This is a genomic window from Ensifer sp. GW823-FHT05D09, from assembly GCF_058795755.1.
Genome location: NZ_JBXAIA010000001.1, coordinates 613416 through 726356, shown reverse-complemented (window position 1 = coordinate 726356; position 112941 = coordinate 613416). Strand labels below are relative to the sequence as shown.

Here is a 112941-nt window from a genome sequence, read left to right as displayed (position 1 = left end):
CCACCCCCTCCGCCAGGGCCGGCGCCTTTTGCGCCAGCTCCGTGATCGGTCCGAGCAGGACGCTGACCACCGATGCAAGACCAAGCACGAAGACGAGCGCCAGCACCAGCCCGCCGATGATTGGCGGCAGGCCGAACTTTGATAGGCTGTCGGCCGCGCGCCCGAGCACGATACCGACGACGACGGCCAGCGTGATCGGCATCAGAATCGTTTCCATCGAGTAGACGGCGGCCGACCCGGCAATCACGAACAGGCCGATGATGCTCCAGGCGACCATCAAATCGATGCCGTCCCGCTTCGGCTCAGCGGGCAAGGCCGCTTCGGCCGTGGCCGTTTCCTCCTCGGCGATGCGTTTCAGCTTGTAGTAAGCAGCCGTGTGGCCGGATGTATCCAATGCCGTCCCTCGCCTCTTTTTGTCACGCGGACACCTTTCGGCATACCTCGTCGTTCAGTGTCGTTCCGGTGGGAACACGTGCAAGGTCAGCGACAAGAGCCCGAGACCGAGGACGATGACGAGCAGCGTGTGCGCTACGCCGGTGGCGGTGTCCGGGACGAAGCCGAAACCAATCAATAGACCTGCGAAAGCAAGCACGCAGATCCGCGGCAGCCAGTAGAGCATCGAATGCCCTCCCATGTTTTTGTGGAACTGAAGGTAAACGTGCAGACTGGCGAATGGTTCCTGGACGAGGGAATGCGGGGGCAGGTCAGGCAAAAGAAAACGCCGCCGTGCGCAGGGCACGGCGGCGGAGATGCAGTGTGGCGGCAAGACCGCTCGGTTTTGGCAAGCGACTGAAAGCGCGTCGCAATCTTTCAGATGCGATTGCTGTGCCTTAGGCGGCGGCTGCGACGACGATGACTTCGACGAGGTATTCCGGGGTTGCGAGCTTGGCTTCGCCGGTCGCGCGTGCCGGGGTGTTGCCCTGGGGTGCCCAGGCATCCCAGACCGAGTTCATCTTCGGGAAGTCAGCCATGTCGGCGAGCCAGATGGTGGCCGAGAGGATGCGGGTCTTGTCGGTGCCGGCGAGCGCCAGAAGACGGTCGACTTCGGCAAGCGCCTGCTTCGTCTGGGTCACGACATCGTCACCGGCATTGCCGACCTGGCCGGCGAGGTAGACGGTGTTGTTGTAAACCACGGCCTGGCTCATCCGGGGGCCGGTTTCGAAACGCTTGATTTCCATGATCGTGTTCCTGAAGTTGGGCCGAACGCTGAATGGTCGGCCGAAAAGCGGCTGCCCGCCGCCGGAAGGCGAGAAGTGAATGGCGGCGCGAAAGCTCTACACCATCGGCCCGGCAAGGCCAAGAAGCCGGGGAGTTCTTTCCCCGGCCTCTGGTATCGTCAGACAGCACCGAGACGGCTCAGGCTGCCTGCTTCTTGGCAAGCCGTGCCTTGATGCTGGCAACGTCGGCGCGCGGCGTCGCGGCAAACAGCGTCTTGGTGTAGCTGTGCTTCGGATCGGCGAAGACTTCGTCGCGGCTGCCGTATTCGACCGCCTCGCCGAAATACATCACCATCACGTCGTCAGCGATGTAGCGCACCACCGAGAGATCGTGACTGATGAAGACGTAAGTCAGCTGGAACTCGTCCTGCAGATCCGCGAGCAGGTTCAACACCTGCGCCTGAACCGACAGGTCGAGCGCCGAAACCGGCTCGTCCAGCACCAGAAGCTTCGGGTTGAGCATCAGCGCGCGCGCAATAGCGATGCGCTGGCGCTGGCCGCCCGAGAACATGTGCGGGTAACGATTGTAGTGTTTCTCGTCGAGACCGACCTTCTTCAGCATCGCCATCCCCCGCTCGCGACGTTCGTCAGCGGGGGTTTTGGTGTTGATGATCAGTGGTTCGGTCAAGATGTCGCCGATCTTCTGGCGCGGGTTGAGCGAGCCATAGGGGTTCTGGAAGACGATCTGCACCTTGCGGCGCATCTCCGGCGTCAGGTCGCCCTTGGTGATATCGATCTTGTTGCCATCGATCAGCAGATCACCCGACGTCGCCGGGTCGATCAGCGTCAGGATGCGGCCAAGCGTCGACTTGCCGCACCCGCTTTCGCCGACGATCGCCAGCGTCTTGCCCTTTTCCACCGAGAAGCTCACGCCCTTGAGCGCATGCACGGTCTTGGCCTTTTTCATCAGGCCGCCGGGGATATGATAGTCGCGCACCAGATTGCGCGCTTCGAGAACGACGGTCATCGGGCGGCTCCTTGAAGGCTCGGTTCATCGACAAAAAGCTCGGAGATGGTCGGCAACCGATCACCGGTCGCATTGTCCGGCAAAGCTGCCAGAAGCGCGCGCGTGTAGTTGCTCTTCGGCGATTCGAACAGCGACAGCACGTCGGCCTCCTCCATCTTGCGGCCCTTGTACTGCACGACGACGCGATCGGCAGTCTCGGCGACCACGCCCATGTTGTGCGTGATCATGATGAGGCCCATGCCATGCTCGGCCTGGAGCCGCATCAGGAGGTCGAGGATCTGCTTCTGGATCGTCACGTCGAGCGCGGTCGTCGGCTCGTCGGCGATCAGGAGCTTCGGGTTGCAGGCAATGGCGATCGCGATCATCACGCGCTGGCACTGCCCGCCCGACATCTGGTGGGGATAGTGCCCCAACCGTTCGGCCGGATCGGGGATACCGACCGCCTCGAACAGCTCGATGGCGCGCTTGCGCCGCGCGGTCTTGTCCAGACCGAGGTGAATGCGCAGCACCTCCTCGATCTGGAAGCCGACCGTGAAGCAAGGGTTGAGGCTTGCGACCGGCTCCTGGAAGATCATCGAAATATCCTTGCCGATGATCTTCTTGCGCTCGGCGGACGACATGCCGAGCAGGTCGCGACCGTTGAACGTCAGCTTGTCGGCCGTGACCTTCGCCGTCCAAGGCAGGAGGCCCATGGCCGCCAGCATCGACACGGACTTGCCCGAGCCGGATTCACCGACGATCGCCAGCACTTCCTTTTCGTGGACCTTCATCGACACGCCATCGACGGCGCGGAAGGGACCGGTGGCCGTCTGGAACTCGACGACCAGGTTTTCGATTTCGAGAAGCGCCATGATCAGGACCTCTTCAGCTTGGGATCGAGAGCATCGCGCAGGCCGTCACCCATGAGGTTGATCGCCAGCACCGTGACCAGGATTGCGACGCCCGGAAGCGTTACCACCCACCACTTGCTCTGGATGAACTCACGCGCTTCAGCGAGCATCGTGCCCCATTCCGGTGTCGGAGGCTGGGCACCCATGCCGAGGAAGCCAAGAGCGGCAGCGTCGAGGATCGCGCTCGAGAACGACAGGGTCGCCTGGACGATCAGCGGCGCCATGCAGTTCGGCAGGATCGTCTTGAACATCAGGCGACCGTGGCCGGCACCTGCGACCTTGGCGGCAATGACGTAGTCGCGGCTCTTTTCGCTCATGACGGCAGCGCGCGTCAGGCGAACGAAGTGCGGCTGGAACACCAGCGCGATGGCGATCATCGCGTTTGTCAGGCCCGGTCCGAGAACGGCGACCAGCACGAGGGCAAGCAGCAGCGACGGGAAGGCCAGAATGATGTCCATCACGCGCATGATGACGGTATCGACCCAACCGCGGAAGTAGCCCGCGATCACGCCGATGAAGATACCGCCGACCAGCGAGAGCGTGGTGACGATAACGCCGACGAACAGCGAGAACTGCGTGCCATAGATCAGGCGCGAGAGCATGTCGCGACCGACAGCGTCGGTGCCAAGCAGGAATTCGGCACGGCCGCCTTCCTGCCAGACCGGCGGGATCAGCACCGCATCGCGGTATTGGGCCGTCGGGTCATGCGGGGCGACGATCGGAGCAAAGATCGCCAGGAGCACGAGGAACAGGAAGAACACGAGGCCGATGACGGCGCCGCGGTTCTCGGAGAAATAATACCAGAATTCGGCCAGTCGCGCCCGGCGGGACGGATCTGTCGAAACGGCGCTTGTTGCAGCAGCTTGAGACATATCGCCCTCCTTAGTGCCGGATACGTGGGTTGATGAGACCGTATAGAAGGTCGACGGCCAGGTTCACCAGCATGATGATGCCGGCGATGACCAGGAGGCCACCCTGAATGACGGCGTAGTCGCGCCTGAAGACGGAATCGACCATCCATTTGCCGATGCCCGGCCAGGAGAAGATCGTCTCGGTCAGGATCGCACCGGCGAGCATGACGCCCACCTGCAGGCCGATCGTGGTGATGACCGGGATCATGGCATTTCGCAGCGCATGGACACCGACGACACGGAAGGTCGAAAGGCCCTTGGCGCGCGCCGTGCGCACATAGTCTTCCGACAGCACTTCAAGCATCGCCGACCGGGTCTGGCGCGCAATCACGGCGAGCGGAATGGTGCCAAGCACGATGGTCGGCAGGATGAGATGGCTCACGGCAGACTTGAAGGCGCCCGCCTGCCCCGACAACAACGAGTCGATCAGCATGAAGCCCGTGACCGGCGGGAAGAAGTACATCAGCGAGATACGCCCCGAAACCGGCGTCCATTGCAGGATGCCCGAGACCAGCATGATCAGCAGCAGGCCCCACCAGAAGATCGGCATGGAGAAGCCGACAAGTGCGGTGCCCATGATCGTCTGGTCGACGAAGGAGCCGCGCTTGATCGCCGCGATGACGCCGGCGGGAATGCCGAGCACGATCGCAAAGATGATCGCGCAGAGCGAAAGCTCCAGCGTCGCCGGGAACAGTTCGAAGAACTGGTCGATCACCGGCTTCTTCGTCACGATCGACGTGCCGAAATCACCCTGGAGCACACCCCAGAGATAGTCCAAGTACTGGATCACGATCGGCCGGTCGAAGCCGAGCGCGTGTGAAATTTCCGCATGCCGCTCCGGCGACATGACACGCTCGCCCGAAAGCAGGGCGACAGGATCGCCCGGAAGCATGCGAATGAAGGAGAAGGCAATGATGGAGACCCCGATGAAAGTCGGGATCAGGACCGCCAAACGCCCCAAGAGAAATCGAAACATGTTTTACCCCGCGCCACGTTGCCGCGCCGTTGTCTCCCGGCGCTGGCACCACTGCATGTTTTCTTGAACCCTTCGGATTTGAGGGCAAAAACAGGCAGCAACTCAAAGTGCCTACAGCGAACTTCACGCGTCTGACAAGACGCATGGCGCTGCAGTAGATGCAAAGAGGGGCGTTTGCCCGCGGCAAACGCCCCCTTTCGGATCAGTTTATTAGCTTACTCGACAATATCCACGCCGTCGAAGGCAAAATCGCCGAGCGGGCTCTGGACGAAGCCTTCGACATTCTTGCGCATCGGAACGACCGACAGGGAGTGGTCAAGCGTTGCCCAAGGCGCTTCGCGCTTGAAGACAACCTGCGCCTCTTCGTAGAGCTTGGTGCGCTCTGCCAGGTCGGACGTGTCCTTGGCCTTCTTGACCAGGGCGTCGAATTCCGGGTTGCACCACTGAGCGCGGTTGTTGCCGCCGACAGCGTTGCAGCCGAGCAAGGTGTCGAGGAAGTTGTCCGGGTCGCCGTTGTCGCCGGTCCAGCCGAGGATGACGGCACCGTCACGGTCCTTTGCCTTCGACTTGTCGAGGTATTCGGCCCACTCGTAGGAGACGATCTCGACCTTGACGCCGATCTTGGCGAAGTCAGCCTGCATCAGTTCCGCAGCGCGGCGAGCGTTGAGCATGTAGGGACGCGAAACCGGCATCGCCCACACCTTCATCGACAGATCCTTGACGCCTGCTTCTTCGAGCATCTTCTTGGCTGCGTCGAGATCGTAGGTGTCGTCCTGGAGCGTGTCGTTGTACGACCACATCGTCGGCGGGATCGGGTTGGTTGCCGGCTGGGCAGCGCCCTGGAACACGGCGTCGACGATCGCCTGCTTGTTGATCGCCTTGTTCAGCGCCTTGCGGACTTCCGGCTTGTCGAACGGAGCCTGCGTGGTGTTGTAGGCGAGGTAGGCAACGTTCAGACCGGCCTGTTCCATCACCTTAAGGTTCGGATCGGCCTTCATGGCAGCCACGTCAGCCGAGTTCGGGAACGGCATCAGGTGGCATTCGCCGGCCTGCAGCTTCTGGTAGCGAACCGAAGCGTCGGCAGTGATCGCGAAGACCAGGTCGTCGATCTTCTGCTTGCCACCCCAATAGTCCGGGTTTGCCTTGTAGCGGATGACGGCGTCCTGCTGGTAGGCGACGAACGCGAACGGACCGGTGCCGAGCGGCATCTGGTTCATCTGGTTCATCTTGCCTTCGGCCTGCAGCTTGTCGGCATATTCCTTCGACAGGATCGACGCGAACGGCATGGCGATGTTGGCGAGGAACGGCGCTTCCTTGCGCGTCAGGGTGAACTTGACCGTCAGGTCATCGACCTTCTCGACCGACTTGATGACTTCCGGGAAGCCCATGCCGGCTGCGTATTCCCACGAAGCGCCGGTCACGTACTTGTTCCAGGGGTTGTCGGCCTTGAGCTGGCGCTCATAGGAGAACACGACGTCGTCAGCGTTGAGCTCGCGAGTGGGAGTGAAGAACTCCGTCGTCTGGAACTTCACGCCCGGACGCAGCTTGAACGTGTATTCAAGGCCGTCATCGGAAATGGTCCAGCTCTCAGCGAGGCCCGGCTCGGTTTCGGTCGTGCCCTTCTTGAACTCGAGCAGGCGGTTGTAGACCGTGTGCGCTGCTGCGTCGAACGTCGTGCCGGCGGTGTAGAGGCCCGGGTCAAAACCCTCAGGCGAACCTTCCGAGCAATAAACGAACGTTTTCGACCAGGCGGAGCCGGCCATCAGCGTGGCAAGCGCCGTCGCTGCGAAGAGAGTAGTGAGCTTTTTCATGAGCTTTGCTTCCCAGATTTGTTCTTGTTCTCGTATTTTCCTGACGCGGAATGGCGTTTGCCCCCGGTCAAGGCCGGATGGAACGACATTTGGCGTCGCATTGCAATAAGTCGCCGAACAAATTTGTCTATGCGAAAAATTCCTCCTGCGGCGGAGCCGGAAATCTGTCCACTGTTTTAGAATACCCTGACATTTCCGTGGCCTTTGACAGCCCCTGCACGGGCGGTGCGCCGCGTGCTCATCCGGTCTATCGTCGACGGTGCGGAGCGATGTTCGACGGGCAAAGCGCATGCGCGGAACGGACTGGTTGTAGCAATCCTCCGCTCCCATGCACCCGCCCTGCGTGTATCGTCACAGACGCAAGGGGCAGCGATTCGATGAAATCGCAAGAAACGGTCAATCCCAAGATAGTTGGGTAGAAATCACCCGACCGATTGTGCAATAGAACCTAGACAAAATCTCGGGGGAGACAATCGACGTGCCACAACGTCCTTGGGAGGGGGCGGCATCCGCCTCACGGCGCTTTCGGTCTCGCGGCAATGCCGCCGAGAGACGGTCGTGACGATGCCAATCCGCAATTTCGCCACCGGCCTCATGCGGTTGATTGAGCCGGCCTTGCGCGTAGACTGCCGCCTCGCGACAAAGGGGTAGCGCATTCGTGGCAAGTTTGCTGGAAAATCACAGGCGCTATGATCTCCGCAACGATCTGGAGAAAGCGCTCAACCGCGTCGACTTCTTCCGCATCTTTCACACGATGGCGCTGCGGTTCGGCTTCAATCATTTCGGCATTCTGCAGCTCGGCAACGAGAACGACGCGTGCATGCTGTCCACCCGGCTCGTCCTGCACGATCTTCCGTCGGGTCTGGCGGAAGAATACGACAAGCGTCACCGCTTCGGCGATTCGCTCTTCTACAAGACCCTGCACACGTCGATTATTTCCTCCGTCTGGAGAGCTGATGACCCTGACTGCGCCAACGGCCAGAACCTGCTTGTCCAGCTCGGCTTCGAGCTGCTCTTGAGCGTGCCGGTGCACGCGGCGGCGACGGGCGCGCGGTATGCCGTACTGTTCCTGGGCGATGGCAACGATATCGCCCGCTCCGAGCATTTCGAGCTGACCTACGATGCCATCTGCGCCTTCGACTATTTCTACAGCATCGCGCTTTCCAACAAGGCCGGGATGGGCCTGACGCCGCGCGAAACGGAGATTCTCAAGTGGATTTCCCATGGAAAGACAGCCAGCGAGATTGCACTGATCGTATCGGTCTCGGAACACACCGTGAATTCGCATACGGCGACGATCCTGAAGAAGCTGGATGTCGTCAATCGGACGCAAATGGTGGCGAAGGCGATACGCGAACAGATCATTCAGTGACGCCGGTCGACGGGACGATTTGAACATGGCAGCGCTGCAAGGCGGAAACGCTGCAATCGGACGCCGCAGAAACAAGACACACCCACCACCCAGCCGCTTGCCGATGGCAGGCGAGCACCGCAGAATGGCTCCCGGTCACTCAGGTACTTGGACGATCATGACACAAAAAGCCCATATCCTGCTCGTTGACGACGACCCTGCGGAGAACCTCATTCTGCGCGGGCTGATCAAGAAGGTCAGCACGATCGCGATTGAACTGCATTACTGCCAGACGATCGAAAGCGCGCTCCAATTTCTACGGTCGGGAAAACCGGTCTCGATGGTGCTGATGGACAACCGCCTTCAGCCGCAGCGCGACTTCCGCGAAACGGTACCGGCGCTCCGGCACCAGGGCTTCATCGGCCCGATCGGTGTTATCTCGGGGTCGCTCGTCGAGCCCTATTTCCAGAACCTGGAAGAATACGGCGCGGATTTCCGCATCGACAAGTCAGAGATCGATCCGACGGCAATAGAGTTCATATTGAGGGAGTATCTGGCGCCGAACTGAAACGGTGGCCGGAAGCAGCTCTGAACCGCGAAATCATGCGGCAGGATCAGGCGGTGCAGCGCCGGGCGTCATGACGGACACGCGGCGCCGCGAAACTGGGTTCAGGCCGCAGTCGTCTGCGGACGCTTGGTCTCTTCGATACCAAGCAGGAAGTTGATCTGGGGACGCGCCTTGACCAGATCGTCGATGGTGTAGCCCTGCAGCACTTCGAAGAATGCATTCAGAGCCTTGCGCAGAGCGGAGTTGAGACCGCAGCTGTCAACCAGCGGACAATCGATTTCGCCGGCCTCGAAGCATTCGGCCATGGCGAAGCTGTCTTCCGTCACCTTGACCACATCAAACAGGGTGATGGCCGAAGCGGGCTTCGGCAGGCGTACGCCGCCGTTGCGGCCACGCACGGTCTCGACCAGGCCGGCGCGGGTCAACGGCTGAAGGATCTTGAACAGAAACAACTCGGAGACGCCATAGGCCTTGGCGATTTCGGGAACGCGGCTGAGCCTCTCGCCGTTTGCAGCGCAGTACATCAACATGCGAACTGCGTAGTTCGTTTGTTTCGTCAGTCGCATCATTTGCTCCGGAATCGAGAGGTTTATCGAACCTTCATATAGGACGGATCGTAGTTTGGAACAATTCCAAAAAACCGAAAAAGTCACATCTGCTTGATCGTTAACCGTTACCCGGTTGACTGTTGGCCAGCTGCGGATCAAAAAGATGAGCGATTTTGTTAACTTAGCTCAAACCAAAAAATGGAGGAAACCATGTCCGTTTCAAGAGCTGCAATGGGCGTATTGTCCCTCACCGCAAGCCTGCTCGCGTCCACGGCCGCCTGGGCCGATGGCGAGGTCAACATCTATTCCTATCGTCAGCCCGACCTGATCAAGCCGCTGCTCGATGCCTTCACCAAGGAAACCGGCATCACGACGAACGTGCTCTTCCTCGACAAGGGCCTCGTCGAGCGCATCCAGGCCGAAGGCGCAAACTCGCCGGCGGACGTGATCCTGACCGTCGACATCAGCCGCCTCACCGAGGCCAAGGACGCAGGCGTGACCCAGCCCGTCGTCAACGAGACGATCAACAAGGACATTCCAGCACATTTCCGCGATCCTGAAGGCAACTGGTTCGGCCTGACCACCCGCGGTCGCGTCGTCTACGCCTCCAAGGACCGCGTCGCCGAGAACGACATCACCTACGAAGAGCTCGCTGATCCCAAGTGGAAGGGCAAGATCTGCACCCGTGACGGCCAGCACTCCTACAATATCGGCCTGTTCGCCTCGATGATCGCCCACAACGGCGAAGCCGAGACCGAGAAGTGGCTGACCGGCCTGAAGAACAATCTGGCGAAGAAGCCCGATGGCGGCGACCGCGACCAGGCCAAGGCGATCCTGGCCGGCGAATGCGACCTTGCGCTCGGCAACACCTACTATGTCGGTCTGATGCTGACCAACGAGAAGGAGCCGGAGCAGAAGGGATGGGCGGCCGCTATCAAGGTCCTCTTCCCGAACGCCAAGGACCGCGGCACGCACGTGAACATTTCGGGCATGGCGCTCGCCAAGAACGCCCCGAACAAGGACAACGCGCTGAAGCTGATGGAATTCCTGTCGGAAGGCGAAGCGCAGAAGATCTATGCCGAGCAGGTCTACGAATATCCGGTGCTGCCGGGTGCCGAGCCCTCCGACGTGGTCAAGTCCTTCGGCACGATCAAGCCGGACGAACTGCCGCTCGCCGAGATCGCAGCGAACCGCAAGAAGGCGTCGGAACTGGTCGACAAGGTCGGCTACAACGACGGTCCGCAGGACTGATCAAAACCCATTGCATGAACGGGAAACGGCGGGCCATGTGCCCGCCGTTTTCGTTTCTTGTTCTATCGTGGGCGACAAAGCTCGAAGCCCCTTCCCCTACTGACCCTGCGCATTGAGTTCGCCGGCATAATCGAGAATTGCCTTGCGGCGCTCCGGCGTGCCGGGATGGGTCGCAAGGATGCTGGTATCGGAACTGTCGCCAAGCTCTTTTTCGAGCAGATCGAAGAACCGGGCGATCGCCGTGGGATCCCGTTTGGCCTTCACCATCAACTCGACGGAATGCCGATCCGCCGCCGCCTCCGCTGCCCGCGAGTAGGAGAGCGACAAGAGGCCGGCGCCCTGCACCAGAATGTCTTCCGCACCGGAGCCGATGTCGCCGCCAATCATCATCACCAGTCCCGCAACACCGGCCGCGCGGTAGATCTGCCGCAGGCTATGTTCCAGCTCGACGTGACCGATCTCGTGCGCCAGCACGCCGACGATCATTTCGGTGTCGTTGCCGGCAAGCTCGACCAGTTCATCGGTGACGATCAGCGTGCCGTCCGGGAGCGCGAAGGCGTTTGGTCCGATGGCGCCACCCTTGCGGAAATTGAGGCTAAATCCGCCCTCGCCTCGATCGGACAGCCGCGCGATCGCGGCGAACCCGTCGCGGATCTTCTGCTGGCGCTCGGCTGCCAATGCCGAGGTATCGAGAACCGAGCGGTCCATGGTCTCGAGCGTGCTTGCCGACATGATCTTCGGGACGATCGGCGGCGTCACCAGCACGGCGATTTCGACAAGTGCAGGCACGGCATAACGATAAATCGCCACGCCGCTCAGCACTGTCGCCAAAACGACCGCGATCAGCCGCGGGTGAAAGCGTTCCCATTCGTGGACGAGACTGGTCTTTCCCTTGGCCTTCAAGAAACGATCGATGGTATCGTTGTCGGTGGTTTCGAACAGCGAACCGTCGGGAAATTCGGCGCGACGCGGAATGGCCCCTACACGCGCAGAAACATCCACCGCAGCAAACGTGCCGGCGGTAAGCTCGAGGCCGGCCTCATCCAAAACCTTGAAGCCGCCACCGGCGTCGATCAGACGGGATGGCACCGACCGGCTGGAGCCTGCCGGATGCCACTCGCCAACAGCAATCTCTGTTCCGTCAGAAGCCAAAGTCGAAGCCTTCGAAGTCCATGAATTCCGAACCGACGGCCGAACCCTCTTGAGCGATCTTGTCGAACATCTCGCCGACATTGCCCTCGAAATGCACGCCTGTATGTTCATTGACATACCGCGCCATTCGCACGGCAGCCCAGGGACGCATCAGCCCCAGGGTGATGACGGTGACGATCAGGTTGGTCACCGCGATCCATGCATAGCGCCCCCGCGACAGATCGCTCGTCAGCTGGTGCTTGCCGTCGAATGTCGTTGCCGACCAGGCGACGTTGCGCACTCCGGCACGGTAAAACAGCGCTGCGACGCCGAAGATCGAGACGAGCGCGATGTAACCGAAGACGAACAGCGCGATCATCGAAAACTGTATGCCCCCGGTCGGCTCGACGGAACCGTCGAACAGCGCCATGATCACCGCGAAGTTGAGGAACCCGACGAAGGCGATGATCGCGAGGCCGGCGACGATGATCGCTGCCGACAGGAACCAGGACCTGTAGATCGTACCGACCGAGGGATCGGTCGCGAATGCGCGCTGCCCGTAACGCAGGTTGCTGCCGATGTAGCGATAGGACCAGCGGCTGGCGAGCGGCACGAGGATGCCGAGCGTCAGGACCGAGATGACCGGGCCGACGATGAAGGCGAGGAACGCACCGCCGACGCCGCCGACGAAATCGAACCGCACATTGCGATAGCTGGTCACGCGGGCGCTGAAGCGCAGGCCTCTGACGACCAGCCATGGCACGAAGGCCACCAGCAACAGCGCAAGCATGACGCCGGCGATCGGCACGAAGGTCAGCATGACGTTGTAGAAGATCAGATAGGCGAAGACGATCAGGCGACCGATCAGGATCTGCTTGCCCTTGGCATGATATTCGAAGGCGCGCCCGAGCAGCACGGTGTTGCCGTAGAAATAGCGATTGCGGCGAACTTTTGCCCAGGCGGAATAGATGCCGAGCGTGATGATCGTCAAAAGCACGTTGACGATCCAGATGCCAAAATACTCCTTTCCGCTGCCGGTAAACGACAGACGGTGGAAATTGTCCGGTACCCTCTGCGTCAACGTCCCTTGCATCGACGCTGTTTCGGCCACGACCATGATAAACCTCTCTCAATGAAACCAGCTTGCGGCTGCCCGCTATCAAACAGGCGCCGCGTTGCGACAGGATGACGTCATTTGTGAACCCAGCGAACTGTGGCTATCCCCCCGGATGAGCCTTCCATGCAAAAGAACGGTCGAAATGCTTGCGATATTCGATCAAGGCCGAATCAATTTTCGGCCGCCTCGGCATATCAAATTAGTTGCATCGCAACATACCATGCAACAAGAAAGAGCCGTCGGAAAGAGGCCCAGAGCATGCAACAAAAAAGGGCCTCCCGAAGGAGGCCCTGGAGGCGGGAGGATCTTTATCCCGTTGTTACTTCATCGTCGGCATGACGAATTCGGCACCATCCTTGATACCAGACGGCCAACGCTCGGTGATCGTCTTGGTCTTGGTCCAGAACTTGATCGAGTCCGTGCCGTGCTGGTTGAGGTCGCCGAACGACGAGGACTTCCAGCCGCCGAAGGAGTGGTAGGCGAGCGGAACCGGGATCGGAACGTTGACGCCGACCATGCCGATGTTGATGCGCGAGGCGAAGTCGCGGGCCGCATCACCGTCGCGGGTGTAGATCGCGACGCCGTTGCCGTATTCGTGCTTCATCGGCAGGTCGAGGGCTTCCTCGTAGTTCTTGGCGCGAACAACCGAAAGAACCGGTCCAAAGATCTCTGTCTTGTAGATGTCCATGTCGGGGGTGACGTGGTCGAACAGGCAACCGCCGACGAAGTAGCCATCCTCATAGCCCTGGAGCTTGAAATCGCGGCCGTCGACGACGAGCTTGGCGCCCGCCTCGACACCACTGTCGATCAGGCTCTTGATGCGCGCCTGGGCTTCCTTGGTGACGACTGGGCCCATGTCGGCCTTCTCGTCGGTGTAGGGGCCGATGCGCAGGCTTTCGACCATCGGCGTCAGCTTGGCGATCAGGCGGTCGGCGGTGTCTTCGCCAACCGGAACGGCAACGGAGATTGCCATGCAACGCTCGCCGGCCGAGCCGTAGCCCGCACCCATCAGTGCGTTGGCAGCCTGGTCCAGATCGGCGTCCGGCATGATGATCATGTGGTTCTTGGCGCCGCCGAAGCACTGGGCGCGCTTGCCGTTCATGGCAGCCGTACCATAGACGTAGCGGGCAATCGGCGTCGAGCCGACGAAGGACACGGCAGAAATGTCGGGGTTGGTGAGGATCGCGTCGACCGCGCCCTTGTCACCGTTGACGACGTTGAGGATGCCGGCCGGCAGGCCTGCTTCGATCATCAGTTCGGCAAGGCGGATCGGAACGGACGGATCACGCTCGGACGGCTTCAGGATGAAGGCGTTGCCGCAGGCGATCGCCGGCGCAAACATCCACATCGGGATCATGGCGGGGAAGTTGAACGGCGTGATGCCGGCGCCGATGCCGACAGCCTGGCGGATCGAATACATGTCGATGCCGGGGCCTGCACCCTCGGTGAACTCGCTCTTCTGCAGATGCGGAATGCCAATGACGAATTCGCAGACTTCCAGGCCGCGAACGAGATCGCCCTTGGCGTCTTCGATCGTCTTGCCGTGCTCGCGCGACAGGATCTCGGCAAGCTCGTTCATGTGGGTGTTCAAGAGTTCGACGAACTTCATGAAGACGCGGGCGCGGCGCTGTGGGTTGGTGGCGGCCCACTTCGGCTGCGCAGCCTTGGCGCTGGCGACGGCTGCGCCCAGTTCCGCGTCGCTTGCCAGCGCCACGGTGCCCTGCACTTCGCCCGTTGCCGGGTTGAAAATGTTGCTCGTGCGGCCGCTGGTGCCGGCAACGCGCTTGCCATCGATGAAATGACCGAGTTCGTACATGGATGTCTCCTCCTGATCTTGATTGTGGCGGCATGATCGCACTACGATTTGAACAAAGCAATTTCCGATATTCAGCAACCGTTGTGCGTAAATTGAAGTCCATGAGGTCAGAAACATGAATTGGGACGATGTGAGAATGTTCCTGGCGGTCGCCCGCACTGGGCAGATCCTTGCCGCTTCAAAGCGGCTCGGCCTCAACCATGCCACGCTCAGTCGGCGGGTGACGGCGCTTGAGGAAACGCTGAAGACGCGGCTCTTGGTGCGCCGACCGAACGGCTGCGAACTGACGGCAGAGGGCGAGATCTTCCTGGCGGCCGCGGAGCGCATGGAAACGGAGATGCTCGCCGCACAGTCGCAGATCGGCCGCATCGACACGGCGATCGCCGGCACCGTGCGCATCGGCGCCCCTGATGGCTTTGGCGTTTCCTTCCTCGCACCCCGCCTCGGCCGGCTGACGGCGCGCTATCCGGAACTGAAGCTGCAGCTCGTGCCGGTCCCCCGCTCCTTCTCGCTGTCGCAGCGCGAGGCCGATATCGCCATCACCATCGAACGGCCGGAACAGGGACGGCTGGTCTCATCGAAACTGACCGACTACACGCTCGGCCTCTATGCGTCGACGCCCTACCTGGCGCAGCACGGTACGCCGAAGACGATCGATGACCTCAAGCATCATCGCCGCATCGGCTATGTCGAAGACCTGATCTTCACACCGTCGCTCAACTTTTCCGCCGAGATCATGCGAAGCTGGGATGCCTCCTTCGAGATCTCCAGCGCCACCGGCCAGACGGAGGCCGTGCGCTCCAGCGCCGGCATCGGCATCCTGCACAACTACATCGCCCGGCACACACCCGAACTCGAGCGTATCCTGCCGGAGACGACGATCCGGCGCGCCTACTGGACCACCTATCACGAAAGCGCCCGCGACCTTGTGCGCGTGCGCACCGTCGTCGCGTTTCTGCAGGAATTGGTGACCGCCGAGCATCAGATGTTTGCGTGAGCGGAGTGGGGCGCCTTTGGCCGACGCTTGGCAACCCATAGGCCGAGGCGAAGAAACGTGTGGGGAGCATGGAAACGCGCGACGCGGGCGCAGGGCCTTATGGACCAAGAGCTAAGGGCCGGCGATCCGGCCGCGCAAAGAAAGTTATTTTAGAAGAAGAATGGTACGGTTGGGGGGTCTCGAACCTCCGACCTCAGGTGCCACAAACCTGCGCTCTAACCAACTGAGCTACAACCGCACAAACAAGCGACATCAGTCGCTTGGCGGCTCACATACGGAGACTTCCGTCGCATTGCAAGCCTAAACTTGAGATTATCCTGCAAAAAGACCGGATGGCAAGCCACCCGGTCCCATTCAAACCCAGCGCGGCCAGGGGCCGGCGCGGATCAGGCCTTCTTGAAAGAAGAGATCGCCTTTTCAGCGGCATCCTTGCCGGGCTTTACGACATTCTCGGCAACCTTCTTGGTTGCTTCCTGCATCGACTTGGTCTGCTCGACGGCAAGTTCAGCCTGCTTGCGGAAGAACGAGGTCTGCAGTTCGACGAATTCGGACAGCGACTTCACGCCGAGCAGCGCTTCCATGTGCGAAAGCGAGTTTTCGGCATTGGTGCGTAGCGCGTCGATAGCCTTGAGGCCGAGCTCGACGCTACCGGTCTGGGCGCTTTCAAGCGTCGCTTCGACGGTCTTGCTGGCTTCCTCGGCAGCGGTCTTCATCTTGGAATAGGCATCCTTCGACTGGGCAGCGCCCTTTTCCGCGAAGTCGCGGAAGCTGTCGGCAACCTTGGCCGGGTCGAAAGAGGAGAAGGAAAATGCGTCGTCGATCTTCTTGGTAGCCATGAAAGCGCTCCTTGGTGTCAGGGCCCTCATTTGAGGCGCCGTTGATTGATGCACCTTATATAATCGATCTTCTTGTGCATTGCAATAAAATTGTGCAGTGCACAAATTCACCTGCGTTAACCCTTCGCGGTGAAAGGGGTGAGCGAAAGGCCCGGATTGCTGGACCCTCAGCCGCTCGGCGGGTATTAATAGAGTGTTAACGTACCCGCGACCCGTCAATAGGCCCATCCATGCCCGCAAGACAGTACCCCTTCATCGACATTGCCGTGCACGAGCGGGTGCGCGAACATTTTGCGCGCGGCGATGCGGCGATCCTGTTTTCGCGGGATTTGAGCCGCGTTCTCTGGGCCAACGATCAGGGTGCGGCCTTCTTCGGCGCAGACTCGATCTACGACTTCATCGAAACCGGGCCTAGCCCGAACGACCTGTCGGCGCGCCAGCTGAAGGCGGCGGCGACACAGCTCGTTTCGGTCGGCGACCGCCGCCAGCTCCTGATGCGCATTGCCGCGGGCTTTCGAAGCGTGCCACTCAATACGGCCGTCGAGCTGATCCGCGTCCGGCCGGACGAACTGGGCGTGCTGTTTACGGCCCCCCATTCCGGCAAGCCGCTTTCGACGGAAGATCGCGCGGCGCGCATGATCGCCGGGCTCGACGGCCCGGACACGCACATGGCGGTGCTCGATGCCGACGGCGCGATCGTTGCGCAGTCGACGGGCTTTGCCAATCTCGGGATGTCCGACGAGACGCGCCGCCAGCTCGTGCTGGCTGTTGCCCGCGACCACGACTGGCTGATCAAGCGCCCGGTCGCCACGGCAAAGGGACACCTTCCGGCCGCGATCGGCAAGATTGCCGACGAGCCGGCGCTGCATCTTCTCTTCGCGGTCGAAACCATTCTCGGCAACCTCGATCCGGACGAGGCACCGGCCGAGGCGGCGCTGATGCCGGCAGCTGTCATCGATGTCGTCGAGGCCGACGGTGTCAGCGACATCGCGCCCGTTGCCGTCGAAACGGACGTGGCTGTGGTTGCCGACGCGGTGGAAGCGGTCGACGAGCCGGCGGCTCTCGACGAGGCGGTATCGGCGGATGAGCAGGTCATCGCCGAAGACGAAATCGAGCAGCCGCTTGCGGAAGCCGACGAAACCGTCGGCGCGATTGAAGCTGACGCCCCCTCCCCTGTTCTAGAAGGCGACGGAGCTGGCGAGACGTCCCTGGAAACGGCGCCCGCTACAACGGCGGAAGATGCGCGCGAACAGACCGATGCTGTCGTGGACGCGCCCGTACAATCGCTGATCGCCGACACGGCACCTGCCACCGACGCGCTGCCGACGGCACCCCCTGCACAAACGGACGTTACCGACGCTCCGTCGCACTTCGCCTTCGCCGCCGGCGGACGGGCGGTGCGGTTCGTCTGGAAGATCGACGCGGCAGGACAGTTCAGCGAAATCTCGGAGGAATTTGCCTCGGCCGTCGGGCCGAAGGCCGCTGACGTGATCGGCGCCAGCTTCGCTTCGGTTTCCGCCCGCTACGGGCTCGACCCCGACAACAAGATCAACGAACTCCTGCACCGCCGCGACACGTGGTCCGGAAAGACGATCTTCTGGCCGGTCGAAGGTACGAGCCTCAAGGTTCCCGTCGATCTCGCCGCTTTGCCGACTTATTCGCGCTCGCGGGAATTCGACGGCTTCCGCGGCTTCGGCATTGTGCGCGTTGCAGACGCGATCGAAGACGAAAACGCCAACGGCCTTTCGCTCGACGGGGACGAAGATCCGGCAGAGACCGACGATATCACCACCCCGGCTGCTGCGGAGCACCTGCCGGTCGCCGAAGAGGCGATCAATGCGGTCCAGAGCGACAGCGATACTGACGAGCCTTCGCTTTTTGTCGACGTGCCGCAGGCGAACGAGACGACAACTAACGACGAACATCAGCTCTCGAACGATCCGTTCCTTGGCGAACGGCCGGCGATTCGCATCGTCGAGACGACGGGGCGACGGGCTTCCGACAAGATCATCGAGCTCGAGCAGCACCGCCCGACCGGGTCGAGCGCGCTTACACGCGGCGAGCAGGCGGCATTTCGCGAAATCGCGCGGCAGCTCGGCGAGAATTTCGTAGCGATGCCAGAGGCGCAGAACACGTCTTCGGGCGAGGCTTCGGCCGACGCCACCCGTGGCGAAAGCGAACGACCGGCATCGCAGCTTGACGACGAAGCTATCCTCGAGGCCGTGCCGACTGCCGGCAGCGAGCCCGAACAGGCGCTTGCGACGCCGACATCGAGCGAAGCCGCTGCAGCCGAACCTCGCTCCGACGACCTGGCCGAAGCGGGCATCGATCCGGCGGCAATCGCAACCGTTGGCTTCAGCGGCGAGATCCTCGACAGCCTGCCTGTCGGCCTTCTGGTGCATCGTGGCGACGACCTGCTGCACGCCAATCCGGAATTCCTGCGACTGACGGGATACGAAACCCTCGACGATTTCGAGCAGGAAGGCGGCATCGACGCGCTGTTTGCCAATGACGAAGAGATCGGCGACGCAGAGCCTGATGGCACGATGACGCTGATCCGCAAGACCGGCCAGCTGGTTGCGGTGACGGCCCACCTGCATTCGATCCGCTGGGACGGCAAGAGCGCGCTGATGCTGGCGCTGGCATCGACCGAAGCCTCGCAACCGCACGAGAGCGAAGCCGATCCGGCTGAAACCGTTCAGCCTGCCGTCGTCCCAGACGAACAGGTCGGCAAGCTCAAGACTGAAATCGACGAGCTGCGCTCGATCCTGGAGACGGCGACTGATGGCGTCGTCATTCTCGGGCATGACGGCGATATCCGCTCGGTCAACCGCTCGGCGAGCGCTCTCTTCAACTACGATGAGAGCGAAATCCGCGGCAAGCCGTTTGCGGCGCTCTTTGCCCATGAGAGCCAGAAGGCTGTTATCGACTACCTGCAGGGCCTGTCCGGTCACGGCGTTGCCAGCGTACTCAACGACGGCCGCGAGGTAATCGGCCGCGAGGCGGCGGGCGGTTTCCTGCCGCTGTTCATGACTATCGGCCGCCTGTCCGCCTCCAACGGCTATTGCGCCGTCATCCGCGACATCACCCAGTGGAAGCGCACCGAAGAAGAGTTGCGCAACGCCAAGCGCGCGGCCGAGACGGCAAACGCCCACAAGACCGAGTTCCTGGCGCGCGTCAGTCACGAAATCCGCACGCCACTCAACGCGATCATCGGCTTTTCCGACATGATGGCGAGCGAGCATTTCGGCCCGGTCGGCCATCCCCGCTACATCGAATACGCCGGCGACATCGGCCGCTCCGGCCGCCACGTGCTCGACATCGTCAACGACCTCCTGGATATTTCCAAGATCGAGGCGGGCGAGATGGATCTCGACTTCGGCTCGGTCGAAATCAACGATGCGGTTTCCGAGGCGGTCTCGCTGGTGCAGCCGCAGGCCAACAGCCAGCGCGTCATCATCCGCACGTCGCTTTCGGCAACGGTGCCGAGCGTGGTCGCCGATAGCCGTTCGATCAAGCAGATCGCGCTCAACATCCTGGCGAACGCCATCCGCTTCACGCCATCGGGCGGTCAGATCGTCGTATCCACCTCCTATGAAGCGAACGGCAGCGTCATCCTTCGCATCCGCGACACCGGCGTCGGCATGACGCGCGTCGAACTCGATCAGGCGATGAAGCCGTTCCGGCAGGTGACAACAGGTGGCCGCAAGCGCGGCGACGGCACCGGCCTCGGCCTTCCGCTGACCAAGGCCATGGCTGAAGCCAACCGCGCGCAGTTTGCCATCACCTCCGCACCGAACGAGGGCACGCTGGTGGAAATTTCCTTCCCGTCACAACGCGTCTTGGCGAACTGACGACAGATGCTGTAAGGAAATGTTGACTTGGGGAAGCCAGTTTGTTGGCGTCCTCACGGCCATTCCTTGCCGTTTCGCTCCGGATCCGATCGATTGCAGTCCACGTCACAAAGCCTCAAGCGGCGCCGCACCGGCGCGAGAACCGGTCTTTCGCATCCACTGCTCGCGGTGTGGGCCGGGGGTGCCTCGCTGATTGTGCTGATGCCGATCCTCGCCATTGCCTGGCTGGCGATCTCGGGAGGCGGCGCAGACTGGCCGCATCTCATGCAAAACGTCATCCCGCGCGCCACCATCCGCACGGTGCTGCTGATCGGGCTGACCGGGACGACGACAGCCGTCATCGGCATCCTGACCGCGTGGCTGGTGGCAAGCTGCGAGTTTCCCTTGCGCCGGTTTCTGTCTGCAGCACTCGTGCTGCCGCTCGCTATTCCCGCCTATCTGGCGGCCTATGCCTTCGGCGAGCTGTTTACCTTCACCGGCCCGGTGCAGGGAGCGATCCGCGTCCTTTTCGGCTTCAAGACGAGCCGCGATTACTGGTTCCCCGACATCCGCTCGCTCGGCGGCGCCGTGCTGGTTCTGAGCTCCGTGCTCTATCCCTATATCTATCTCGCCTGCCGCTCGATGTTCCTGATGCAGGGGCGTGCAGCCGCCGACGTTGCCCGCACGCTTGGCGCCGGGCCGCTGAAAGTGTTCTTCCGCATCCAGATCCCGATGGCGCGACCGGCGATCATGATCGGCCTGACGCTGGTCGCGATGGAGACGCTCAACGACATCGGCGCCGTCGAATTTCTCGGCGTGCAAACGCTGACCTTCTCGATCTTCGACACCTGGCTGAACCGCGGCAGCCTTGCCGGCGCGGCCCAGATCGCCTGCATCATGCTCGTCTTCGTCATCGGGCTGATGATGATCGAGCGGGCGGCGCGGCGCAGGCAGCGTTTCTCCAGCCAGAAGACGACATCGGCCGTGCACGACGCCTCCAGGCTTTCGCTATCCGGCTGGAAGAAGTGGGCCGCGACGATCGCCTGCCTGCTTCCAGTTCTCTCCGGCTTTGCGGTACCGTTCCTGATTCTGGGCAATTACGCGCTGAAGCGGCTCGATCAATTCATCGAGCCACGGCTCTTGAATGCACTCTTCCACAGCATCCTGGTGTCCGGTGCCACCGCTCTGGTGACGGTGCTGCTCGGCTTCGTGCTCGCCTATGCGGCGCGGACCGGGCGCTCGCGCTTCACCGACACGGCCGGCCGCCTCGCCTCCTTCGGCTACGGCGTGCCCGGCACGGTCCTGGCCATCGGCGTGCTCTTTCCGCTGGCAGCGCTCGACAATTGGGTCGATGGCGGCTTTCGCAGCGCCTTCGGCATCTCCACCGGCCTGCTGATGACCGGAACGGGGTTTGCCATCATCTATGCCTGCACCGTGCGGTTCCTCACCATGGCCGAAGGCACGCTGGAGGCAGGTTTCCAGAAACTGTCGCCGCACCTCGACATGGCCGCGCGCGCGCTCGGCCGCACCGGCGGGCAGACGCTGCGCACCGTGCTTCTGCCGATGATGCGCCCTGCCGTCCTGACCGCGGCACTGCTCGTCTTCATCGAGACCATGAAGGAACTGTCGGCGACGATCATGCTGCGCCCGTTCAACTTCAACACCCTTGCCACCCTTGTGTATGAGGACGCCTCGCGTGCGAAGGTCGAGGATGCGTCGGTGGCGGCGATGATCATCGTTATAGCCGGCATGATCCCCGTGATCCTGGTGTCGCGATCGATGGAACGGCGGCCCTAAGGTCTATCCCGGAAAAGGGAGAAGAGGTTCTCTCCGCCTGAAGCGCGGCAAGACCCGGCACCCTCAAGGCAAAAAAAGAGGCGGCTGGGAGGCCACCTCGTTAATCGAATGCTAAACCAACAAATGCTCGAGAAGTAATGACATCATGTCTGCGGCGGCATCGCTGCCAGGCGCCGACCACTCATCGGCCGGCCTCAAGTTGGGATGACCATGCGCTCCCAATCCTTAACAAGACCTTACCAGCCGATCCGACAATTTTAGGGATTTATCAGCAAGTCTGAAGCCTTGGTTAATTCCAAAAGCGCGAACAAGTTAACGCCCCTTCAATTTTTAAGGGCATCGAGCCCGGCAAAAAGATCGAGCGCTTCCGGGTTGGCAAGCGCCTCCTTGTTCTTGACCGGGCGCCCGTGAACGACGTCGCGGACAGCCAATTCGACGATCTTGCCGGATTTCGTGCGCGGAATATCGGCAACAGCAATGATCTTCGCCGGCACATGACGGGGCGATGCACCCGTGCGGATGCGGTTCTTGATCGCCTTCTCAAGCCCCTCATCGAGCGACACGCCGGACGCCAAGCGCACGAACAGCACGACGCGCACGTCATCCTCGAAATCCTGGCCGATGCAGAGGGCTTCCGCGACCTCTTCCATCTGCTCGACCTGGTTGTAGATCTCCGCCGTGCCGATGCGCACGCCACCCGGATTGAGCGTCGCGTCGGAGCGGCCGTGGATGATGATGCCGCCATGCGACGTCCATTCGGCAAAATCGCCATGGCACCAGACGTTCTCGAAGCGCTCGAAATAGGCCGCGCGATATTTGACGCCTTCGGGATCGTTCCAGAACATGACCGGCATCGACGGGAATGCCTTGGTGCAGACCAGTTCACCTTTTTCGCCGCGCACGGAGCGACCATCGTCGTCCCAGACATCCATCGCCAGGCCAAGGCCCGGCCCCTGGATCTCGCCGCGCCACACGGGCTTCAGCGGATTGCCGAGCACGAAGCAGGAGACGATGTCGGTGCCGCCGGAGATCGAGGCAAGCTGGACATCCGGCTTGATGCCCTCATAGACGAAGGTAAAGCCTTCGGGCGACAGCGGCGAGCCCGTCGAGGTGAGCAGGCGCAGATGGGAGAGATCGTGGGTTTTTGCCGGCTCGAAACCGCCCTTGCGGACCGCATCGATGTATTTTGCCGACGTGCCGAACACGGCGAACGTCTCTTCCGCCGCGTAATCGAAGAGCACGTTTCCATCCGGGTAGAACGGCGAGCCGTCAAACAGGCAGAGCGTCGCGCCGACCGCCAGACCCGAGGCGAGCCAATTCCACATCATCCAGCCGCAGGTGGTGAAATAGAAGAGTTTTTCGCCGTCACCGAGCCCGCAGTGGAAGCGATGTTCCTTCAAATGCTGCAGGAGCGTGCCGCCCGCGGAATGTACGATACACTTGGGAACGCCCGTGGTGCCGGAGGAGAACAGCACATAGAGCGGATGGCCGAACGGCAGGCGCTCGAAAGAGAGCGACCGGGCTTCGAATGGCGCGATGAAGTCCTCGAGCGTCACACCTTCGGCAATAGAGGCAGCCAGCGCTCTCGCCTCGCCCGCATAGGGGACGATAAGAGTGGGAACGCCGAGAGCCGCGGAAACCGCGCGAACCTTTGCGTCAACGTCCTGGCGCTTACCGTTATACCAGTAGCCGTCGCAGGCGATGAAGAGTTTCGGGCTGATCTGGCCGAAACGATCGAGCACGCCCTGCTCGCCGAAATCAGGCGAACAGGACGACCAGATCGCACCGATCGAGGCCGTCGCCAGCATCAGCGCGATCGTTTCGGGCATATTGGGCATCATGGCGGCGACGCGGTCGCCGCTGCCGATACCACGCGCCTTCAGCGCCTGCTGCAGCCGCGAGACCAGTGCGCGCAGATCATCCCAGGAAAGCCGGTAGCCGACCTTGTCTTCGCCGCGGAAAATCAGCGCGTCGTCGCTGCCGACGCGGCGCAAAAGATTCTCGGCGAAATTCAGCCTGGCATCGGGAAAAAACCGCGCGTCGAGCATGCGGTCTCCGTTGACGAGAGCCGTCGCGCCACGATCGCCGATCACCTCGCAATGCTCCCAGACCGCCGTCCAGAAGTCGCCGCGTTCGGCAACCGACCAGGCGTGAAACGCGTCATAATCGGCAAAGTCCTTGCCGAAGCGCTCGCTGCACCAGGCGATGAACTGCGCCATCGGGCTATGCTCGCGGATCTCTGGACCGGGAACCCACAAAGGTTGCTCAGACTGCATGCTTTCCTCCACTCCTACTCCACGCCCTCTATATCATGCTGCAACGCAAAATAAACAGCAGGAGAACCTGCGCGGGCGTCGCATTGGCGACATTTCCATGTCGGCTGCATTTGATTTATGCAAGCCGAAAGCCTATCCAATCTGCGTGATCCCTAGGGATGGGCAACCAGGCGGAAATGACAAGAAAAATCCTGCATATGTTGGGTCGACCACGCCTTTGGTCGCGGCTTCGCCGTCGCCATTTCCTCTGGCCAGCGGCGATCGGCATCGCGCTTGCCGTCGGGTACAACGCGGCCCTGCCGCTGGTGATCTCGACCACGGACGTGCGGCCGACGATGGAGCGCATGCTCGACGCCTGGTCGGGTGGCAAAAGCAGGATCACCGGCGAGCCGGACATCCGTTTCTGGCCGAACCCGACGCTGACGTTGTACGGCGCCACGATCGAGACGACCGATGGCAGCCCCCGCACACTCGCGCGGATCGGCAGCATCACGGCAGCCTTCAGCCTGCTTTCAGCACTTCGCGGCGAACCGGCACTTGAAGACATCCGCCTGATCGAGCCGGTGGTGACGCTGGAGCGCGGCGCGGACGGCACGCTCAACTGGGAGCGGCCGCGCTGGCTTGCGCCGCGCGAACCTGCCGCTGCCAACGGCGACACACCCTTCGGCGACATCACGATCGAGAACGGCCGCTTGCAGGTGTTTGATCGGACGACCAATTATGCGCGCGAATTTCCCGGCATATCCGGCACGGTGAAGTGGCCCGCCTTTGCCGGGCGGCTCAACGCGCAACTGTCGAGCGTGATCGGTGGCCAGACAGTGAGCTGGTCCCTCGCCTGCGACGAGCCGCTGACACTGCTGGCCGGCCGCAACACGACGCTAAAGACGTCGCTGACCTCAGCACCTCTCAACTTTTCCTTCGACGGCGTCGGCAATCTGTCGATGAAACCCTTCGCGTCGGGCCGGCTCCAGGTTTCCACCGCGTCGCTGCCCGCACTTGCGGCCTGGTTCGAGGGCGCTTCGCACGAAGGGCTGCCTGAAAGCAGCTTCAACCTCAACGCCAATGTCACCACCGGCGATGCGACGCTGAAGCTGGATGACCTGCATCTGTCGCTCGGCGGGGCAAACGCAACCGGTGTGCTCGACGTTGCCATTCCGGCCGACGACACGCCGCGTGTCGAGGGCACGCTCGCCTTCGACAAGATCGACCTCAACGGGCTGCAACCGTTGTTCGTCGAGCTTCCGGTCGATCCCGAGGAACTTGCCAGACATATGACCGACGCCTTCGCCCGCACCTGGCGCGTCGACGTTCGCCTGTCGACGCAGGAGGCGGCGATCGGTCCGCTGCGGCTGACCGACGTGGCCGCCGGCGTCATGGTCGATCACGGGCGTGCTTCGCTCGATATCGGCGACAGCACCTATGCCAATGGCAGGCTCAGCGGCCGGCTCGTGCTGTCTGAAGCTGGCCTTGCGCGTGGCGGCAAGTTGGCGCTGGTTCTGAAGGACGCTGACCTTGCAGCGGCCGCTGCCGACTTCGGCTTTGCCGGCCCCGTGCCGACGGGACGCGGCAGCGTCAATCTCGACCTTGCCACCGACCATCCGTTCTGGACGCCGCAGGCAGCCGACGCATCCGGGCGCCTGACCTTGTCGCTTGCCAACGGCAAGCTCTCGGAGTTCGACGCCAACGCCTTTTCGGACCTGGTGCGCAAGGGCGAGTTCTTCTCGCTGTCGCAGGCGAGCAGCGGCACGTTCGATTTTCAGCGCGCCGATATCGAGGCGCGTTTCAGCAACGGATCGGCCCGGTTGAACCGCGCAACCTTTACCGGGCCTTCGGGCAGCCTGTCGATCAACGGCGTCATTCCCTATCGCACCGGCAGCCTGGCTCTCGCCGGGACCTTTACCGACGCTAACAATGCGGCGCAGCGCTTGCGGTTCTTCGTCGGCGGCTCCTGGCCGAACGCGGTGATCTCGCCGCTTTCGGTTCTCGGCGAGCCCAACTGAAACGGCCGGCGCTTGACGCACCGGCCGTCGCGAAAAACGGATTTAAGCTTTACTGCGCGAAAGCGGCGCGCTCGTCCCTCTCTCGCTGTGCTTCACGCTGTTTGGTTACAACGGAGGCGACGACGACCCCAATGGCGACGATGCCGATCAGGATCGTGCAGATTGCGTTGATTTCAGGCGTCACCCCAAGGCGCACCTGGCTGTAGATCTTCATCGGCAGCGTGGTCGCCCCAGGTCCCGTCGTGAAGCTCGAGATCACGAGATCGTCGAGCGACAGCGTGAAGGCCAGCACCCAGCCGGAAAACACCGCCGGCGCGATTACCGGTAGGGTGATCGCAAAGAAGGTCCTGACCGGCGTTGCACCCAGATCGAGTGCTGCCTCTTCGATCGACTGATCGAAGCTCAGGAGCCGCGACTGCACGACGACGGCAACGAAGCACATGGTGAAGGTGATGTGCGCGAGCGTGATCGTCCAGAAGCCGCGGTCGAGCCCGATGGCGACGAACAGCAAGAGCAGCGAGAGGCCGGTGATGACCTCGGGCATGACCAGCGGCGCATAGACCATGCCGGAAAACAGCATGCGACCGCGAAAGCGCGTGTAGCGCACCAGCGCAAGCGCCGCGAGCGTTCCAAGCACCGTCGCGCAGGTGGCCGAGATCAGCGCGACGCGGATGGTGACCCAGGCGGCGTCGAGCAGTGCTTGATTGTGCCAGAGCTGCGCGTACCACTTGGTCGAGAACCCGGCCCAGACGGTGACGAGCTTCGATTCGTTGAACGAGAAGATCACGAGAAGCACGATCGGCAGATAGAGGAAGCCGAAACCGAGCACGATCGAGGCGATGTTGAAGCGTGACCAGTTGCCCATGACCTACCTCCCCTCGCCGTCGGCTTTGGCCTGCGCGTTCTGGAAGAACACGATCGGTATCACCAGGATCAAAAGCAGGATCGTGGCAACTGCCGAAGAGACCGGCCAATCGCGGTTGGCGTTGAACTCGTTCCAGAGCGTCTTGCCGATCATCAGCGTTTCCGAGCCGCCAAGCAGATCGGGGATGACGAACTCGCCGACTGCCGGGATGAAGACGAGCAGGCAGCCGGCAACGACGCCGGCCAGCGACAGAGGGAACGTCACTTGCCAGAAGGCCGAGAATGGCGTGCAGCCGAGATCCAGCGCCGCCTCCGTCAGGGTGTGGTCCATCTTCTCCAGCGACGAGTAGATCGGCAACACCATGAACGGCAGGTAGGAGTAGACGATACCGATATAGATCGCCCAATTGGTGTTGAGGATGATCAGCGGTTGGTCGATGACATTGATGCTCATCAGGAACTGGTTGAGCAGCCCTTCCGGCTTCAGGATGGCGATCCAGGCGTAGACGCGGATCAGGAAGCTGGTCCAGAACGGCAGGATCACCAGCATCAGAAGCGTTGGGCGGATCGATTTCGGCGCCTTCGCCATCCCGTAAGCAACGGGATAGGCGATCATCAATGTCAGGACCGTCGAAATGGCGGCGATGATGACGCTCGACACATAGGCATTGAAATAGAGAACGTCCTCGGTCAGCCAGACATAATTGTCGAGCGAGAACTCCCGCGCCTTTTCCATGATGCCGGAAAGACCACCGAAGAGGTCGAAGACCGGCGTGTAGGGCGGCATTGCCACCGCCGTCTGCGACAACGAAATGCGGAAGACGATGAAGAACGGAATCAGGAAGAAGAACAACAGCCAGGCATAGGGGATGATGATGACCAGGCGGCTGAAGAGGGCTGATGCAACTCTCGCCATGGCTTCAATCCTTCAAGACGACGCCGGCGTCTTCGCCGAACGAGATCCACACCTGCTGGTCGTAGCCGAAGGGGTCTTCGACGGCGCGCACCGCATTGAGCGACGACGCTTTTACCACCCTCCCATCCTTCAACCTGACATGGAAAACGGTCATGTCGCCGAGATAGCCGACGTCCCAGATTTCTCCCTCGACAGCGTTGAGGGGCGCATGGGCCGGTGGCTGTCGGCTGACGCGGATCTTTTCCGGGCGAATGGCAACCGCGGCCTTGGCGCCAACGGACGGCTTGTCCGGCGAGGCCATGCGGATCGGAAAACCGTTGCCGGTTTCAATGCGGAGGTAGCCGTTTTCGACGGACGAGACCGTTCCATCGAAGATGTTCACGTCGCCGATGAAGTCGGCGACGAAGCGTGAATTGGGCGCTTCGTAGATTTCCGCCGGCGTCGCCACCTGCACGACCTTGCCGTGGCTCATGACCGCGATGCGGTCGGCCATGGTCATGGCCTCTTCCTGGTCGTGCGTAACGACGACGAAGGTCAGGCCGAGCTCCTGCTGCAGGTCCATCAGTTCGAACTGGGTTTCCTCGCGCAGCTTCTTGTCGAGCGCACCGAGCGGCTCGTCGAGCAAAAGCACCTTCGGTCGCTTCGCGAGCGAACGCGCGAGCGCGACGCGCTGGCGCTGCCCGCCGGAAAGCTGGTGCGGCTTGCGCTTGGCAAACTTCTCGAGCTTCACCAGCTTGAGCATCTGGCCGACGCGCTCGGCGATATCGGCCTTCGGCATGCCGTCCTGCTTGAGACCGAAGGCGATGTTGGTCTCGACGGTCATATGCGGAAACAGCGCATAGGACTGGAACATCATGTTGACCGGCCGACGATAGGGCGGGATGCCGGCAAGGCTCTGGCCGTCGAGGATGATTTCGCCCGAGGTCGGCTGCTCGAAACCGGCCAGCATGCGCAGGAGCGTCGACTTCCCGCAGCCTGACGCGCCAAGCAGCGCAAAGAACTCACGCGTGTAGATGTCGAGCGAAAGATCATCAACGGCGGTGAAATCACCGAACCGCTTGGTGACGTTCTTGACGGAAATGAATGGCTTGGAAGCAGGATCCGCCCAAGGGGCGAACGAGCGCCTGATACTGCCGAGTGACTTCATCATCTATCCCCGAATGATACAGCCGATGGGCACTCTCGTTTTCCCCGGTGCCCCCTTGAAAGAAAATTGCCCGGATTTTGAGGTCCGGGCAATTCGTTTCGCTCTTACTGGCCGGTAACGACCTTTGTCCAGAGCCGGGTCAGCACCCGCTGCTCCTTCGCCCCGAACGGCGTGACCGTGAACAGTTTCTGCATCACTTCGTCCGTCGGATAGATGGCGGTGTCTTCGAGAACCGCCTTATCCAGGAACTGCTGCGAGGCCTTGTTGCCGTTGGCGTAGAAGACATAGTTCGACGCCTTGGCGACGACTTCCGGCTTCATCATGTAGTTGAGAAACTCATGCGCTTCGGCAACGTGCGGAGCGTCCGCCGGAATGGCGAGCATGTCGAACCACATCTGCGCGCCCTGCGAGGGGATCGCATAATCGACGGTCACGCCGGCCTTGGCTTCGGCGGCACGGTCACGCGCCTGGAAGACGTCGCCGGAAAAACCGACGGCGAGGCAGATGTCGCCGTTGGCAAGGGCGTTGATATATTCCGACGAGTGGAACTTGCGGATATTGGGGCGAACGCTGGCAAGCAGTTCGGCCGCCTTTTCCAGATCCGCCGCCTCATGGCTATCCGGATTGAGACCGAGATAGGCGAGCGCCGACGGCATCACATCCGTCGGGGAATCGAGCACGTGGATGCCGCAATCCTTGAACTTGGCGGCAAGCTCCGGCTTGAAGATGACGTCCCAGTTGGGCTTCTCGTCGGTGCCGAGAATCGCCTTCATCTTGTCGACGTTGTAGCCAATGCCGGTGGTGCCCCACATGTAGTCGATGGCGTACTCGTTGCCGGGATCGTACTTGGCGGTGCGCTCGGTGATCACGTCCCACATGTTGGTGAGGTTCGGAAGCTTGGACTTGTCGAGCTTCTGGAACACGCCGGCCGCGATCTGGCGCTGCAGGAAGGTCGCCGTCGGCACGACGACGTCATAGCCCGAGCCGCCTGCGAGCAGTTTGGTTTCAAGAATCTCGTTGGAATCGAAGACGTCGTACACGACCTTGATGCCGGTTTCCTTGGTGAAATCTTCCAGAATGCTGCTGTCGATATAATCAGACCAGTTGTAGACGTTGACCACCCGCTCCTGCGCAGAAGCGAGCATGGTCGAGCCGGCCAACATGACCGTCGCCATGGTTGTAACGATGAATTTGGACATGCAGTTCCCTCGTTATTATCGGTCCGGACAAAGCCGACCCGTGACACGGATCCAGGCCCATTCTGGATCGCTCCGTGGCGAAGTTAGGCATGTTTCTCGACAACCTCAAGCGGTTTCGTGCCGGAAAGAGGCGGAGCTCTTCCAGCGCTCCTTGTTTTAGCAAGCCAAGGAAATTCGGGCACTTATCCGGACGGCAGCGCGTCCGGCGGCAACTGGCAGTCCGACGACGGCCGTTAACCATGGCAGCAACCAGCCGGTCCACGCTCCCGTTTACGATTGATTAACCATAGTGGACATGCGATTTTCCCTCAGGTTGTGCATCAGCGTCTGGGTAGCGTCATGAGTGAACGGAACCGCAGGATCGATCCGAGGGACTTGAAGCGCCTTTCGATCCTCGACCCACGGAAATCGCTTGCCGCGATCGTTGCCGACTGGGCGATCATCGCCGCCGCCATCGCCGCCAGCGAAGTTGCCGGCAATGTCTTCGTCTACCTCTTGTCCGTGGCGGTGATTGCCGGGCGCATGCATGCGTTCGGTTGCCTTGTTCATGAGGCGGCGCACTACCGCATCATCAAGAACCGCAAGCTCAGCGACTGGATGAGCGATCTTCTTCTCGCATGGCCGATGCTGGCAACCGTCGACGGCTATCGGCAGAACCACCTTGCCCATCACCAGCACGCCAACACCGACGACGACCCGGACTGGACGGCCAAGCTCGGCATGGCCCAGTTCACCTTTCCACAGAAGGTCGCGCGCGGCGTGGTGCAGCTGCTCGGCTACCTCGTGGCCATCAACTCGATCCGCGACATGATGCACATGGCCAAACGCATGTCGAAGAACGATCGCTCGACGCGAGGCTACAAGGCAATGCGCCTGGCGTTCTATGTCGCTGCCGCCGGCCTCTTCAGCGTGCTCGGTATCTGGCGCGAATTCGCACTCTACTGGCTGGTGCCGTTCTTCACCGTCTTCTGCCTGTTCCTTTATGTACGCAGCGTTGCGGAGCATTTCGGCAGCATGGACTATGGCGACGAGCTGACGAGTTCACGCACGGTCTATCCGCATGCCTGGGAAAAGCTGTTCTTCGCTCCACACAACATCAACTACCATCTGGAGCATCACCTCTATCCCGGCGTGCCGTTCTACAACCTGCCGGAACTGCATGCGATCCTGATGCGCGACAAAACCTATGCCGGAAAGGCGCACATCACGCGCGGTTACACCACCGGGTTGACTGCAGAATGCTTCTCCCCCAGTGCACCGCTGCTGCCGAGCCATCACCCTGTCAGCTACTGAAAGCGCCAGCGCCTACTGAAAATCAAAGACGCTGAGGCCCGTCGCCATCTCGTCGAGCCCGAGCGGGCGCGTCACGGGAGGCTCGGCGCGCGCTAGACAGCCCTGCCGCTCGCAAAGACGACAGGCCGCCCCGATGGCGATCGCCGGCGAGCGTACCGCCCCATAGACGACGTCATCGGCAAAGGACGCCTCGCAGCCGACCAACAGCGCCGTGCGGCGAACCCGCTCTTCAAAGCCCGCCTGTGGACCGTCGAGCGTGCGCGACACGGTGAGGAATGCCAGCCCTTCGGTGGTCTCCACCCGGTCGACGAGGATCTGCCCCGGCACGGAAAATGCTGTGTGGATGTTGAGCTTCGGACAGCCGCCGCCGAACCTTGCCTGCGGAAAACCCGATGCGCCTGACCGCCGCAGCCGATGACCGGCATTGTCGATCTCCATCAGGAAAAACGGAACGCCGGCAGCCCCCGACCGCTGCAGCATGGTCAGTCGGTTTGCGGCCTGTTCGAACGACACCTGAAAACGCGCGCGCAGCACGTCGATATCGTATCTGGCCCGCAGCGCCGCCGCATGAAACGCCCCGTAGGGCATCATCAAGGCATGGGCGGCATAACGAGCAAGTTCGAAACGACCGATGCGGCGCGCCTCGGCAGTCGACAGACGCAGCGTCTCAAGCTCCTGGACGATCGCCTCGTGGCAGGCGATGGAGGCGACCTCCATGGCGATCTCGCGCAACTGGTCATAGGGCGACAGGCGCTCGGAGATGAACAGTCGCATGGAATGCCGATCGAAGCGACGGCGCAGATTGGGCATGGCATGAACGGGCAGATTGCGCACCACGAGGCCGTGCTCCTTCTTCAGCCAGGCCTTGAGCGCACCGATCAGATCGTCGCCCGGTGAAAGCGCCGCATGAAACGCCTCGGCCACCTCCTCGATCCGGGCGAAATGATTGGGCCTGGCTTCGAGCGTCTCGCGCACCTCGTCCATCGGAAGGCGTGTTCCCGACAGCGCTTCCATGTGCCCTTGGCCCGCAAGGAGGTCGGCAAGGTCCTTCAGTCGCGCCGCCTGCTCGCGATAGGCACGGTAGAGCTTGACCACCCCGCCGGCGGCGTTCGGTGCCGCTTCGGCCACCTCGATCAGTTCCTGATCCCCCGGCAGTTCCGCCGCCAGCAGCGGATCGGCGAAAACCTCGCGCAATTGCGCCAGCCCACCGCCCGTCTCGCCCTGCAGTTCCTCGAGGTCGACCTTGTAGACCGATGCGAGCTTCAGAAGCAGCTGGACGGTCAGCGGACGCTGGTTGCGCTCGATGAGATTGAGGTAGGACGGCGAAATGCCAAGCGCTTCCGCCATGGACGTCTGCGTCAGCGAAAGCCCGTTGCGGATTCGGCGGACGCGTGGCCCGGCAAAGATCTTGTTCTCAGCCATTTGTCACTGCCTTTACAATATCGACACCGAATGACGATTTACATAATTTACAAATTTACTGCTTGTGATTGTCAAACGCAAGACAAGATAACCCTTTTGAAACAGCCATAACTGCAATTCCTGTGGCTCTATTGCGCAGCGCAATGTAAAAACTGTCACATCAACTCGGAGATAGAGAGGCCATACGACAAATGTCGAATGGTGAATGAATTCCAGCAGGAGGAAGTAATGACTGATTTTTACAAGCTTGTTCCCAGTGCCCAGCAGGGCCGCTTTGACGGCATCGAACGCCCCTACACCGCCGAAACCGTGAAGCGGCTGCGCGGCTCGGTCGAGATCCGTTATTCGCTGGCCGAAATGGGCGCCAACCGCTTGTGGAAGCTCATTCACGAAGAAGACTTCGTCAACGCGCTCGGCGCGCTCTCCGGCAACCAGGCCATGCAGATGGTTCGCGCCGGCCTGAAGGCAATCTACCTTTCCGGCTGGCAGGTCGCGGCCGACGCCAATACCGCGTCGGCGATGTATCCAGACCAGTCGCTCTATCCGGCAAACGCCGCCCCGGAACTGGCCAAGCGCATCAACCGCACCCTTCAGCGCGCCGATCAGATCGAGACCTCGGAAGGCAAGGGTCTTTCGGTCGACACCTGGTTCGCCCCGATCGTTGCCGATGCGGAAGCCGGCTTCGGCGGCCCGCTCAATGCCTTCGAGATCATGAAGGCCTTCATCGAAGCGGGTGCCGCTGGCGTCCACTACGAAGACCAGCTCGCGTCCGAAAAGAAGTGCGGCCATCTCGGCGGCAAGGTTCTGATCCCGACGGCGGCCCATATCCGCAACCTCAACGCGGCACGGCTTGCAGCCGACGTCATGGGCACGCCGACGCTGGTGATTGCCCGCACCGATGCGGAAGCCGCCAAGCTTTTGACGTCTGATATCGACGAGCGCGATCGCCCCTTCGTCGACTACGACGCCGGACGCACGGTCGAAGGCTTCTACCAGGTGAAGAACGGCATCGAGCCGTGCATCGCGCGCGCCATCGCCTATGCGCCGCATTGCGACCTGATCTGGTGCGAGACCTCGAAGCCAGACTTGGAACAGGCCCGCAGATTTGCCGAGGGCGTGCACAAGGCGCATCCGGGCAAGCTGCTCGCCTACAATTGCTCGCCGTCGTTCAACTGGAAGAAAAACCTCGACGACGCGACGATCGCTAAGTTCCAGCGCGAACTCGGTGCGATGGGCTACAAGTTCCAGTTCATCACGCTCGCCGGCTTCCACCAGCTGAACTTCGGCATGTTCGAGCTCGCCCGCGGCTACAAGGCTCGACAGATGGCCGCCTATTCGGAGCTGCAAGAGGCGGAGTTCGCCGCCGAGGTCAACGGCTATACCGCAACCAAGCATCAGCGCGAAGTCGGCACCGGCTATTTCGATGCGGTGTCGCTCGCCATCACCGGCGGCCAGTCGTCGACGACGGCCATGAAGGAATCGACCGAGCACGACCAGTTCCGCCCGGCCGCTGAGTGAAGGGCCGGGGGGCGCGGCAATCCCTGCCCGCCGCGCTCCCCGCGCAATCGAACAGACCTAGCTGACACCAAGGAGAACCCCAATGACAGTCCAGACACGCGTCAAGGAACGGGCCGAGGAACAGTCTTCGGCCATGACCCCGGACCAGCAAGCCGCGATCCGCATGGTCGCCAACGACCTGCACCGCCTCAACCAGGCCGTCATGAAAGCCGTCGACGCCGGCGTATCGGTCGAGCTCGTGCGCTCGGCCCGCCACCACGGTGGCGAAGGCAACTGGGGCGACCTGCTGATCCCCGTCATCGTCACCCAGGGACGGGCATGATGATGGTGCTTGCGGCAGCGGTCGCGTTCATCGCGTCTCTGTGCACGGCCGGTCTGGGCGTAGGGTCGCGGCGAGTGATACCAATCGTTGCCGCCGGTCGCCGGCCATATGCGTAGCACGCCCAACCAATACACCTTTAACAGGAACAAGCCGGCAGCAATGTCGGCTGTTTGCTTTTCAGCGCCCGGCCCGCGGCGCAAAATACCATTTCAAGTTGCTTCTGATGCGAGCCTCACCTATATTAGCTGTGACTATTGCGAGCGGGGGCGCGCATGCTGCAGCCGGGACATTCCGGAACGGAAGAGCTGACTGAGCTGATCTACGGCGCCGCCTTCGGCGAGTGCAGCTGGCAAGACTTTCTCGATCGGCTGGCCAATACGCTGCCCAACGGCCGATCAGCGCTGCACTATCACGATCTGGCAACACCCCGCAGTTATGTCCCTTCCGTCTCGGGGTTTGACGCCGAGGATATCGAGCAGTTCAACCAGCACTTTGCCGCGGTCAATCCCTGGATCCCAAAGGCGATGCTCGTGCCTGCAGGCCAGGGCATCTGCGGGGAGCAGATCGTCGCGCGCGGCGAGCTGATCAAATCCGAATTCTATAACGACTGGCTGAAGCGACAGACCGGATGCGAGACCAGCGTCGGCGTGACGATCATCAGAAGCGCAAGCCGAACCTTCATGCTCTCGACCTGCACTTCCTCGACAGATGACGACCTCAATCAGCAGGCCGCCGAGCAATACACCTTTCTGGCGCCGCACTTGAAACGGGCTTTCGATCTGCTGCGCAAGCGTGACATGTTGGCGCCCGGGAACGGCGAAGGCCGGGATTTGCTCGATAGCGTCGGCGTCGGCGTGGTCTATGTCACCGAGAATCTTCGGATCCGCTCGATGAACGAGAGCGCCGAGCGCATGATCGCCAACAATGCGCCTCTTCGGATTTCGGCAGGTGGGCGTGTGACGCTGCCAAGCGCGGGATCGGCAGTAGCTCTCGAACTGTTGTCCTTGCGGATCAATACCCATGCGGAGCCACATGTCTCCCTTGCCAGGGCCACGGATGGCGCGGCCTATCGCATCACACTGGTGCGACTGCGGTCCGATATCTTCGTCGAACTTCTGAACGGACCGACGGTCGCGGTTCTGATCGAGCCGGCGACGTCGCTTTTGCCTGAGGAACGACGGGAACATCTCAGGGACATTCACGGCCTGACGCCCGCCGAAGTTCGCATCGCGTCCGGCCTTGCGGCCGGCCTGTCGCTGCGGGAGATGGCCCAGGCCAACGGTGTCAGCTACGAAACCATCCGAACGCAGCTGAAGAACATCTACACCAAGACCGACGTGAACTCGCAGGCGGCGCTCGTCAGCCTGTTGATGCGCTGACCACGTCAGCCGCGGCGCGGGCGCTTTCCGGCGAAGATGTCAGCGTGGCTTTTCAAAAGCTTTGTCATGCGATCGACTACCGTGCGGATTTCCTGGCGGTGGCGATCCTCGTTGTTCATGACGATCCACTGGCGATGCCGAAGCGCCGGAATCTCCTCGCCCGTCCGCTCCAGCAGTGGATCGAGGTCACCGACGAAACAGGGCAGCACGGCGCAACCGGCACCGGCGCGCGCAAGGTCAAGCAGGGAGCGCGGCCGCGTCACCGTCGCCACGATGCGACCGGTCGCATGCTCATGCGGCCAACGCAGATAGGACGAGATCGCGTCCTCCTCGCCGACAGCGACCCATCGGCCATTTGACGCTGGCAGTGCATTCTTCTGCCGATAGGCGGCGTAGGCGACGTCGCCCACCGGGCGAGCGGCCAGGTAGCTTTCCTCCGGCTCGAAGGCGCGGATACCGATATCGCTCTCACGATAGGCAAGATTTGCACGTGTCTCTCCGACATTGATCGCGAGGCTGAAACCGTCACGCTCCGTACAGAGCGCCGGAAAGTTTTCGGCAAGCAGCCAGGACACCCAGGTTCCGGCAGTGATGCGAACGACAGCCCCCTCGCCTTCCCGTCGCCAGCTCTCGACGCGGCGGGCGGCGGCCTCCATCTCTTCAAGCTGTTCGAACAGCAATTGCCCGTCGCCGGTCAACTGATAGCCCGTCTGGCTGCGCACGAACAGGCTGCGCCCGGTACGCTCCTCGATTTCCAGCATGCGCCGGCCGACAGTTGCCGGGCTTGATCCCAGCGCCTGCGCTGCGCCGGTCAGGCCGCCGGTGCGCGCCACACTCATGAAGCAGCGATAGATGTCCCAATCCATGTCTTTCATTGGTGAAAAACATAGGCCGATATCTTGCGTATGTAAAACAGCTTTTGCTGCATAAAAGCGAGGATGCCACTCGATGAGGAGCATCACCATGGAAACGCTGGCAGCCGCCTATATGGCCGATCTGATACTAAAATCCCGCCGCTGGGACGAGCATTTCGATCCCAAGCCGCCGAGCTTGTTGCGGCGGATGTTTTGCCGCTGCATCGCCGCGCTTGCGGCACGCAGACGGATTGAAAGCGTCGAACAGACTGCGCAAACGAAATGCACCGCGCAACCGGTGGGTTGCGCGGTGCAGTGCTAGGATGACAAAGCCGTCGCGGTGCTGGCCGATCAGGCCGCGCGGTAAGCGTGGATATCGGCCGTTTCCGGCTCCAGCCGGAATTGCTCGACCAGCATCATCAGCGTGTCGGCCTGGTTGGAAAGCGCAAGGCTCGTTGCCGTTGCCTCTTCGACCATCGAGGCGTTCTGCTGGGTCATCTGATCCATCTGGTTGACCGATCCGTTGACTTCGTTGAGCGCTACCGCTTGGTCGCGGCTGGCGGTCGCGATCATTTCGACATGTTGGCTGACGGTGACGATCTGGGCGCTGATCGAAGCCAGCACGGCGCCGGTTTCCTTGACAAGCAGCGAGCCGGAATTGACCTCGTCGGTCGACTTGTTGATGAGGCCCTTGATTTCGCGGGCCGCTTCAGCCGAGCGTTGCGCCAGTTCGCGGACTTCCTGTGCGACCACCGCAAAGCCCTTGCCGGCTTCGCCAGCGCGTGCTGCCTCGATGCCCGCGTTCAGCGCCAAGAGGTTGGTCTGGAAGGCGATATCGTCGATGACCTCGATGATCTGCTCGATCTGGCGTGACGCCTCTTCGATGCGCCCCATGGCGGCGATCGCATTGGTGACGACCGTTGCGGAACTGTCGGCGCTCTTCTTCGTCTGCGTCACGGCGACATTGGCCTCGTTCGCCCGCTCTGCTGACGAGCGAACGGTCACGGTGATCTGGTCGACCGCAGCCGCCGTTTCTTCGAGTGAGGCGGCCTGGGCTTCCGTCCGCTTCGACAGGGAATCAGCGGCGTGGTGCATGTCGGCGCCACTCTGCTGGATCGCCTGCGCATTGCCACGGATCTGAGCCAACGTGTCCTGCAGGCGGATCAGCGAGCCGTTGAAGTCGGTGCGCAACTGCTCGAGACGCCCGTGGAAGGGAATGTCGATCTGACGCGACAGGTCGCCCTGTGCCAGACGGCCGAGGCCGGCCGCCAGTTCACTGACGGCAAGATCGATCTGTCGGTCGAGTTCGCACTTTTCAGCATCGTTGCGGGTCCGCTCGACTTCGGCGCGGGCGCGCTGCTCTTCGCTCTCAGCCTCGATGCGCACCTTGGAGAGCGCATTTTCCTTGAAGACACCCAAGGCGCGGGCCATGTCGCCGATCTCGTCCTGGCGGGCATCGCCATCAATCGACGTATCAAGGCGACCGTCTGCCAGGCGACGCATGGCGGCGGTGATCTGGCCGATCGGCTTCTTGAGCGTCAGCGTCAGTGCAATGCCGGCAAGCAGGGCGATGACGACGCCTGCGACGGTGGCGGCGACCGAAATCTGGTTTGCTTCCTGGCGCTCGGTGCCGGCGGCAACCTTCTGCTGTTCGGCAAAGCCGGTGAGATCGCTCCAGATCTGGTTGATCGACTGGCCGGCCGCGTCGAAATCGGCTGTCCGCTTCACGGTGATTTCGACCAGCGACGCCGCGTCCTTCTTCATCACGGTGATGATCGGCATCAGCGTATCGGCAATCGCATCGAAGGATGCGCCTTCGCTCGCAACACCACGCAGGGTCGCCATGTTCTGTTGAACCGCCAGGAACTTGTCGAGCAGCTTCTGTCGGTTGCTTTCCGTGGTCGTGCCCATGAAGGTCGCCGCGGAGATCTGGATATCGGTGATCGAGCTTGAAAGCCGGCGTGTGGCTGTCAGGACGGATTCGGTGCTGACGATCAACTGGTCAAGCTCGGCGAAGATCCGTGTCGCATCGCGCATCTTGCCGACCGACGCGGCTTCAAGACGGAAGCTCGCAGTGCGGAAGCGGTCGACGTATTTCGAGATACCGGCAAGCGTTTCCGGCCCGGCGGGCGCCTTCAGAAGTGCGCCGATCTCGCTCGATGCGGAGGTGATCGTCTCGGTCAGCGACTTCTCGTCCTTCGGCAGCAGCCGGAAGATGTCGCGCTCGGTGCGGCCGATCATCGGGAACCGTTCCTTGACCGACTTGAGCTTGTCCTCGACCGTCGTCGCCTTGGCGACTTCAGTACCGAACTCGTTGAAGAAGCGGCTGGCGCGCATCAGCTTTTCGGCTTCGCGCAGCATGGTCTTGGCGGCGTTCTCGTTCTTGCGCACGGCATATTGCAGCCGGTTCGACTCGTCGTTGATCTTGGCGCGCTCGACCAGGAGAGCATCGAGGTTCGCCGACATCGCGGCGCGCATTTCCTGCTCGCCGACATGCAGCTTCCACAGTCCGTCGATGCGGGCTTCGATGTCGTTGGTTGCGGCAATCGCGGCCTTGAGTTCGTCCTGGCCGTTCTGGCCGGCGACCTGTGCGGCGGTGTCGGCAAGGATTTCCTTCTGAGCAGAAATCTTGCCCTGCAAGGCGTCGCGGGTTTCCTCGGTGGTCGAATGCAGGAAGTTGTTCATCCCCGCATAGACGTCCTTGAACCCGCTCAGCGTCTGCAGGACGCTGTTTGAAATCTCCATCCGGCCCTGAAGCAGGCCGGACGCATAAAGACCGGTAATGCCGACGGCACAGATGCTGACGACGAAGGGCAGAATGAAGAAAAGCACCTTCGTCTGGATCTTGAAACGGGCAAGAATTCTATCGATGAACATGGAAAACACCTTGGCTCGCAGCTCGCATTCGCCTCCCCCGGCGGCTCGAAACATGTCTCGCCTTTGAGCGTAACCGCCGAAAGGACGAGACGATCGAGAGCCACCCGATGCGCAAACAGGCTGATGTTTTTCGGAAAAATCATGCGGTGCACACCGCCAGTCCGTCAGCAATCATTGCGGGACCACGCCACCTCCCCGGCAGCGAAGTCCTGACGGAACTCACTTCGTCGCAATAATCATTTTGAACGATTAAAAATTGTATAAGCGCGCAACACTCGCCAACGAATTTCCGAAGGCGCTCGCGCACTCAAGGCGCGCCAGAAGTTCGGCCGCCAAGCGGCCGACCGGCAGCGTCAATGCCAAAGGGCCGGAAGCGTTGCGAAGGCAGCGACGGCAAAAAAGGCAAGCAGAGCAATGCGGGTGAGCATCACTCTCTGGGCGCGGCTCTCGTCGGTGCGAGCGATCGCGATGGCGCGGGGACGACGGCGTGGCTGGTTCATGACATCCTGTCCTTCTCACTGACCGGCAACGTTCGGCCCGGATAAACCGGCTTGCCAGTCGAGATCATATTGCAGCCATGCCGCGGCGGAGAAAAGCCCTAAAAATGGAAACAGTGTGATTTCCGTTTGCGGAACAGTCCATCTCGCCAACCGCCGGCTGTGCCGACATCGAAAGAGGTTCAGGCATATCCGTTAACAATGGCTGAAGCGGCGCGCCACAAATGCGGGGATCAGGTCTCCTGGCCGGCCGCAAAGCCCGAGGCCCAGGCCCATTGGAAATTGTAGCCGCCGAGCCAGCCGGTCACATCGACGCATTCGCCGATGAAATAGAGCCCTGGGACGGTCTTTGCCTGCATCGTCTTGGAATCGAGACCGCTGGTATCGACACCGCCGAGCGTTACCTCGGCCGTGCGATACCCTTCGGAACCGGCCGGCTTGATCGTCCAAGCCTGGATCGACGCCGACAGCGCGTCGATCGTCTTGTCCGAGAGATCGGCGAGTTGCTTTCCCGTGAGCTTGGCGCCATCGGCAAAGAACTGCGCAAGCCGCCGTGGCAGGATATCGGCGAGTGCTGTCTGGACCGCCTGCTTGCCGTTGCTGCGACGCGCGCCTTTCAGGATCGAGGCGATGTCGATATCGGGCATCAGCCTCAAGACGATATCCTGCCCCTCGCGCCAGTAGGACGATATCTGCAGGATAGCCGGGCCGCTGAGGCCGCGATGCGTGATCAGCACTGCCTCGCGAAAGGCCGTCTTGCCGGACCGCGCCTCGGCGTCGGCGGCGACGCCGGCCAGTTCGGCGATCGTCTCGAGTTGGGCCGGATCGAGCGTCAGCGGCACGAGCCCGGGACGGGTTTCGACCAGCGCCAAGCCGAACTGCTCGGCGATCTTATAGGCAAGCCCGGTCGCCCCCATTTTCGGGATGGACTTGCCGCCGCTGGCAATAACCAGCGACTGGGCATCGACAGGCCCATCGCCGGTCATCACCCGGAAGCCGTCGCCGTGGCGCTCGACACTGTCGATCGTTGTCTCCAGCCGAAGCTCGGCACCGACTTCGCGCATTTCGGTGAGCAGCATCCTGATGATGTCCTTGGCGGAATGATCGCAGAACAATTGCCCGAGCGTCTTCTCGTGCCAGGCGATGCCGTGTTTTTCGACAAGCGCCAGGAAATCGCGCGCGCCGTAGCGCGCAAGCGCCGACTTACAGAAATGCGGATTGGCGGAGAGGAAATTCTTCGGCCCGGCGTGGATATTGGTGAAGTTGCAGCGGCCGCCGCCGGAGATGCGGATCTTCTCGCCTGGCGACTTGGCATGGTCGATGACGAGCACGCGCCGGCCGCGCTTGCCGGCTTCGATGGCGCACATCATGCCGGCAGCGCCGGCGCCAATGATCACCACATCCTTTTTTTCAGCCACGAAACACCTTTGAGCTCTTCAGCGCATTCCTTTCCGGTCAAGCAAGCGAAAGTCAATCGTCCCGCTCTAGCCAATTGGCAATCTCCGGTTATGATGCGCCATCCGAAGCCAAAACCGGTGATTTATGCCCTCCAAGAGAAGTGCTGCCCAACAAACAACGAAAATCAGCAAATCCTCGAAAATACCCGCCGCCCTGCATTCCCTTCGAGGGGTCAAGACCTGGAAGGAAGCAACGGACTGGCTGAAGATCCGCGGGATCGAAGACATCGAATGCATCACGCCCGACCTTGCCGGCGTTCCCCGCGGCAAGATGATGCCGACCTCCAAGTTCACGTCCAACACGTCGCTTGCGCTGCCATCCGCCGTCTACCGCCACACGATCTCGGGCGAATATCCCGACGAGACCGGACAGTTCCGCTACGATTCGCGCGACAGCGACATCAAGCTCGTGCCCGATCTGTCGACGCTCTCCGTCGTCCCTTGGGAAACCGACCCGACAGCGCAGGTGATCTGCGATATCGTCGGCTCTGAAGGCGAGCAGATCAGCTACACGCCTCGCAACGTCCTGAAGCGCGTGGTCGACCTCTATCGCCAGAAGGGCTGGAAGCCGGTCGTCGCCCCCGAGATCGAGTTCTACCTCGTCGCCACCAATGATGATCCCGACTATCCGCTGCATCCGCCGAAAGGCCGCTCCGGCCGCTCGATCCTCGGCGGCCAGGGCTACTCGATCGCTGGGATCAACGAGTTCGACGAACTGATCGACGACATCTATCATTTCTCCGAGAAGCAGGGTCTGGAGATCGACACGCTGATCCACGAGGAAGGTCCGGCTCAGCTCGAGATCAACCTTCGTCACGGCGATCCGATCGAGCTTGCCGACCAGGTGTTCCTGTTCAAGCGCACCATCCGCGAGGCGGCGCTGAAGCACGGCATCTATGCGACCTTCATGGCCAAGCCGATGCAGGGCCAGCCGGGCTCGGCCATGCACATCCACCAGTCGGTGATCGAGATCAACACCGGCCGCAACCTGTTTTCCAATCCTGACGGTTCCGCCTCCAAGGAGTTCTTCAACTTCATCGGCGGCATGCAGCATTATGTGCCGCGCACGCTGGTGATGATGGCGCCCTATGTGAACTCCTTCCGCCGGCTGACGCCCGACATGTCCGCGCCGGTGAATACGGCCTGGGGTTACGACAACCGCACGACCGCCTTCCGCATCCCGGTTTCCGAGCCGGTTGCCCGACGGATCGAGAACCGGCTGCCAAGCTCGGACGCCAACCCCTATCTGGCGCTGGCCGCCTCGCTTGCCTGCGGCTATCTCGGGATCATCGAGGGTCGCGAGCCCTCGGCACCGACGGAAGACACGGCCAACGAAGGCGAGATCGATCTGCCGCGCGGGCTGCTCGAGGCCGTCGCGCTGCTGGAATCGGCACCCTCGCTTGCCGAGGTGCTGAGCCCCGAATTCATCGCCATCTATGCCGGGGTGAAACGTGGCGAGTTCGAAACCTTCATGCAGGTCATCAGTCCGTGGGAACGCGAGTTCCTGCTGCTGAACGTCTGACCTGAAAGGCCACCCTATGCCCTGGCAAAGCCCGATCTCGCCCGGTTACTCCTGGTATGAGGCGACCGTTCCGGATCGACCGGAATTCCCTCAGATGCCGGGATCGCGCAAGGCCGATGTCGCCGTCATCGGCGGCGGTTATACGGGGCTTCAGGCGGCCTACAATCTTGCCCGCCAGGGCGTCGATGTCACCCTCATCGACGCCTGCCGCTTCGGCGACGGCGCGTCGGGGCGCAATGGCGGTCAGTTCGGCACCGGCCAGCGGGCCTGGGCCGACGAGACCGAGGAAACGCTCGGCCATGAACGGGCGCAAGCGCTGTTCGATATGGCCGAGAATGCCAAGCGGCACGTGCTCGATTTTGCCGCGGAACACGCCATCGACATCGAGTTCATGCCGGGGCAGCTCTCTGTCGGCCACAAGAAGAGCCTGGAGAAGGATTATCGCGACCACGTCGAGGCGATGGCGAGCCGCTTCGGTTATCCGCATCTCTCGTTCATGGAGCGTGAGGAGACGGCAAGTCGCCTCGGATCGACCCGCTATCACTTTGGCATCCGCGACGCCGGCACGGGGCATATCCATCCGATGAAACTGCTGGTGGGGCTCGCCAGGCAGGCAGCCCTTGCCGGCGCCAACCTGTTCGAGCGGACCAAGGCCGAAAAGATCGAACGCAGGGGATCGGCTGTCGTCATCACCACCGATCGCGGTACGATCACGGCAGACCGGGTGCTTGTCGCCTGCAACGCCTATATCGGCAATCTCGAGCCGGTGAGTGCCAGCCATGTGATGCCGATCCGCTCCTTCATCGGTGCGACCGAGGTGCTGTCCGCCCACCCCAATGTGCTACCCGGCGGCGAATCGGTCGACGATTCGCGCTTTGTCGTGCGCTATTTCCGCAAATCAAAAGACGGACGACTGCTTTTCGGCGGGCGCGAAGCCTACACCGCCGATAACCCGCGCGACATTTCCACCCATATCCGCCGGCAAATCTCAGAGATCTATCCGGAACTCGGCAATGTGGAGATCACCCATGGCTGGGGCGGCTCCGTCGGCATCACCATGCCGCGCACACCGTTCTGTCGCGAGGTGATGCGGGGCGTCACGTCGATCGGCGGCTATTCCGGCCACGGGGTCATGCTTTCCAACTATTGCGGCAAGCTCTACGCTGACCTCGCACTTGGCAAAGAGACGGAACTCGACCTGTTGAAAGCCTTGAAAATACCGGCTTTTCCCGGCGGAGCACGCTTCCGTTCGCCGCTTCTGTTCCTGGCGCTCAGCTGGTACGCGCTTCGCGACAAACTCTAGAAACCGCATTGAAGGGCATTTTATTGCGTCGCACCCTAGCGCCTTTAAATCGATTAGATTATATGTGTCCCTGACCTGAACAAGATCGAGATTATCCCATGAGCAGCCAGATCATTCCCGTCGAACCGTTTGACTATGTCGTGTTCGGGGGCACCGGCGATCTCGCCGAGCGCAAGCTGCTGCCAGCGCTCTACCACCGCCAGATGGAAGGCCAGATCACTGAGCCGACCCGCGTCATCGGCGCTTCGCGCGCCGCGTTGACACATGAGGAATATCGCAAGTTTGCCGCCGATGCGCTGAAGGAACACCTGAAGCCGGCCGAATACAATGAAGAGGAAGTGGCGAAGTTCACCGCCCGCCTCTTCTACGTCTCGGTCGATGCCAAGTCCGACCAGGGCTGGGATCAGCTGAAGAAGATCCTGGAAGAGGGCAAGGAGCGCATTCGCGCCTTCTACCTCGCCGTCGGGCCGGCGATCTTCGGCGACATCTCCGAAAAGATCCGCGATCACAAGCTGATCACCAAGACCACCCGCATCGTCGTCGAAAAGCCGATCGGGCGCGACCTGGCGTCGGCGACCGAACTCAACGACACGATCGGCAAGGTGTTCCGCGAAGAACAGATCTTCCGCATCGACCACTATCTCGGCAAGGAGACGGTGCAGAACCTGATGGCGCTGCGTTTCGCCAATGCGCTCTATGAGCCGCTGTGGAACTCCGCCCATATCGACCACGTGCAGATCACCGTTTCGGAAGCCGTCGGCCTCGAAAACCGCGCTGGCTACTACGACAAGGCTGGCGCGCTTCGCGACATGGTGCAGAACCACATCCTGCAGCTCGTCTGCTTTGTTGCGATGGAAGCGCCGACCTCGATGGACGCGGAAGCCGTGCGCGACGAAAAGCTGAAAGTTCTGCGCGCGCTGAAGCCGGTCAACGCTTCCAATGTGGAGCAGGTGACGGTACGCGGCCAATATCGCGCGGGCGCATCTGCCGGCGGCCCGGTCAAGGGCTATCTGGAAGAGCTCGAAGGCGGCGTCTCGAACACCGAAACCTTCGTCGCGATCAAGGCCGAAGTCAGCAACTGGCGTTGGGCCGGCGTGCCATTCTACATCCGCACCGGCAAGCGCCTTGCCGGACGCATGTCGGAAATCGTCATTACCTTCAAGCAGATCCCGCACTCGATCTTCGACAACAGTGCCGGTCGGATTTCCGCCAACCAGCTCGTCATCCGCCTGCAGCCGAACGAAGGCGTCAAGCAGTCTCTGATGATCAAGGACCCAGGCCCGGGCGGCATGCGCCTTCGCAATGTTTCGCTCGACATGAGCTTTGCCGAGGCCTTCGACGTGCGCAATGCCGATGCCTATGAGCGGCTGCTGTTCGACGTCGTTCGCAACAACCAGACGCTGTTCGTGCGCCGTGACGAGGTCGAGGCGGCATGGAAGTGGGTCGATCCAATCCTCAAAGCCTGGGAAGAAACCGGACAGCAGGTGCAGGGTTATACCGCCGGCACCTGGGGTCCGAGCCAGTCGATCGCGCTGATCGAGCGCGACGGCCGCACCTGGCACGATGCGATATAGGTTGGAAATGAGCACGACGCTTCACACATTCGACACTGGCGCTGCGCTTGCCGAAGGCCTGGCCGACGCCGTCAGCGCAGCCCTTGCCGCCGGTATTGCCGCGCGCGGAACGGCAAGCATTGCCGTTTCCGGTGGCTCCACGCCCAAGGCCTTCTTCCAGGCGCTCGCCAAGAAGGACATCGCCTGGGACAAGGTGACGGTCACGCTGGTGGACGAACGCTTCGTTCCGCCGGAAAGCGATCGTTCCAACCACGCGCTGGTCACGGCAAACCTGCTTCAGGGGCCTGCGGCGAATGCACATTTCCTGCCGCTTTACCATGCTGCCGCTTCGGCAGAAGATGCGGCCGTGCTCGCAAGCAACGAAACGGCCAAGATCGGCGCACCCTTCGACGTCGTCGTGCTCGGCATGGGAACGGATGGCCATACCGCGTCGTTCTTCCCGGGCGGAACACAGCTTTCAAGGGCGATCGACGCGACGACACCGCGCGGCGTCATCACGATGGAAGCGGAAGGCGCCGGCGAACCGCGCCTGACCTTTACCTTTTCCAGCCTTCACGATGCGCGGCTCCTGGTCCTGCACATCGAAGGCGAGGGCAAGAAGGTGGTGCTTGCCAAGGCGGAAGGTCAAGGCGACGAAGCCGAGATGCCGATCCGCACCATGCTGCGCCGTGCAGCCTCGCCGCTGCAGATATACTGGGCGCCATAACGGCCGGATCACCGGCCGGTTCAGGACACTTTCAACCGGTGGCGCCCCACCGGAACGCGAAAGTGTTGAAAGAGCTCATACCGGGGCGTGGCCTGCACGTTCTCCCAGGCAGGCAACGCTCCGGATCGATGACTGGATGAAGATGAGGAGCTTCAGCGCTCCGGAACAGGATTTGCCATGTCCGCCGATTCCCGCATTGCCGCAATCACCGCCCGCATCGTCGAGCGTTCGAAGCCGCACCGAGAACCCTATCTCGATCGCGTGCGCCGTGCAGCCTCAAGCGGACCGCATCGCAGCGTTCTCGGCTGCGGCAACCTTGCACACGGGTTTGCCGTCTGTTCCCCCGCCGAGAAGGTGGCGCTCGCCGGCGACCGCGTCGCCAACCTCGGCATCATCACCTCCTACAACGACATGCTTTCGGCGCATCAGCCGTTCGAGACCTATCCGGCGATGATCCGCGAAGCGGCGCGAGAGGCAGGCGGTGTCGCTCAGGTTGCCGGCGGCGTGCCGGCCATGTGCGACGGCGTAACCCAGGGCCAGCCCGGCATGGAACTGTCGCTGTTTTCGCGCGACCTGATCGCCATGTCTGCCGGTGTCGGCCTGTCTCACAACATGTTCGATTCCACCGTCTATCTCGGCGTCTGCGACAAGATCGTGCCGGGCCTCGTGATCGCGGCGCTGACCTTCGGCCATCTGCCGGCCGTCTTCGTGCCGGCCGGACCGATGACCACGGGCCTGCCGAACGACGAAAAGGCGCGGGTGCGCCAGCTCTTTGCCGAAGGCAAGGTCGGCCGCGAGGAGTTGCTCGAAGCGGAATCCAAGTCCTACCATGGCCCCGGCACCTGCACATTCTACGGCACGGCCAACTCCAACCAGATGCTGATGGAGATCATGGGCTTCCACCTGCCCGGCGCCTCCTTCATCAATCCCGGCACGCCGCTGCGCGACGCGCTGACCAAGGAAGCAACCAAGCGGGCGCTGGCGATCACGGCCATGGGCAACGAGTTTACGCCGGCCGGCGAAATGATCGACGAGCGTTCGATCGTCAACGGCGTCGTCGGCCTGCATGCGACGGGTGGCTCCACCAACCACACCATGCACCTTGTCGCCATGGCGCGTGCCGCCGGCATCCTCTTGACCTGGCAGGACATTTCCGAGCTTTCGGACATCGTGCCGCTGCTTGCGCGCGTCTACCCGAACGGCCTTGCCGACGTGAACCACTTCCACGCGGCCGGCGGCATGGGCTTCCTGATCAGCCAGTTGCTTCGTGGCGGTCTGCTGCACGACGATGTGCGCACCGTCGTCGGCCAGGGCCTCGACGCCTACAAGATCGATGTCCGCCTCGGGGCGGATGGCGGCGTCGAGCGCGTGCCGACGCCGGCTGAGAGCGGTGACCCGAAGGTGCTCTCCACCATCGACCATCCGTTCCAGCATTCGGGCGGCCTCAAGATGCTGACCGGCAATATTGGCAAGGCGGTGATCAAGATCTCAGCCGTCAAGCCCGATCGCCACGTCATCGAGGCACCGGCGAAGATCTTCCATGACCAGGGCGAGCTGAACGCCGCCTTCAAGGCCGGCAAGCTCGAAGGTGATTTCGTCGCCGTCGTGCGCTTCCAGGGACCGAAGGCAAACGGCATGCCCGAGCTGCACAAGCTGACGACCGTGCTCGGCATCCTGCAGGATCGCGGCCAGCGCGTGGCGATCCTCACCGACGGCCGCATGTCGGGTGCATCGGGCAAGGTTCCCGCCGCCATTCACGTGACGCCGGAAGCCAAGGACGGCGGGCCGATCGCCCGCATCCAGGAAGGCGACATCGTTCGCATCGATGCCGTGACCGGCACGATCGAGGTGCTGGTCGAGGATATCGCCCTGAAAACGCGCATTCCCGCCCATGCCGATCTTTCGGACAACGAGTTCGGAATGGGTCGCGAGCTGTTCGCACCGTTCCGCGCCATTGCCGGCTCTGCCGACCACGGCGCCAGCGTGCTGTTCAACTGAAGGAAGCCTCGGTGGCATCGCCGAGGCGTTCACTTCCACCGAGCCCTCACTGCCGAGCATCGCCGTCGGCAGTGAGCCGGCGCGCGAAGGCGCGCGTTACTTCAGTGGTCCCGGATACATATCGTTTCGACCGTCATAACGCTCGACCTCGAGGGTGAAGATGTCGATATCCTCGATGCAGCGCGCATTGAGCGAGACGCGATCGTTCGGATAGCCGCTGCGCATGATGGCGACGCTGCAGGTGGGGCAGAAATGATGCCCCTCGGTCACACCGCGCCAGACATAGGTAGAGAGGCGCCGTTTCTCCGTGATCAGCCGGATCTTGCTGGCATCGACCTTCCAGTGAAGGAAACCGGTGCGCCGGCAGGTCGAGCAATTGCACTCGATCAGCCCTGAAAGCTCCACATCGACTTCAATGGCGATGTCGCCACAATGGCAGGAAAGACGGTAGGGTGGCGCCATCGATGGATTGCCTCGCTTCCGGTGAAGACGAAAACAGTTCCAAACTGAAGCACGAAGTCAAGTGCATGCGGCCGCCACCAGGTGATGACTGCCCGTCCCGCAACGATGCATCAACCGCCAGCCCGCTTGGTTTGGGCCGGCGTTTCATACGGATTTCCGTCGTTCAGCGATAGATGTCGAGCGTGCGGTTCCGGTGGTTCGGATGCGTGCTGTAGACGAAGATGCGATTGAGATCGCGGTCGGTCAATAGCCGCAGGAAACGCGCTTCGACGACATTGTTGGCGTGCACGCGCTTCAGCAGGCAACCGACCATCTGGATGCGGGCGCTTGGAATGTCGAGGTAGAAATTCTGCGGCAGCTGGTACTTCGTCAGGATACCGAGGACGGCGCCGCTTTTCGACAGCTTGATGATTTCGCAGCGGCGCGAGCTCAGCTGCGTCATGCCTTTTTCCGTATATTCGATGCGCGCCTCGTTCCGCGTGTCCTCCATCGGGAACGTGGTTTCGCGATCGTACATGAAAGATTCTTCCTTGTTCAGGAAGTGCTGCTGCATCATCGGTGCCGCGGTCGTCATTCAACAGGCCTCTTAATATCCCCTGCCCATCAGGCTAGAGGAAGAAATTTAACAGAGGGTAGATTGAGGGCACGGACACAGAAAAACCCGTCCGAAAATCGGACGGGTTGATGGGGAAAAACAGCGATGCTTTTTCTCAGGCGCGGTAGCTCTTGCCGGCGGCGTCGAACAGATGCAGCTTGGTCTTGTCGGCGGTGAACCGGACTTTCTCGCCGCGATGCACGGGCAGAATGCCGGGGATCTTGGCGATGATCGGCTCTTTCTCGACCAGCCCTTCGATGTAGAGCAGCGTCACTTCACCGAGCGCCTCGACGATCGCCACCGTGCCTTCGAAGAGGAAGTCTTCGCCGCTCGCCGTTTGCAGATCTTCCGGACGTACGCCGAAGCTCGCCGTCTTGCCGTTCTCGGAGGCGTTGGTGGGGATATCGAGTGTCACCGACTTGCCACCGGCAAGCTTGACTGTCGTCTGTGGACCCGTCGCCGTGATCGCGGCGGGAATGACGTTCATCGCAGGGGAGCCGATGAAGCGGGCGACGAACAGGTTCGCCGGGCGCTCGTATAGCTCGAGCGGCGGGCCGACCTGCTCGATATGACCGGCCGACAGCACGACGATGCGATCGGCAAGCGTCATCGCCTCGACCTGGTCGTGGGTGACATAGATCATCGTCGTGTCGGCCATCTGCTCGTTGAGCCTGGCGATTTCGATGCGGGTGGCGACGCGAAGGGCTGCGTCGAGGTTCGACAGCGGCTCGTCGAACAGGAAGACCTTGGGATCCCTGCAGATCGCCCGGCCGATCGCCACGCGCTGGCGCTGGCCGCCCGAAAGCGCCTTCGGCAGGCGGTCGAGATATTTGGTCAGCTGCAGGATATCGGCGGCCGCACGCACGCGCCGGTCGATCTCTTCCTTGCTTTCCTTGGCGATCCGCATGCCGAAAGCCATGTTGTCGTAGACGGTCATATGCGGATAGAGCGCATAGGACTGGAACACCATCGCGATGCCGCGCTTCGACGGCGGCACATCGTTGACGCGCTCTCCATCGATGAACATGTCGCCGCCGGTGATCTCCTCCAGGCCGGCGATCATGCGCAGCAATGTCGACTTGCCGCAGCCGGACGGACCGACGAACACGATGAACTCGCCCTGCTTAATCTCGAGGTTGATGCCGTGAATGACATCGACCGCACCATAGGACTTGCGGATATCTTTAAGCGTCAGACCTGTCATCGCACCCTCCCCTTCGTCTCTTATGTCTGTCTCAAACCAGGCGCGCGAAGAATGCGCTCCAAGCCGGAAGTTTGACCCTGTTGTCCTTGATCTCGGCTGTAAAGCCATGACCTTCAAGCGCTTCCACTGGCTCCCCAGGCAGATCAGCCGTCGCGGCCGCGCCGCTCATGTTGAAGGCGCAGAAAAGCTTCTCGTTGCCGTGGCTGCGCACGAAGGCCAGAACCGGCCCATCGGTGCCGCGAAACTCGATCTCGCCCTTGGCAAAGGCCGGATGCGCTTTGCGGAACTGCAGGAAGCGGCGATAATGCTCCATGACGGAGGCCTCGTTGCCCTTCTGCGTGGAGACTGCCCGCTTCAGATGCTCGGCCGGCACCGGCAACCATGGCTTGGCATCGCCGAAGCCGCCGTTGACCGCAGCGCTGTCCCAGACCATCGGCGTGCGGCAGCCGTCGCGCCCCTTGAAGTCGGGCCAGAACTGAATGCCGTAGGGATCCTTCAGGTCTTCATAGGCAAGCTCGGCTTCGGTGAGCGCCAGCTCTTCGCCCTGATAGATGCATACGGAACCGCGCAGCGACATCAGCAGACTGGCGAGCAGCTTGGCGTAGGCGTCTTGATCGGTCACGCCATCGCCCCATCGGCTGACATGGCGAACGACGTCGTGATTGGAAAAGGCCCAGCAGGCCCAGCCCTCGGGGGCCGCCTTGTGAAAATCACGCAGGACTTCGGCGACACGTTCCGGCGTCGGCGCTTCTGGCGCGAGGAACTCGAAGGCGTAGCACATGTGCATCTTGTCGCCGCCGGAGGTGTATTCGCCGGCGATCTCGAGGCCGCGCTGGCTGTCGCCGACTTCGCCAACGGCCGCGATTGCCGGAAATTCGTCCATGACGGAACGGAAACGCTTCAGGAACGCCAGGTTCTCCGGCTGGTTCTTGTCGTAGAGATGTTCCTGATAGTTGTACGGATTGACCGCGGGCGCGGTGGAGGCGTTGCGGCGCTCGGGCGCCAGCGCCGGGTTATCCCGCAGCTGCTTGTCGTGGAAGTAGAAATTGATGGTGTCGAGACGGAAGCCATCGACGCCGCGCTCCAGCCAGAAACGCTCGACGCCCAGAAGCGCCTCCTGCACATCCGGATTATGCAGGTTGAGGTCCGGCTGCGAGGTCAGGAAGTTGTGCAGGTAGTATTGCAGCCGCGTCGGATCCCAGGCCCAGGCCGAGCCGCCGAAGATCGACAGCCAGTTGTTGGGCGGCGTTCCATCGGGCTTGGAATCCGCCCAGACATACCAGTCCGCCTTGGCGTTGGTCCGGCTTGAGCGGCTTTCGACGAACCAGGGGTGCTGGTCCGAAGTGTGGGACAGGACGAGGTCGATCATCACCCGAATGCCGAGCCTGTGCGCCTCGGCGATCAGCGCATCGAAATCGGCGAGATTGCCGAAGATGCCGTCGACGTCGGTGTAATTCGAAACGTCGTAGCCGAAATCCTTCATCGGTGAGGTGAAGAAGGGCGAGATCCAGATGGCATCGGCGCCGAGCGAGGCAACATGCGGCAGCCGGGCGGTGATGCCCTTCAAGTCGCCGATGCCGTCGCCGTTAGAATCCTGGTAGGAGCGCGGATAGATCTGATAGATCACCGCGCCGCGCCACCAGTCCTTATCGACCTGCAAGATGGATTCGCTCATTTCAGTCATGCTCATTGCGTTCAGAAGTCCCTGTGAGATCAGCCGCCCTTGACCGATCCCGCCAGCAGGCCGCGCACGAGATAGCGCTGCAGGCTGAAGAAGACGATCAGGGGGACGATGATGGTGATGAAGGCGGAGGCGGTCAGGATCTCCCAGTTGCCGCCGCGAGAGCCGAGAAGATTGACCAGCCGGCCGGTCAGCACGAGTTCATCCTGGCCTGCGCCGAGGAAGACGATGGCGACCAGCAGGTCGTTCCAGGTCCACAGGAACTGGAAGATCGCGAACGACGCCAGCGCCGGAAACGACAGCGGCAGGATGATCTTGACGAAGATGTCGAAGTCGCTGGCGCCGTCGACACGCGCGGATTCCATGATCTCGCGCGGCAGGCCGGCCATGTAGTTGCGCAAGAGATAGATCGCCAGCGGCAAGCCGAAGCCGGTATGGGCAAGCCAGATGCCGACATAGGTCTTGGCCGGCACGCCGAAGAAGGCGCCGACGCCGTTATAGAGCTTCAGAAGCGGGATGAGCGACATCTGCAGCGGCACGACGAGCAGGCCGACGACGACGGCGATCAGGATCGCGCGCCCCGGAAACGGCATCCAGGCGAGCGCATAAGCGGCAAAGGCTGCAATCAGGATCGGGATGATCGTCGAGGGAATGGCAACCGTCAGCGAGTTGATGAAGGAGGCGCCGATGCCTTCGGCACTCAGGACCTCGACGTAGTTGTCGAAAGTGAAGCGAGGTGGAATGGCGGCAGTGAAGAAGATACGCTGGCCGCGCGAACCTTCCATCTTGGTGTCGGAGACAATCTCGAAGCTGCCATCGGCCTGTACCGTCAGCTTCTCGCCGTCATTCAGCTCGGCCGTTTCGCCGGCCTTGAACGCCGTCGGCTTTTGGCTCGAAAAGCCGAAGGCGGAAACTTCGCCGGCGGCGGTGCCTTCGAGTACATCGCCTGAGATCACGAACTTGCCGTCGCGTTCGACCTGGGTATCGGCCCCCGGTGCACGGGCGACGATGTTCTGGGTCGAGGTCGACAGGGCCGTCCACCAGCCGGAGACTGCGAGCTGATCCTTGTCGCGCAGCGACGAGATCAACAGGCCCGCGGTCGGCAGGGTCCAGAGCGCGACCAGGAGAAGGACCGAGAGGTGTACGGCCCAGGTGAGAGGGGAGCGGGTCGCCGGGTTCATCTCAGTGCCCCTTCATTTCTTTGGCCGCGTTGCGAATGTTCCAGACCATGATCGGGATGACCAGCACCATGATGACGACGGCGATCGCAGCACCACGTCCGAAGTCGCCACCGCCGCGGAACATCCAGTCGAACATGAGATTGGCGAGCACCTGGCTCTGCCACTGGCCGTTGGTCATCGCCAGCACGATATCGAACACCTTGAGGACGAGGATGGTGATCGTCGTCCAGACCACGGCGATCGTGCCCCAGATCTGCGGCACCATGATCTTGAAGAAGATCTGCCATCCGTTGGCGCCATCGATTACGGCGGCCTCCACCGTTTCCTCGGGGATGCCGCGCAGCGCCGCCGAGAGGATCACCATGGCAAAGCCGGTCTGGATCCAGACCAGGATCGCCATCAGGAAGAAGTTGTTCCAGAACGGTAGCGTGATCCAGGCCTGCGGATCGCCGCCGAAAGCGACGACGATCGCGTTCAAGAGACCGATCTGTTCGGTGCCCTCGGCGCGATAATCGTAGATGAACTTCCAGATGACGGCAGCGCCGACGAAGGAGATCGCCATCGGCATGAAGATCAGGGTCTTGGCGATGTTGCCCCACCAGATCCGGTCGGTCAAAGCGGCGATGACAAGCCCGAAGAAGGTGGCGAGCGCTGGCACCACCAGCAGCCAGAGGAAATTGTTGAAGATCGACTGGCGAAACTCGCCGTCGTTCAGCATCCAGATGTAGTTGCTGGCACCGACGAAATTCTGGCCGGCGCGATCATGCACGCTGAACCAGACCGACATGATCACGGGGTAGATGAGGTAGATCGTCAGCGCAAACAGCGCCGGGGCGAGAAACAGCCATGGCCGGATGGCGTTGGTAATGCGCAGGTTGCGCGACGCCTCGACACCGGATCGCCCTTTCGACGGGAAGATCAAATCGAGAATGTAGCTGGTTCCCCAGAAATAGGCCGCACAGCCGAGCACCCCGGCCACCATGGTGCCTACCGCAAAGACGAGCTGTTGCATGACATGTCCCTCCCCCAAGTGCACATTTCGCGCAGGGCATGGCGATTGTCGCCGTTCTCGTTGGGGTCCCGTCGCACTGAACGTTCAACGGACCCGGAGGACTGGGCGGGCGGCGCAATCACCGCCCGCCGTCCGGTTTTTACTTGATGGCGTCCCAGGCCTTCTGAACGCTGTCGGCAACGTCAATCGCCGACTTGCCGCCGACGAAGTCGACCATGCCGGTCCAGAATGCGCCTGCGCCGATCTTGCCGGGCATCAGGTCCGAGCCGTCGAAGCGGAACGTCGTCGCGTTCAGCAGGATCTCGCCCTGCTTCTTCAGCGGCGGATTGCCGTAGGTGTCGACGTTGACGCTCTTGTAAGGCGTCAGGAAGCTCGTCTGCGCCATCCAGACTTCATGCGCGATCGGGGTCTTCAGGAACTCGATGAAGGCGCGTGCTGCCGGCGTGTCCTTGGTGATCATCGCCAGCGTGCCGGCGCCCAGAACCGGATTGCCGAGGTCCTTCTTGCTTTCGTAAGGCGGCATGTAGAAGAAGTCGGCATCCTCGCCGATCACCGTGCCCTCAGGGAAGAACGACGGAATGAACGATGCCTGGTGATGCAGGTAGCACTTCGGCGGCGATGCGAAGAGGCCCTTCGGGCTGTCGCGGAAGTCGGTCGACGCGACTGCAGCCGCGCCACCATCGACGAACTTGTCGTTCTTGGCGAACCAGCCGAACTCGTCGATCGCACCAACGACGGCCGGATCGTTGAAGGGGATTTCGTTCTTGACCCACTTGTCGTAGACATCGGCGGGCTGCGTGCGCAGCATCATGTCTTCGACCCAGTCGGTGGCGGGCCAGCCGGTCGCGCCGCCCGAGCCGAGGCCGATGCACCAGGGCTTCTGGCCGTCAGCGGCGATCTTCTCGGTCAGCGCCTTCAGCTCTTCCATGGTCTTGGGCACTTCGTAGCCGGCGTCCTCGAAGTTCTCCGGCGAGTACCAGACCAGCGACTTCACATCGATCTTGTAGGGGAAGGCATAAAGGGCGGCGTTGCCGTCCTTGCCCTTGTAGGTCGAAAGGTCGACCCAGGACTGGCCGGCGGCATAATTGTCGAGCAGCCACTTCTGGGTGTCATCGCCGAGCGGCGTCAGGTAACCCTTGGACGCAAGATCGCCGATGAGGCCCGGCTGCGGCAGGATGGAAATATCGGACGGGCTGCCGGCCTGGGTGTCGATGACGATCTGCTGTTCGTAGTTTTCAGAGGACGAATACTTGATCTCGACGCCGGTCGCCTCGACGAAATAGGCATAGACGCTCTTGAAGAGCGCCTCGTCCTCGCCGCGCCAGGGGCCGAAGATCGTCAGCGTCTGCCCCTTGAGGTCATGACCCTTCTTGAATTCCTCGAAGCTCGCCCAGTTGAATTTGCTGTCTTCGCCAGGCTTGAACTTCAGATCCGCAGCGCCGGCAGCGCCCGCAAACAGCGCCAGCGCGGCCACGCTCAACAGAAATGATCTCTTCACGTTGTTCTCCTCCCAAGATGAACCCGGACCCCGCCGGGCAGATCATCAATGCGCAAAATTCAAAGCGCTTTGAGTTTGCTAACAAACCATTGCGACACTCCAGGAGTCAAGCGCTTTCGATTCACCGTCTCTCATCCGACATTATTTTGCTTTGCGGCAACTTTTTGCAGCGCGAAGCCGGCTAATTCTGCTTTGTATGATGAAAAACGAGTGCTACAGAAATTGAGGGCGCTGGATGAAACCACAAAAATCAAAGGGATATCCAAAGCGCTTTGGGAGGAAAATTGACCATGGCGGTCAATCTCAAGCAGCTCGCGGAACTTCTCGGCCTGTCACAGACGACAGTGAGCCGGGCGTTGAACGGCTTTCCGGAAGTCAATGCGGAAACCCGCCAGCGCGTGCTGCAGGCCGTGCGCGAAACCGGCTATCGGCCGAACCGGGCGGCGCAGCGGCTTGCCACCGGCAGGGCCTATTCAATCGGCATGGTGATGCCGATCGCCGCCGGCATCGATTCCGACGTGCATTTCGGGGAATTCCTGGCGGGGCTTGGCGAGGAAGCGGTCAAACACGACTTCCATTTCGTCCTCAATCCCAGTGCGCCGGAGGATGAAGAGGCGACCTTCCAGCGGCTTGCCGCCAGCGGCAATGTCGATGCGCTGTTTCTTGCCTATATGCGCGCGAACGATCCGCGCATCGCGATGCTCAAATCGCTGTCCATGCCCTTTGTCGTGCATGGGCGCTCGATCGGCGAGACACGGGATTATCCTTTCCTCGACATCGACAACACCGGTGCTTTTTACGATGCGACGCGCCTGCTGATCCAGCTCGGCCACCAGCGGATCGCACTGATCAACGGTCCGGATTATCTCAGCTTTTCCATTCGCCGCCGGAAAGGCATGGCGAAGGCGCTGGCCGAACACGGCCTCAATATCGACGAGGCGCTTGTCCATCACTCGCTGATGACCGACGAACACGGCTACCGCAGCATGCAGCGCTTCCTGCAGCAGCCCGACGCGCCAACTGCCGTTCTGTGTTCGAGCACGGTGCTGGCGCTCGGCGCCGTCAGGGCCGTCAATCAGGCGGGAATGGCGATCGGTCGCGACATCTCGCTGATCGCGCATGATGATGTGTTGCCGATGCTGAAGCCGGAAAACTTCAGCGTGCCGCTGACGACGACGCGCTCATCGCTGCGGGCAGCCGGCGGGCGCATCGCCACTCGGTTGATTGCAGGCATCCTCAAGAGCGGCGCTTTTCCCGACCAGGAACTCTGGCGCGCCGAATTGATCGTCCGAGCCTCGACTGGCCCGGCCCCGCAGAAGTAAAAAACGCGCCGCGGAGGCGGCGCGCCGGGTAACGACAGATACCAGCTGGCGCTGATCAGAAGCGTGGTGGCTTGCGTCCCGCCTTGCGATAGGCGGCAATCACGGTGTTTGCCATCAGCATGGCAATGGTCATTGGGCCGACGCCACCCGGCACCGGCGTGATCACGCCTGCGACCTTTTCCACTTCACCGAAAGCGACGTCGCCGACGAGCTTGGATTTGCCCTCGCCTTTTTCCGGTGCGGACACGCGGTTAATGCCGACATCGATCACGGTTGCGCCAGGCTTCACCCAATCCGCCTTGACCATTTCAGGTCGACCGACAGCCGCGACCAGAATATCGGCATTGCGGCAGACCGCCGGCAGATCCTTCGTGCGCGAATGCGCCGTCGTCACCGTCGCGTTGGCGGCAAGCAGCAAAGCCGCCATCGGCTTGCCGAAAAGGTTCGAGCGGCCGATGACAACTGCGTTCAGGCCCGAAAGGTCCTCACCGTGGGTCTGGCGCACGAACACCATCGCGCCGGCGGGCGTACAGGAAACCAGACCGCCTTCGAGATCGCCGGTCGCCAGCTTGCCGGCGTTGACCACATGCAGACCGTCCACGTCCTTTTCCGGCAGGATCGACTGGATGATCGGCTCGGAATTGAGATGCTTGGGCAGCGGCAGCTGGACGAGAATGCCGTGAATACTGGCGTCCGCGTTGAGCTTGGCAACGAGGGCCGCCAGATCGTCCTGGCTCGTGTCCTCAGGCAGGGTGTGCTGGACTGACTGGAAGCCGCATTCCTTGGCCATTTTGCTCTTGGAGGAGACGTAGGCATGGCTGGCCGGATCGTTGCCGACGATCACCACCGCGAGACCGGGACGCACGCCCGCATCCGCTTCAAGCGCTTGCGTCGCGGATTTTACGGCCTCGATAACCGAAGCGGCGACCTGCTTGCCATCTATCACAGTCGTCACGGCATTCCTCCTGGCTTCCTGTTCGTGGCACACTCTAATTCGCCTCGGGAAAGGCGATTGCCTCAAAGCGCCCTATGCTGTCCCAAACGCATAAATGCAAGGGGCAGGCATCGCCAGACGCACGTTTACAGTGCAGGCAGCATCATTTCCTTTCATCACTGAAGGGCCGCATTGATGACACCCGCAAATCCCGAGGTTCAGCGACGCGCGACTTTCTGGCGGGAGTAGCTCTCGACGCGGGACCTGAGCGCACGAAGATCGTCCTGAACCCGGGCGATACCGACATCCTCGTCAGGTTCGAAACCGCGAGGCGAGCGCTTGCCGGAGGGCTCCTGCTTCACCAGTTCGCGGGAAGCGAGATAGGCGGCGGTCAGCGACTGGGCATGGTGCGCCGCCGGCGAGAACGGCGGCGGCAGGTCCATCTCGCGCACTTGCTCCTCCCGCTGGCTGCTTGTGCCGGGCAAGGGATCCGGGTCCGTGCCGGGCTCCGGCGGCTCCGGGTCGACGGTTTCCGTCGGCCCGCCCTTCGGCCTGACAAACAAGCCGTTCAGGCTGCGATAGATTCCGAGCAGGATACCGAGACCGAAGCCGGCGAAGAAACCGGCCAAAGTTGCGCCGATGACGATGATCTTTCGCGACGGCCCCTTGGGCAACAGTGCAGGTTCCGCCCGCGAAACGACACGGATGTTCTTGGTCGTCAGCTTTTCTTCTTCGCGCGTTTCGCTGGCGCGCTTCAGGAAGGATTCGTAGATCTCGCGGGTCGCTGCCGCATTTCTCTCCAGCTCACGCAACTCGACCATTTCGCCGGACGAGTTGATCTGGCGGGCCTTCTGTGCCGCAAACTGCCGCACGAGGTCCTGTTCCGCCCGCTGCGCACGCTCGAGATCGGTCTGCGAAGCGGCAGCGATACGCCGCAGCTCGTTGGCAATCTCGGCACGGGAGGAATCCAGCGACTGCACGACGGCGATGCGCTGCGGGTGACGGGGGCCGAGGCTTGCATCGAGCGAGCTTAGTTGCGCCCGGGTTGCGGCATATTGCTTGCGCAGTTCGGCAAGCGCAATCGAACCGACCTCTTCGGGAAACGCGCCCGTCAGCACATCGTCGATCCGGACCCTTCCGGAGACTTCGGCCTTCGCCTTTGCTTCCGCAATGCGGTTGCGGGCAGCCGCGACCTGGTCGCTGAGACTGAGCAATTGCTTGTCTGCAATCAGCTCGCCGCCTGCGCCAACGATATCGTTGCGCGCCTTATACTCCTCGATCGCCTTTTCCGCAGTGTCGAGCTCGGACTTGAGGCCGGCGATGCGCTGGTCGAGAGCCGCGGTCGTCTTCTGGAAGAAGCCCGATTGCGCAGCCGTCTCCTCGCCGAGGAAGGTTTCGACCAAGTGGTTCACGATTTGCGCCGATCTCTCCGGGCTTCTGCTTTGCGCCTCGACGATGGCGATGAAGGTCTTGGGATCGCGCCAGACGCGGATGGCGTCGCTCAGCTTCTGCAGCGTGCGTGGTGGCACCTCGCCGTCCGCTGCGCCGGTTCCGGAAAACTCGCTATCGTTCTGCAGGTCCAGATCGCGTGCGACCTTCTCCATAACGGTGCGCGAGCGCAGCACTTCGAGCTGGCTGTCGACAAGCGCAAGAATGCCTTCCGTTGCCAGCGATTGTTTGGAGAGATCGGAATCCGTCAGCCGCACCTCGCGCGGGTCGATATAGAGCCGGCTCTCCGAGAGGTAGATGCTGGGTGTCGACAGCGCGATCGCCACGCCGGCGACGGCGCCGAGAACCGTCGTGGCGGCGATGACGAAACGAAGCTGCCAGACGGAGCGAAGCACGGCCTTGATATCGACCAGGGGACGGTCGCCGGGAGGCGGCGTGTCTCCACCGCCGGTGCCGGACGCATCGTTGCCCGCCAACCACCGCGCCATCCTGCCCCCGGCATCGCCGAGCGCGCGCTTGGGTTGCGCGCGGGTAGCGGCGGCCTTGGGTGCCGACCTTGTCTTGGGTTGGGCTGCCTGCGGTTGCGGTTGGGCTGCCTTTGGCTGGGATTCGCGAGCCTGGGATGTCGGACGGATGGCGGTGTGCGATTGCGCGGCAGCTTCATCGACTTCGACGAAGCGACTGAGCAACGACGCGCTTGAGGATGCACGCAGCGCGGCGTCCGATCCTGTCGCCGGCTTCGAGGTTCGCGAGCTCCCTGCTGAGATATCGAGCAACGATGCACGCGGAACCGGGCGTTTTTCGTCGTCGACGTTGAACATGACTTATCCCGCGGCTGCCGATATGGCGAATTCCGAATAGTGAACTCAACCTAAGGAAACAGGGAAAACAAATGGTTAATTTTGGCGAAAGAAGCGGTCATGCAACCGGCCAATCTCACGCCTTATTAAACATTCCCGCATATGAGGAGAAGGACTAATGGAAGCTGGACCTTGTTGCCTCGCATCAAAGCGCTTTACCTTCGCCATCAGGCGCTTATCCACGCCTACCTCTCGATGACGGGGGGCTCGGCGGGCCGCCTCGTCCTGTCGCTTGCCTACTTTATCGCGATCGCCAATACCCTTGCGATCTCCGACTTCGGCCTCTTTGCCACGGCGTCGGCCGCCGGCATCATGATCTCCAGGGCGCTGGCCTTCGGCTTCATGTCGCCACTCTACCGTGTGGCGACGGTCAAGCCGCTGCTGGTTGGCACCTACAGTGCCGGATTTCTTGTGGGCGCGCTGCTTTCCCTGCCATTGATCGCACTCATCTGCGCCGGCACCTTCCTGGCGCTTTTTTCACGCGACATGTCGGCCGGCACCTTTGCGGCCTTCATGATCGCCGAGATCGTCTGTTGGCGCGGTCTTGAAACTGCGGTCATCGTTCTCAACGGCCTTGGCCGGTTCGGCCGCGGTGCCCTGCTTGTCGTCATCGCCACGGCCATCCGTACGGCAGCGGCCGTTCTGTTTGCGCTGTTGCAGGCCAAGACGCTCGCGGCCTGGTCGCAGTTTTATCTTGCTGCCAATGCCATCAGCCTCGTCGTCGCGCTGGTCGTCTTTTATCCAAGGGTGCGCCTTCGCTGGCAGCCCCGGCTCTATGTCCGACGCTGGGCCGATTCGGTTTCGGTCGCCGGCGCCGAGATCCTGTTCTACGTCCAGTCGGAATTCGACAAGATTGTCGTACTGGCGATCGGCGGCCCGGCCGTATCCGGCATCTATGCCATCCTGATGCGGCTCGCCGATCTGACGGCCCTACCCGTGCGCTCGTTCAACACACTGCTCGTCCAGCGGATCATGCGCACGCCCGATGCAATCGCTCGATGGCCGGTACGCCTGTCGATCGAGCTTGCCGTGGCGGTAGCCTCGTTCGCAGCCATTGCCGCGATGGCGATCTATCTCCACGTTTTCCCGAACGGCCTTGGGCACAATGTTTCGGCCGCCGCACCGATCGTGGCGATGATCCTGCTGGTGCCCTCTTTCCGCAATCTGATCGAGTATCATTCGGAATTGCTTTACGCGACCGGGCGCACGGTCCGCCGCATGGCCAATCTGCTCGTCGCGGGCGTGGTGAAAGCCGGATTGTTATCGCTGTTGCTGATGGCGACGACGGATGTCGCTGGGTGGGCGCCGTCGCTCAACCTGATCTTCCTCGTCTTGTACGTGCTGTCCTTCGGCCTGACCTATACGGCGCTGACGAAACCTGCCAACCGGGTCATCTGACAGACGCGAAGCTCAGGCCGCGAGTTCGACGACCGCCTTGCGGATATCGTCCAGGTCGTGGCCGACAAACGACTGCACGCCGATACCGATCTGGTGCGGCGCCATATCCTTCAAGAAATCCCTCAGACCTGCGATGCCCTGGCGATAGCTGTCGTCGAACCACAGCACGTGACACAGCGCATCGGGCGACGGCATGTGCCCTTCCCCGCCGAGCACCTCGTCGACGAAGCGGCCATAGATCGTGCATTCGGAGAAGGCGCGGGTCTTGGTGATCGCACGCACCCAGTTGCGTCCGTGCAGCGCCTCGATGTGCTCGACAAGCTTGCGACATGTGTCGCTGCGCCAGGCGATCAAGGTGTTGATATAATCGTTGGCCGGCAGCGCATAGGGGCCGATGCCGAGAAGCCGGTCGGAATGGGCAAGCCACGCCAGATGGTTCGAGCGCATGTTCGCGTCGATCGCGGCGTCCTTGCGGTAAAGCGTCAGGCGACCATCCTGCCAGAGCGTGGCGGGGTCGAAATCCCTCAGGAAAACCACATCGGAATCGACCGCAAACATGGCCGGTTCATCGACATGACGCGCGAGCGCCAGACGGCGAAGTTGCTGCACGTGCCAGCCACGCAACGGCAGGCCAAAGGGGCTGAGCCAGATCTTTCGGCGCCCGCCCGACAGGGGATCGGTGACGGGACGCAACCACCAGGGCAAGAGGTCGCGCTCGCTCACGACCTGCCGCCGAGATCCTTCGAGTTGCCGGAAGAGCGCCACGTCGAAATCGGCGACCAGAAGATAATGCACCCAGTCCCCTTGCAGCCGGCGATCCATGCTCTCGCACATCAGGCGACAGCGCTCGAAATCATTGGCGTAGGATGCGGTCACAACAGCGGTTCGCGTGGAAGGGCGGGTCAATATTTTCGCGCTCCAAGGCTGGCTTCGCCGACATTCTTGCGACCCCTGCCCGTCAGCTTGTGAACAGCGACATGCCAAAGAAACAGGGGATTACCAAGGATATAGCGTCGCCACATGCGTTTCGGCTCCAGGGCAAGTCGGTAAAGCCATTCGAGCCGAAGCCTGCGCATGAGCTTCGGCGCACGCGGGATCGCATTTGCAACAAAATCGAACAGCGCGCCGACGGTGATCACCAGCCGGGCATCCTGAGCACCGACATAGGCGTCGACCCATTTTTCCTGCATCGGGCTCCCCATGGCAACGATAAGAATATCCGCCTTGCAAGCCCGCACCTCTGCAAGGATATCCCGCGAGCGGTTGCGATCGAAGAATCCGTCTGACACCGGCACGAACTCATGCCAGGGCGCATGTCTGCCAAGGTTCTCCGCCGCCTGCACCAAGACGTCCGGCCGCGCACCGATCATCGCGACCCGCATGGGCCGGTCGATATAGGTGAGGAGGGCCGGAACGAAATCGGTTCCATTCAGATTGGCCGGAAACATGTCGCCGTGGAACACGTAGGAGGCGATATCGACGCCGTGTCCATCTGGGAAGACGACTTGGCGGCGAAGGACCTCGCGAAACTCGGCGTCTTTCATCATCAAGTTTGCGTTGTTTGCATTGAGAAAGGCGATCCTGACCTGACCGGTCGGGCGAGACGCCGCATCGCTGGCAAAGTCGAACGCATTCGCCCAGCCCGGATCGGAAACCGGAATACCGAGAATCATCCGCTGCGACAGAGATGTGTTCGTGGGAGCGGGCATACTCATCATCACCGCCCTCCGTCGTGAACGGTCCATCGAGGATGTGAAGGCAGTGCACGATCGCTTTTTCCACGCGCGGCAAGATCGGGCAGGACAGTGCGCATCACCTGCATCATCCTGACCTTCTGGGCCTCATGAAACAGCGTTCCATCCAATCGCTGCGCTGCGCCCGCCCGTGCACGACCGACTTTTTCGACCAAGAGGCGCGCGAACTGCGAGGGATCATCGCTCGCCGTGCAGTTTGCCGGAACGGTTTCGATGCCGCGCAGAGACGCGCCGGTGGCAACCGACGGCATGCCGAGCTCAAAGGTCTCGATGCTTTTCAGTTGAACCCCGGTGCCGCCGCGGCTGATCAGCGGCACGACGGCACTCGCTGCGACGAAGGTGCGCGCGTCGGGGACGCGACCGACGAAACGAATGCCGGGATGCGAAACAACAGGTGTGCCCTCCAGTTGGCCGGCAATCGCAATCGATATGTCCGGAGGCAGATGCGGCACGACCTCGTCGAGAAACCAGTCCAGCCCGAGCCGGTTTGGCCGCCAGCTCCAGGTCCCGATCAGCCCGAGGTCCTGTTGGCGCGGCACATCCGGACAGGCCGGGGCGTCCCACCCCGTCACCAAGGGCAGTACGGATGCCCGATCGGCAACCGCGCGACCGAAACCGAGGCGATCCGCCTCGGCAAAAGTCCACAACGCCACGGCATCTTGCGCCAGTCGTTGCTCGTAGCGTTCGAGATAGCCTGCCTCTCGCCTGAACAGGTGCCGCTCGACGATCCCCTTCGCGCGCTCGGCATTCTCCAATGCGGAATTGGCTTCGACATTGTGCGCGACGTAGATCGAAGGATACGGGCGAAAAACCTGCGCGAAGGCGGCAGGCAGTTGCACCGAATTGAGCACCAGGCCATCGAACGGTGCGAGGCTGTCCAGGATCGACTGGATCCGGCCTGCCGGTACACCGAGCATTTTGGCTGACGACACGGATGTCCGGTTGAGAAAGGCAGCCCCAAGCCAGCGCAGCTTCTGCAAGCGATCCACCTTCGCATTGGTGACTTCGAGTTCGCCAAGCAGGTGCATCTGGCAACCGGGCGCAGGTGAGCGTCCGGGCTGCAGAAAGCCGACGACGCTGACCCGGTGGCCGAGCGCCAGCAGACCGTCAAGCAGCGCACGGTTGGCGATGTCGAAACCGGAAGCGGGATTTTCGACGGGAACGAGCGAGGAAACCAGAACCAGGTGCATTGTGCCAAACGTCATGGATGGAGCATTGCGTCCTTCTTTAGCAGGACGGGGTGAAGGACCACTTAAAGCATTCATTCAAAGGTCGTTTTGCCGGTTCAGCATCTGTTTAGGAAGATTTGCTTTATTGGTGGCCAGCAATCCGCTTGCACAGGTTTCATGATGACGTCTACCGGCCAGGATATTTCCATCTATTTCCGGACCGAGTTGGAAGACGCCGGTGACATCGAGCTTGTCGTCGTGCTGCCGACCTTTCGGCGGCCAGAACATGTCATCAAGACGCTGAAAACCATTGTTTCCCAACGGCCTGACATCGCCTTTGCGACCATCGTCGTCGAGAACGACGATGAAGGCCTGGCAGGGGCGGCGGCCGCGAAGGATTTCTTTCTCGGACATCCGTCCGACTCCGTCGTCATTATCGCCCACCAGCGCGGAAACTGCTACGCCTACAATGCCGGATGGGCCACAGCACTTGAAAGCTACCCCAACCTGCGCGCCATCGCCATCATCGACGACGACGAGATCGCCGCACCCGAATGGCTCGATTGCCTCATCACGGCACAGGAAGCGACCCAGGCTGACATGGTCGGCGGACCTCAGCTGCCCGTTTTCGAGGATGTGAGCGGACAGAAATGGAAGCGGCACCCGGTGTTTACGCCCCATTATGAAGCGACCGGACCTGTGCCGATCCTCTTTTCCTCCGGTAACGTGCTGGTGACGCGGCGGGTTCTGGACGCCATGCCGCGCCCGTTTCTCGATCCCGCTTTCAACTTCATCGGCGGCGGCGACGCCGACTTCTACAGCCGCGGCAAGGAAAAGGGGTTTTCGTTCGCCTGGGCCAACGAGGCGTGGGTGGCGGAAACGGTGCCGGCGCGGCGCACCAGTTCATCATGGGTTCGCGCGCGCAGTCTCAGAAACGGGGCGATTTCGACAATGCTCGAACACCGCCGGGATCCAAGCTTTGGCGGACGGGTGAAAACCTTCGCGAAGTCGCTTGCCCTGCTCGCTGCCTCGCTGCCGCGCGGCATCAGATTATGGAGGAAGACCGGTCTCTTCTCAGCGGGGCTTTACCACTTCTATGTGGCCGTAGGCCGACTGATGGCTGAGTTCGGCTTCGTCAACGAACAGTACCGCAATCCGGAAAAGAACTGATACGTCCCTGCGCTGGTCCTCAGCTGTTGCGTAGGCAATCAGTGGCCGCTGCTGGCGCTGACGCCGCCTTCAGGCAGCTTGTCGTTGGCAACGTTGCCATTCTTGTCGACGATGGCGACAGGCTTCTGGCGCGGGACGTTCTGGCCGTTGGCCACGCGCTTGACGTCGTCCTTGGTCAGATATTCGAGCTGTTCGACGAGGACCTCGGTGATCACCTCGCCGCCCAGCTTCTTGTTGAGCCCATCCTTGACCGTCGACTTGAAGGTCGGCAGATCGAAGGTGCCGGTGTCAGCAACGTCGATGAAGCGCGAGCCGACGAGCATGTCGTAAAGCTCGTCCGTGACCATCTGGCGAAGCGGCGCCCGCAGATTGTTGATGCCTTCCTTCGTTGCCGAGAAGGAAAGCTTCGTCAGGAAATAGCCCTGTACGGCCCCGTCCTTGATGACGGGGACCGTGATCATTTCCCCCGGAACATATTGTTCCGATGCACGCCGCGTTGCTTCCGCATCCGAGACGACGGGCGCCGAAGCGCTCTGCATGGAATAATAGACGGATCCGAGCGTGACGGCGCAGACCCAAACCCCGGTGAGAATGAGCTTAAGCATTAGAAATCGCTGTAGCGGAACTGCGCTTCGGAATAGATGCCGTCGGCATCGGCGTCCTGAGCTGCGGTCTTCAAGAGATCGACGACCGATCGCACGGCATCGAGATGGGCTTCGACCTTTTGTGAATTGACCTCGAGCTTGTCGCGCAGGTGACGGGTCTGCGATGCGAAGGCCGGCGAAAACTCACCCGGCAGCGTATCGCGGTGAAGCATCGTCAATTCGTAGAGGCAACGGCTCTTGTGCGCGTTCGACGTCTTGATATCGAACTCCGGATCAACGCCGATCCGGCTGTTTTCATTGTCGATGATCATTTCCAGCCGGCCGAGCACGTTCTGGATCCGGACGTCGTTGGATGCCACAGCTTCCATAAATGAACTCCCAATTAAGCTTGTTTGTTTTTATCGTCGTCAGTCGAATAACCAGTGAGCGTCTTGCGCTCGTATTCCTGCACGAGGCTTGCGGCCAGGTTTCGGCTGTTGCCATCGAGCGAGGCATTGACGCGCTCACGCGCATCGCCCGCGGCCAGCTGATCAGCGATGCCGATACCGCCGCTCTTGGAGATGACGTCGCCGATCTGCTCGGCCATCATGCTCTTCCAGATGTCACCGGATGTGCCCTTGCCGAAAACGTTCTCGCTGTCGTTCGGGAGCATGGATTTCACGAAGTTCTGCAAGATCATCGCTTCGAACTTGCGGTAGGTCTCGGGAACCTTCTTCTGTTCGACGCGGTTGTTGATGTCGCCGAGGCCGCTCGATCCTTGCGAAGAATTGAGCACGTTGACGGCAGCGGCGAAACCATTGCCGTTTTCCGCAAGGCTCGTCGCCTGAAAGGCGGCGCGATTGGCCTTGAGCCGGGCCTGCGCTTCCTGCACCTCGGCCGGATCGGCGGCGCGTACGACGTCCATCACCAGATCGCTGGGCGGAGAGATAGCCATGACAATTCCTCTCGACAACGGTACCGCGGCGTCCTTGATCAGGACCGACGCAATCGCGCGTTCAACATTCGATCCGAACGCCCTGCCGATCGGCGAGCGTTGCGGATGTCACACTATCGCCGCTCAACCTTACCGGAAGCTGGCGCTTGGCCGCCGACGTGTTGGTCGATCAGGTCGTAGATGGAATTATCGGCCTCCTCGCGGTCTTCCGACTGCCGGGCCTCCTTCATGTTTTCCTCAAGCCGGTCGGCCTTGGCACGCTCCTTCAGCATGCGCGCTTCGTGCGTCTGCTGGATGCCGAGCAGCATCTGGTCCTTCTGCACAAGGCGCCCGACCTGAGAGGAATAGTGGCCGGAAAACATGCGATGCATCGGATGGCCAGAGCCCATGGCATCGACGACGACGTCGATCGTCTCGGCCAGGACGTCGCGCTGGCGCGTCATCTCGACGAAGTCCGCCTCAGCCATCTGCTCGAGATGACGCTGAACGGCGACCAGGCGCTTGAGCTTCTGTGACCGCGTCTTCATTTCCCTAACCTCCCTGCATGACGGGTGCAAAGCCGTCGCCGAACAGGCGCAGCATCGCGGCGATGCCGAGATAGAGCAGGAACATGCCCCCCATGATCAGATAGGGCTGCGAGATGAAGTAGATCGGGATCTGCGGCGCGAGCTTGTTGACCATGCCGATGGCGACGTTGAACAGGAGGCCGTAGATCAGGAAGGGGCTGGCAAGCCTCACCATGATCATGAAGGTCTGCTCGAGCGAATCCGTCAGGGTAATCAGAACGCCCTGCGGATCGAAGACACTGCCGACGGGCATGACCCGGTAGGACTGGGCGATCGCTTCGAACATGACGTGGTGGAAGTCGAGCATGAACAGGATCATCAGCCCGGCAAAGCTGATCATGCTCGTGAGCTGGTTCTCCGCCGTGTCTTCGAGCACGTCCGACGATGGCGGCGGGTTGAAGCCCATCAGCATCGTTATCGCCGTTCCGGCGAATTGAAGGCCGAGCACATAGTAGCGCGCGACCAGACCGATCACCGCGCCAACCGCCGTTTCGGCCGCGATCAGGTAGATATAGGTGTGGCCCTTGCCTGTCACCTGCGGGTAGATGTCGGTCCACATGACAGGCAGGATCGCCATGGAGATGGCGACCGCGATGAACAGCCGGATCTGCATGGGAATGCGCGCGGTCGAGAACCCCGGCATGATCATGATGCACGCCCCGATCCGGCAGAACGCCGCAAACAGCGCTAGCACCGTGCCCTCGGGGTCGGTTATCATGAAATGGAGCCGATGATCTTGATCTCGAGTCCCTTGGCAAGCTCGACATGCGAGAGCACGGGCAAAGTGGCAAAAAGACGTTCGATGATCATGCGGACATAAGAGCGGGATTCGGGCGAACTTACCAGTACGAAGGGCATGCCGCGATCGAGATGTTCACGGATAACTTTCGTCGCCTGTTCGCTGAACTCTTCGAGATGGCGCGGATCGATGTCGAACTCGACGACCTCCCCCTTGGCATCACGCTTCAGCGCCTGGTGGAATACCATGTCCCATTTGTTGCCGAGGCGCAGGACACGCAGGATGCCGTTGTCGGCGAGGTCTCCGCACAGCTGCTGTGACATGCGCACGCGCACATGCTCGACGATCTGTTCTGTCTTTCTGACATGCGGCGCGAGTTCGGCCACCGCTTCGAGGATCAGGTGCAGGTTGCGGATCGATACCCGCTCCGCCAGGAGCAGCTTCAACACCGCCTGCAGCCCGGAGTAGGACATGTGCGAGGTGCAGATTTCGTCGGCGAGCTTGCGGTATTCCGGATCCAGCCGATCGATCAGCACCTTCACGTCCTTGTACGACAGGAGATGCGGCAGGTTGTTGCGGATCACTTCGGAAAGATGCGTCAGCACCACCGAGACGTTGTCGATCGGGTGGAAACCTTCACGCTTCAAGTCTTCGGTGAAGGTTTCGAGGATCGAGACCGCCGGCATGCCGAAGGCGGGTTCGCGGATCTCGTCTCCCGGCACGCTCGGACGGCGGCCGCCGCCGGTAACGACAAGGACTTCACCGACACGCACCGTGTTGGAGGCGATCGTCGTGCCGTGGATGCGGACGTGGTAGGCCTTGTCGGGAATGCTGATATCGTCGGAGACCTTGATCTCCGGAATGACGAGGCCGTATTGACCGGCGAACTTGCGGCGCATCTTGCCGACGCGGAACGCCAGTTCCTGGTGGGCGCCGAGCAACCGGGTCGACACCTGCTTGCCCAGCAGCAGCTCGATCTCGGCGGTCTTTAGCACCGATTTGACCGAGTCTGCTTCGCCATCCTTGGTCTGCTGGGCCGTCGCCGCTTCCTGCATCCGGCGCGCCTCGTTTTCCGCTGCGATCTGCCGCGGAATGATCCAGCTCAGGAAGGCCATGCCACCGCCGAGAACCGCGAACGGGAAGAACGGCAGGCCCGGAACCAGCGCGAGCAGGATGATCAGACCGGAGGCGACCATCAAGGCGCGGGGGTAGCCGCCGAGCTGCCCGACAACAGCCTGGTCGGTGGAACCGGCGGTTCCGCCGCGCGACACGAGCAGGCCAGCGGCGAGCGAAACGATCAGCGCCGGGATCTGGGAGACCAGACCGTCACCGACGGACAGCTTGACGAAGACGTCGGCCGCTTCGCCGATCGGCATGTCATGGCGCAGATAGCCGATGATGATCCCGCCGAAAATGTTGATCGCAGTGATGATCAAGCCGGCGATCGCATCGCCGCGGACGAACTTCGAGGCACCGTCCATGGCGCCGAAGAACGAGCTCTCCTGCTCCAGCTCGCGTCGGCGATGCTGCGCTTCCTTCTCGTCGATCAGACCGGCCGAAAGGTCGGCGTCGATCGCCATCTGCTTGCCGGGGATGGCATCGAGGGTGAAGCGCGCGCCGACTTCGGCGATACGCGTCGCACCCTTGGTGATGACGATGAAGTTCACCGTGATCAGGATGAGGAAGACGATCAGGCCGATGACGAAATCGCCGGACATGACGAGGCTGGCGAAGCCGGAGATGACGCCGCCGGCAGCGCCGTGGCCTTCATGACCGTGGGAAAGGATGACGCGGGTCGTTGCGATGTTCAACGCCAGGCGAACCATGGTCGAAATCAGCAGAATCGTCGGAAAGGACGAGAATTCGAGGGGCCGCTGGATCCAAAGCGCCACCATCAGGATCAAGACCGAGAAGGCGATTGAGAACGCCAGCCCCATGTCGATCAGGAACGGCGGGATCGGCAGGAAGAGAATTGCGAGGATCGCCACGATCCCGAGTGCAAAGCCGACGTCCCGGCCCTTTGGTGCTACTTTCGGGATAATCAACGCTGCTTGCTGTGCCATGTCTCTTCCGTCTCTTCATGAGAGGTCGGGCAGCATTCACACGCGCTGCCCCAATCTAAGACTGGAGATAGAGGCCCAAGCTTGCGCGAAGGTGGTAGCGCGAACGCGCAATCAGAATCCGGATTGGATTCGGGAGAAGACGATGTCGGTGAAAATAGAGATCTGAGCGCCGATGAAGGGCGCAGAAACGGCGACCGTGATCATCACCGCAAGGATCTTCGGGACGAAGGTCAGGGTCATTTCCTGAACCTGGGTCAGCGCCTGAATAAAGGCGATGACGACGCCGACGATCATCGCGGCGAGAACGGCGGGCCCTGAGGCCACGATCACGGTCCAGATCGCAGCCTGTACAATATCGAGGGCATCCGCCTCATTCATTCGGGTATCACTTTACCTTGACGCCTGGGCCGATAACGAGCTCCTTGCCGTTATCCAGCACTGCAATGATTCCGTCAGAGTATAGTTTGACTTCCTTGACGACGCCAGTGACCGTTCCGTCTGCATTGGTGACAGTTTTGCCGATTACCGCATCCGCCTCGCTAAGCGACGTGCGTTGCAGCAGGCTCTCGAGGTTCTTGTTGGTCTTGATCGTCTGCTCGACCTGCGAGAAGGTCGCAAGCTGCGCGATCTGCTGCGTGGCGTCCATCGGCTGGGTCGGGTCCTGATTCTTCATCTGGGCGACGAGCAGCTTGAGGAAGCTCTCATAGTTCAGCGACGCCTTGCTGGCGTCGTTGCCGGAATCGGCACCCGAGACGATCGGGCTGTAGTCATTGTTGCTGACGCCACTTACCGCCATGGTGCAATCTCCTTGCGAATCTGCTCGACCGTGGCCGGCGTGATTTCCTGCGTGTTGAGGATGCGGTCTTCGATTGCATAGAGCCCGCGGATCGCCTTCAGCGCCTCGAAGGCGCGGCCATTGGTGACCAGCCCGTCGACCCGCTTCAACTCCGCCAGGATCTCTTCATTCTTGAAGCAGTTAAGCAGCATGACGATCGACTTGCGGAACATGGCGGTCGATTGCTCGGCACCTTCCGGGTTGATCAGGATCATCTGGGCGATGAAGTAGAGCTGCTTCAGCGGCGTCGTTGCATCTTCCGGCTGAAGGACGTGGTTTTCCAGAAGGAAAGTCACGTCATTCAGGAATTCGACGGCGACCTTGCGGTCAACGCGAAGCACCGCGCCGTTTACAAAAATTCTTTCGCCCGATTTCAGCGAGATACGCAGTGTGCTCTTCATTTCAGTCCATCCCTGATGATGGTGGTAATGTCAATTATGCCCTGGAAGTTGGAGGATTCGCGTTTGCGGATCTTTTCCGTCTCGTTGAGTATCCAGATGGCGATCGAAATCAGATTGGCGCGCAGCTCTTCGTTGAGCTGGTTTTCCGGTGCGCGAAGATCCTCGATGAAGCGGATCCAGACGCGCCGGGTAAAATAGATGGCCTCGATGGCCTCTCTCGAGTACCCGTTCTGCTGTCTCGCGGCTTCCAGGAGCGCGATCGAGCGATCGAGTACCTGCCGTTCTCGATTCTTGGAGTCGGCAACACCGTCCTCCATGATCTCGGCATAGGAAAATTGGTACATTCAGACATCCTTCATGTTTGTCCGGTCGCCTCTTCTCAGAGGTAGTTGAGCAAGCTCATCTGCTGCAGTCTCGACGTCAGCGCGTAGGATGTATCGAGCTGGGTCTTCAAGGTGTTCACACGGGTCGCCGTTTCGATCTGATCGATGCCATTGATGTCCAGGATGTGGGTATTGAGCAGCTTCTGCTGCGCCTCGAGCGACGTGGTCGCCTTCTTGACGCGCGATTCGGAGATGCCGAGCGAACTGCGTTCGCCATTCAGACCGGCAATGGCCTGCTCTGCGTAACCGAATGCCGCGTTGCTGATCGTGTTTCGAACCTGCGAATTGACGTTCTTGTCCATCAGCTCCGACGAAATCACGCTTGCAAGCGCGAACATGCGGAAGCTCTTGGTGTTGGCGTTAGTCGAGCTCTCGATGACCTCGCTCGCGCTGATGCGGCTCGTCATGTTCTGGCTCGACGCATCCGACCAGTTGGCATCCCAGCCAGGGCCGGTGAACATCGGCTCCAGCGTGTTGCTGATGAAGTCCTGCATCTGCGCCGGTGTGAACTGGCTCATGTCGGTGAGGCTGTTCGCCGACATGTAGGTGGTCAGCGCCGTATCAAAGGCGGCCTTTGCCGCAGACGGAGGCACGGAGTTGTATTCGGTCAACGGCTTGACGTCGGTGTTGATGCCCGAGAAGAGAAATTCGCCGTTGAAGGAGGTATTGGCCGCCGACGTAAAGATCTGAAGGGCGCCGTTCACTTCCGTCTTCAGGATCTTCATCGCGTCGACGCCGTCGTTACCCTTGTAGGTTACGAGCGTATCGCGCACCTTCTCGGCCGCCTTCTGCATCGTTTCGAGCGCACCCTGGGACGCCGAAAGGCGCTGCGTGACGACGGCGTTGGTGCTCTTCATCGCCGACATCCTGTCCAGCTCACGCTGAAGGTTCAGCGATCGCGACGTCGTTGCGCCGAGCGTCAGCCCGAGATCGTAATGGATGCCGGTTGTCTGTTCCTGCGACCGCTTCAGCAACTCGGCTTGAGTCTGCTGAATCGTCAGGCGCATGGCGCTCTGGATCGCCAGGTTCGAAACGAAGGACGTCTTCATGATTACCTCACAGCTTCCATAAGGGCCGCCATCATGGCGTCCACCGTGCTGACCAACTTGGCCGATGCTTTGTAGGATTGTTCGAGATCGAGGAGCAGCGACAGTTCCTCGTCGATGCTCACTCCCGTCTGCTTGCTCAGTGCTTCCGCCGTGCGTGACAAGAGCGCGGACTTGTTGTCGTCGGCTGTCGACGCAGTCTTGCGGAACTGCTCCAGCCAGCCAACGGAGCTGGTGGCGAAGTTCATGATGCTGCTGCTGTTGTCGAGGCCGGACAAGGGGTCGAACGCCATGTTCTCGCCCATCTTGTTGACGAAACCATCCAGCAGATCGGTATAGCCGGCATTGCCGGTCGGGTTGTTCGACGTGCCGTCGAAACCGCCGTCGCGCAGCATCAGCGGGTTAGCCTTGGCCAGCGCATTGACCGCGATCTTCGATGCCATGCCAGGCACGATGCCGACAGGCGGAATACCGGGCGAACCCCAGGTAAACAGACCGGGTTGGCCGCTTTCCTGGAACAAGGTCACCAGACCGCGCGCGATCTCGTCGAGCTGCGACTGGAATTTCGGACCGACGTCGTCGCGCAGCTGCACGAGTGCGGCAAGCTTGCCCTTGGCCGTCGTATCGGCGCCGGTGCCGGCCGCGATCGGCACACCGTCGACATAGATCTTGTTGCCGACAGTCGTTGCGTCATAGGTGTTTTGCGAAGCGAAGGTGACGGACCGCGGAATGGTCTCGAACAGAACGGTTCCGTCGGTGGTAAAGATCACCGTGTCGTTGTTGTTGCGCGTCGTGGTCGAGATACCGACGATCTCGGAAACCTGCTTCAGGATCTTGTCGCGCTGGTCGAGCGCGTCGTTCGGGTCGGTCCCCTGCGCCGTTGCCGCCTTGACCGCGTTGTTGGCCTTTTCGAACTCCGCCAGCAAGCCATTCAGCTTGTCGACCTCCAGCGCGATTTCCTTGTCAGCGTCCCCACGCATGTCCTGAACGGCCTTCGAGGCCTTGTTCAGCGAATCCGCCAGGTCTCCGGCGTCGGAGACTGCGGCGGCTGCAATCGTCTTGTTGCCCGGAGTTGCGGCAAAGGTCTGAAGGCTGTTGCGGAAGTCGGCCAGCAGCTTGGACGGCGCCATCTCGTAATTGTTGCCGCCGAGCGCCGACTTCATCAGCTCCAAGCCTTCGCGGAGTCTTGCCTGACCGGAGGCCGCGCCCATGCCGGCGATGCCCTGTTTGAGCAACGCCTCGTTCTGGGCACGGTAGATGGATACGACCTGCGCTCCGTTCGCCGTGCTCCCGAGCAGCGCAAGCCGACGCGAGTAGTCCGCGTTGCCCGCGTTCGCGATGTTCTTCGACACGATCGCGGTTTGCTGCGCCGTGTTGCTGAAGGCCTGTTGTGCGATGGATATTGCGGAGGACAGCGACATGACGCGGACCGTATCTCTTTCAATTACCGTTTCAGGTTGACCAGAACTTCAAGCAGGTCAGACGCGGTCTGGAACACCTTGGAGTTTGCCGTGTAGTTACGCTGCGCCTCGATCATCGAGGTCAGCTCGTTGGCGATGTCGACGTTCGAGTTCTCGAGCGCCTTGGACTGGATGTTGCCGAAAGCGCCGGAGCCGGCAAAACCGGTGACGATGACGCCGGAATCGGTGCCCTGCGAATAGACGTTGCCAGATTGCGGCAGGAGCCTATCCGGGCTCTGTACGGTGGCAAGCGCGATACGGAACTTCGGGATGAGGTTGCCGTCGCCGTACTTGACGTAGACGATGCCTTCCTTGTCGATCTCGAAGCCCGACATCTTGCTCGGCTTCGAACCGTCGATGCCGCCGCCGGTGCTGGTGAAATCGCCACCGAGCTGCGACGTCTTTGTCGTGTCGATCGTCAGGGCGCCGAGATTGGCGCCTGTGCCCGGCAGGTTGTTGATAGGCGTCGTCGTCAGCGTAGCGGGCGTGGCCGAAATGCGCTTGCCGGCCGCATCGAAAGTCATGCTCTGCGAGCCGATCACGCCCGTTGCCGGCGGGCCAGCCGTGTATGTCGAACGGTCCCTGATCTCAACCGACCACTGGTTCACGCCGGTCTTCTTGTAAACGAAGTCGAGGATGCGGGTGTTGCCCTGGCTGTCGTAGACGACGAGCGACGTCGGCTTTTCGTCGCCGATGGCAGCACCCGACGGCAGGTTCGCTTCCATCGCACCCTTGGTCGAGCCGGAAGCCACCAGCCCCTCGTCCTTGAGCTTGACTTCCGTCAGGCCGTCGAAGCCGTTGACGACAACCGTCGGGTCGGCGCCAGCCTTGTATTCGTAGCCCATCAGCTTGAAGCCGGCGGTGTTGACGAGGTTGCCATCCTTGTCGGGAACGAACGAGCCGGCGCGGGTCAGGAAGTTCTCGCCGCCATTGCCCTGGACGATGAAGAAGCCGCCACCGTTGATCGCAAGGTCGCTTGCCGACGTCGTGTAGCTGGTGCCGCCCTGCTGCGAGATGCTGTAGCGCACCTGGGTCTCGACGCCACCGGAATTGTAGTTGCCGCCGCCCGAGGGCAGGATCATCGATGAGAATTCCGTCGAGGCGCGCTTGTAGCCCGTCGTGTTCGAATTGGCGATGTTTTCAGCCACAGTGCCGAGACGGTTCGACTGAGCGTTCATACCGGAGACGCCCGTTCTCATGCTGCCATAGAGACTCATATCGGATCCTCATTTCCACGTTGCAGCGACACTAGGAAGCGGGCCTTGCGTGAACCTGTCTTAGGTGCCGCATTCGACCGCTTGAGCGCGCCTTAGTTCCAGTCGATGCAGTAGCCAAGGAAACGCTTGGAATCGATCGGGTCGAAGCCGAGCTTCTTGCGCAGTTTCTTGCGCAGCTTGCTGATGTGGCTCTCGACGACGTTCTCCTCGACGTCTTCATCGAAGATGCCGTAAATCGCGTTGAAAATCTGAGACTTGGAGACGCGGCGACCGCGGTTCGAGACCAGGTATTCGAGAATGCGGCGCTCGCGGCGCGGCAATGCGAACACGTCGCCGTTGATCTCCGGATCGCGGCCATCCGCAAAGACGCGGATCGGACCGATATCGGTGTAGTTGTTGATGGCCTTCAGACGCCGGCGGATCGCCGCCACCCGGGCCAGGATTTCGCGGGGATGGACGGGCTTGCGAACGACGTCGTCGACGCCGCAGTCAAACAACGCCAGCGTGTTTTCGAGCGAGGGCGTATCGCTGACGGCGATGACGGGCGCCATCGACCGGTCGCGGATCGCGCGCGGCAAGGCAAAGGTGCTGTCACCCTGACCGATCAGAAACGCTTCGACCGCATCGATATCCGAATCCGCCGCCGCATTCACCCACTCACCGAACTCCTTGGGATCGAAGCCCGTCGAGGGAATTCCTTCACGCCCGAAAAGCGACGTATAGCCGTCCTTCACGAGTTCTCTATCATCAACCACTACGATCATTCGTCCGCCTCCGAATCAGTATGGCACCGCACTGATTGAGAGGTACGAATCGAGGGATTCATGAACAACTAGAGGAAGTTAATGGGTGGAATTAATAATTGATTAACCATGTCGCACCGATTTGATCTACATCTAGTGGCTTGACGTTAATGATCACACTAAAATAATGTGGAAAAGTTAACGGTCCGCGACAAAACCACTTGCCGTCACATTCTCCGCGCATTGTCGCCACAATGCGGCAAGGCTCGCGATCAAGCACTCAATGGTTGTTTATTGGCAGAACTGCGTGGCGTTCGGCGTCCACTTGCCGTAGCCCGTCGCGACCAGATTCGCGATCACCCGGCAGACATATTTCTTCTGCGCCGGGTCGTTGTTCGGGCCGGCGTGATAGCGCGCAACGGCCATGGTCCAGCTCTCGTGCTTCGCGCGGAGGTTGGACAGGAAGCGCGCGGCATATTCGACATTCTTGCGCGGATCAAGCATCTCCGTCGGCGATGCGAACTGATCGCCATGGAAGTAGTAATTAATCTGCATGCAACCGAGATCGATGAGCTTGGCACCCTGTGCCTGGGCGTTGGCAAAGCGGACCAGGACGTCCTGGGTGCTGTTGCCAAAATAGGCCTTGCCCTCGATGTTCATCGCGTATGGCTGCAACGATCCCTTGCGGCCCGTCTCCGTCAGCCCGACGGAATAGAGGATGCCTGCGGGGACGCCGTATTTCGACGCTGCCGAGATGATTTCGCGCTCGCAGATGCCGGAGTCAGCACTGGCGAATGCGCTACATGTAGACGTGACCAGTACGAGAACGCTCAGTGCCGGCAACCGCATCATCCGTACCGCCATTGCCAACTCGCCTTTCCGCCATTGAAGCCTGGCCGTCGCCATCCTGTCGCTGCCGTCCCTGGCCGCCACCGTCCTCGGCGCGCTCGCGGCCCTGCTGGCCCGCCTGAGCCTGCTGCTGCGAACTGCCGCCGCCTGCAGAGGCATCGCCGCCCGAATTGAACACGACGTTGATCTGATCGACTGCGAAGCCCTGGGCCCGCAGTGCCTTGACCATTTCGCTCTGGTCGTCGCGCAACTGGCGGAAAGCGTCGGCGTTTTCGACCTTCAGCTCCACCTGCAGCTCGTCGTCCTTCAACCGCAACGTCGCGGTAACAAGGCCGAGCTCGATCGGATGCATCTGGATCTTGAGCGTGTTCAAGGTCTTGCCTGCCTGGGTCCATGCGCCCGGCTGGCCAAGGGCCGCACTGGGCTGCAACGACTGGGCAAAACCTGCGTCTCCGGCGATCGCGCTGGTGACATTGCTGGAGTTCGTGTTCATCGAAATGCCGAGATACCGGCGTGCCTCGACCACGGTGACGTTTTCGGCCTTGGCCGACGACCGCGCCGCGTCGACCGTCGCGCGTTCACCGTCCCTCGATATGCTCATCGAGATCTCCTGGCCCTTGCCATCGGCGCGGGCAAAGCGAAACAGCCTGTCCGTGCCCTGTTCGCCTTCGCCGCCTTCGCCGTTCGCACCATGCGCATCGGCCATCTCGCCATGCGCTGCGCCCTTGGCCTTGCCGTCGCCGAGCGCATGGACGCCGGCCGTTCCGGCTGCACCGCCCTGCGCATCCGCGCGCGCCGACGGCATCGCGCTGCCGCCGAGCAACGCCAGCAGATCGTCCACGCTGGCGTTCGGCGATTGTTTGGCATCGGAAGCCGCCTGCCCGTCAGTCGACTCGCCGCTGCCTTCGACGCCTTGAGTGCCGCCGGCCTGGGCTTTGCCAAGTCCGTGCGACAGCGAAGCTAAGTGCGCAGCCACGTCGTCCGTGTTGCCGGCCGGGTCGGACGCGCCCGCATTCTCGCGCGCCAGCGTTGCCCTGGCGGCAGCAAGACGTTTGGCGTCCTTGTCACGCGCAGCGAGCGAGAAGCGCTCGTTCTGACCATTCTGATTCTCGGGCGACGGATCTTCGAGATCCCCGGGCGCCCTGTGCGTCGGCTTGGAGATCGAGATCTGAGCGTCACCGCCCTTGATGCCACCGTTACCGATCAAAGCCGCAGCTCCCGAATTGTCGCCCTCTGCGGCATCGCCGGCTCCCGCGATCGAACCCTGTGCGCCCTGCCCGTTCGCCTTCTGGCGCCCGGCGGTCGCGACGGCATCCTCGAAGGCACCTGGGGCCTGGTCCTTGCCACCCGCGCGGGCGCCCGCCTTGCCCGTCGGCGTTTGAGGCGGTGCGCGCAGGCTTTCATCCAGAGCTCTCATTTGCCTTCCCCCCTAAGCAGCGCATCGATCTCGTCGACCTTTGACCGCCCCTTCGCCACGAAACCATCGTGGGCGGGGTCGGAGGCGGCGGCAGCGTCGGCGCTGACCTGTGTCGTCTCTTCCGCTGTCGGGGCGCTGGCCTGCGCCGTCGGTTTCCCGAACGGGCTCATGCCGCTTCCCGTTTCCGCGCCTTCGACATCTTCGTTCGGCGTGGCTGGTTCAACCGGTCTAGCGGAGAACGCTTGCGTGAGGCTTTCATCGTCCGGTGGTCTGACGACCGCATCTGCAACCGCCTTGGCGGCATCGCGCAGGGCGCGGTCGCGCGGTGAGAGTTCCGCGTCCGGGATCGCGGCGATGCTCTGGGTCGCGGCGAACACGTCGGACGACGGTACCGCCGCCAGCCCGGCATAAAAATTGGCAAGCACGCGCGGCTCGGAGGCGCCATCGGCTGCAAGCTGTTCGGCTCGCTCGGATGCAAGCTTCGCCAGGGTCTGCTTGCCGCTGATGGCGGCGCGGCGCGCGACGCGCAGATAGACCTCCCGCTGGCGCGGCGCGTCCATGAAAGTCAGGATTTCAGAAATCCGCTCATGCGCGCCTTCTTCGAAATGCCCCACGGCCAGCTCGACGAAGACATCGGCGAATTGGCTCGCATAGGGCGACGTCAGGAAGCGGCGGGCGTAGTTCAGCGCGTAGCGGAAGCCCTTCTCCGGCAAGTTCGCTTGCACCGCGAGGTAGACGGAGCGGCGAAGCGCCGCCTCTTCGATGATCGTGCCCGGAGCCGTCAATCGCGCCCAGTCGTAGAATTTCATCGCCCCAACCGGATCCTGCTGTGAGGCGGCATTGCCCAGGATCAGAAACAGGTAAGGACCCACACGGGAGTTGCGGTACTCGGGCGCCGCCTTCGACAGGCTCTCGACGATCAGGCCGCCCTTGCCGCCGAGATACTGGCGCAGCGCATCGGTAACGCGCGAATCGAAATTGCCGTCGACATCGTGGTCGGCGAGATAGTTGAGCGTCTCCGGATTGCCGCCGCTCATGGCGTAGACAAGTGCGGCATCGACGTTGCGCGGATCGCGGAACACGGATGCGTCTGCGGCCCTCAGCCGCTTGTCGATCGCCCCCAGCATGAAGCGCTGCATCTCGATGGCCGAATGATCGCCGAGCACCACCGAATCCTGCACATACTGCAGCGATCGGATCATCTTGAACGGTGCAAGCTCCTCGAGATCGTTGGCACCGGCCATTCCCGCCGAAAGCGGGATGGCAAGGACCGACATCATCAAGGCGGATCTCAGGCGTCGCAGCATCGGTCCTAGCCCTTTGCCGACTGCAGCAGGATTTCGATACGGCGGTTGCCGGGCGCGTAGGGATCGCCAGGGATCTGCAGCCGTCTGTCGGCAAAGCCGGTGATCTGGCTGACGCGATCTTCCTTCAGACCGCCGCGAACGAGCATGTAGTAGGCGCTCTGGGCTCGCGCTGCCGAAAGGCGCCAGTTGTCATAGGTGCCGTCCTTGAACGGCCGACCGTCGGTGTGGCCACGGATGGCAACGGCGCCCTGGCGCTCAGACAACAGCCTGCCGATCTTTTCCATCGCCATGACCAGTTCCTTCTGCGGCACGGCCGAACCGACGGCAAACATCTGGGAATCCGTCTGCTCGCTGATCGTCACCAGCAGGCCGCCCTCTGCCGGCGTCACGACGAGGCCTTCCGCCAGTTTGCCGGCATCGCCGCCGAGCTCCTTGGTGATCTCGGCTTTCAGCGCTTCCGCTTGCGCCGAGGCATCCTGCTTCAGCAGCTCGGCCTTTTCGGCATCGCTCTTGCCGGCATCGGCAGGCTTCGCGCCATCCTCGGTCTTCTGGTCTTCCGCAGTATTCTGCAGCGGCGCTGCGCCGCTTTCCATGGCCGACTTGGACGCCAGGGCTACATCTGTCTCGGCCGTGTTGCCGGCATCCTTGACTTCGACCTGCTTGGTCCAGAAATCCGGGTCGAACGGGTCGCGATAGGCTTCGCCGCCCTCCGCACCGGTCGATGGCCCGGATTGCGCCGCGCCGCCGTCACCCTTGACGCTGATGTTTGCCTGCTGTCCCACTTCCTGTGCGATCTCGGAAAGCACGGAATAGGGATTTTCGAAAAAGTCGGCGTCGGAATATTTCGTTTCCTCGCCCGAGGTCGCCGTCAGCTGGTCGCCGGTCTTGGCAGAGCCACCGGACTTTTCCTGCTCGCCGTCCACCTTCGATCGTTGTTGCGTCTCTTCACCCTGCGCATCCTTGGCGGGGTCCTTGAGGCCACGTTCGGCGGGCTTCTGGTCGGTCAACTGAACCGGGTTGAAATAGGAGGCGATCGCCGCCTTGGTCTCTTCATTGGCAGCATTGATCAGCCACATGACGAGGAAGAAAGCCATCATCGCGGTCATGAAGTCGGCGTAGGCGATCTTCCACGCTCCGCCGTGATGGCCGTCATGATGGCCGCTCACGCGCTTGACGATGATGATTTCGTTCTTGCCGTTGTGGTGGCTTTCGTCGCTCATGCGAGAACCTTCCGGACAGTGTCGGCCCAAGCCGCCATTCTGGTGACGAGGATCGTGCCATCCATTTCGATGGCGAGATCGACGTCCATTGTTTCAATGTGGCGGAACACCGGCATGTCGTCGCCGAGGCTGCTCTTCAACGCTTCGAACAGGGGAAGCGGCCCCTTGATGGTGATCGCACACCCTTCGCCGGCGACGATCCCCTGCCGGATCATCTGGGCCATATCGGCAACGGCCCGCTGCAAGAGCGCATCCTCCATGACGGGAGCAAGCACACGGGCGGTCTGGTCACCCAGCGAAACGGCAAGTTGGTCCGTCATCTCGTTGAATCGTTCGGCAACGCGGCTTGCCGCCTCATCCTCGAAGCGCTTGGTCAGGGCTTCGATTTCGGCTGCGTGGGCGGCCTGGAGGTCGGCAATCTGGTTGGCGTGTTCAAAGGCAAGCTCTGCCTGCGCTTCCGCGCGGCCCTGCTCGAATGCTTCACGACGCTCGGCATCGACATCGATCTGAGGGGCGATCGACCGCGGCGCGGACCGGTCGCTATCGGAGTAGTCGATATCCAGATCGGGAAAATATTTCGGCGGCATCATCGATAGTTCGACTTTTGGCGCGCTGAAATCCTTGAGATAGCGGGACAGCATCGCGCTCATGGCTGGAACCTCGATGCGCGCAGACCGACAGCCGGCGATCCCCGTCTGCCCGACAGGCGCCGCCTTACGGCGCAGAATTCCCATGATGCTGACACTGCTGAAATGTCTCCCTCGGGTCCGGTCGCCGATAGCGGCGAACCCTGCATGCTTGGACTTACACAGGTCGCGCTCGGAAACTCTCATCCAGGCGGCGGACCGATGCAGGCGGCGGCGCAAATCTCATATTGGCCGGCAGTCAACCGACAGGACTGCGAGGGAAGGCTATTCGGTCAAACTTGTGCGAAAATGAATGTGTTGGACCGCGCCAGGGCAATTAGCGCGGTCCAACCGTTTCCACCGGGTGCCGTGACCGACGACATGGCAGAACTCAACTCGTTCCGGCATCCGCTTCTCAGTGGATGCGGCCGAGCGATCTCAAACCGGCGGGCCAGAGGGCCACCGGTTGGAAAACCTTACTGCTGGAAGAGGCGCAGGATGTTTTCGGAATTGGTGTTGGCGATCGAGAGCGCCTGAATACCGAGCTGCTGTTGTGTCTGCAGCGCCTTCAACCGCGTCGATTCCTCATTCATATCGGCATCGACAAGACGGCCGACGCCCTTGTCGATCGTATCCATCAGGTTGGCGACGAAACTTTCCTGCATGTCGATGCGCTTGGTAATTGCACCAAGTGTCGAGCCGGCATCCGTCAACTGTCCGAGGATCTTGTCGACGACGCGGATCATCGCGTCCATGTCGGCAGGCGTGGTGGATGCGGACAGCTTGATTTCGGTGCCGGTCGGAGGAGCTGCGGGCGGTGCGACGATCAGATAGTACGGAGCCGCGGTGCCGGTCGGCGTTCCCAGGAGCGCATCGGCATCATAGCCTCTGGTCAGCAGGCCGCGTGCCGAGCTGCCTGAGTCGATCAGCATCGATTGCGCCGTGTCGAAATCAAGCGTCGTAATGGAAACGTTGCCGTTTCCGTCGCGGTTGAAGGAGGCGACGATCGACTTTGTGCCGACGGCGGCGGTATTGGTGTTGTAGAGCCAGTTCTCGCTCGAGAACGACGCCGATTGCGCGGCGGACATGAGCTGGTTCTTCAGCTCGGTGATTTCCTTGTTGATCTTGAGCTTGTCGACACCTGGCTCGCGCGCGGCAACCAGTTTCGTCTTGATTTCCGTGACGATGTCGATGGAAGCTTTCATCGCTTCATAGGCGGTATCGACCTTGGCTGCGCCGAGGCCGAGCGCGTCCTGTACCGTCGACAGAGCGGCGTTGTCGGATCGCATGGTGGTTGCGATCGACCAGTAGGCGGCATTGTCCGCTGCGGTCTGCACCCGGTAGCCGGACGAGATCCTGTCCTGCACTTCGGCCATGTTCGTGTTGATCGAGCGTAACGTCTGGAGTGCGGCCATGGCGGCCGTGTTGGTCATGATGCTGGTCATTGGTCACTTGCCCCGAATGATTTTTTGGGAACATCCCGGTGTGAATGACCGGCAGCGACGGGACCAGCGTCATGCGAACCGCCCCTGTTTTGCCCTGGGGGCGACCCTTCGCTCTTAACGAATGTGTAACGATTGTTTGGTTAACAAACGGTTAACGCCATTCATAAGTCAGTAACGAAGGTGAACAAAAATAAGGAAATATGAAGCAGGCGTTAATGGCAACAAGCCACAGACCGGAAACGGAAAAACCGCGCCGCCCTCTCGGGCGACGCGGTTTCCTGGAGTGGATGATCATGAGGGCAAATGCGCCCCCACGCTCGATGCACTGATTACTTGAACAGCGACAGGATGTTCTGCGAGTTGGTGTTGGCGATCGTCAGGGCCTGGATGCCGAGCTGCTGCTGCGTCTGCAGGGCCTTCAGGCGGGTCGACTCTTCGTTCATGTCAGCGTCAACCAACTTGCCGACGCCCGATTCGATCGAGTCCATCAGGTTGTCGACGAAGTCCTTCTGGAGGTCGATGCGGCTGTCGATAGCACCGAGGTCCGAAGCGGCATCGGTCATGCTCTTCAGCACGGTGTCAACACCGCTGAGGTAGTTCTTCAGCGCGGTCGTATCGGCAGCCGTGATGTTGAGGTTCAGAACGTTGATGCCGGCGATAGCCGTGCCGCCTGCATCCTTGAGTTCTGCCGTCAGCAGGCCGCTTGCCGTGTTCGTTTCGTCGATCAGCATGGTCTTGGTCGTGTCGACGTCGAGCGTCGTCAGGCTGACATTGCCGTTGGCGTCGCGGTTGAACGAACCAACGATCGACTTGGTGCCCGGAGCCGTTGCGCCGGAAGCGGTGTAGAGCCAGTTTTCGCCGGAGAACGAGGCGGACTTGACGACGCTCTTCAGCTGTTCCTGAAGCTGCGTGATTTCCTTCTGGACCTTGGACTTGTCAACGCCGGGTTCGCTGGCAGCAACCAGCTTTGCCTTGATTTCGTCAACGACGGAGATCGCAGCCTTCATGCCGGTGTAGGCAACCGAGGTCTTCGCAGCGCCGAGGCCGAGTGCGTCCTGAACGGTGCCGAGAGCCTTGTTGTCCGAACGCATGGTCGTTGCGATCGACCAGTAGGCGGCGTTGTCCGAAGCATTGCCAACACGGAAACCGGACGAAATACGGTCCTGCGTCGTTTCCATCGAGGAATTGATCGAACGCAGCGTGGAGAGTGCGGCCATCGCGGCGTTGTTGGTCATGATAGAAGTCATTGGCTGAGTGCCCCTTGGGAATTCTGGATTGAAAGGGACATTCCGGGATTACCGGGAAACGGCGGCCAGCTTCATGCCTGCTAACGCGTTAATCTTGTTGGTTAACCCGCCGTTTCGATAGGCATAGAAAACACCAAGATGGTTAACGAACGTTGAAGCCGCGACCCAAAAAAATCGTATAGCCAAAAGAAAAACCGCGCCTCGATCGAGACGCGGTTTTTCGTATTGCAGACCGGGACCGAAATCGCCGGTGTCTGGACCGATTAACGGAACAGCGACAGGATGTTCTGCGAGCTGCTGTTGGCGATCGAGAGAGCCTGGATGCCGAGCTGCTGCTGCGTCTGCAGAGCCTTCAGGCGGGTCGACTCTTCGTTCATGTCAGCATCAACCAGCTTGCCGACGCCCGATTCGATCGAGTCCATCAGGTTGTCGACGAAGTCCTTCTGGAGGTCGACGCGCTTGTTGACAGCACCGAGGTCCGAAGCGGCATCGGTCATGCTCTTCAGCACGGTGTCAACACCGCTGAGGTAGTTCTTCAGCGCGGTCGTGTCGGCAGCAGTGATGTTGAGGTTCAGAACGCTGACGCCAGCGATAGCCGTGCCGCCTGCATCCTTGAGTTCTGCCGTCAGCAGGCCGTTTGCCGTTGCAGCTTCGTCGATCAGCATGGTCTTGGTCGTGTCGACGTCGAGCGTCGTCAGGCTGACATTGCTGTTGGAGTCGCGGTTGAACGAACCGACGATCGACTTGGTGCCCGGAGCAGTTGCGCCGGAAGCGGTGTAGAGCCAGTTTTCGCCGGAGAAGCCAGCGGACTTGACGACGCTCTTCAGCTGATCCTGAAGCTGCGTGATTTCCTTCTGGACCTTGGACTTGTCAACGCCCGGCTCGCTGGCAGCAACCAGCTTTGCCTTGATTTCGTCAACGACCGAGATCGCAGCCTTCATGCCGGTGTAAGCAACGTCGGTCTTGGCAGCGCCGAGGCCGAGTGCGTCCTGAACGGTGCCGAGGGCCTTGTTGTCCGAACGCATGGTCGTTGCGATCGACCAATAAGCAGCGTTGTCGGAAGCGTTACCAACGCGGAAGCCGGACGAAATACGGTCCTGCGTCGTTTCCATCGAGGAATTGATCGAACGCAGCGTGGAGAGTGCGGCCATTGCCGAGTTGTTGGTCATAATAGAAGTCATGAGACTGTCCCTCAAATTTACAAGGTTACATGGTTGGGGACATACCGGACTAAAACGTCTACCGGTAATGACGGACCGGCTTCATGCCACTCGGCTCCGCTCACTCAAGTGAAGGAAACCAAACCCGTCATGTGAGGGTGAATATCGCCCCCAATGCTTGCGATTTCATTAAGGCGGCAAGATATTTTCGAAGCAAAATCCTATGGTTAACAGTACGTTACTTTCGCTTCACCCAAGCTCGCGAGAATGACTTCGGCGACACTGGATTTATTGGAAAACAATACGCTATTCGCCCGGCAATCCGGCCTCGGGCAAGGTTTCTGCTTCAAAACGGTATCTTGGTACATTGACGTTGCACAGGCTTGCGCGGTGACAACGGTTGCGCTTATTCCATGGAGCTTCCCTTGAACGCCCACACCATCTTTTCTTCCGCTTCTCGGCAGTATCAAAAAGGCCAGTACACCGAGGCCCTCGATTCCCTTAATCAGCTGCTCGATCTTACCCGTGATGCCAAGACCTATGCGCTTTTGGCAAAGGTGTTGCTGAAGCTCGGCTTCCGGAGCGATGCGGCGCAAGCCTATCAACTGGCGGGTGAAGAAGGCGGATTGCGTTCGGAGCATTTCCTGGCAGAGGCCATGAAGCTGCATTTCGCCTGCGGCAATGACGATCAGGCCTTGAGCCTCGGCCGACCCTTGCTCGAGCAGGCCAAGACTGATCCCGAACTTGCCTACATCATCGTGACCTTGTTCCTGAAGCGCGACCAGGCCGATATCCTCGGCCCCTTCAAGTCGACGCTCTCGGCGAGCGCCCGGCAGGAACATCAGGTGCTTGCGGCCAAGCTGCTGACGTCGGACGTCGGCAACAACGAAGACCGAGAGATCGTCACCAACCTGTTCCGGCGGACGCCTTCGAACCCGGTCCTGTTGTCCGCCTATCTCGTTTTCATGCAGGAAGTGAACAACTTCAATGAAATCGAAAACTATGCGCAAGCGCTGGAGCGCGTGATTCAGTCGAACAACAGCAAATTCCTGCGCGCGGAAACGCCATTCTACAATATCCACTGGTGCCGCGACGAAAAGCTGAACCGCCTGGCTGCAGCACTCGATCAGCCATTCCCGCCCGGCCTGCCAAAGGAGCGTCGCTCCATGCCCCATAGCTGGGGCAAGAAAATCCGGATCGGCTATCTGTCCAACGACTTCTGGGGCCTGCACGCCACCATGAAGCTGCTGCGGGCCGTGCTGACCGCCCATGATCCTGAAAAATTCGAGATCGTCCTGTTCTGCTACACGCCGGAAAAATATCTCAAGGTCGTCGGCGAAGGGCGGGAGAGCTGGGGCAGGATCGTGCGCGTCGAACACCTTTCCGACGAGCACGCGGCCCAGGTGATCCGCGACGAAAAGATCGACATTCTCGTCGACCTCAAGGGGCACACGATGAACAGTCGCGTCTCCATTCTCAACCACAAGGTCGCTCCGGTTCAGGTCGCCTGGCTCGGCTTCCCCGGCACCACCGTCAACACCGACCTCGACTATATCATCGGCGACCACTACGTCCTGCCGGATGGCAGCGAGGAACACTACCATGAGCGGTTCTGCCGGTTGCCGGAGACCTACCAGCCGAACGACCCCGCCGGCCGTCCCCTGCCCGCAACGACGAGCCGCGCCGAGATCGGTTTGCCGGAAGACGCGTTCGTTTACGCCTCGTTCAACGCCAACCGCAAGATCACGGTTGAGACGATGAAGGCATGGGCGGAAATCCTTCGCAGAACGCCCGATAGCGTGCTCTGGCTCATGTGCCCGAAGCCCGAAGCCCAGGCTCATATTCTCCGTCGCTTCCAAAGCTACGGCATCACCACCAAGCGCATCATCTTCTGCGCGAAGGTCGACTATGAAAAGCACCTTGCCCGTATCCCGGCGGCAGATCTCGGCCTCGATACCTTCCCCTGCAACGGCCACACCACAACCTCCGAACAGCTGTGGATGGGCCTGCCGGTCCTGACGCCCAAGGGCACCCACTTCGCCTCACGCGTCAGCGAAAGCCTGCTGCACGCGATCGGCGTGCCGGAACTCGTCACAGCAGACATCGAGGACTACATCGAGCAGGCGGTCGCTCTTTACGAGAACCGTGACAAGGTCGCCAAGTACAGAGAGCGGCTCACGGATAACCGAATGCTGAAGCCGCTCTTCGATTCAGAGCGCTTCTGCCGCCACCTCGAGCAGGCTTACGAGATGATGGCCGAACGCGCCAGGGACGGACTGGAACCCGCGCTGATCGACGTGCCGGCCCTGCCGGCGCGAACAGGGACATTTGCTCAGTAAAGCACCACGGCGGCGCAACCGCCGACACGCCTTGTCTCCCCTTGACCCCGCCCACACGGCGGGGTTTTTTCGTTCGGGGTCGCGGACCGGCAGCAGGCACACCGCGCCCATCGTCTCACGCCTGCGCGGCAAGAGCGCGACGCTTTGGCGCGTGCCGCTATCGAGCGGGTTCACTGAACGCGGATCATATGCTCTGGAATCAAAGTACTGGAGCGTCCTTGGTGCGTTCTTCTGAACGCACGATACCCTGGACGGACCGGATAAATCTGTAAAACGAGACAGCCATGACGGAAAGACCGTCGTGCCGAGATCCCATATGGAGCGCGCCACATGTCGGCAAGGCGATGCCGTTGCTGCGGCCAGAACAGGCGAAAACTGTTCAGCTAAACGAGCGCACCAGGCTGCCGACGAGCAGGTTCCAGCCGTCGATCAGCACGAAGAAGAGGATCTTGAACGGCAAGGAGATTGCCGTCGGGGGCAGCATCATCATGCCCATCGCCATGGTAATGGTGGCGACGATCAGGTCGATCACCAGGAACGGCAGCATGATGAGGAAGCCGATCTCGAAGCCGCGGCGGATTTCCGAGATCATGAAGGCGGGAACGACGGCGCGCAGGTCGACCTTGTCGTCGACGACGACGGTCTGACCCTTTTCCTTGGCGATATCGATGAAGAGCTGCAGATCCTTGTCGCGGGTGTTGGCGAGCATGAATTCACGGAACGGCTCCGCGATGCGCGGCAACGCCTCCGTTTCCGTGATCTGGTTCTTCATCAAGGGGTCGATGCCATCGCGCCAGGCGCGGTCGAAGGTCGGTGCCATCACATAGAACGTCATGAACAGCGCCAGCGAAACCATGATCATGTTCGACGGCGTCGTTGCCAGGCCCATGCCGGTGCGCAGGATGGCAAACGCGATCACGAAGCGTGGAAAGCTGGTGACCATGATCAGGATGCCGGGCGCCACTGACAGAACGGTCAGAAGGCCGAAGGTCCGGATGATCCAGGACGCAGCAGAGCCGTCGATAGGCGTGTTCAGGATGTCAGAGGGAAAACTCTGGGCGCCGGCAATTCCGGACATCGCCGTCATGGCGACTATGAAGGCGATGAGCCGGATCATTTAGCGAATCATTGAATGACGAAGGTTCTGAACATAACGTTGGTTACGCGCCCATCCGAGCGCAGGTCAACCCGTTCCTGGATGTCATCCCTGAGATATTGAAACCCGCGCGGTCCCTGGATCTGCTGCAGCGATACGGTTTTCAGATAGGCGGCGATATCCTGGTGGATCTGCTCGGCCACGGCTGGGTCCGGGATACCGTCAAACTGCAACGCCACCTCGAGCCGGACCCAGTTTTCAGAAGGGTAGGCAAGGTTCGTGGTAATCGGCTCCAGCTGAACGACGCCGTTGGCCTCCGTCGCGATCTTCGGCACGCCCTCCTCGCCTGTTGCGTTCGGGGCGACTTCCTTCGCCGCGTCCACCTGCTCCTTGGGCGGCGGCGGCGCCAGAATGCCGCCGACCAGCCAGCCGCCGCCACCGGCGACGAGCGTCAGGACGGCGACGATGGCGATCGTGATCACCTTCGACGGTGACTTGGCAGGCGCGGCTGTGTCGAGTTCTTCCATCTTGCCATTCCCTGCCGATCAGATCGGCGAAATCAGATCCATGACCTGCTGGCCGTAAGGCGGCTGCTGCACTTCGGTCAGGCGGCCACGGCCACCGTAGGAAATGCGTGCCTCGGCAATCCGGTCGTAGGAGATCACGTTGTTGGCGTCGACGTCCTGCGTGCGCACGATACCGGCGACATTGAGGATGCGAAGCTCGTGGTTGACGCGAACTTCCTGCGAGCCGCTGATCAGGAGATTGCCGTTTTCGAGCACGCCGGTAACGACGGCGGCGACGAGCAACTGCAGCTTTTCGGAACGCTCGGTCGAGCCGTCGCCTTCCGTCTTGGTGTTCGAACCATATTTCAGATCACCCGACCAGCCGAAGTCGCTGGCCTCCGACTGGCCGCTCGCACCGATGTTGAAGCCGCTGGTGTTCTTGCGGCTCCGATCGGTCTTGTTGTCGAACGAGGCCTTGTCATTGATGGCGATCTCGACCGTCAGGATGTCGCCGACGTTCAATGCGCGCGCATCCTTGAAGAGCGCCGACTGCTGATCGTTCCAGAGCGAAAAGCCGTTGGAGACCTGGCGCGGCTGCTTGGGATACATCGCAAGCTGCGGCGTCTGCGTATACTGCAGGCCACTGCCGATCGGGCTCATGGCAGGGGCCCGGCCAATCTCGTTGAAAGCCTGGTTCTGACATCCTGCGAGGAGGCCCGCGGCCAAAACGGCCGTTAGACACATTTTCATGATGGTTCCTTCGAGGTGTTCGGATCGCTGGCACTCGAGATGATGTTGGTAAGAGCCGCGGCCTTCTCGTCACTCATTTCGCTAAGGATCAGCGACGACTGCCGCGCCGGCAACTGCATGACGATTGCGGCCGCAATCTCCGGCCTGACCATCTCAAGCTTGCCAGCGGCAGCGTCCGGCTTCATCGTCTTGTAGATGCCGACGAGGCCGATCTCGGCCTGCTTGAGGAAATCGTTGCGACGCTTCAGCCAGTCTTCGTATTCCTCGCGCCGCTTTTCGAGCGTCGCGATCCGGTCGTCGACATTCGCCTGAAGCGTTTCGAGTTCCTTGCGCTGCAGGACATAGCGCTGGTCGCGGGCAGCGTCAGCGATGTTGGTGCAGAACTGCTGGATCTCGTTGGCCGTGGCGTTGGCGGCTGGCGGCGCCGTGACGTCCTGGGCAAAGGCGCCGGGCATCGCCAGCATCGACGCGACGGCGGCCGACGCGAGCAGGATGTTGCGGGATCTTCCGAGAAAGCGGTCGATGTTCATCATTGCAGGACAAGCTCCGCCTGAAGGGCCCCAGCCGTTTTGATGCTTTGCAGGATGGCGATGATGCCATCCGGCTTGACGCCGATGTTGTTGAGACCGGCAACGAGAGACCGGAGACTGGACCCGTTGAGGATCGCGACCGTGCCGCCGTCGGACTGGGCCTCGATCGTGGTGTTCGGCTCCATTGCCGTCTGGCCGCGCGCGAACGGCAACGGCTGAACCACCGTCGGCGTCTCGGTGACCTGCACGGTCAGGGTGCCGTAGCTGACAGCCACCTCGTTGACGCGCACATCCTGGCCGATGACGATCGTGCCGGTGCGTTCGTTGATCACGACCCTTGCCGGAACATCGGTCTCGATGACGATGTTTTCGATATCCGCCATCAGCCGCGCCAGGTCCGCCATCTTCGGCTTTTCGACGAGAACGGCCTGAGAGTCGCGGGCCTCGGCGATACGGCCGCCATATTGACCTGCGGCATATTTGTTGATGGCGGCGGCCATGCCGACCGCGGTGGAAAAGTCGGGGTTGCGCAGCTGCAGCACGAGGTTGAAGCCATCCTTGAATTTCGACGGCAGTTCACGCTCGATGATGGCGCCATTCGGCACGCGGCCGGAGGTGGTAACCCCCTGGTTGAGCGATGCGGCGTCCCCTTGAGCCGTGAAACCGGTGACGACGACAGAGCCCTGGGCCACCGCGTAGATCTGACCGTCAGCGCCCGAAAGCGAGGTCATCACCAGGGTGCCGCCACGAAGCGAGGTGCTGTCGCCGAGCGATCCGACCGTCACGTCGACGCGACTGCCGGGGCTGGCAAAGGGTGGCAGGTTCGCGGTGACGAGAACAGCCGCGACGTTGCGGGTGCGCGATTCCCCGCCCTGGGTCGAGATGCCGAGGTTTTGCAGCATGGCGCGCATCGACTGATCGGTGAACGGCGACGAGCGCAGGCTGTCGCCCGTTCCCTGGAGACCGACGACGAGGCCGTAGCCGATCAGCTGGTTGTCACGGCCGGCCTGCAGCGAGGCGACGTCCTTGATTCGCGACGCGCCAAAGGCAGGCGTCATCGCTGTAGACAGCGCGACGGCCAGCGTCAGGAACCATTTGCAGGCAAGCATTTTCATTTCGCCACCACATGTATCGTGCCGTCGGCCATCACCGTTCCGGAGACGATAACGCCAGTATCAATGTTACGAGCCCGGATCAGATCGCCGATCGCGGCGTCCTGAAGGGGCGAACCGGCCGCGCTGATGGTGAGGCCACCATTGCTGAAGACCAGACGGACGGTGGAGCCGCGCTCGACTGCATATTGCTCGCGCAGGGCCGAAGCCAGAATGACACGGCCGGGCAGTAGCGTACGCTTGCTGACCTTGCCGTCGATCTCGCTCAACGTCCTGACATAGCCGTCCGTCAGATCGGGGTTGGTCACATCGACGACCTCGAGCCGGCTCGCGTCGATCGCTTCGCCGGGGTAGATCGTCTGCTTGGGGATGACTGCCGTCAGCCGTTCCGCAAAGCCTGCCGAAGGCGACAGGAAAGCGGCGGCAAGCAAAATGCCCGCCACCACGCGCCGCGCACCTGGCGCGGAACCGTCTTTCTGAGCTGTCATGCCAGCGGCTTGGCGAAACGTCATGTTTGCCCCCTCTTCCGTTACCTGAGGTTCTTGCTCACCGTAGCCGCCATTTCGTCCGCGGCCTGGATGATCTTGGAGTTCATCTCATAGGCGCGCTGGGCCGAGATCAGATCGGTGATTTCCTTGACCGGATCGACGTTCGACGCTTCGAGATATTTCTGCTTGATCAGCGCGAAGCCCGGATCAGCCGGCGTGCCGACGATCGGCTCGCCAGAGGCAGGCGTCTGCTTGAAGAGGTTTTCGCCCTGCGGCTCGAGGCCCGCTTCATTGACGAAGTTGGCGACCGTCAGCTGGCCGATTTCCTGCATCGCCGGATCGTTGCCGACACGCACCATGACCTGACCGGAGCTGGTGAAGGCGATTTCGGTGGCGTCCTGCGGAACCGTGATTCCGGGCACAACGGTGTAGCCGTCGATGGTGACGAGCTGGCCCTGGGCATTCTTGTTGAAGGCGCCGGCACGGGTATAGACCGTTTCGCCATCGGGCGTTTCCACCTGGAACCAGCCGCGGCCTACGAGCGCGAGGTCGTAGTCGTTGCCGGTGCTGACGAGGCTGCCCTGGATATGCAGGTTGCGCACGGCGGCCGTCTGGACGCCAAGACCGATGATCGCGCCTTCCGGAACGATCGCCTGGTTGGAGCGGTTCGGCACGCCCTGGGCGCGTTCGGTTTGATAGAGCAGGTCGGAAAACTCTGCGCGGGCACGCTTGTAGCCGGTCGTGTTGATGTTCGCGATGTTGTTCGCGATCACTTCAAGGTTCAGCTGCTGGGCGTTCATGCCGGTTGCGGCAATGGAAAGGGCCTTCATGTCTCGTTCCTTAGATCTGCATGCGCGCGATTTCGAGGTAGGCGGTCACCACCTTGTCGCGGATCGCGATTGCGGTCTGAAGCGACTGTTCGGCGTTCATCACCGCGTCGACGACTTCACGGGTGTTGGCCTGGCCGCGGATGCCGTCGAGCGAGGCGCCTTCGGCCTTCTTCATGGCACCGATGGCGTCGGTCGCCATGTCGCCGAGAACCGAAGCGAAGCTCTGGGATTGGGGGGCTGCGGGCGCTGCGGCAGCTGCGCCGAAAACCGACGACGAAGAGGACGTAAGGCGGGTACCCTCGGCCTCTTTCATGACCGAAAATGCGCCGACTGAATTAATTGCGTCGATCATTATTGTGATGCTCTCAACAGGTCGATTGTTTGGGAAACCAGGTCGCGCGACTGCTTGATCGTCTGCAGGTTGGCTTCATAGGCGCGATTGGCTTCGCGCATATCGGCCATTTCAACCAGGATGTTGACGTTCGGCATCTTGACCATGCCCTTCTCGTCGGCCGCCGGGTTGCCCGGATCGAACTCGATGGTGAAGTTCGAATCATCCGTGCCGAGCCGCTCGATTTCGACGAGCGACGCACCGCTGGCCCTGTCGACTTCGGCTGCAAAGCTGATGGTCTTGCGCCGGTACGGATCGGCGCCGGGCACGTCGCCCGAGGAGCGTGCATTGGCGATATTTTCGGAAACGATGCGCAGGCGGGTCGATTCTGCCTGCAGACCGGATGCCGAGACCTTCATGGCCGAAGTCAAAGGATCCATGGTTGTTACTTCCGTACCGTCATGAGCATCATACGGTGAAACGCCTTGACGAGCCCGGCACTGAGCTCGTAGTCGCGCTTGATCTCACCTGTCTTCATCATTTCCTGCTCGATCGCGACGCTGTTGCCGGATTGCTGGATCTGAACGCCGTCGAGCATGCCGACCTCGGCCACCTGCGAGGCTGCAAGGCTCTCGGTGAAGTGGGCCTTGTTGGTCGCAGCCATCTGAATGCCGGTGTTTTGCAACACGCTTTCGAACGGCTTGACGTCCTTGGCCTTGTAGTGCGGCGTATTCGCATTAGCGATGTTGCCGGCCACCACGTTCTGGCGGACGGTCAGCCACTGGGCCTGCCGGGACGCGAGTTCGAAAAGCTGAATCGGTTGCATCAAAAGCTCCATGCTTGGTGATGCGAACCTAGGTGGGTAATCTTGCGTGGGACTTGTCGTCAGAAACAAGCCTGCCGCGGAGGCCGGGCGCATTCGGATTACGCACGACATTGTCCGTTGCGGATCGCGATGAACCCGCAACGGACAAGATATCCGGAAAATGCGATGGCTGGTCAGTCGGCCCGATAGATGTCGCCGCTCGAGGTGATCATCACCCAGCGGCCATCGCGCTCTTCAAGCGTCGCCAGGCGGCTGTTGTCCGGCAGGATCGAGCCGATGCGCACGATATACATGCCGGTCGTGTCCTCGATCAGAGCGCGCCCGTTGGCGACATGCATCAGCTTGAAGCCGGTTTTGCCCGGGAACGGCTGTTCGAGCCCTTCCTGCGGTGCCTTACCCTCGGCCGCAGGACCGCCGCCAAGGCTTGGAACGGTTGCCGTCGTCAGCTGGTCGATTGCGGCGACGGTCTCGCCGTCCATGTCGGACATCGCCAACGGCGAGACGGACAGAACATTGCGTGCCGGCTTCTCCGGCAGATCGCGCGTCGACCCCTGCCACAACGGCGGCATCGTGAACTTGTCCTGGTTGAAGAAGGCATACCAGGGAAAGAAGGTCGCAAGTGCCGCCAGCATGATGCCGGTTGCCGCCAGCGCCTTGTCGATCATCGGCATGCCGCCTTCACGCTTGCGCTGATGGATCGTTTCGTCCGCGTCGTAATCCGTCACACCCATCACCTCGGCCTCATCCCTGCAGCACCCGGCTGATTGCCCATCGCAGCGGCTTTCAGCGCGCCGGCAAGATCGGAAAATGCATCCTGCGTCGGCGGCTCGCCCGCCGTTTGCGTCAGAACGTCGTAGATGACAGGAACCTGCTTGATCGCCATGTCGAGATCGGGATCGCCGCCGGGGCGGTAGCCGCCGATCAGGCGCAGGTCGCGCGTTTCCTCGAAGCGGTGGATCAACGACTTCAGCCGTGACACCAGCTTTTCCTGGTCCGGCGTCCAGGCCTTGCGCGCCAGACGGGAGATCGATGCCAGCGGATTGATCGGCGGATAACGCCCTTCTTCCGCCAGACTGCGTTCGAGCACGATGTGCCCGTCGAGAATGCCGCGCGTCGAGTCCGCGATGGGGTCGTTGTGGTTGTCGCCGTCCACCAGAATCGAGATGATCGCGGTGATGGTGCCTGCGCCCTCAGCGCCCGGGCCTGCACGCTCGAGCAGGCGCGGCAATTCGGTAAAGACCGACGCGGGATAACCACGGGCGATCGGCGGCTCGCCGGATGCGGTCGCCACTTCGCGGATCGCGTGGGCAAAACGGGTGACACTGTCGACGATCAACAGCACGTTGTCGCCGTTGTCGCGATAATGCTCGGCAATTGTGACGGCCGTCAGCGGCGCCATCTTGCGCAGCATCGGGCTTTCGTCGCTGGTGGCAACAACGGCAACCGACTTGGAGAGATTGTCACCGAGCGTGTCTTCGATGAATTCGCGCACTTCGCGGCCGCGTTCGCCGACCAGCGCGATGACCACCTTGTCGAACGCATCGGCGCGCGCCAGCATCGACAGCAGCGTCGATTTTCCGACGCCGGAACCGGCAAAAATGCCGAGGCGCTGCCCAAGGCAGAGCGGCGAAAAGATGTCGATAGCCCGCACACCGGTACGGAAGCCCTGCTCGACGCGCTTGCGTGTCATCGATGGCGGTGCCGTGTTGGAAATCGAGCGGCGAACGTCACCCTGCAACAGCGGACCGAGACCGTCGATCGGCTCGGCAAGGGCATTGATCGCCCGACCGCACCATTGGTCGGTCGGCGCGACACGGAAGGCGCCCTTGCGGATGACGGTATCGTGGATGCCGATGGGATCGCCGGGCTCGATCGGGCAGACGACGACGCGCTCGGGCTCGACCCGCACGACTTCGCCGAGATGCGTACCGGTCGAACTCTTGTGCGCGACGAAATCGCCCAGCCGGACGTGCCGCGACAGGCCGGTCACGGTGTAGTGGCCCGGCGAGATCGTCTGGACATGGCCGCCCGGCGCGATCGAATGTTCGGGTTTGGCGTAACGCTCGACCAGGCCGGCAAGGGCAGCCAGCGATGTCGATGCGGCGCTCGTCTTCAGGCCTTCGCGTTCCATGCCGTTTCCTGTCACGCCTTAGCGGCTGCCACCGAGCGTCTTGATCGCTTCACTGAGCGATCCTTCGCTGTCACGCATCAGCGCGGTGATGTTGTCGAAGGCGCGGGTGACCATGATCAGCTGCGACATTTCAGCGACGGCGTTGACGTTGGATTCCTCGAGGAAACCCTGCATGACGCCAACATCGAAGCGATCGACGACCGGTTCGGGCTGTACCGTCGGAAGCACGGCGCTGTTGTCGAGGCGAATGAAACCCTTGCTGAAGTCCGCCTGGTAGAGACCGAGCGATGCCACGGCGACACCGTTCTGGTGCAGGGCGCCATCAGCGCCGACGGTTACCTCACCGCCCGAGCCGTTGATCTGGATCGGCGCGCCGCCGGCGTCGAGAACCGGATAACCGCGAATGGTCACCAATTCGCCGGTCTCCGTCAGGGTAAAGCGACCGTCGCGCGTCAATGCCGGACCGGAAGGCGTGTCAATCTGGAACCAGGCATCGCCCTTGACGGCAAAGTCGAGCGCGGCCCCGGTGCGTGTCAGCGAACCATTGTTGGTATTGAGGAATTCCTCGCCCTTGCTGACGTAGGAAACCTTCGTCGGCTTGGTGTCGCCGAGCATCTGGTTGAACTTCACTTCAGTGCCGCGGAAACCGACGGTGCCGGAGTTTGCGATGTTGTCGGCAAGGGTGTTGAGGCGCTTTTCAAGCGCCATCTGCGACGAAATCGCGACGTAAAGACCGGTCTGCACGTTCAGCGTCCCCCGAGTTTCAGACTGTTGATGGACAGAAGCAGGTCGGAAGAGATGCCGTAGCCGCTCGACGCACCGAAAACCGCAAGCGGGTCATAACCGTCCGTTGAATTGTCGATTTCCCAGAGAGCCGTAAAGCGATCGAGAAAATCCGTCAGCTTGGCCGGATCCTGGAAGTCCTTGAGATCGATTGCGGCCTCGTAGGCGGCTGCCTGACGATCGACTTCGGTTCCGGCGAATTCGTTGGGGAGCTGCAGCGTCGTGCGCACCACCTGCGCCAGTGCCTCGTCGGCAATGATGGCATAGCCGCTGGTAATCGACGGCGCCATCCGCGCGAAATAGAGCGCAAGGCGCACACCGGCGTTCTCTTCGCCGGCACTCTGCTCGAGCGTCTCGCGGGCGTATTTGTCGATGACACCCTTCTGGGCACGATCGAAGGACGTGGCGGCCTCGCCATGGCGGGCGAAATTCAGCGATTCGACCAGCTGCTTGTAGCGGCTGTCGGTCAGCTTGTTGGCGAACGCATCCTCGTTGTCGACGCCTTCGGTCAGCACCTTGCGCATGAAGGCCTTGGCGTAGCCCATGTCTTCCAGGCCGTGCGCCTTGATCGCGTAATTATACAGCCGCGTGTCGGCGAAGAACTGGTCGATGGTTTTGATGTCGCCGATCTTCGAGAGGTAATATTCGGTCTCGCGGGCGACATCAGGCTCTTTGGCGACACGTTCCAGCGACTTGCCCAAGTCGGCTGTGATCAGCTTGTAGCTCGTATAGGTCGTGGTCACGGTCGGATCGCCCTTAGCGGAATGAAACGGGCGCGACTGGAGAGCCGGCCATACCAAACCCTGCCCGGATTGGCTTGCGCGAACCTGTTCCATGCAATGATTCCCGCGACCTAGGCGGCCAGCCTCACACAAGGAAGAGACCTTATCCCGATAGACGAAAATGGGATCGTGACGGGTATCGAAAATGAACATCATCATCGGGCTTCTTGTGACTTTCGGCTGTATTCTCGGCGGCTACGTGGCCATGGGCGGCCATATGGAAGTCCTCAACCAGCCTTTCGAACTGCTGATTATCGGCGGCGCCGGTATCGGCGGCTTCATCATGGCCAACTCCATGAAGGTGGTGAAGGATACCGGCAAAGCTCTCGGCGAAGCCTTTCGCCACAAGGTTCCCAAGGAGCGGGAGTATCTCGATACGCTCGGCGTTCTCTACTCGCTGATGCGCGATCTCAGAACGAAGTCGCGCAACGAGATCGAAAGCCACATCGACAACCCCGAGGAATCGTCGATCTTCCAGTCGGCGCCAACCGTCCTTAAGAACAAGGAACTGACGGCCTTCATCTGCGACTACGTCCGGCTGATCATCATCGGCAATGCCCGCTCGCACGAGATCGAGGCGCTGATGGACGAAGAAATCCAGACCATCACCCACGACAAGATGAAGTCCTACCACGCGCTGACGATCATGGGCGACGCCTTCCCGGCGATCGGCATCGTCGCGGCGGTTCTCGGCGTTATCAAAGCCATGGGCGCGATCAGCGAGGCGCCCGAGGTTCTCGGCGCCAAGATCGCAGCCGCACTCGTCGGCACGCTGCTCGGCGTGTTCCTTTCCTACTCGATCGTCGCTCCCATCGTCGCCAACATCAAATCGGTGCGTGAAAAGCAGAACCGCCTCTACATCATCGTCAAGCAGACGCTGCTTGCCTACATGAACGGCTCGGTTCCGCAGGTCGCGCTCGAATATGGCCGCAAGACGATTTCGGCCTATGAGCGTCCTTCGATCGACGCGGTCGAGCAGGAAATGATGAACCCCGGCGGCGGCAGCGAAAGCAAGGCGGCTTGATCCGATGATGTCAGGTACAACAACAAACGTTCATCCCTTCGACAGGAAACTGCTGGCACGCATGACCGGCGCGCTTGGCGACGACCGCGCGATCGGCCGGGTCGCACTCGATCTCGGCCACGTATTCGGCGAGTTCCTTCCCGACATCTGCAAGGCGGAAACCGGTCTCGACATCGCCATCGCCTATGCGGGCTTCCGCACCGGACTTCGCAACAATCTGATCGCCGAGCTCGGCAGCGGCGTGCTGATCGGCGACGTCTCCTTGCGCAACTGGTGCCCCGATTTTCAGATCAGCTGCGACAGCCCGATCATTATCACCCTGGTCGAGGCGCTGCTGGGGGCTGAGCCGACGGATATAGAAGAGCCGCAACCGCGTACGCTTTCTCCGATCGAAATCGACGTCGCCCAACCGATCCTGGAGAAGATTGCCGACGTGCTGCGCACCGCGGTCAACGCGCCGGGCGGCTTCGAGCCGATCGTTGCGCGCGCACAGAACAGCGCTGCGCGCGGCAAACCTGACCCGACGGTCGAGGACGTGCATGCGGCGGCAATCGACATGACGATCGGGTTCGGTCCTGTCCTGTCTACCTTCTCGATCATCGTGCCGCAAAGCGTGCTCCTGAAGACGCAGGTGGTGTTTCCAAAAGGCGCCGGACAGCACCGCAAGCAAAAGACCGAATGGACCGAGCAGATGGAGGAGCAGGTTCGCCGCTCCGCCGTCACGATCGAGGCGCGGATCCGGCTGGAGAGCCTGACGCTCGAGACGATCAGCCGTCTCCAGGCCGGCGATGTCATTCCCTTCCACGATGCCCAGGACGTTCGCGTCGACGTGAACGCCAACGGCCGCGACCTCTACGTCTGCGAGTTCGGCCGTTCGGGTGCGAAATATACCGTGCGGGTCAAGGATACCCACGGTTCCGAGCAGGACATCCTTCGCCACATCATGAGTTAATTCGGCTCGCCGTCGACAGGCAGTAGGCCTGAGGCAAGCTTCAACTGGAATAGTTCGCACATGGCACCCAAGAAAGCACCAATCAACGAACAGGCCGCAGTCGCTGTCGGAGACATGGAACTCGACCAGGCGATCGACGATCTGCGCGGTGTTCTCAAGAAGGACACGGACGCACCGGCTGGTTTCGGCGCTGAGTTCGGCAGCGAAGACACGTTCGGCGGAACCGCCGAATTCGGCGGCGATTTCGCGGCTCCTGCCGATGGCCTCGGCGCCTTTGGCGGCGACTTCGGCTCGGACACATTCGGCAGCGACCTGTCGTCCGCCCCGGCCTCCACCGATTTCGGCGGCGGCAGCAGCTTCGGTGCAAGCGATTTCGGCGCGTCGACGTTCGATGCCGGTGAAGCTGTCACCGATACGCCGCCCGGCAGCGGCATGACCGCCAATCTCGACCTGATCATGGACATTCCGATCGATGTCCAGATCGTTCTCGGCACCAGCCGGATGCAGGTATCGGGCCTCATGAACCTGACCGAAGGTGCTACGATTTCGCTCGACCGGCGGATCGGCGAACCGGTCGAAATCATGGTCAACGGCCGCATCATCGGCCGTGGTGAAATTACCGTTCTCGAAGGCGACGACACCCGGTTCGGCGTCAAGCTCATCGAGATCAAGGGCAGCAAGAAGTCATAGAACCCAATTATTGGGCGAGGGATGAATCCATGATGGATTTCGAAAGTTTTGAGGCTCAGGCACTTTCCAGGCCTCTCAACCAGACGGATAAGGCAGCGGCCGTTCTGCTGGCGATGGGCAAGACCGTCGCCGGAAAGCTGCTGAAGTTCTTCACCCAGAGCGAACTGCAGGCGATCATCGCCTCGGCGCAGTCGCTGCGGGCCATCCCTCCCCACGAGCTGGAAGCGCTGGTCAACGAGTTCGAGGACCTCTTCACCGAGGGCGCGGGCCTCATGGACAACGCCAAGGCGATCGAGAGCATTCTCGAGGAAGGCCTGACGCCGGATGAAGTCGACGGCCTGCTCGGCCGCCGCGCCACCTTCCAGTCCTACGAAGCCAATATCTGGGACCGACTGCAGGAATGCGACCCGGTGGCAGTCGCGCTGCAACTGGCCAAGGAACATCCGCAGACCATCGCCTATGTGCTGTCGATGATGCCTTCGAGCTTCGGCGCAAAGGTTCTGCTGCAGCTCTCCGAAGAGCAGCGACCCGATATCCTGAAGCGTGCCGTCAACATGAAGGACGTCAGCCCCAAGGCGGCATCCATCATCGAGAACCGCGTCATGGAAATGATCGGCGAGATGGAAGCCGAGCGCAACTCCGCCGGCCCGACAAAGATCGCCGAGGTTATGAACGAACTCGACAAGCCGCAGGTCGACACCCTGCTTGCCTCGCTCGAAACCCTCAGCACCGAATCGGCCAAGAAGGTTCGCCCGAAGATCTTCCTCTTCGACGACGTTCTCTACATGCCGCAGCGCAGCCGCGTTCAGCTCTTCAACGATGTCTCGACCGACATCATCACCATGGCGCTGCGTGGCTCGACCTCGGACCTGCGCGAATCGGTCCTCGCCTCGATCGGCGCACGTCAGCGCCGCATGATCGAATCCGATCTCGCCATGGGCGACGCCGGCATCAACCCGCGCGATATCGCCATTGCCCGCCGCTCGATCACGCAGGAGGCGATCCGTCTCGCCGCCAGCGGCCAGCTGGAGCTGAAGGACAAGGAAGCGCGGGCCGCCTGATCGACCCCGGCCGCCGGGAACGCTTCCAGAGGCAGGCACAATTGCCAATCACAGATCGATGACGCGGGTCCCCGGGGCCCGCGTTTTTGCGTTGGCGGGATCGGAGGGTCGCATTTCCTGTTGACCCCGCATGATTGCCCCGACGAGGCTCTTGTCTGGCCTGTTTTCCGGGTTCACTACAGGCAGCGCAAGATCAGCGCTGGCTTGTGGAACCGGTCGGGAGACTTCCTGTCGCATGTCGGACGATCAGGATAAGGACAGTAAAACAGAGTCCCCGTCGGAGAAGAAGATCTCCGACGCCGCCGACAAGGGTAATCTGCCCTTCTCCCGCGAGGCGACAACTTTTGCCTCGACGGTGGCGATCTATATCTTTTTCGTCTTCTTCCTCGCCGATGGCGCTGGCACGGTCGCCGAGGCGCTCAAGGACATTTTCGAACAGCCGGAGGCCTGGCGGCTGAACAACGCCACGGATGTCGTCGCGCTGATGACGCATCTCGCCTGGAAATCGACCGCACTGCTCATTCCCGCCTTCGTGCTGCTCATCGTCTTCGGTGTCGGCTCGTCGATCTTCCAGAACCTGCCGCGGCCGGTGCTCGATCGCATCCAGCCTAAGATGAACAGGATCTCGCCGATGGCGGGCATGAAGCGCATCTTCGGTGTTCAGGGCCTGGTGGAATTCGGAAAGTCGCTGTTCAAGATCATCGTCGTGTCGATCTTCGTCGTGCTGGTTCTCTGGAACGACTATTTCGCCACGCTCGACCTGATGTTCTCCGATCCGGTGACGATCTTTGCGACGATGACGTCCGATCTCAACCAGGTGATGATCGTCATCATGCTGGCCACGGCCGTTCTGGCGATCGCCGACATCTTCTGGTCTCGCCATCATTGGTACACCGAGCTGATGATGACCAAGCAGGAAGTGAAAGAGGAAATGAAGCAGGCGCAGGGCGACCCGATCGTCAAGTCGCGCCTGCGCTCGATGCAGCGCGATCGGGCGCGCAAGCGCATGATTTCATCCGTGCCGCGCGCGACGCTGGTGATCGCCAACCCGACTCACTATGCCGTTGCGCTCCGTTATGTCCGCGAAGAGAGCGACGCGCCGGTCGTCGTTGCGCTCGGCCAGGACCTCGTTGCCCTGAAAATCCGTGAAATTGCTGAGAAAAACGGCATCCCCGTCTTCGAGGATCCGCCGCTTGCACGCTCCATGTTTGCACAAGTCTCGGTCGATAGTGTGATTCCACCCGTGTTTTACAAGGCAGTCGCCGAACTCATTCACAGGGTGCACGCGCAATCGCAACCAAAACGGATGACGTAACGCCGATGAAAAAGTGCGAATTCTCCGAGAGACGGGAACAATTAGTAGCCGAAGCGATCCGCCCAGTGGCGACCGAATTGCGTCTCATCGACGCTGCGGACTTCATCGCTCTCCTGCGGTTCGAATCCTACGCCAGCCTCGCTGACCTCGTTGAATCGGCCGCCGAGCTGTATTTCCTGCCCGGGACGGTCAATTTCGGTCTCGGCGGCAACTACAATCTCGACTGGGACAGCGAGCCGGAAATCGTGCTCGATCTTGAGCTCAAGCTTCGCGGCGTGACCATCTATGTGCGGCTGTCTCTCGGCAACGAAACGGCCGGCATCGAGATCAGCCATATCACGTTCCAGAATCCGTCGGCCGACCCGGACGAGAACACGGCTTTTCTTGCAAAGAGCCTCGCGGAAGCGAAGTTCATAACGTCGTATCAGCTGCCTCTGGCGAGCTGAACCGCTGTGTCGTCAGCTGATGTAGCCGAGGCGAATGGCCTTGGCGATCGCCTGGATCCGGTTGACCGAATCGAGCTTGGTCGTGGCGGCGCCGAGATAGGCATTCACGGTGTGGACGGAAAGACCCATCCGCTCGGCGATCTCCTCGCTGATATGGCCGTCGCCCGCCATCTGCAGGCAAGCGATCTCACGATCGCTGAGCGTTTCGGCCTGCACCATACGTTTCTCGTCGGCAGCCAGAAGGTCGGTCATGATCGTGCAGCTGCGGCCGTGCAGGTCGACGACCTGCTCTGTCGTCGCGTCGACATAGCTGCCGGCGAAGACGACGTATCCGTTGCCCTGCGCACCCAGGCGCACAGGAAAGGCGATACCGGAATAGGGAAGCTTGCGGCCTTTCAGACGGTGAGCGAAGTGCCCGAACTCGGACATCTCCGCCGCCTGGTGTTCGCCTGAGCCATTCCAAAGCACGGGCAGCAGCGACGTATCGAGATGGGCCGTCAGTTCCTCGCCGTAGACGGTTATGAGATCGTGGGCATTCGCCTCCGAGGAAACACCCCAATTGTCGAGCACGCAGGTCATCTTACGCACCGCGCCCATGCCCTTGCTGTTGAGGCGCAGGACAGCGAAATGCTTGGCGTTGATCTGACGCTGCATAGCCTGCAACCGCGTGATCAGCGTCGCCGCGCGCGCCGCTCTGCCGCTGCGGCTGTGCCGCTGGTCGTCGTCGTTACGTCCATTGGCGAGGAAATGGGTCATCAGTCTCGCCTCTCAGACCAGGTTGTTTCGGACGGCGTACGCAATCGCTTCGGAGCGGGTTCGCGTCGCCGTCTTTCGCATGACGCTGGTGATGTAGTTGTTGATCGTGTTGCGGGAAATCCCGAGAATGACGGCGATCTCTTCGCTCGTCTTGCCCTCGGCGATCCAGAAGAGGCATTCCAGCTCGCGATCGGTAAGTTCGAAGTCGCGATCGTGCCGCACTTCAGCGCGCGTGGTGAAGCTTGCCAGGTATCCGGCAAGCAAGGTCACATCGCGAAGATTCTCCTGCGAGAGGATCACGTCCTCGGGAACGAGCAGCATCAACGAGAAGCGCAGCCGCCCGACATTGAAGGTGACCGCGCAATACTCTCGGCTGATGCCGCGTGGCAGATCGATGTCGTCGGGCAGCGAATAGAACATCGGCTGCAACACCGAGAGGCACTTCTCTAGCTCGGTAGTCTTGGCGTGAAGCCCGGTGACGATGCCCGAAAGGCGCCGGACAATATCGAATGGCCAATCGGAGCAGACGACGAAGTCGAGGCCGTTATCTTGCGAGAGATCGTATCGTGCCAGGAGGTAATGGCTCGCGCCGACATACTCGGTCAGGGCCGCAAGCCCGGCTCCCAGGTTGGCGCGCCCGGCCATGTCGCCCAGCCGCCGGAACAACTGGTCACGTGTGAGCCCACCACCGCGTATGCGTGTCGACGCTGTCGGCAAAGGCCAGACAGTTATGTCTGCTTGCGAAATGTCCATGATGTCAGCCCCCGTGCCGGATTCACCGCCCTGGAACCTGTGCTTGCACTGTCGCCGCCGACAGCCGGCTCAAGCCGAACATCACCACCAGTCGCAATTCAGGACGCGAATCAACTGTTAAAAATGTACATCCGTCCTCAAAAAAAACCACCGCCATCTTCTCGCTATTTACTTCACCCACCTTTCATGAAACGATTCGCAAAGATGCCGCTTCGGCTTTTCCGAATTCCGGCATCGAGCAGCATGTGTTTTGACATAGCGTTGATATTTAAAAGAGTTTTTGTTTTCGAATTGCCCCTGCTCCGCTGCCGCATCGATTTCGCGCAGCGCCGGATACAGTGCTGAGCACAATTCCAACGGAAATTCCGCCGCCCGAGGGAGTCGGGAAAATCGTCGAATAGATGCATTTTTTACTTTAGAGCAGCGCCTGTTGCGGAAATGCATCAGTTGTTTGATCGAACAACCGTAGTCTTTCACTATATAAAAACAGAATACGACATTGATTATTATCGAATAGTCAAATTTATATTACAATTTATCTATGTATTGATCATGACCGAAGCAGTAAACCAGCCCGCCTTGAGCACGTCGACGGCGACTGCGGAATCTACAAATTAAGATCTCGTTAAAGCAATACGATCGCCGGCCACACTCATGACTCTGACGGATGATCAACGATTCTTGCCGCGCATCGAGCGACTGACCGCAGAATCCGCAGAGACTCGCACAATAGTTGCGCCGGACATGATGGCATCCGTATCACCACCGAAACGAAAAATCCCGCCGAAGTGGCGGGATCTTCCTCTGTCAGACGATTTCCGTGTGTAATCAGGCGGCTTTCTCGATCGCCCATTTGCGCAGAATCTTGGCGGCGCGCTCTTCGCTGATCTCGACCATGCGTGCAAGGCGCCTTTCCGGCCCTTCCTTGACGCGGCGGTTGAAGCTGCCGGCGTCCTCGCCCATGCTGAGAAGGTCGTCGGTGCTGTCGAAGCCGAAGTCGGAACCGAAGCCGTCCATGAGGGCGCCACCGGCACCTGCCGTCGCAGGGGAGAAATCGGGCAGTTCGAGCCCGGCGGACTCATTGGCGAGCTGGCCGGAGCTTCCACCAAGGCCAAGCTGGCGAGCCAGCGGCCGCATGCCCATCCAGACCACCAGGAAGGCGACGACGACGAAGGCGAGCGCATTGATGATGCCACCGAGATTGCGCGTCAGCGTCTCCATGATGCCCGGACCGGCGACGGCTTGGTCGAGCAGCTGCGTCTCGACGAAGTCCATTGCGTTGAGGGTCACCACATCGCCGCGGTTCGCATCGATGCCGGCGGCGGACGACACGATCTTCTGCATCTCCTGCAGGTAGGCGTCGACCTTGGCTTGATCGACGGGCTCGCCGACCATGGCGGCAATGCGACCACGATTGACGACCACGGCAATCGACAGGCGCTCGACCGTGTAGCTGTTCTTCACCGTCGCGATCGTCTTGCTGTTGATCTCGTAGTTGGTCTGCTCTTCCTTTTTCTCTGCCTGGTCGCTCGACTGCGGGCCGGCGCCACCCTTCGGGGCGGCCTGAGGAATGTTCTGCTGCACGGTTGCGGCATTGTCAGGCTGCTGCTGGCTGGACTTCTGCTCTTCCTTGGTGACGCGGGTGGAACGCTCGACTCGCGATTCCGGATCGAACATCGTCTCCTGGATCTGTTGCGTGTCGGTGTTGAGGCGTGCCGTGACGCTGGTGCGGAAGTTGTCCATGCCGAGGAATGGAGCGAGCGCGTTGTCGATCTTCTTCTCAAGCTCGGTCTGGACGTTCTGAACCACACCCAGAGACTGGTTGAGGGCGCTGTTGGCCGGATCGTCGCCCGAGGCGAGAAGCTGACCGGTCGAATCGAGAATGGTCACGTCATCGACATCGAGCCCCGGTACGGACGAGGCGACGAGATGGCGGATGGAGGCTGCGGCATTGCGGCCGACCGTGGCGCTGGCACGGATCATCACCGAGGCGGTCGGGTTCTGGTCTGCCTTACGGAAGCTGCCGCGCTCGGGCATGACGATGTGGACGCGGGCAGCGGCGATACCGGAGATCTGTTGGATGGTGCGTCCGATTTCGCCTTCAAGCGCGCGAACCCGGGTGACTTCCTGCATGAAGGAGGTCAGGCCGAGCGAGCCGACATTGTCGAAGAGTTCATAGCCGGCATTGGCGCTGCTCGGCAGGCCGCGCTCGGCGAGCAGCAGACGGGACTTGCCGGTCATGCCGACGGGAACCTGGATGCTGCCACCATCGGCACCGACATTGAAGTCGATATTGGCTTCTGCAAGCGCAATGCTGATTTGAGTGACGTCACTTCGCTCGAGCCCGACATAGAGCGTCTCGAACGATGGCCTGTTGACGTAGATGCCGGCGCCCAGGACCATGCCGACAGCGATAATGCCGGCGGCGGCCAGCGCTATCAGCTTGCCTTGCCCCAGCCCGGCGAGGTTCTTCGTGAACATCGAAAATTGATTCAACAGACTCATTCTGTTTCCGCACCCAGTATCGCAGAACGTTCAAGCCGGTCATCCGACGAGCGCCCTGCGCAGTTCCAACATTCGGGTTTGATGGGTGTCGTGTGCCCCGTAACGGTTTGCAATACACACGAATCCATCAGCCCCGATCGGGACCGTAGGAAACGAAACTTGTGCGAACTTGGCTTTAGTCGACAGTTTCGGCGAATTCGGGGGATATCGCAGTAGAGAAATCTGGCTGTATCGACGATCGATACGGTTTCGATCGCGGGTGCGCCTCCGTCTTGAACGGGGGCGTGGGGACGTTCTATCCCTTTGTTTTTTAAAATCTCCTGGTGGAAAGCCGCCTCGCGCGCTTCCTGGAAATGCTCTCGAGCATCCCCCCTTCGAGCGGATCCACCGAAGGCGGACAGGATGCGCTGGCACGAAAGTGTCGAAACGTCCTTGGCGCGCTCTTCCGAACGCGCGGCGACCTAGAACGCTTCGAAGTCGCCCGCCGCTTTCGTCAGCGGCTGAGAATGGCCGTGACGCAACATGCCGTTGCCGAGCGCCTTCTTCATGTCGGCGAGCTTGACCAGATTGACGGCGGTCGTGACGTCGACGAGGCAGGTATCGGGGATCGCCGCCGTGATCGTATCGATGAACTCGGCAAGTCCGCGGGTCTTCTGCACGGCCAGATCGATGCCCTGCAGCACCATCATCTCTTCGGGGCTGTCCAGCGCCGAGGCGCCTCGACCACCGAGCAGCTGCGGCTCGATCCGTTCGATGAGATAGGCGACGTCGTGAAGCTCGGTGACCACGCGCATCAGCACTTCGGGCAGTGATTCTTCCACGTGTGGCATGTGGCCCTGGTAGTCAGTCTGCATTGTCGTTTCTCACGTGGTTATTCCAGCGATAGCGCAGGTGTATGGTCGGCCTGCAGGACACCCCCCGCAGGATCAGAAGAATTCGATGGAGCTTTCGACCGGACGCGGTGCCACCACCGGACGCTCTTCCAGCTGCACGGTGCGCTGGGTTTCCACGCCAGTCAGTGCGTACTGTCGGGCGCGCCCCGAAGACGGCCAGTATTCGAGCTTGCGGCCGTGTTCGCCGCCCGTGCTCTCACCGACGATGCGAATGCCTTCGTCGAGCAGGAACTGGCGGGCAAAGGCGGCGTTCTGTTCGCCGACATTCGAGAACCGCGCGATCGTCTTGGCACCGCCGAAGATCTTGGCTTCGAGTCGATCGCGGCGAGCGCCCTGCTTCAGCAGGCCGTTGATCAACAGCTCCATGAGATGAACACCGTAGCGGGTAGCGTCGCCGCCGGAAGCGGGCGATGACGCCGATCCCGGCAGCAGGAAATGATTCATGCCGCCGACTCCGACCACGGGATCGCGCATGCAGGCTGCCACGCAGGAACCGAGAATGGTCGACAACACCACATTGGGATCGTTGAAGACCTTGTACTCGCCCTGGATGACATGCACGCGCTTGCCGCCGGCTTCCATGTTCATTTCAATGCCCCAAATACGGCTTCGATGGCGGCCTTCATCTTTTCGATGGTGAACGGCTTTGCCAGCACGTTGTTCGCCCCGAGCGCGGCCGCCTTCTGGACCAGCGCGCGGTCGCCCTGCGCCGTCAGGATGATAAATGCAGCCTTCTTCGTTGCCGGGTTGGAGCGCACGGCCTGGAGCAGGCCAAGGCCGTCCATTTTCGGCATGTTGAAGTCGGAGATGACGAGGTGATGCGGGTTCTGGGCCATGATCTTCATACCCTGTTCCCCGTCACCAGCAGCCGTGATCTGCTTGAAGCCCAGCTGCTGCAAGGCGTCGCCCAGAAGCAGGCGGCTCGTGACCTGATCGTCGACGATCAGTACTTTTATTTTTTCGGCGATGGACATTATTCGCTTCCTTCCTTCCGGAGCGCCGCTGTCTTCAGTATCTCTTCCCCGATGGAACCGAGGGGGAGCTGCGTTTCGACGGCACCCAATTCATATGCAACTCTCGGCATGCCGTAGACGACACATGTCTTTTCGTTCTGGCCGAAGGTCTTTGCTCCGGCATGCCGCATTTTCAGGAGACCGGATGCGCCGTCACGGCCCATGCCGGTCAGAATGACGCCGATCGCGTTGCGACCGGCGAGTTCGGCGACCGAATCGAACAGCACGTCGACCGAAGGACGATGGCCGTTGACGGGATCGCGGTCGACCAGACGGCAGCAGGGTGCTGTCGGATTGGCGACCTGGAGGTGGCGCTCGCCACCCGGAGCCAGATAGACCTTGCCGATTTCCAGCCGCGCGCCATCGGTTGCTTCCTGTACCGTTGGTGCGCACAGGCGGTTGAGCCGCTCGGCGAAGCTCTTGGTAAAGGTGTGCGGCATGTGCTGCGTGATCACCGTCGGCGGGCAGTTCGCCGGGAATTTCTGCAGCACGGTGATCAGCGCCTCGACGCCGCCGGTGGAGGCACCGATCGCGATGATCTTGCGGCCGGCCCGATAATCAGAAGCACCATTGGCATTGGCTGCAGCGGGTGCGGCCGTCTTGTTGCCGGTGATGATGAACTTGCGCTGCGAGCGCGCGGCCGCCTTTACCTTGTCGACGAGACCGGCAAAAGGGTTGGGGTCGCCCGGAAGCGGCTTTCCGACGCAGTCGAACGCACCGATTTCAAGTGCTGCAATCGTCGCCTCGGCACCTTTGTGCGTGAGCGTCGAGACCATGATGACCGGCATCGGCCGCAGGCGCATGATCTTGTCGAGGAATTCCAGGCCATTCATGTTCGGCATCTCGATGTCGAGGGTGACGACATCAGGATCGAGTTGCTTGATCGCCTGGCGCGCTTCCATCGCATCGGCCGCCTGGCCGACGACGGTTACACCCGGATCGGAATTGAGAACTGCGGTGATCAGGCCACGCATGGTGGCCGAGTCATCGACGACGAGAACGCGAGCGGGTGCTGTCATACCCGTCCTCCATGAAACTTGCCGGTATGGCGGTATGTGGTGATGCCGATGTTGTCGAACTGCGACTTGGCGTCGCCCGACACGCGCTCGGAATGACCGATGTAGAGATGGCCGTTGGTGCCGAGCATGCCGGCAAAGCGCGACCAGATCTTCATCTGTGTCGGCTCGTCGAAATAGATCACCACGTTGCGGCAGAAGATGACGTCGAACGGCCCCTTGAACGGCCATTGCGCCATCAGGTTCAGTTCGTTGAAGGTGATGAGCCGCTTGACGCGATCGTCGATCTGCCACTTGAAGCGGCCGCCGGCATTGACCTCGTCGAACCATTGCTTGCGCATGGCCGGATTGACTGTCTCAAGCGCGGTGGCGTCATAGGCGCCGGCCCGGGCCAGCGCCAGGATCTTCGGGTCGATATCGGTGGCGAGAATTCGGAAGTCGTAGTCAGCCGCATTCGGCAACAGCGACAGCACCGTCAGCGCGATCGAATAGGGCTCCTGCCCGTCGGAGCAGGCGGCAGACCAGATACGCACGCGACCTCCGGCCTTGGCGCGGGCAATCAACTCCGGCAGAACATCCGTCTTCAGATGTTCGAAGTGATGGTTCTCGCGAAAGAAGCGGGTGAAGTTCGTCGTCAAGTGCGAGAGCATATCGCGGCGGGCAGCGGCACCCGCAGGCGAAGAGACGAGCTGGCAGTATTCGCGGAAGCCCTTGAGACCGAGGTTGCGGATATGCTTCGACAGCCGGGAATAGACCAGGGATGCCTTGGTCTCGTTGAGGTAGATGCCGGCATCGGCGTAGATCATCGCTGCGATTTCATTGAGATCGCGGCGCGTCAGCGGATACTCGCCGCTTGCCAGGCATTCGTCGGGCGACTGCTTCTGTTCGAGAACGGCCTGGTTTCTCATGCTGCTTCCCTT

At 61.4% G+C, this 112941-nt stretch carries 107 protein-coding genes and 1 tRNA gene (2 of these 108 running past the window's edge); 27 read left to right on the top strand and 81 right to left on the bottom strand.

Going from position 1 to position 112941, the window contains the following annotated elements; all coding sequences use genetic code 11:
• From AC1Q80_RS03595 to AC1Q80_RS03560, 8 genes are all read right to left on the bottom strand, one after another.
• Positions 1-394 carry the 5' portion of an AI-2E family transporter gene (locus tag AC1Q80_RS03595; RefSeq protein WP_492359647.1) on the bottom strand. 737 nt of this gene lie to the left of the window's left edge, so the window shows 394 of its 1131 coding nt (coding positions 1-394); it begins with the start codon at positions 392-394; its stop codon lies beyond the left edge, outside the window.
• Positions 395-448: 54 nt separating this feature from the next.
• Positions 449-619 carry a hypothetical protein gene (locus tag AC1Q80_RS03590; RefSeq protein WP_171986904.1) on the bottom strand — a complete coding sequence of 57 codons (171 nt, stop codon included), beginning with the start codon at positions 617-619 and terminating at the stop codon, positions 449-451.
• 211 nt (positions 620-830) lie between these two features.
• A complete protein-coding gene (locus AC1Q80_RS03585; protein WP_025426006.1) occupies positions 831-1178 on the bottom strand; it encodes a RidA family protein in 348 nt (115 codons plus the stop codon).
• A gap of 178 nt (positions 1179-1356) precedes the next feature.
• Positions 1357-2184 carry a dipeptide ABC transporter ATP-binding protein gene (locus AC1Q80_RS03580; RefSeq protein WP_173419070.1) on the bottom strand — a complete coding sequence of 276 codons (828 nt, stop codon included), beginning with the start codon at positions 2182-2184 and terminating at the stop codon, positions 1357-1359.
• On the bottom strand, positions 2181-3035 hold the full coding sequence (locus tag AC1Q80_RS03575; RefSeq protein ID WP_173419069.1) for an ABC transporter ATP-binding protein: 855 nt from the start codon (positions 3033-3035) through the stop codon (positions 2181-2183). Before AC1Q80_RS03575 ends, AC1Q80_RS03580 begins: the two co-directional genes overlap by 4 nt.
• Before the next feature lie 2 nt (positions 3036-3037).
• The gene (locus AC1Q80_RS03570) at positions 3038-3946 is read right to left on the bottom strand and encodes an ABC transporter permease subunit (protein WP_173419068.1); all 909 of its coding nucleotides are present in this window, start codon (positions 3944-3946) and stop codon (positions 3038-3040) included.
• Between the two features lie 10 nt (positions 3947-3956).
• Positions 3957-4961, bottom strand: coding sequence for an ABC transporter permease subunit (locus AC1Q80_RS03565; RefSeq protein ID WP_173419067.1), 1005 nt, complete (start codon positions 4959-4961; stop codon positions 3957-3959).
• Positions 4962-5176: 215 nt separating this feature from the next.
• Positions 5177-6772: an ABC transporter substrate-binding protein gene (locus AC1Q80_RS03560; protein ID WP_173419066.1), complete on the bottom strand. Its 1596-nt coding sequence runs from the start codon at positions 6770-6772 to the stop codon at positions 5177-5179.
• Positions 6773-7430: 658 nt separating this feature from the next.
• Between AC1Q80_RS03560 and AC1Q80_RS03555 the strand changes: the two genes are divergently transcribed.
• Both AC1Q80_RS03555 and AC1Q80_RS03550 read left to right on the top strand, forming a co-directional pair.
• A complete protein-coding gene (locus AC1Q80_RS03555) occupies positions 7431-8144 on the top strand; it encodes a helix-turn-helix transcriptional regulator (protein WP_492359646.1) in 714 nt (237 codons plus the stop codon).
• Between the two features lie 25 nt (positions 8145-8169).
• Positions 8170-8691, top strand: a complete 522-nt coding sequence (locus AC1Q80_RS03550) for a response regulator (protein WP_492359645.1) — start codon at positions 8170-8172, stop codon at positions 8689-8691.
• A 101-nt stretch (positions 8692-8792) separates the two neighbouring features.
• On the opposite strand, the gene rirA is transcribed toward AC1Q80_RS03550, so the two are convergent.
• Complete coding sequence (gene rirA, locus AC1Q80_RS03545) at positions 8793-9257, bottom strand: iron-responsive transcriptional regulator RirA (RefSeq protein ID WP_173419063.1); 465 nt, start codon at positions 9255-9257, stop codon at positions 8793-8795.
• Between the two features lie 213 nt (positions 9258-9470).
• Here rirA and AC1Q80_RS03540 point away from each other — a divergent pair, with 213 nt between their 5' ends.
• Complete coding sequence (locus AC1Q80_RS03540; protein WP_492359859.1) at positions 9471-10490, top strand: Fe(3+) ABC transporter substrate-binding protein; 1020 nt, start codon at positions 9471-9473, stop codon at positions 10488-10490.
• Positions 10491-10586: 96 nt separating this feature from the next.
• On the opposite strand, the gene AC1Q80_RS03535 is transcribed toward AC1Q80_RS03540, so the two are convergent.
• The 3 genes from AC1Q80_RS03535 to AC1Q80_RS03525 form a co-directional block, all read right to left on the bottom strand.
• The gene (locus AC1Q80_RS03535) at positions 10587-11642 is read right to left on the bottom strand and encodes a M48 family metallopeptidase (protein WP_492359644.1); all 1056 of its coding nucleotides are present in this window, start codon (positions 11640-11642) and stop codon (positions 10587-10589) included.
• The gene (locus AC1Q80_RS03530; protein ID WP_492359643.1) at positions 11632-12738 is read right to left on the bottom strand and encodes a YjgN family protein; all 1107 of its coding nucleotides are present in this window, start codon (positions 12736-12738) and stop codon (positions 11632-11634) included. The genes AC1Q80_RS03535 and AC1Q80_RS03530 overlap by 11 nt, the downstream gene beginning before the upstream one ends.
• Before the next feature lie 319 nt (positions 12739-13057).
• Positions 13058-14554 carry a CoA-acylating methylmalonate-semialdehyde dehydrogenase gene (locus AC1Q80_RS03525; RefSeq protein ID WP_492359642.1) on the bottom strand — a complete coding sequence of 499 codons (1497 nt, stop codon included), beginning with the start codon at positions 14552-14554 and terminating at the stop codon, positions 13058-13060.
• 115 nt (positions 14555-14669) lie between these two features.
• On the opposite strand from AC1Q80_RS03525, the gene AC1Q80_RS03520 reads away from it, so the two are divergent.
• Entirely contained in the window at positions 14670-15551 is an 882-nt protein-coding gene (locus tag AC1Q80_RS03520) for a LysR family transcriptional regulator (protein ID WP_173419058.1), read from the top strand.
• 161 nt (positions 15552-15712) lie between these two features.
• Here AC1Q80_RS03520 and AC1Q80_RS03515 read toward each other — a convergent pair.
• Both AC1Q80_RS03515 and AC1Q80_RS03510 read right to left on the bottom strand, forming a co-directional pair.
• Positions 15713-15789 (bottom strand) — tRNA-His (locus tag AC1Q80_RS03515).
• 148 nt (positions 15790-15937) lie between these two features.
• The gene (locus AC1Q80_RS03510) at positions 15938-16387 is read right to left on the bottom strand and encodes a phasin (protein WP_077504281.1); all 450 of its coding nucleotides are present in this window, start codon (positions 16385-16387) and stop codon (positions 15938-15940) included.
• 230 nt (positions 16388-16617) lie between these two features.
• Between AC1Q80_RS03510 and AC1Q80_RS03505 the strand changes: the two genes are divergently transcribed.
• On the top strand, positions 16618-20241 hold the full coding sequence (locus tag AC1Q80_RS03505) for a PAS domain S-box protein (RefSeq protein ID WP_492359641.1): 3624 nt from the start codon (positions 16618-16620) through the stop codon (positions 20239-20241).
• 93 nt (positions 20242-20334) lie between these two features.
• On the top strand, positions 20335-22017 hold the full coding sequence (locus tag AC1Q80_RS03500; protein ID WP_492359640.1) for an ABC transporter permease: 1683 nt from the start codon (positions 20335-20337) through the stop codon (positions 22015-22017).
• A 323-nt stretch (positions 22018-22340) separates the two neighbouring features.
• Here AC1Q80_RS03500 and AC1Q80_RS03495 read toward each other — a convergent pair whose 3' ends face one another.
• Positions 22341-24293, bottom strand: coding sequence for an acetoacetate--CoA ligase (locus AC1Q80_RS03495; protein WP_492359639.1), 1953 nt, complete (start codon positions 24291-24293; stop codon positions 22341-22343).
• Positions 24294-24469: 176 nt separating this feature from the next.
• Here AC1Q80_RS03495 and AC1Q80_RS03490 point away from each other — a divergent pair, with 176 nt between their 5' ends.
• A complete protein-coding gene (locus tag AC1Q80_RS03490; RefSeq protein WP_492359638.1) occupies positions 24470-26293 on the top strand; it encodes an AsmA family protein in 1824 nt (607 codons plus the stop codon).
• Between the two features lie 49 nt (positions 26294-26342).
• Here AC1Q80_RS03490 and AC1Q80_RS03485 read toward each other — a convergent pair whose 3' ends face one another.
• From AC1Q80_RS03485 to AC1Q80_RS03470, 4 genes are all read right to left on the bottom strand, one after another.
• Positions 26343-27158 carry an ABC transporter permease gene (locus AC1Q80_RS03485; RefSeq protein WP_173419048.1) on the bottom strand — a complete coding sequence of 272 codons (816 nt, stop codon included), beginning with the start codon at positions 27156-27158 and terminating at the stop codon, positions 26343-26345.
• 3 nt (positions 27159-27161) lie between these two features.
• Complete coding sequence (locus tag AC1Q80_RS03480) at positions 27162-28073, bottom strand: ABC transporter permease subunit (RefSeq protein ID WP_173419047.1); 912 nt, start codon at positions 28071-28073, stop codon at positions 27162-27164.
• Positions 28074-28077: 4 nt separating this feature from the next.
• Positions 28078-29220, bottom strand: a complete 1143-nt coding sequence (locus AC1Q80_RS03475) for an ABC transporter ATP-binding protein (protein WP_492359858.1) — start codon at positions 29218-29220, stop codon at positions 28078-28080.
• A gap of 104 nt (positions 29221-29324) precedes the next feature.
• Positions 29325-30419, bottom strand: coding sequence for a polyamine ABC transporter substrate-binding protein (locus tag AC1Q80_RS03470; protein WP_173419045.1), 1095 nt, complete (start codon positions 30417-30419; stop codon positions 29325-29327).
• A 339-nt stretch (positions 30420-30758) separates the two neighbouring features.
• Between AC1Q80_RS03470 and AC1Q80_RS03465 the strand changes: the two genes are divergently transcribed.
• Positions 30759-31712, top strand: a complete 954-nt coding sequence (locus tag AC1Q80_RS03465; RefSeq protein ID WP_492359637.1) for a fatty acid desaturase family protein — start codon at positions 30759-30761, stop codon at positions 31710-31712.
• Between the two features lie 12 nt (positions 31713-31724).
• On the opposite strand, the gene AC1Q80_RS03460 is transcribed toward AC1Q80_RS03465, so the two are convergent.
• Positions 31725-33134 (bottom strand): helix-turn-helix domain-containing protein, encoded by a 1410-nt coding sequence (locus AC1Q80_RS03460; protein WP_492359636.1) that lies wholly within the window; start codon positions 33132-33134, stop codon positions 31725-31727.
• Between the two features lie 228 nt (positions 33135-33362).
• Here AC1Q80_RS03460 and aceA point away from each other — a divergent pair, with 228 nt between their 5' ends.
• The 3 genes from aceA (at position 33363) to AC1Q80_RS03445 (ending at position 36353) form a co-directional block, all read left to right on the top strand.
• Complete coding sequence (gene aceA, locus AC1Q80_RS03455) at positions 33363-34652, top strand: isocitrate lyase (RefSeq protein WP_209787468.1); 1290 nt, start codon at positions 33363-33365, stop codon at positions 34650-34652.
• Between the two features lie 82 nt (positions 34653-34734).
• On the top strand, positions 34735-34974 hold the full coding sequence (locus AC1Q80_RS03450) for an SMc00767 family acetate metabolism repressor (protein ID WP_025425977.1): 240 nt from the start codon (positions 34735-34737) through the stop codon (positions 34972-34974).
• A 272-nt stretch (positions 34975-35246) separates the two neighbouring features.
• Positions 35247-36353, top strand: a complete 1107-nt coding sequence (locus AC1Q80_RS03445; protein ID WP_173419041.1) for a helix-turn-helix transcriptional regulator — start codon at positions 35247-35249, stop codon at positions 36351-36353.
• Positions 36354-36358: 5 nt separating this feature from the next.
• Here AC1Q80_RS03445 and AC1Q80_RS03440 read toward each other — a convergent pair whose 3' ends face one another.
• Positions 36359-37228: a LysR family transcriptional regulator gene (locus tag AC1Q80_RS03440; protein WP_209787470.1), complete on the bottom strand. Its 870-nt coding sequence runs from the start codon at positions 37226-37228 to the stop codon at positions 36359-36361.
• Positions 37229-37316: 88 nt separating this feature from the next.
• On the opposite strand from AC1Q80_RS03440, the gene AC1Q80_RS03435 reads away from it, so the two are divergent.
• Positions 37317-37529, top strand: a complete 213-nt coding sequence (locus AC1Q80_RS03435) for a hypothetical protein (protein ID WP_209787472.1) — start codon at positions 37317-37319, stop codon at positions 37527-37529.
• 29 nt (positions 37530-37558) lie between these two features.
• Here the strand turns inward: AC1Q80_RS03435 and AC1Q80_RS03430 are convergent, their stop codons facing one another.
• The 3 genes from AC1Q80_RS03430 to AC1Q80_RS03420 all read right to left on the bottom strand — a co-directional run bounded on the left by AC1Q80_RS03430 (position 37559) and on the right by AC1Q80_RS03420 (position 41999).
• On the bottom strand, positions 37559-40084 hold the full coding sequence (locus tag AC1Q80_RS03430; protein ID WP_492359635.1) for a methyl-accepting chemotaxis protein: 2526 nt from the start codon (positions 40082-40084) through the stop codon (positions 37559-37561).
• Positions 40085-40437: 353 nt separating this feature from the next.
• On the bottom strand, positions 40438-40584 hold the full coding sequence (locus AC1Q80_RS03425) for a hypothetical protein (RefSeq protein WP_173419037.1): 147 nt from the start codon (positions 40582-40584) through the stop codon (positions 40438-40440).
• 230 nt (positions 40585-40814) lie between these two features.
• Positions 40815-41999, bottom strand: a complete 1185-nt coding sequence (locus tag AC1Q80_RS03420; protein WP_492359634.1) for a BaiN/RdsA family NAD(P)/FAD-dependent oxidoreductase — start codon at positions 41997-41999, stop codon at positions 40815-40817.
• A 124-nt stretch (positions 42000-42123) separates the two neighbouring features.
• Here AC1Q80_RS03420 and AC1Q80_RS03415 point away from each other — a divergent pair, with 124 nt between their 5' ends.
• The 5 genes from AC1Q80_RS03415 to edd all read left to right on the top strand — a co-directional run bounded on the left by AC1Q80_RS03415 (position 42124) and on the right by edd (position 49141).
• Positions 42124-43560 (top strand): glutamine synthetase family protein, encoded by a 1437-nt coding sequence (locus tag AC1Q80_RS03415; protein ID WP_115420921.1) that lies wholly within the window; start codon positions 42124-42126, stop codon positions 43558-43560.
• Positions 43561-43576: 16 nt separating this feature from the next.
• Entirely contained in the window at positions 43577-44863 is a 1287-nt protein-coding gene (locus AC1Q80_RS03410; RefSeq protein ID WP_492359633.1) for an NAD(P)/FAD-dependent oxidoreductase, read from the top strand.
• Positions 44864-44961: 98 nt separating this feature from the next.
• Complete coding sequence (gene zwf, locus AC1Q80_RS03405; protein ID WP_173419034.1) at positions 44962-46437, top strand: glucose-6-phosphate dehydrogenase; 1476 nt, start codon at positions 44962-44964, stop codon at positions 46435-46437.
• Positions 46438-46444: 7 nt separating this feature from the next.
• Positions 46445-47143, top strand: coding sequence for a 6-phosphogluconolactonase (gene pgl, locus AC1Q80_RS03400; protein ID WP_492359632.1), 699 nt, complete (start codon positions 46445-46447; stop codon positions 47141-47143).
• A 177-nt stretch (positions 47144-47320) separates the two neighbouring features.
• Positions 47321-49141, top strand: a complete 1821-nt coding sequence (gene edd / locus AC1Q80_RS03395) for a phosphogluconate dehydratase (protein ID WP_492359631.1) — start codon at positions 47321-47323, stop codon at positions 49139-49141.
• A 96-nt stretch (positions 49142-49237) separates the two neighbouring features.
• Here the strand turns inward: edd and AC1Q80_RS03390 are convergent, their stop codons facing one another.
• The 7 genes from AC1Q80_RS03390 to AC1Q80_RS03360 all read right to left on the bottom strand — a co-directional run bounded on the left by AC1Q80_RS03390 (position 49238) and on the right by AC1Q80_RS03360 (position 56774).
• On the bottom strand, positions 49238-49603 hold the full coding sequence (locus tag AC1Q80_RS03390; RefSeq protein ID WP_173419031.1) for a GFA family protein: 366 nt from the start codon (positions 49601-49603) through the stop codon (positions 49238-49240).
• 163 nt (positions 49604-49766) lie between these two features.
• On the bottom strand, positions 49767-50177 hold the full coding sequence (locus tag AC1Q80_RS03385; RefSeq protein ID WP_173419030.1) for a hypothetical protein: 411 nt from the start codon (positions 50175-50177) through the stop codon (positions 49767-49769).
• A 136-nt stretch (positions 50178-50313) separates the two neighbouring features.
• On the bottom strand, positions 50314-51402 hold the full coding sequence (locus AC1Q80_RS03380) for an ABC transporter ATP-binding protein (RefSeq protein ID WP_209787480.1): 1089 nt from the start codon (positions 51400-51402) through the stop codon (positions 50314-50316).
• 31 nt (positions 51403-51433) lie between these two features.
• Positions 51434-53086: a beta-galactosidase BglA gene (bglA, locus tag AC1Q80_RS03375; protein ID WP_492359857.1), complete on the bottom strand. Its 1653-nt coding sequence runs from the start codon at positions 53084-53086 to the stop codon at positions 51434-51436.
• 29 nt (positions 53087-53115) lie between these two features.
• On the bottom strand, positions 53116-54264 hold the full coding sequence (locus tag AC1Q80_RS03370) for a carbohydrate ABC transporter permease (RefSeq protein WP_173419027.1): 1149 nt from the start codon (positions 54262-54264) through the stop codon (positions 53116-53118).
• 1 nt (position 54265) lies between these two features.
• Positions 54266-55276, bottom strand: a complete 1011-nt coding sequence (locus AC1Q80_RS03365; RefSeq protein ID WP_209787482.1) for a carbohydrate ABC transporter permease — start codon at positions 55274-55276, stop codon at positions 54266-54268.
• A gap of 139 nt (positions 55277-55415) precedes the next feature.
• Positions 55416-56774, bottom strand: a complete 1359-nt coding sequence (locus tag AC1Q80_RS03360; protein ID WP_209787483.1) for an ABC transporter substrate-binding protein — start codon at positions 56772-56774, stop codon at positions 55416-55418.
• Positions 56775-57064: 290 nt separating this feature from the next.
• On the opposite strand from AC1Q80_RS03360, the gene AC1Q80_RS03355 reads away from it, so the two are divergent.
• Complete coding sequence (locus tag AC1Q80_RS03355; protein WP_173419024.1) at positions 57065-58096, top strand: substrate-binding domain-containing protein; 1032 nt, start codon at positions 57065-57067, stop codon at positions 58094-58096.
• 55 nt (positions 58097-58151) lie between these two features.
• Here the strand turns inward: AC1Q80_RS03355 and folD are convergent, their stop codons facing one another.
• Together folD and AC1Q80_RS03345 are read right to left on the bottom strand one after the other, a co-directional pair.
• Positions 58152-59051 carry a bifunctional methylenetetrahydrofolate dehydrogenase/methenyltetrahydrofolate cyclohydrolase FolD gene (folD, locus tag AC1Q80_RS03350; protein WP_209787485.1) on the bottom strand — a complete coding sequence of 300 codons (900 nt, stop codon included), beginning with the start codon at positions 59049-59051 and terminating at the stop codon, positions 58152-58154.
• A 197-nt stretch (positions 59052-59248) separates the two neighbouring features.
• Entirely contained in the window at positions 59249-61300 is a 2052-nt protein-coding gene (locus tag AC1Q80_RS03345; protein WP_492359630.1) for a GumC family protein, read from the bottom strand.
• Between the two features lie 171 nt (positions 61301-61471).
• Between AC1Q80_RS03345 and AC1Q80_RS03340 the strand changes: the two genes are divergently transcribed.
• Positions 61472-62737 (top strand): lipopolysaccharide biosynthesis protein, encoded by a 1266-nt coding sequence (locus AC1Q80_RS03340; protein WP_173419021.1) that lies wholly within the window; start codon positions 61472-61474, stop codon positions 62735-62737.
• A gap of 12 nt (positions 62738-62749) precedes the next feature.
• Here the strand turns inward: AC1Q80_RS03340 and AC1Q80_RS03335 are convergent, their stop codons facing one another.
• The 3 genes from AC1Q80_RS03335 to AC1Q80_RS03325 are packed head-to-tail and all read right to left on the bottom strand — an operon-like array spanning position 62750 to position 65696.
• The gene (locus tag AC1Q80_RS03335; protein ID WP_492359629.1) at positions 62750-63613 is read right to left on the bottom strand and encodes a DUF6492 family protein; all 864 of its coding nucleotides are present in this window, start codon (positions 63611-63613) and stop codon (positions 62750-62752) included.
• Positions 63614-63639: 26 nt separating this feature from the next.
• Positions 63640-64455, bottom strand: a complete 816-nt coding sequence (locus tag AC1Q80_RS03330; protein WP_492359628.1) for a WecB/TagA/CpsF family glycosyltransferase — start codon at positions 64453-64455, stop codon at positions 63640-63642.
• Positions 64455-65696 carry a glycosyltransferase family 4 protein gene (locus AC1Q80_RS03325; RefSeq protein ID WP_492359627.1) on the bottom strand — a complete coding sequence of 414 codons (1242 nt, stop codon included), beginning with the start codon at positions 65694-65696 and terminating at the stop codon, positions 64455-64457. Before AC1Q80_RS03325 ends, AC1Q80_RS03330 begins: the two co-directional genes overlap by 1 nt.
• Positions 65697-65840: 144 nt before the next feature.
• On the opposite strand from AC1Q80_RS03325, the gene AC1Q80_RS03320 reads away from it, so the two are divergent.
• The gene (locus tag AC1Q80_RS03320) at positions 65841-66830 is read left to right on the top strand and encodes a glycosyltransferase family 2 protein (RefSeq protein WP_492359856.1); all 990 of its coding nucleotides are present in this window, start codon (positions 65841-65843) and stop codon (positions 66828-66830) included.
• A gap of 38 nt (positions 66831-66868) precedes the next feature.
• On the opposite strand, the gene AC1Q80_RS03315 is transcribed toward AC1Q80_RS03320, so the two are convergent.
• From AC1Q80_RS03315 to AC1Q80_RS03210, 22 genes are all read right to left on the bottom strand, one after another.
• Positions 66869-67435, bottom strand: coding sequence for a hypothetical protein (locus AC1Q80_RS03315; RefSeq protein ID WP_173419017.1), 567 nt, complete (start codon positions 67433-67435; stop codon positions 66869-66871).
• A complete protein-coding gene (locus tag AC1Q80_RS03310) occupies positions 67435-67803 on the bottom strand; it encodes a hypothetical protein (protein ID WP_173419016.1) in 369 nt (122 codons plus the stop codon). The genes AC1Q80_RS03315 and AC1Q80_RS03310 overlap by 1 nt, the downstream gene beginning before the upstream one ends.
• 14 nt (positions 67804-67817) lie before the next feature.
• Complete coding sequence (locus AC1Q80_RS03305) at positions 67818-68369, bottom strand: rod-binding protein (RefSeq protein WP_173419015.1); 552 nt, start codon at positions 68367-68369, stop codon at positions 67818-67820.
• A 113-nt stretch (positions 68370-68482) separates the two neighbouring features.
• Entirely contained in the window at positions 68483-68896 is a 414-nt protein-coding gene (locus tag AC1Q80_RS03300) for a hypothetical protein (RefSeq protein WP_173419014.1), read from the bottom strand.
• A gap of 4 nt (positions 68897-68900) precedes the next feature.
• Positions 68901-69653 (bottom strand): flagellar biosynthetic protein FliR, encoded by a 753-nt coding sequence (gene fliR, locus AC1Q80_RS03295; RefSeq protein ID WP_492359626.1) that lies wholly within the window; start codon positions 69651-69653, stop codon positions 68901-68903.
• Positions 69650-71737, bottom strand: a complete 2088-nt coding sequence (gene flhA / locus AC1Q80_RS03290) for a flagellar biosynthesis protein FlhA (RefSeq protein WP_492359625.1) — start codon at positions 71735-71737, stop codon at positions 69650-69652. Before flhA ends, fliR begins: the two co-directional genes overlap by 4 nt.
• A gap of 111 nt (positions 71738-71848) precedes the next feature.
• Positions 71849-72115 carry a flagellar biosynthesis protein FliQ gene (gene fliQ, locus AC1Q80_RS03285; protein ID WP_025425945.1) on the bottom strand — a complete coding sequence of 89 codons (267 nt, stop codon included), beginning with the start codon at positions 72113-72115 and terminating at the stop codon, positions 71849-71851.
• A 7-nt stretch (positions 72116-72122) separates the two neighbouring features.
• Positions 72123-72533, bottom strand: coding sequence for a flagellar hook assembly protein FlgD (gene flgD, locus AC1Q80_RS03280; protein WP_173419011.1), 411 nt, complete (start codon positions 72531-72533; stop codon positions 72123-72125).
• The gene (gene flbT, locus AC1Q80_RS03275; protein ID WP_034800746.1) at positions 72524-72973 is read right to left on the bottom strand and encodes a flagellar biosynthesis repressor FlbT; all 450 of its coding nucleotides are present in this window, start codon (positions 72971-72973) and stop codon (positions 72524-72526) included. Before flbT ends, flgD begins: the two co-directional genes overlap by 10 nt.
• Positions 72970-73317, bottom strand: a complete 348-nt coding sequence (gene flaF / locus AC1Q80_RS03270; RefSeq protein WP_025425942.1) for a flagellar biosynthesis regulator FlaF — start codon at positions 73315-73317, stop codon at positions 72970-72972. Before flaF ends, flbT begins: the two co-directional genes overlap by 4 nt.
• A gap of 35 nt (positions 73318-73352) precedes the next feature.
• The gene (locus tag AC1Q80_RS03265; RefSeq protein ID WP_173419010.1) at positions 73353-74405 is read right to left on the bottom strand and encodes a flagellar hook-associated family protein; all 1053 of its coding nucleotides are present in this window, start codon (positions 74403-74405) and stop codon (positions 73353-73355) included.
• A gap of 2 nt (positions 74406-74407) precedes the next feature.
• Positions 74408-75823, bottom strand: coding sequence for a flagellar hook-associated protein FlgK (gene flgK / locus AC1Q80_RS03260; RefSeq protein WP_209787503.1), 1416 nt, complete (start codon positions 75821-75823; stop codon positions 74408-74410).
• 23 nt (positions 75824-75846) lie between these two features.
• Complete coding sequence (locus tag AC1Q80_RS03255; protein ID WP_173419008.1) at positions 75847-77079, bottom strand: flagellar hook protein FlgE; 1233 nt, start codon at positions 77077-77079, stop codon at positions 75847-75849.
• Positions 77080-77171: 92 nt separating this feature from the next.
• A complete protein-coding gene (gene rem / locus AC1Q80_RS03250) occupies positions 77172-77843 on the bottom strand; it encodes a transcriptional activator Rem (RefSeq protein WP_025425938.1) in 672 nt (223 codons plus the stop codon).
• A 270-nt stretch (positions 77844-78113) separates the two neighbouring features.
• Positions 78114-78671 carry a transglycosylase SLT domain-containing protein gene (locus tag AC1Q80_RS03245; protein WP_492359855.1) on the bottom strand — a complete coding sequence of 186 codons (558 nt, stop codon included), beginning with the start codon at positions 78669-78671 and terminating at the stop codon, positions 78114-78116.
• Positions 78622-80088: a flagellar hook-length control protein FliK gene (gene fliK / locus AC1Q80_RS03240; RefSeq protein ID WP_492359624.1), complete on the bottom strand. Its 1467-nt coding sequence runs from the start codon at positions 80086-80088 to the stop codon at positions 78622-78624. Before fliK ends, AC1Q80_RS03245 begins: the two co-directional genes overlap by 50 nt.
• Positions 80085-81395, bottom strand: coding sequence for a chemotaxis protein MotC (motC, locus tag AC1Q80_RS03235; protein WP_492359623.1), 1311 nt, complete (start codon positions 81393-81395; stop codon positions 80085-80087). Before motC ends, fliK begins: the two co-directional genes overlap by 4 nt.
• 5 nt (positions 81396-81400) lie before the next feature.
• Complete coding sequence (locus tag AC1Q80_RS03230; RefSeq protein WP_492359622.1) at positions 81401-82615, bottom strand: MotB family protein; 1215 nt, start codon at positions 82613-82615, stop codon at positions 81401-81403.
• On the bottom strand, positions 82612-83265 hold the full coding sequence (locus AC1Q80_RS03225) for a hypothetical protein (protein ID WP_173420951.1): 654 nt from the start codon (positions 83263-83265) through the stop codon (positions 82612-82614). Before AC1Q80_RS03225 ends, AC1Q80_RS03230 begins: the two co-directional genes overlap by 4 nt.
• A 452-nt stretch (positions 83266-83717) precedes the next feature.
• Complete coding sequence (locus AC1Q80_RS03220) at positions 83718-84686, bottom strand: flagellin N-terminal helical domain-containing protein (RefSeq protein ID WP_077504326.1); 969 nt, start codon at positions 84684-84686, stop codon at positions 83718-83720.
• Positions 84687-85015: 329 nt separating this feature from the next.
• Positions 85016-85933, bottom strand: a complete 918-nt coding sequence (locus tag AC1Q80_RS03215) for a flagellin N-terminal helical domain-containing protein (RefSeq protein WP_209787518.1) — start codon at positions 85931-85933, stop codon at positions 85016-85018.
• 263 nt (positions 85934-86196) lie between these two features.
• The gene (locus tag AC1Q80_RS03210; protein ID WP_209787520.1) at positions 86197-87114 is read right to left on the bottom strand and encodes a flagellin N-terminal helical domain-containing protein; all 918 of its coding nucleotides are present in this window, start codon (positions 87112-87114) and stop codon (positions 86197-86199) included.
• 392 nt (positions 87115-87506) lie between these two features.
• On the opposite strand from AC1Q80_RS03210, the gene AC1Q80_RS03205 reads away from it, so the two are divergent.
• Positions 87507-89432, top strand: a complete 1926-nt coding sequence (locus AC1Q80_RS03205; protein WP_209787522.1) for an O-linked N-acetylglucosamine transferase, SPINDLY family protein — start codon at positions 87507-87509, stop codon at positions 89430-89432.
• Positions 89433-89811: 379 nt separating this feature from the next.
• Here AC1Q80_RS03205 and fliP read toward each other — a convergent pair whose 3' ends face one another.
• From fliP to AC1Q80_RS03135, 14 genes are all read right to left on the bottom strand, one after another.
• On the bottom strand, positions 89812-90549 hold the full coding sequence (gene fliP, locus AC1Q80_RS03200; RefSeq protein ID WP_173419001.1) for a flagellar type III secretion system pore protein FliP: 738 nt from the start codon (positions 90547-90549) through the stop codon (positions 89812-89814).
• Positions 90550-90557: 8 nt separating this feature from the next.
• Positions 90558-91055 carry a flagellar basal body-associated FliL family protein gene (locus tag AC1Q80_RS03195; protein ID WP_492359621.1) on the bottom strand — a complete coding sequence of 166 codons (498 nt, stop codon included), beginning with the start codon at positions 91053-91055 and terminating at the stop codon, positions 90558-90560.
• Positions 91056-91073: 18 nt separating this feature from the next.
• The gene (flgH, locus tag AC1Q80_RS03190; RefSeq protein ID WP_492359620.1) at positions 91074-91784 is read right to left on the bottom strand and encodes a flagellar basal body L-ring protein FlgH; all 711 of its coding nucleotides are present in this window, start codon (positions 91782-91784) and stop codon (positions 91074-91076) included.
• On the bottom strand, positions 91781-92314 hold the full coding sequence (locus AC1Q80_RS03185; RefSeq protein ID WP_209788531.1) for a MotE family protein: 534 nt from the start codon (positions 92312-92314) through the stop codon (positions 91781-91783). The genes flgH and AC1Q80_RS03185 overlap by 4 nt, the downstream gene beginning before the upstream one ends.
• Complete coding sequence (locus AC1Q80_RS03180; RefSeq protein ID WP_173418999.1) at positions 92314-93429, bottom strand: flagellar basal body P-ring protein FlgI; 1116 nt, start codon at positions 93427-93429, stop codon at positions 92314-92316. The genes AC1Q80_RS03185 and AC1Q80_RS03180 overlap by 1 nt, the downstream gene beginning before the upstream one ends.
• The gene (flgA, locus tag AC1Q80_RS03175) at positions 93426-93938 is read right to left on the bottom strand and encodes a flagellar basal body P-ring formation chaperone FlgA (protein ID WP_209787527.1); all 513 of its coding nucleotides are present in this window, start codon (positions 93936-93938) and stop codon (positions 93426-93428) included. The genes AC1Q80_RS03180 and flgA overlap by 4 nt, the downstream gene beginning before the upstream one ends.
• A 17-nt stretch (positions 93939-93955) precedes the next feature.
• Positions 93956-94744 carry a flagellar basal-body rod protein FlgG gene (gene flgG / locus AC1Q80_RS03170; RefSeq protein WP_115420949.1) on the bottom strand — a complete coding sequence of 263 codons (789 nt, stop codon included), beginning with the start codon at positions 94742-94744 and terminating at the stop codon, positions 93956-93958.
• Positions 94745-94754: 10 nt separating this feature from the next.
• Entirely contained in the window at positions 94755-95096 is a 342-nt protein-coding gene (gene fliE / locus AC1Q80_RS03165; RefSeq protein WP_077504336.1) for a flagellar hook-basal body complex protein FliE, read from the bottom strand.
• A complete protein-coding gene (flgC, locus tag AC1Q80_RS03160) occupies positions 95096-95515 on the bottom strand; it encodes a flagellar basal body rod protein FlgC (RefSeq protein ID WP_053250468.1) in 420 nt (139 codons plus the stop codon). Before flgC ends, fliE begins: the two co-directional genes overlap by 1 nt.
• A 5-nt stretch (positions 95516-95520) precedes the next feature.
• Positions 95521-95901, bottom strand: a complete 381-nt coding sequence (flgB, locus tag AC1Q80_RS03155) for a flagellar basal body rod protein FlgB (RefSeq protein ID WP_173418997.1) — start codon at positions 95899-95901, stop codon at positions 95521-95523.
• A gap of 173 nt (positions 95902-96074) precedes the next feature.
• Complete coding sequence (locus AC1Q80_RS03150; RefSeq protein ID WP_209787529.1) at positions 96075-96632, bottom strand: flagellar protein; 558 nt, start codon at positions 96630-96632, stop codon at positions 96075-96077.
• A complete protein-coding gene (gene fliI, locus AC1Q80_RS03145; RefSeq protein ID WP_173418995.1) occupies positions 96632-98032 on the bottom strand; it encodes a flagellar protein export ATPase FliI in 1401 nt (466 codons plus the stop codon). Before fliI ends, AC1Q80_RS03150 begins: the two co-directional genes overlap by 1 nt.
• A gap of 18 nt (positions 98033-98050) precedes the next feature.
• On the bottom strand, positions 98051-98776 hold the full coding sequence (gene flgF, locus AC1Q80_RS03140; RefSeq protein WP_173418994.1) for a flagellar basal-body rod protein FlgF: 726 nt from the start codon (positions 98774-98776) through the stop codon (positions 98051-98053).
• Positions 98777-98778: 2 nt separating this feature from the next.
• On the bottom strand, positions 98779-99558 hold the full coding sequence (locus tag AC1Q80_RS03135; RefSeq protein WP_492359854.1) for a DUF1217 domain-containing protein: 780 nt from the start codon (positions 99556-99558) through the stop codon (positions 98779-98781).
• Positions 99559-99742: 184 nt separating this feature from the next.
• Here AC1Q80_RS03135 and motA point away from each other — a divergent pair, with 184 nt between their 5' ends.
• The 6 genes from motA (at position 99743) to AC1Q80_RS03105 (ending at position 105085) form a co-directional block, all read left to right on the top strand.
• On the top strand, positions 99743-100621 hold the full coding sequence (motA, locus tag AC1Q80_RS03130) for a flagellar motor stator protein MotA (RefSeq protein WP_077504340.1): 879 nt from the start codon (positions 99743-99745) through the stop codon (positions 100619-100621).
• Positions 100622-100625: 4 nt separating this feature from the next.
• Positions 100626-101573: a FliM/FliN family flagellar motor switch protein gene (locus tag AC1Q80_RS03125; RefSeq protein WP_173418992.1), complete on the top strand. Its 948-nt coding sequence runs from the start codon at positions 100626-100628 to the stop codon at positions 101571-101573.
• A gap of 60 nt (positions 101574-101633) precedes the next feature.
• A complete protein-coding gene (gene fliN, locus AC1Q80_RS03120) occupies positions 101634-102263 on the top strand; it encodes a flagellar motor switch protein FliN (protein ID WP_209787532.1) in 630 nt (209 codons plus the stop codon).
• A 29-nt stretch (positions 102264-102292) separates the two neighbouring features.
• Positions 102293-103324, top strand: a complete 1032-nt coding sequence (gene fliG, locus AC1Q80_RS03115; RefSeq protein ID WP_209787534.1) for a flagellar motor switch protein FliG — start codon at positions 102293-102295, stop codon at positions 103322-103324.
• A 235-nt stretch (positions 103325-103559) separates the two neighbouring features.
• The gene (gene flhB, locus AC1Q80_RS03110; RefSeq protein WP_077504344.1) at positions 103560-104639 is read left to right on the top strand and encodes a flagellar biosynthesis protein FlhB; all 1080 of its coding nucleotides are present in this window, start codon (positions 103560-103562) and stop codon (positions 104637-104639) included.
• A 5-nt stretch (positions 104640-104644) separates the two neighbouring features.
• Positions 104645-105085, top strand: a complete 441-nt coding sequence (locus AC1Q80_RS03105; RefSeq protein WP_209787536.1) for a BspJ family T4SS effector nucleomodulin — start codon at positions 104645-104647, stop codon at positions 105083-105085.
• A 12-nt stretch (positions 105086-105097) separates the two neighbouring features.
• On the opposite strand, the gene visR is transcribed toward AC1Q80_RS03105, so the two are convergent.
• From visR to AC1Q80_RS03060, 9 genes are all read right to left on the bottom strand, one after another.
• Positions 105098-105841, bottom strand: coding sequence for a transcriptional regulator VisR (gene visR / locus AC1Q80_RS03100; RefSeq protein WP_209787538.1), 744 nt, complete (start codon positions 105839-105841; stop codon positions 105098-105100).
• A gap of 12 nt (positions 105842-105853) precedes the next feature.
• On the bottom strand, positions 105854-106594 hold the full coding sequence (gene visN, locus AC1Q80_RS03095) for a transcriptional regulator VisN (RefSeq protein ID WP_173418986.1): 741 nt from the start codon (positions 106592-106594) through the stop codon (positions 105854-105856).
• 828 nt (positions 106595-107422) lie between these two features.
• A complete protein-coding gene (gene fliF / locus AC1Q80_RS03090) occupies positions 107423-109099 on the bottom strand; it encodes a flagellar basal-body MS-ring/collar protein FliF (protein ID WP_173418984.1) in 1677 nt (558 codons plus the stop codon).
• A gap of 461 nt (positions 109100-109560) precedes the next feature.
• Positions 109561-109953 (bottom strand): chemotaxis protein CheT, encoded by a 393-nt coding sequence (gene cheT, locus AC1Q80_RS03085; RefSeq protein ID WP_176351509.1) that lies wholly within the window; start codon positions 109951-109953, stop codon positions 109561-109563.
• 72 nt (positions 109954-110025) lie between these two features.
• Positions 110026-110580 carry a chemoreceptor glutamine deamidase CheD gene (gene cheD / locus AC1Q80_RS03080; RefSeq protein ID WP_173418982.1) on the bottom strand — a complete coding sequence of 185 codons (555 nt, stop codon included), beginning with the start codon at positions 110578-110580 and terminating at the stop codon, positions 110026-110028.
• Complete coding sequence (locus tag AC1Q80_RS03075) at positions 110577-110966, bottom strand: response regulator (RefSeq protein ID WP_025425902.1); 390 nt, start codon at positions 110964-110966, stop codon at positions 110577-110579. Before AC1Q80_RS03075 ends, cheD begins: the two co-directional genes overlap by 4 nt.
• Positions 110966-112024: a protein-glutamate O-methylesterase CheB gene (gene cheB / locus AC1Q80_RS03070; RefSeq protein WP_077504352.1), complete on the bottom strand. Its 1059-nt coding sequence runs from the start codon at positions 112022-112024 to the stop codon at positions 110966-110968. Before cheB ends, AC1Q80_RS03075 begins: the two co-directional genes overlap by 1 nt.
• Positions 112021-112929, bottom strand: a complete 909-nt coding sequence (gene cheR, locus AC1Q80_RS03065) for a protein-glutamate O-methyltransferase CheR (protein WP_077504353.1) — start codon at positions 112927-112929, stop codon at positions 112021-112023. The genes cheB and cheR overlap by 4 nt, the downstream gene beginning before the upstream one ends.
• Positions 112926-112941: the final stretch of a chemotaxis protein CheW gene (locus tag AC1Q80_RS03060; protein WP_077504418.1), read on the bottom strand. 455 nt of this gene lie beyond the right edge of the window; only the last 16 of its 471 coding nucleotides appear in the window; its start codon lies beyond the right edge, outside the window — the gene reads right to left on this strand; the stop codon is at positions 112926-112928. The genes cheR and AC1Q80_RS03060 overlap by 4 nt, the downstream gene beginning before the upstream one ends.

What these genes read in the sequence shown, in the direction of transcription:
- AC1Q80_RS03590 (WP_171986904.1), bottom strand. Translation starts at nt 619, where the DNA reads ATGCTCTACTGGCTGCCGCGGATCTGCGTGCTTGCTTTCGCAGGTCTA.
- AC1Q80_RS03585 (WP_025426006.1), bottom strand. Translation starts at nt 1,178, where the DNA reads ATGGAAATCAAGCGTTTCGAAACCGGCCCCCGGATGAGCCAGGCCGTG.
- AC1Q80_RS03580 (WP_173419070.1), bottom strand. Translation starts at nt 2,184, where the DNA reads ATGACCGTCGTTCTCGAAGCGCGCAATCTGGTGCGCGACTATCATATC.
- AC1Q80_RS03575 (WP_173419069.1), bottom strand. Translation starts at nt 3,035, where the DNA reads ATGGCGCTTCTCGAAATCGAAAACCTGGTCGTCGAGTTCCAGACGGCC.
- AC1Q80_RS03570 (WP_173419068.1), bottom strand. Translation starts at nt 3,946, where the DNA reads ATGTCTCAAGCTGCTGCAACAAGCGCCGTTTCGACAGATCCGTCCCGC.
- AC1Q80_RS03565 (WP_173419067.1), bottom strand. Translation starts at nt 4,961, where the DNA reads ATGTTTCGATTTCTCTTGGGGCGTTTGGCGGTCCTGATCCCGACTTTC.
- AC1Q80_RS03560 (WP_173419066.1), bottom strand. Translation starts at nt 6,772, where the DNA reads ATGAAAAAGCTCACTACTCTCTTCGCAGCGACGGCGCTTGCCACGCTG.
- AC1Q80_RS03550 (WP_492359645.1), top strand. Translation starts at nt 8,170, where the DNA reads ATGGCAGCGCTGCAAGGCGGAAACGCTGCAATCGGACGCCGCAGAAAC.
- rirA (WP_173419063.1), bottom strand. Translation starts at nt 9,257, where the DNA reads ATGCGACTGACGAAACAAACGAACTACGCAGTTCGCATGTTGATGTAC.
- AC1Q80_RS03540 (WP_492359859.1), top strand. Translation starts at nt 9,471, where the DNA reads ATGGGCGTATTGTCCCTCACCGCAAGCCTGCTCGCGTCCACGGCCGCC.
- AC1Q80_RS03530 (WP_492359643.1), bottom strand. Translation starts at nt 12,738, where the DNA reads ATGGTCGTGGCCGAAACAGCGTCGATGCAAGGGACGTTGACGCAGAGG.
- AC1Q80_RS03525 (WP_492359642.1), bottom strand. Translation starts at nt 14,554, where the DNA reads ATGTACGAACTCGGTCATTTCATCGATGGCAAGCGCGTTGCCGGCACC.
- AC1Q80_RS03520 (WP_173419058.1), top strand. Translation starts at nt 14,670, where the DNA reads ATGAATTGGGACGATGTGAGAATGTTCCTGGCGGTCGCCCGCACTGGG.
- AC1Q80_RS03510 (WP_077504281.1), bottom strand. Translation starts at nt 16,387, where the DNA reads ATGGCTACCAAGAAGATCGACGACGCATTTTCCTTCTCCTCTTTCGAC.
- AC1Q80_RS03505 (WP_492359641.1), top strand. Translation starts at nt 16,618, where the DNA reads ATGCCCGCAAGACAGTACCCCTTCATCGACATTGCCGTGCACGAGCGG.
- AC1Q80_RS03495 (WP_492359639.1), bottom strand. Translation starts at nt 24,293, where the DNA reads ATGCAGTCTGAGCAACCTTTGTGGGTTCCCGGTCCAGAGATCCGCGAG.
- AC1Q80_RS03490 (WP_492359638.1), top strand. Translation starts at nt 24,470, where the DNA reads ATGACAAGAAAAATCCTGCATATGTTGGGTCGACCACGCCTTTGGTCG.
- AC1Q80_RS03485 (WP_173419048.1), bottom strand. Translation starts at nt 27,158, where the DNA reads ATGGGCAACTGGTCACGCTTCAACATCGCCTCGATCGTGCTCGGTTTC.
- AC1Q80_RS03480 (WP_173419047.1), bottom strand. Translation starts at nt 28,073, where the DNA reads ATGGCGAGAGTTGCATCAGCCCTCTTCAGCCGCCTGGTCATCATCATC.
- AC1Q80_RS03475 (WP_492359858.1), bottom strand. Translation starts at nt 29,220, where the DNA reads ATGAAGTCACTCGGCAGTATCAGGCGCTCGTTCGCCCCTTGGGCGGAT.
- AC1Q80_RS03470 (WP_173419045.1), bottom strand. Translation starts at nt 30,419, where the DNA reads ATGTCCAAATTCATCGTTACAACCATGGCGACGGTCATGTTGGCCGGC.
- AC1Q80_RS03465 (WP_492359637.1), top strand. Translation starts at nt 30,759, where the DNA reads ATGAGTGAACGGAACCGCAGGATCGATCCGAGGGACTTGAAGCGCCTT.
- AC1Q80_RS03460 (WP_492359636.1), bottom strand. Translation starts at nt 33,134, where the DNA reads ATGGCTGAGAACAAGATCTTTGCCGGGCCACGCGTCCGCCGAATCCGC.
- aceA (WP_209787468.1), top strand. Translation starts at nt 33,363, where the DNA reads ATGACTGATTTTTACAAGCTTGTTCCCAGTGCCCAGCAGGGCCGCTTT.
- AC1Q80_RS03450 (WP_025425977.1), top strand. Translation starts at nt 34,735, where the DNA reads ATGACAGTCCAGACACGCGTCAAGGAACGGGCCGAGGAACAGTCTTCG.
- AC1Q80_RS03445 (WP_173419041.1), top strand. Translation starts at nt 35,247, where the DNA reads ATGCTGCAGCCGGGACATTCCGGAACGGAAGAGCTGACTGAGCTGATC.
- AC1Q80_RS03440 (WP_209787470.1), bottom strand. Translation starts at nt 37,228, where the DNA reads ATGAAAGACATGGATTGGGACATCTATCGCTGCTTCATGAGTGTGGCG.
- AC1Q80_RS03435 (WP_209787472.1), top strand. Translation starts at nt 37,317, where the DNA reads ATGGAAACGCTGGCAGCCGCCTATATGGCCGATCTGATACTAAAATCC.
- AC1Q80_RS03430 (WP_492359635.1), bottom strand. Translation starts at nt 40,084, where the DNA reads ATGTTCATCGATAGAATTCTTGCCCGTTTCAAGATCCAGACGAAGGTG.
- AC1Q80_RS03425 (WP_173419037.1), bottom strand. Translation starts at nt 40,584, where the DNA reads ATGAACCAGCCACGCCGTCGTCCCCGCGCCATCGCGATCGCTCGCACC.
- AC1Q80_RS03415 (WP_115420921.1), top strand. Translation starts at nt 42,124, where the DNA reads ATGCCCTCCAAGAGAAGTGCTGCCCAACAAACAACGAAAATCAGCAAA.
- AC1Q80_RS03410 (WP_492359633.1), top strand. Translation starts at nt 43,577, where the DNA reads ATGCCCTGGCAAAGCCCGATCTCGCCCGGTTACTCCTGGTATGAGGCG.
- zwf (WP_173419034.1), top strand. Translation starts at nt 44,962, where the DNA reads ATGAGCAGCCAGATCATTCCCGTCGAACCGTTTGACTATGTCGTGTTC.
- pgl (WP_492359632.1), top strand. Translation starts at nt 46,445, where the DNA reads ATGAGCACGACGCTTCACACATTCGACACTGGCGCTGCGCTTGCCGAA.
- edd (WP_492359631.1), top strand. Translation starts at nt 47,321, where the DNA reads ATGTCCGCCGATTCCCGCATTGCCGCAATCACCGCCCGCATCGTCGAG.
- AC1Q80_RS03390 (WP_173419031.1), bottom strand. Translation starts at nt 49,603, where the DNA reads ATGGCGCCACCCTACCGTCTTTCCTGCCATTGTGGCGACATCGCCATT.
- AC1Q80_RS03385 (WP_173419030.1), bottom strand. Translation starts at nt 50,177, where the DNA reads ATGACGACCGCGGCACCGATGATGCAGCAGCACTTCCTGAACAAGGAA.
- AC1Q80_RS03380 (WP_209787480.1), bottom strand. Translation starts at nt 51,402, where the DNA reads ATGACAGGTCTGACGCTTAAAGATATCCGCAAGTCCTATGGTGCGGTC.
- bglA (WP_492359857.1), bottom strand. Translation starts at nt 53,086, where the DNA reads ATGACTGAAATGAGCGAATCCATCTTGCAGGTCGATAAGGACTGGTGG.
- AC1Q80_RS03370 (WP_173419027.1), bottom strand. Translation starts at nt 54,264, where the DNA reads ATGAACCCGGCGACCCGCTCCCCTCTCACCTGGGCCGTACACCTCTCG.
- AC1Q80_RS03365 (WP_209787482.1), bottom strand. Translation starts at nt 55,276, where the DNA reads ATGCAACAGCTCGTCTTTGCGGTAGGCACCATGGTGGCCGGGGTGCTC.
- AC1Q80_RS03355 (WP_173419024.1), top strand. Translation starts at nt 57,065, where the DNA reads ATGGCGGTCAATCTCAAGCAGCTCGCGGAACTTCTCGGCCTGTCACAG.
- AC1Q80_RS03345 (WP_492359630.1), bottom strand. Translation starts at nt 61,300, where the DNA reads ATGTTCAACGTCGACGACGAAAAACGCCCGGTTCCGCGTGCATCGTTG.
- AC1Q80_RS03330 (WP_492359628.1), bottom strand. Translation starts at nt 64,455, where the DNA reads ATGATGAGTATGCCCGCTCCCACGAACACATCTCTGTCGCAGCGGATG.
- AC1Q80_RS03325 (WP_492359627.1), bottom strand. Translation starts at nt 65,696, where the DNA reads ATGACGTTTGGCACAATGCACCTGGTTCTGGTTTCCTCGCTCGTTCCC.
- AC1Q80_RS03320 (WP_492359856.1), top strand. Translation starts at nt 65,841, where the DNA reads ATGACGTCTACCGGCCAGGATATTTCCATCTATTTCCGGACCGAGTTG.
- AC1Q80_RS03315 (WP_173419017.1), bottom strand. Translation starts at nt 67,435, where the DNA reads ATGCTTAAGCTCATTCTCACCGGGGTTTGGGTCTGCGCCGTCACGCTC.
- AC1Q80_RS03310 (WP_173419016.1), bottom strand. Translation starts at nt 67,803, where the DNA reads ATGGAAGCTGTGGCATCCAACGACGTCCGGATCCAGAACGTGCTCGGC.
- AC1Q80_RS03305 (WP_173419015.1), bottom strand. Translation starts at nt 68,369, where the DNA reads ATGGCTATCTCTCCGCCCAGCGATCTGGTGATGGACGTCGTACGCGCC.
- AC1Q80_RS03300 (WP_173419014.1), bottom strand. Translation starts at nt 68,896, where the DNA reads ATGAAGACGCGGTCACAGAAGCTCAAGCGCCTGGTCGCCGTTCAGCGT.
- fliR (WP_492359626.1), bottom strand. Translation starts at nt 69,653, where the DNA reads ATGATAACCGACCCCGAGGGCACGGTGCTAGCGCTGTTTGCGGCGTTC.
- flhA (WP_492359625.1), bottom strand. Translation starts at nt 71,737, where the DNA reads ATGGCACAGCAAGCAGCGTTGATTATCCCGAAAGTAGCACCAAAGGGC.
- fliQ (WP_025425945.1), bottom strand. Translation starts at nt 72,115, where the DNA reads ATGAATGAGGCGGATGCCCTCGATATTGTACAGGCTGCGATCTGGACC.
- flgD (WP_173419011.1), bottom strand. Translation starts at nt 72,533, where the DNA reads ATGGCGGTAAGTGGCGTCAGCAACAATGACTACAGCCCGATCGTCTCG.
- flbT (WP_034800746.1), bottom strand. Translation starts at nt 72,973, where the DNA reads ATGAAGAGCACACTGCGTATCTCGCTGAAATCGGGCGAAAGAATTTTT.
- flaF (WP_025425942.1), bottom strand. Translation starts at nt 73,317, where the DNA reads ATGTACCAATTTTCCTATGCCGAGATCATGGAGGACGGTGTTGCCGAC.
- AC1Q80_RS03265 (WP_173419010.1), bottom strand. Translation starts at nt 74,405, where the DNA reads ATGAAGACGTCCTTCGTTTCGAACCTGGCGATCCAGAGCGCCATGCGC.
- flgK (WP_209787503.1), bottom strand. Translation starts at nt 75,823, where the DNA reads ATGTCGCTGTCCTCCGCAATATCCATCGCACAACAGGCCTTCAGCAAC.
- AC1Q80_RS03255 (WP_173419008.1), bottom strand. Translation starts at nt 77,079, where the DNA reads ATGAGTCTCTATGGCAGCATGAGAACGGGCGTCTCCGGTATGAACGCT.
- rem (WP_025425938.1), bottom strand. Translation starts at nt 77,843, where the DNA reads ATGATCGTAGTGGTTGATGATAGAGAACTCGTGAAGGACGGCTATACG.
- AC1Q80_RS03245 (WP_492359855.1), bottom strand. Translation starts at nt 78,671, where the DNA reads ATGCGGTTGCCGGCACTGAGCGTTCTCGTACTGGTCACGTCTACATGT.
- fliK (WP_492359624.1), bottom strand. Translation starts at nt 80,088, where the DNA reads ATGAGAGCTCTGGATGAAAGCCTGCGCGCACCGCCTCAAACGCCGACG.
- motC (WP_492359623.1), bottom strand. Translation starts at nt 81,395, where the DNA reads ATGCTGCGACGCCTGAGATCCGCCTTGATGATGTCGGTCCTTGCCATC.
- AC1Q80_RS03230 (WP_492359622.1), bottom strand. Translation starts at nt 82,615, where the DNA reads ATGAGCGACGAAAGCCACCACAACGGCAAGAACGAAATCATCATCGTC.
- AC1Q80_RS03225 (WP_173420951.1), bottom strand. Translation starts at nt 83,265, where the DNA reads ATGAGCGCGATGCTGTCCCGCTATCTCAAGGATTTCAGCGCGCCAAAA.
- AC1Q80_RS03220 (WP_077504326.1), bottom strand. Translation starts at nt 84,686, where the DNA reads ATGACCAGCATCATGACCAACACGGCCGCCATGGCCGCACTCCAGACG.
- AC1Q80_RS03215 (WP_209787518.1), bottom strand. Translation starts at nt 85,933, where the DNA reads ATGACTTCTATCATGACCAACAACGCCGCGATGGCCGCACTCTCCACG.
- AC1Q80_RS03210 (WP_209787520.1), bottom strand. Translation starts at nt 87,114, where the DNA reads ATGACTTCTATTATGACCAACAACTCGGCAATGGCCGCACTCTCCACG.
- AC1Q80_RS03205 (WP_209787522.1), top strand. Translation starts at nt 87,507, where the DNA reads ATGGAGCTTCCCTTGAACGCCCACACCATCTTTTCTTCCGCTTCTCGG.
- fliP (WP_173419001.1), bottom strand. Translation starts at nt 90,549, where the DNA reads ATGATCCGGCTCATCGCCTTCATAGTCGCCATGACGGCGATGTCCGGA.
- AC1Q80_RS03195 (WP_492359621.1), bottom strand. Translation starts at nt 91,055, where the DNA reads ATGGAAGAACTCGACACAGCCGCGCCTGCCAAGTCACCGTCGAAGGTG.
- flgH (WP_492359620.1), bottom strand. Translation starts at nt 91,784, where the DNA reads ATGAAAATGTGTCTAACGGCCGTTTTGGCCGCGGGCCTCCTCGCAGGA.
- AC1Q80_RS03185 (WP_209788531.1), bottom strand. Translation starts at nt 92,314, where the DNA reads ATGAACATCGACCGCTTTCTCGGAAGATCCCGCAACATCCTGCTCGCG.
- AC1Q80_RS03180 (WP_173418999.1), bottom strand. Translation starts at nt 93,429, where the DNA reads ATGAAAATGCTTGCCTGCAAATGGTTCCTGACGCTGGCCGTCGCGCTG.
- flgA (WP_209787527.1), bottom strand. Translation starts at nt 93,938, where the DNA reads ATGACGTTTCGCCAAGCCGCTGGCATGACAGCTCAGAAAGACGGTTCC.
- flgG (WP_115420949.1), bottom strand. Translation starts at nt 94,744, where the DNA reads ATGAAGGCCCTTTCCATTGCCGCAACCGGCATGAACGCCCAGCAGCTG.
- fliE (WP_077504336.1), bottom strand. Translation starts at nt 95,096, where the DNA reads ATGATCGACGCAATTAATTCAGTCGGCGCATTTTCGGTCATGAAAGAG.
- flgC (WP_053250468.1), bottom strand. Translation starts at nt 95,515, where the DNA reads ATGGATCCTTTGACTTCGGCCATGAAGGTCTCGGCATCCGGTCTGCAG.
- flgB (WP_173418997.1), bottom strand. Translation starts at nt 95,901, where the DNA reads ATGCAACCGATTCAGCTTTTCGAACTCGCGTCCCGGCAGGCCCAGTGG.
- AC1Q80_RS03150 (WP_209787529.1), bottom strand. Translation starts at nt 96,632, where the DNA reads ATGGGTGTGACGGATTACGACGCGGACGAAACGATCCATCAGCGCAAG.
- fliI (WP_173418995.1), bottom strand. Translation starts at nt 98,032, where the DNA reads ATGGAACGCGAAGGCCTGAAGACGAGCGCCGCATCGACATCGCTGGCT.
- motA (WP_077504340.1), top strand. Translation starts at nt 99,743, where the DNA reads ATGAACATCATCATCGGGCTTCTTGTGACTTTCGGCTGTATTCTCGGC.
- AC1Q80_RS03125 (WP_173418992.1), top strand. Translation starts at nt 100,626, where the DNA reads ATGATGTCAGGTACAACAACAAACGTTCATCCCTTCGACAGGAAACTG.
- fliN (WP_209787532.1), top strand. Translation starts at nt 101,634, where the DNA reads ATGGCACCCAAGAAAGCACCAATCAACGAACAGGCCGCAGTCGCTGTC.
- fliG (WP_209787534.1), top strand. Translation starts at nt 102,293, where the DNA reads ATGATGGATTTCGAAAGTTTTGAGGCTCAGGCACTTTCCAGGCCTCTC.
- flhB (WP_077504344.1), top strand. Translation starts at nt 103,560, where the DNA reads ATGTCGGACGATCAGGATAAGGACAGTAAAACAGAGTCCCCGTCGGAG.
- AC1Q80_RS03105 (WP_209787536.1), top strand. Translation starts at nt 104,645, where the DNA reads ATGAAAAAGTGCGAATTCTCCGAGAGACGGGAACAATTAGTAGCCGAA.
- visR (WP_209787538.1), bottom strand. Translation starts at nt 105,841, where the DNA reads ATGACCCATTTCCTCGCCAATGGACGTAACGACGACGACCAGCGGCAC.
- visN (WP_173418986.1), bottom strand. Translation starts at nt 106,594, where the DNA reads ATGGACATTTCGCAAGCAGACATAACTGTCTGGCCTTTGCCGACAGCG.
- fliF (WP_173418984.1), bottom strand. Translation starts at nt 109,099, where the DNA reads ATGAGTCTGTTGAATCAATTTTCGATGTTCACGAAGAACCTCGCCGGG.
- cheT (WP_176351509.1), bottom strand. Translation starts at nt 109,953, where the DNA reads ATGCAGACTGACTACCAGGGCCACATGCCACACGTGGAAGAATCACTG.
- cheD (WP_173418982.1), bottom strand. Translation starts at nt 110,580, where the DNA reads ATGAACATGGAAGCCGGCGGCAAGCGCGTGCATGTCATCCAGGGCGAG.
- AC1Q80_RS03075 (WP_025425902.1), bottom strand. Translation starts at nt 110,966, where the DNA reads ATGTCCATCGCCGAAAAAATAAAAGTACTGATCGTCGACGATCAGGTC.
- cheB (WP_077504352.1), bottom strand. Translation starts at nt 112,024, where the DNA reads ATGACAGCACCCGCTCGCGTTCTCGTCGTCGATGACTCGGCCACCATG.
- cheR (WP_077504353.1), bottom strand. Translation starts at nt 112,929, where the DNA reads ATGAGAAACCAGGCCGTTCTCGAACAGAAGCAGTCGCCCGACGAATGC.